88 protein-coding genes and 1 riboswitch (1 of these 89 running past the window's edge) are annotated in these 100,512 nt (G+C 72.0%); of the genes, 20 read left to right on the top strand and 68 right to left on the bottom strand.

The genetic code is table 11. The annotated features are described in order from the left end of the window. The first annotated feature begins 388 nt into the window (after nt 1-388). The 3 genes from ACIHAD_RS11175 to ACIHAD_RS11165 all read left to right on the top strand — a co-directional run bounded on the left by ACIHAD_RS11175 (nt 389) and on the right by ACIHAD_RS11165 (nt 3,232). On the top strand, nt 389-583 hold the full coding sequence (locus tag ACIHAD_RS11175) for a hypothetical protein (protein ID WP_357705417.1): 195 nt from the start codon (nt 389-391) through the stop codon (nt 581-583). A gap of 48 nt (nt 584-631) precedes the next feature. After that, complete coding sequence (ligD, locus tag ACIHAD_RS11170; RefSeq protein ID WP_397354213.1) at nt 632-1,633, top strand: non-homologous end-joining DNA ligase; 1,002 nt, start codon at nt 632-634, stop codon at nt 1,631-1,633. Between the two features lie 99 nt (nt 1,634-1,732). Then, the gene (locus ACIHAD_RS11165; protein WP_397354212.1) at nt 1,733-3,232 is read left to right on the top strand and encodes a trypsin-like serine protease; all 1,500 of its coding nucleotides are present in this window, start codon (nt 1,733-1,735) and stop codon (nt 3,230-3,232) included. Here ACIHAD_RS11165 and ACIHAD_RS11160 read toward each other — a convergent pair. Then, nucleotides 3,229-3,447, bottom strand: a complete 219-nt coding sequence (locus tag ACIHAD_RS11160) for a hypothetical protein (RefSeq protein ID WP_397354211.1) — start codon at nt 3,445-3,447, stop codon at nt 3,229-3,231. The two genes, ACIHAD_RS11165 and ACIHAD_RS11160, sit on opposite strands and share 4 nt — an antisense overlap. Nucleotides 3,448-3,521: 74 nt before the next feature. On the opposite strand from ACIHAD_RS11160, the gene ACIHAD_RS11155 reads away from it, so the two are divergent. Together ACIHAD_RS11155 and ybaK are read left to right on the top strand one after the other, a co-directional pair. Then, nucleotides 3,522-3,809: a helix-turn-helix transcriptional regulator gene (locus ACIHAD_RS11155; protein ID WP_397354652.1), complete on the top strand. Its 288-nt coding sequence runs from the start codon at nt 3,522-3,524 to the stop codon at nt 3,807-3,809. Between the two features lie 62 nt (nt 3,810-3,871). After that, a complete protein-coding gene (ybaK, locus tag ACIHAD_RS11150; protein ID WP_397354651.1) occupies nt 3,872-4,327 on the top strand; it encodes a Cys-tRNA(Pro) deacylase in 456 nt (151 codons plus the stop codon). Nucleotides 4,328-4,343: 16 nt separating this feature from the next. Here the strand turns inward: ybaK and ACIHAD_RS11145 are convergent, their stop codons facing one another. Then, complete coding sequence (locus ACIHAD_RS11145) at nt 4,344-6,596, bottom strand: transglycosylase domain-containing protein (protein WP_397354210.1); 2,253 nt, start codon at nt 6,594-6,596, stop codon at nt 4,344-4,346. Nucleotides 6,597-6,621: 25 nt separating this feature from the next. Beyond that, entirely contained in the window at nt 6,622-7,932 is a 1,311-nt protein-coding gene (murA, locus tag ACIHAD_RS11140) for a UDP-N-acetylglucosamine 1-carboxyvinyltransferase (RefSeq protein ID WP_397354209.1), read from the bottom strand. A gap of 171 nt (nt 7,933-8,103) precedes the next feature. On the opposite strand from murA, the gene ACIHAD_RS11135 reads away from it, so the two are divergent. Beyond that, the gene (locus ACIHAD_RS11135) at nt 8,104-8,508 is read left to right on the top strand and encodes a hypothetical protein (protein ID WP_397354208.1); all 405 of its coding nucleotides are present in this window, start codon (nt 8,104-8,106) and stop codon (nt 8,506-8,508) included. A 13-nt stretch (nt 8,509-8,521) separates the two neighbouring features. Here ACIHAD_RS11135 and ACIHAD_RS11130 read toward each other — a convergent pair whose 3' ends face one another. Together ACIHAD_RS11130 and dnaE are read right to left on the bottom strand one after the other, a co-directional pair. Continuing rightward, nucleotides 8,522-9,892, bottom strand: coding sequence for an amidase (locus tag ACIHAD_RS11130; RefSeq protein ID WP_397354207.1), 1,371 nt, complete (start codon nt 9,890-9,892; stop codon nt 8,522-8,524). 132 nt (nt 9,893-10,024) lie between these two features. After that, nucleotides 10,025-13,552, bottom strand: coding sequence for a DNA polymerase III subunit alpha (dnaE, locus tag ACIHAD_RS11125; RefSeq protein WP_397354206.1), 3,528 nt, complete (start codon nt 13,550-13,552; stop codon nt 10,025-10,027). A gap of 169 nt (nt 13,553-13,721) precedes the next feature. Here dnaE and ACIHAD_RS11120 point away from each other — a divergent pair, with 169 nt between their 5' ends. Both ACIHAD_RS11120 and ACIHAD_RS11115 read left to right on the top strand, forming a co-directional pair. Next, nucleotides 13,722-15,086: an amino acid permease gene (locus tag ACIHAD_RS11120; RefSeq protein ID WP_397354205.1), complete on the top strand. Its 1,365-nt coding sequence runs from the start codon at nt 13,722-13,724 to the stop codon at nt 15,084-15,086. Nucleotides 15,087-15,230: 144 nt separating this feature from the next. Beyond that, complete coding sequence (locus ACIHAD_RS11115) at nt 15,231-16,286, top strand: SGNH/GDSL hydrolase family protein (protein ID WP_397354204.1); 1,056 nt, start codon at nt 15,231-15,233, stop codon at nt 16,284-16,286. Between the two features lie 35 nt (nt 16,287-16,321). Here ACIHAD_RS11115 and ACIHAD_RS11110 read toward each other — a convergent pair whose 3' ends face one another. After that, a complete protein-coding gene (locus ACIHAD_RS11110; protein ID WP_397354203.1) occupies nt 16,322-17,215 on the bottom strand; it encodes a chorismate mutase in 894 nt (297 codons plus the stop codon). Between the two features lie 286 nt (nt 17,216-17,501). Between ACIHAD_RS11110 and ACIHAD_RS11105 the strand changes: the two genes are divergently transcribed. The 6 genes from ACIHAD_RS11105 to ACIHAD_RS11080 are packed head-to-tail and all read left to right on the top strand — an operon-like array spanning nt 17,502 to nt 24,188. Next, a complete protein-coding gene (locus ACIHAD_RS11105; RefSeq protein ID WP_397354202.1) occupies nt 17,502-19,289 on the top strand; it encodes a protein kinase in 1,788 nt (595 codons plus the stop codon). 10 nt (nt 19,290-19,299) lie between these two features. Then, on the top strand, nt 19,300-21,066 hold the full coding sequence (locus ACIHAD_RS11100) for a protein kinase (protein WP_397354201.1): 1,767 nt from the start codon (nt 19,300-19,302) through the stop codon (nt 21,064-21,066). Next, nucleotides 21,063-21,926, top strand: a complete 864-nt coding sequence (locus ACIHAD_RS11095) for an AraC family ligand binding domain-containing protein (protein ID WP_397354200.1) — start codon at nt 21,063-21,065, stop codon at nt 21,924-21,926. The genes ACIHAD_RS11100 and ACIHAD_RS11095 overlap by 4 nt, the downstream gene beginning before the upstream one ends. A 10-nt stretch (nt 21,927-21,936) precedes the next feature. Continuing rightward, complete coding sequence (locus ACIHAD_RS11090) at nt 21,937-22,599, top strand: AzlC family ABC transporter permease (protein WP_397354199.1); 663 nt, start codon at nt 21,937-21,939, stop codon at nt 22,597-22,599. Next, nucleotides 22,596-22,907, top strand: coding sequence for an AzlD domain-containing protein (locus ACIHAD_RS11085; RefSeq protein ID WP_397354198.1), 312 nt, complete (start codon nt 22,596-22,598; stop codon nt 22,905-22,907). The genes ACIHAD_RS11090 and ACIHAD_RS11085 overlap by 4 nt, the downstream gene beginning before the upstream one ends. Before the next feature lie 9 nt (nt 22,908-22,916). Continuing rightward, on the top strand, nt 22,917-24,188 hold the full coding sequence (locus ACIHAD_RS11080; protein WP_397354197.1) for a protein kinase: 1,272 nt from the start codon (nt 22,917-22,919) through the stop codon (nt 24,186-24,188). 11 nt (nt 24,189-24,199) lie between these two features. On the opposite strand, the gene ACIHAD_RS11075 is transcribed toward ACIHAD_RS11080, so the two are convergent. The 3 genes from ACIHAD_RS11075 to ACIHAD_RS11065 are packed head-to-tail and all read right to left on the bottom strand — an operon-like array spanning nt 24,200 to nt 26,077. Further along, nucleotides 24,200-25,129, bottom strand: coding sequence for an RluA family pseudouridine synthase (locus ACIHAD_RS11075; protein WP_397354196.1), 930 nt, complete (start codon nt 25,127-25,129; stop codon nt 24,200-24,202). Then, a complete protein-coding gene (gene lspA, locus ACIHAD_RS11070) occupies nt 25,122-25,724 on the bottom strand; it encodes a signal peptidase II (RefSeq protein ID WP_397354195.1) in 603 nt (200 codons plus the stop codon). The genes ACIHAD_RS11075 and lspA overlap by 8 nt, the downstream gene beginning before the upstream one ends. Further along, the gene (locus ACIHAD_RS11065) at nt 25,688-26,077 is read right to left on the bottom strand and encodes a TraR/DksA family transcriptional regulator (RefSeq protein WP_397354650.1); all 390 of its coding nucleotides are present in this window, start codon (nt 26,075-26,077) and stop codon (nt 25,688-25,690) included. The genes lspA and ACIHAD_RS11065 overlap by 37 nt, the downstream gene beginning before the upstream one ends. A 439-nt stretch (nt 26,078-26,516) precedes the next feature. Here ACIHAD_RS11065 and ileS point away from each other — a divergent pair, with 439 nt between their 5' ends. Together ileS and ACIHAD_RS11055 are read left to right on the top strand one after the other, a co-directional pair. Continuing rightward, a complete protein-coding gene (ileS, locus tag ACIHAD_RS11060) occupies nt 26,517-29,657 on the top strand; it encodes an isoleucine--tRNA ligase (protein ID WP_397354194.1) in 3,141 nt (1,046 codons plus the stop codon). Between the two features lie 74 nt (nt 29,658-29,731). Continuing rightward, complete coding sequence (locus tag ACIHAD_RS11055) at nt 29,732-30,346, top strand: nucleotidyltransferase domain-containing protein (protein ID WP_397354193.1); 615 nt, start codon at nt 29,732-29,734, stop codon at nt 30,344-30,346. A gap of 190 nt (nt 30,347-30,536) precedes the next feature. Here ACIHAD_RS11055 and ACIHAD_RS11050 read toward each other — a convergent pair whose 3' ends face one another. The 18 genes from ACIHAD_RS11050 to mraZ all read right to left on the bottom strand — a co-directional run bounded on the left by ACIHAD_RS11050 (nt 30,537) and on the right by mraZ (nt 51,777). Continuing rightward, the gene (locus ACIHAD_RS11050) at nt 30,537-32,351 is read right to left on the bottom strand and encodes a hypothetical protein (RefSeq protein WP_397354192.1); all 1,815 of its coding nucleotides are present in this window, start codon (nt 32,349-32,351) and stop codon (nt 30,537-30,539) included. 62 nt (nt 32,352-32,413) lie between these two features. Continuing rightward, complete coding sequence (locus ACIHAD_RS11045) at nt 32,414-33,289, bottom strand: DivIVA domain-containing protein (protein WP_357705392.1); 876 nt, start codon at nt 33,287-33,289, stop codon at nt 32,414-32,416. 107 nt (nt 33,290-33,396) lie between these two features. Further along, nucleotides 33,397-33,690, bottom strand: a complete 294-nt coding sequence (locus tag ACIHAD_RS11040) for a YggT family protein (protein ID WP_125630468.1) — start codon at nt 33,688-33,690, stop codon at nt 33,397-33,399. Between the two features lie 80 nt (nt 33,691-33,770). Continuing rightward, nucleotides 33,771-34,271: a cell division protein SepF gene (locus ACIHAD_RS11035; protein WP_125630470.1), complete on the bottom strand. Its 501-nt coding sequence runs from the start codon at nt 34,269-34,271 to the stop codon at nt 33,771-33,773. Between the two features lie 138 nt (nt 34,272-34,409). Then, complete coding sequence (locus ACIHAD_RS11030; protein WP_397354191.1) at nt 34,410-35,102, bottom strand: YggS family pyridoxal phosphate-dependent enzyme; 693 nt, start codon at nt 35,100-35,102, stop codon at nt 34,410-34,412. A gap of 151 nt (nt 35,103-35,253) precedes the next feature. Further along, nucleotides 35,254-36,738, bottom strand: coding sequence for a cell division protein FtsZ (gene ftsZ / locus ACIHAD_RS11025; protein WP_397354190.1), 1,485 nt, complete (start codon nt 36,736-36,738; stop codon nt 35,254-35,256). 335 nt (nt 36,739-37,073) lie between these two features. Then, complete coding sequence (locus ACIHAD_RS11020) at nt 37,074-37,736, bottom strand: cell division protein FtsQ/DivIB (protein ID WP_397354189.1); 663 nt, start codon at nt 37,734-37,736, stop codon at nt 37,074-37,076. 73 nt (nt 37,737-37,809) lie between these two features. Then, the gene (murC, locus tag ACIHAD_RS11015; RefSeq protein ID WP_397354188.1) at nt 37,810-39,207 is read right to left on the bottom strand and encodes a UDP-N-acetylmuramate--L-alanine ligase; all 1,398 of its coding nucleotides are present in this window, start codon (nt 39,205-39,207) and stop codon (nt 37,810-37,812) included. Continuing rightward, complete coding sequence (gene murG, locus ACIHAD_RS11010; RefSeq protein WP_397354187.1) at nt 39,204-40,280, bottom strand: undecaprenyldiphospho-muramoylpentapeptide beta-N-acetylglucosaminyltransferase; 1,077 nt, start codon at nt 40,278-40,280, stop codon at nt 39,204-39,206. The genes murC and murG overlap by 4 nt, the downstream gene beginning before the upstream one ends. A 12-nt stretch (nt 40,281-40,292) precedes the next feature. After that, a complete protein-coding gene (ftsW, locus tag ACIHAD_RS11005; protein ID WP_397354186.1) occupies nt 40,293-41,618 on the bottom strand; it encodes a putative lipid II flippase FtsW in 1,326 nt (441 codons plus the stop codon). Next, complete coding sequence (gene murD, locus ACIHAD_RS11000; protein WP_397354185.1) at nt 41,608-42,978, bottom strand: UDP-N-acetylmuramoyl-L-alanine--D-glutamate ligase; 1,371 nt, start codon at nt 42,976-42,978, stop codon at nt 41,608-41,610. Before murD ends, ftsW begins: the two co-directional genes overlap by 11 nt. Next, complete coding sequence (gene mraY, locus ACIHAD_RS10995; RefSeq protein ID WP_357705384.1) at nt 42,975-44,033, bottom strand: phospho-N-acetylmuramoyl-pentapeptide-transferase; 1,059 nt, start codon at nt 44,031-44,033, stop codon at nt 42,975-42,977. Before mraY ends, murD begins: the two co-directional genes overlap by 4 nt. After that, nucleotides 44,030-45,460 carry a UDP-N-acetylmuramoyl-tripeptide--D-alanyl-D-alanine ligase gene (gene murF, locus ACIHAD_RS10990; RefSeq protein WP_397354184.1) on the bottom strand — a complete coding sequence of 477 codons (1,431 nt, stop codon included), beginning with the start codon at nt 45,458-45,460 and terminating at the stop codon, nt 44,030-44,032. Before murF ends, mraY begins: the two co-directional genes overlap by 4 nt. Beyond that, the gene (locus ACIHAD_RS10985; protein ID WP_397354649.1) at nt 45,457-46,989 is read right to left on the bottom strand and encodes a UDP-N-acetylmuramoyl-L-alanyl-D-glutamate--2,6-diaminopimelate ligase; all 1,533 of its coding nucleotides are present in this window, start codon (nt 46,987-46,989) and stop codon (nt 45,457-45,459) included. The genes murF and ACIHAD_RS10985 overlap by 4 nt, the downstream gene beginning before the upstream one ends. Before the next feature lie 40 nt (nt 46,990-47,029). Further along, nucleotides 47,030-49,684, bottom strand: coding sequence for a penicillin-binding transpeptidase domain-containing protein (locus ACIHAD_RS10980; protein WP_397354183.1), 2,655 nt, complete (start codon nt 49,682-49,684; stop codon nt 47,030-47,032). Continuing rightward, complete coding sequence (locus tag ACIHAD_RS10975; protein ID WP_397354182.1) at nt 49,681-50,172, bottom strand: hypothetical protein; 492 nt, start codon at nt 50,170-50,172, stop codon at nt 49,681-49,683. The genes ACIHAD_RS10980 and ACIHAD_RS10975 overlap by 4 nt, the downstream gene beginning before the upstream one ends. Beyond that, the gene (gene rsmH / locus ACIHAD_RS10970; RefSeq protein WP_397354181.1) at nt 50,162-51,127 is read right to left on the bottom strand and encodes a 16S rRNA (cytosine(1402)-N(4))-methyltransferase RsmH; all 966 of its coding nucleotides are present in this window, start codon (nt 51,125-51,127) and stop codon (nt 50,162-50,164) included. Before rsmH ends, ACIHAD_RS10975 begins: the two co-directional genes overlap by 11 nt. A gap of 218 nt (nt 51,128-51,345) precedes the next feature. After that, nucleotides 51,346-51,777, bottom strand: coding sequence for a division/cell wall cluster transcriptional repressor MraZ (gene mraZ / locus ACIHAD_RS10965; RefSeq protein WP_125630494.1), 432 nt, complete (start codon nt 51,775-51,777; stop codon nt 51,346-51,348). A 465-nt stretch (nt 51,778-52,242) separates the two neighbouring features. Here mraZ and ACIHAD_RS10960 point away from each other — a divergent pair, with 465 nt between their 5' ends. The 3 genes from ACIHAD_RS10960 to ACIHAD_RS10950 are packed head-to-tail and all read left to right on the top strand — an operon-like array spanning nt 52,243 to nt 56,902. Beyond that, a complete protein-coding gene (locus tag ACIHAD_RS10960; RefSeq protein WP_397354180.1) occupies nt 52,243-53,220 on the top strand; it encodes an AAA family ATPase in 978 nt (325 codons plus the stop codon). Beyond that, nucleotides 53,217-54,479, top strand: coding sequence for a DUF58 domain-containing protein (locus ACIHAD_RS10955; RefSeq protein WP_397354179.1), 1,263 nt, complete (start codon nt 53,217-53,219; stop codon nt 54,477-54,479). The genes ACIHAD_RS10960 and ACIHAD_RS10955 overlap by 4 nt, the downstream gene beginning before the upstream one ends. Then, nucleotides 54,476-56,902 (top strand): transglutaminaseTgpA domain-containing protein, encoded by a 2,427-nt coding sequence (locus tag ACIHAD_RS10950; protein WP_397354178.1) that lies wholly within the window; start codon nt 54,476-54,478, stop codon nt 56,900-56,902. Before ACIHAD_RS10955 ends, ACIHAD_RS10950 begins: the two co-directional genes overlap by 4 nt. A gap of 96 nt (nt 56,903-56,998) precedes the next feature. Here the strand turns inward: ACIHAD_RS10950 and ACIHAD_RS10945 are convergent, their stop codons facing one another. The 10 genes from ACIHAD_RS10945 to ACIHAD_RS10900 all read right to left on the bottom strand — a co-directional run bounded on the left by ACIHAD_RS10945 (nt 56,999) and on the right by ACIHAD_RS10900 (nt 66,844). Continuing rightward, nucleotides 56,999-57,394 (bottom strand): DUF3040 domain-containing protein, encoded by a 396-nt coding sequence (locus ACIHAD_RS10945; protein ID WP_397354177.1) that lies wholly within the window; start codon nt 57,392-57,394, stop codon nt 56,999-57,001. Between the two features lie 240 nt (nt 57,395-57,634). Next, the gene (dinB, locus tag ACIHAD_RS10940) at nt 57,635-58,876 is read right to left on the bottom strand and encodes a DNA polymerase IV (protein WP_397354176.1); all 1,242 of its coding nucleotides are present in this window, start codon (nt 58,874-58,876) and stop codon (nt 57,635-57,637) included. 32 nt (nt 58,877-58,908) lie between these two features. Further along, a complete protein-coding gene (locus ACIHAD_RS10935) occupies nt 58,909-59,664 on the bottom strand; it encodes a methyltransferase domain-containing protein (protein ID WP_397354175.1) in 756 nt (251 codons plus the stop codon). A 95-nt stretch (nt 59,665-59,759) separates the two neighbouring features. Next, nucleotides 59,760-60,098, bottom strand: coding sequence for an MmcQ/YjbR family DNA-binding protein (locus ACIHAD_RS10930; RefSeq protein WP_397354174.1), 339 nt, complete (start codon nt 60,096-60,098; stop codon nt 59,760-59,762). A gap of 217 nt (nt 60,099-60,315) precedes the next feature. Continuing rightward, complete coding sequence (gene nusB, locus ACIHAD_RS10925) at nt 60,316-60,726, bottom strand: transcription antitermination factor NusB (protein WP_397354173.1); 411 nt, start codon at nt 60,724-60,726, stop codon at nt 60,316-60,318. A 1-nt stretch (nt 60,727) separates the two neighbouring features. Next, a complete protein-coding gene (efp, locus tag ACIHAD_RS10920) occupies nt 60,728-61,288 on the bottom strand; it encodes an elongation factor P (protein ID WP_352326968.1) in 561 nt (186 codons plus the stop codon). 25 nt (nt 61,289-61,313) lie between these two features. Then, entirely contained in the window at nt 61,314-62,369 is a 1,056-nt protein-coding gene (locus tag ACIHAD_RS10915; protein ID WP_397354172.1) for a M24 family metallopeptidase, read from the bottom strand. A gap of 65 nt (nt 62,370-62,434) precedes the next feature. Beyond that, nucleotides 62,435-64,057 carry a protein kinase gene (locus tag ACIHAD_RS10910; protein ID WP_397354171.1) on the bottom strand — a complete coding sequence of 541 codons (1,623 nt, stop codon included), beginning with the start codon at nt 64,055-64,057 and terminating at the stop codon, nt 62,435-62,437. A 198-nt stretch (nt 64,058-64,255) separates the two neighbouring features. Further along, nucleotides 64,256-65,554: a dicarboxylate/amino acid:cation symporter gene (locus ACIHAD_RS10905; RefSeq protein ID WP_397354170.1), complete on the bottom strand. Its 1,299-nt coding sequence runs from the start codon at nt 65,552-65,554 to the stop codon at nt 64,256-64,258. 249 nt (nt 65,555-65,803) lie between these two features. Further along, on the bottom strand, nt 65,804-66,844 hold the full coding sequence (locus tag ACIHAD_RS10900; protein ID WP_397354169.1) for an LLM class F420-dependent oxidoreductase: 1,041 nt from the start codon (nt 66,842-66,844) through the stop codon (nt 65,804-65,806). 93 nt (nt 66,845-66,937) lie between these two features. Here ACIHAD_RS10900 and ACIHAD_RS10895 point away from each other — a divergent pair, with 93 nt between their 5' ends. Next, on the top strand, nt 66,938-67,825 hold the full coding sequence (locus ACIHAD_RS10895) for an endonuclease/exonuclease/phosphatase family protein (protein ID WP_397354168.1): 888 nt from the start codon (nt 66,938-66,940) through the stop codon (nt 67,823-67,825). On the opposite strand, the gene ACIHAD_RS10890 is transcribed toward ACIHAD_RS10895, so the two are convergent. The 31 genes from ACIHAD_RS10890 to ACIHAD_RS10740 form a co-directional block, all read right to left on the bottom strand. Then, nucleotides 67,822-68,373: an NTP transferase domain-containing protein gene (locus ACIHAD_RS10890; RefSeq protein WP_397354648.1), complete on the bottom strand. Its 552-nt coding sequence runs from the start codon at nt 68,371-68,373 to the stop codon at nt 67,822-67,824. The two genes, ACIHAD_RS10895 and ACIHAD_RS10890, sit on opposite strands and share 4 nt — an antisense overlap. Next, nucleotides 68,373-69,464 carry an XdhC family protein gene (locus ACIHAD_RS10885; RefSeq protein WP_397354167.1) on the bottom strand — a complete coding sequence of 364 codons (1,092 nt, stop codon included), beginning with the start codon at nt 69,462-69,464 and terminating at the stop codon, nt 68,373-68,375. The genes ACIHAD_RS10890 and ACIHAD_RS10885 overlap by 1 nt, the downstream gene beginning before the upstream one ends. After that, nucleotides 69,457-70,530 (bottom strand): VWA domain-containing protein, encoded by a 1,074-nt coding sequence (locus ACIHAD_RS10880; protein ID WP_397354166.1) that lies wholly within the window; start codon nt 70,528-70,530, stop codon nt 69,457-69,459. Before ACIHAD_RS10880 ends, ACIHAD_RS10885 begins: the two co-directional genes overlap by 8 nt. Next, complete coding sequence (locus ACIHAD_RS10875; protein WP_397354165.1) at nt 70,523-71,389, bottom strand: AAA family ATPase; 867 nt, start codon at nt 71,387-71,389, stop codon at nt 70,523-70,525. Before ACIHAD_RS10875 ends, ACIHAD_RS10880 begins: the two co-directional genes overlap by 8 nt. A gap of 84 nt (nt 71,390-71,473) precedes the next feature. Then, the gene (locus ACIHAD_RS10870) at nt 71,474-71,932 is read right to left on the bottom strand and encodes a PH domain-containing protein (protein ID WP_397354164.1); all 459 of its coding nucleotides are present in this window, start codon (nt 71,930-71,932) and stop codon (nt 71,474-71,476) included. Nucleotides 71,933-71,951: 19 nt separating this feature from the next. Continuing rightward, nucleotides 71,952-72,419 carry a 6,7-dimethyl-8-ribityllumazine synthase gene (gene ribH, locus ACIHAD_RS10865; protein WP_397354163.1) on the bottom strand — a complete coding sequence of 156 codons (468 nt, stop codon included), beginning with the start codon at nt 72,417-72,419 and terminating at the stop codon, nt 71,952-71,954. Then, entirely contained in the window at nt 72,416-73,705 is a 1,290-nt protein-coding gene (locus ACIHAD_RS10860; protein WP_397354647.1) for a bifunctional 3,4-dihydroxy-2-butanone-4-phosphate synthase/GTP cyclohydrolase II, read from the bottom strand. The genes ribH and ACIHAD_RS10860 overlap by 4 nt, the downstream gene beginning before the upstream one ends. A gap of 8 nt (nt 73,706-73,713) precedes the next feature. Then, nucleotides 73,714-74,358: a nicotinamide riboside transporter PnuC gene (locus tag ACIHAD_RS10855; protein WP_397354162.1), complete on the bottom strand. Its 645-nt coding sequence runs from the start codon at nt 74,356-74,358 to the stop codon at nt 73,714-73,716. Then, entirely contained in the window at nt 74,355-74,945 is a 591-nt protein-coding gene (locus ACIHAD_RS10850; protein WP_397354161.1) for a riboflavin synthase, read from the bottom strand. Before ACIHAD_RS10850 ends, ACIHAD_RS10855 begins: the two co-directional genes overlap by 4 nt. Then, complete coding sequence (gene ribD / locus ACIHAD_RS10845) at nt 74,945-76,117, bottom strand: bifunctional diaminohydroxyphosphoribosylaminopyrimidine deaminase/5-amino-6-(5-phosphoribosylamino)uracil reductase RibD (protein ID WP_397354160.1); 1,173 nt, start codon at nt 76,115-76,117, stop codon at nt 74,945-74,947. Before ribD ends, ACIHAD_RS10850 begins: the two co-directional genes overlap by 1 nt. 104 nt (nt 76,118-76,221) lie before the next feature. Beyond that, nucleotides 76,222-76,352, bottom strand: a riboswitch (FMN riboswitch). 77 nt (nt 76,353-76,429) lie between these two features. Further along, entirely contained in the window at nt 76,430-77,242 is an 813-nt protein-coding gene (locus tag ACIHAD_RS10840; protein ID WP_397354159.1) for an oxygenase MpaB family protein, read from the bottom strand. Nucleotides 77,243-77,330: 88 nt separating this feature from the next. Then, nucleotides 77,331-79,040: an ABC transporter family substrate-binding protein gene (locus tag ACIHAD_RS10835; RefSeq protein ID WP_397354158.1), complete on the bottom strand. Its 1,710-nt coding sequence runs from the start codon at nt 79,038-79,040 to the stop codon at nt 77,331-77,333. Beyond that, the gene (locus ACIHAD_RS10830) at nt 79,037-81,106 is read right to left on the bottom strand and encodes a dipeptide ABC transporter ATP-binding protein (RefSeq protein WP_397354157.1); all 2,070 of its coding nucleotides are present in this window, start codon (nt 81,104-81,106) and stop codon (nt 79,037-79,039) included. The genes ACIHAD_RS10835 and ACIHAD_RS10830 overlap by 4 nt, the downstream gene beginning before the upstream one ends. Then, entirely contained in the window at nt 81,103-81,942 is an 840-nt protein-coding gene (locus ACIHAD_RS10825; RefSeq protein ID WP_397354156.1) for an ABC transporter permease, read from the bottom strand. The genes ACIHAD_RS10830 and ACIHAD_RS10825 overlap by 4 nt, the downstream gene beginning before the upstream one ends. Continuing rightward, nucleotides 81,943-82,920 (bottom strand): ABC transporter permease, encoded by a 978-nt coding sequence (locus ACIHAD_RS10820; protein WP_397354155.1) that lies wholly within the window; start codon nt 82,918-82,920, stop codon nt 81,943-81,945. Between the two features lie 687 nt (nt 82,921-83,607). Further along, a complete protein-coding gene (gene rpe / locus ACIHAD_RS10815; protein WP_397354154.1) occupies nt 83,608-84,261 on the bottom strand; it encodes a ribulose-phosphate 3-epimerase in 654 nt (217 codons plus the stop codon). Between the two features lie 111 nt (nt 84,262-84,372). Then, nucleotides 84,373-85,839 (bottom strand): RsmB/NOP family class I SAM-dependent RNA methyltransferase, encoded by a 1,467-nt coding sequence (locus tag ACIHAD_RS10810; RefSeq protein ID WP_397354153.1) that lies wholly within the window; start codon nt 85,837-85,839, stop codon nt 84,373-84,375. After that, a complete protein-coding gene (fmt, locus tag ACIHAD_RS10805) occupies nt 85,826-86,755 on the bottom strand; it encodes a methionyl-tRNA formyltransferase (RefSeq protein ID WP_397354152.1) in 930 nt (309 codons plus the stop codon). Before fmt ends, ACIHAD_RS10810 begins: the two co-directional genes overlap by 14 nt. Nucleotides 86,756-86,757: 2 nt before the next feature. Next, nucleotides 86,758-87,306, bottom strand: coding sequence for a peptide deformylase (def, locus tag ACIHAD_RS10800; protein WP_189647963.1), 549 nt, complete (start codon nt 87,304-87,306; stop codon nt 86,758-86,760). Between the two features lie 38 nt (nt 87,307-87,344). After that, nucleotides 87,345-88,691, bottom strand: coding sequence for a hypothetical protein (locus ACIHAD_RS10795; RefSeq protein ID WP_397354151.1), 1,347 nt, complete (start codon nt 88,689-88,691; stop codon nt 87,345-87,347). Nucleotides 88,692-88,728: 37 nt separating this feature from the next. After that, nucleotides 88,729-90,198: a hypothetical protein gene (locus tag ACIHAD_RS10790; RefSeq protein ID WP_397354150.1), complete on the bottom strand. Its 1,470-nt coding sequence runs from the start codon at nt 90,196-90,198 to the stop codon at nt 88,729-88,731. Between the two features lie 49 nt (nt 90,199-90,247). Then, on the bottom strand, nt 90,248-93,061 hold the full coding sequence (locus ACIHAD_RS10785; RefSeq protein WP_397354149.1) for a primosomal protein N': 2,814 nt from the start codon (nt 93,059-93,061) through the stop codon (nt 90,248-90,250). 506 nt (nt 93,062-93,567) lie between these two features. Next, nucleotides 93,568-94,755 (bottom strand): methionine adenosyltransferase, encoded by a 1,188-nt coding sequence (gene metK / locus ACIHAD_RS10780; protein ID WP_397354148.1) that lies wholly within the window; start codon nt 94,753-94,755, stop codon nt 93,568-93,570. Nucleotides 94,756-94,883: 128 nt separating this feature from the next. Next, nucleotides 94,884-95,207 (bottom strand): hypothetical protein, encoded by a 324-nt coding sequence (locus ACIHAD_RS10775; protein WP_397354147.1) that lies wholly within the window; start codon nt 95,205-95,207, stop codon nt 94,884-94,886. Nucleotides 95,208-95,333: 126 nt separating this feature from the next. After that, entirely contained in the window at nt 95,334-96,527 is a 1,194-nt protein-coding gene (gene coaBC, locus ACIHAD_RS10770; RefSeq protein ID WP_397354146.1) for a bifunctional phosphopantothenoylcysteine decarboxylase/phosphopantothenate--cysteine ligase CoaBC, read from the bottom strand. An 8-nt stretch (nt 96,528-96,535) separates the two neighbouring features. Further along, the gene (gene rpoZ / locus ACIHAD_RS10765; RefSeq protein ID WP_043638590.1) at nt 96,536-96,805 is read right to left on the bottom strand and encodes a DNA-directed RNA polymerase subunit omega; all 270 of its coding nucleotides are present in this window, start codon (nt 96,803-96,805) and stop codon (nt 96,536-96,538) included. 5 nt (nt 96,806-96,810) lie between these two features. Next, nucleotides 96,811-97,419 carry a guanylate kinase gene (gene gmk / locus ACIHAD_RS10760; RefSeq protein ID WP_397354145.1) on the bottom strand — a complete coding sequence of 203 codons (609 nt, stop codon included), beginning with the start codon at nt 97,417-97,419 and terminating at the stop codon, nt 96,811-96,813. A 100-nt stretch (nt 97,420-97,519) separates the two neighbouring features. Next, entirely contained in the window at nt 97,520-97,843 is a 324-nt protein-coding gene (gene mihF, locus ACIHAD_RS10755; RefSeq protein ID WP_020541698.1) for an integration host factor, actinobacterial type, read from the bottom strand. Between the two features lie 517 nt (nt 97,844-98,360). Further along, the gene (gene pyrF, locus ACIHAD_RS10750) at nt 98,361-99,059 is read right to left on the bottom strand and encodes an orotidine-5'-phosphate decarboxylase (protein WP_397354144.1); all 699 of its coding nucleotides are present in this window, start codon (nt 99,057-99,059) and stop codon (nt 98,361-98,363) included. Then, the gene (locus ACIHAD_RS10745; RefSeq protein WP_397354143.1) at nt 99,056-100,033 is read right to left on the bottom strand and encodes a dihydroorotate dehydrogenase; all 978 of its coding nucleotides are present in this window, start codon (nt 100,031-100,033) and stop codon (nt 99,056-99,058) included. Before ACIHAD_RS10745 ends, pyrF begins: the two co-directional genes overlap by 4 nt. Continuing rightward, nucleotides 100,023-100,512 carry the 3' portion of a dihydroorotate dehydrogenase electron transfer subunit gene (locus tag ACIHAD_RS10740; protein ID WP_397354646.1) on the bottom strand. The gene runs 377 nt beyond the window's last position, so 490 of the gene's 867 nt are visible here — the last part of the coding sequence; its start codon lies off the right edge, out of view; its stop codon occupies nt 100,023-100,025. Before ACIHAD_RS10740 ends, ACIHAD_RS10745 begins: the two co-directional genes overlap by 11 nt.

Raw genomic sequence — 100,512 nt, 5'->3', positions numbered from 1 at the left:
TATTAAAATCTCTGAAAAACCCCTGCACTTTTACGGGGGCGGGGCCCGGTGTGTGTTTTGGGGGGGGTGGGGGGGGGGTGGGGGGGGGGGGTGGGGGGGGCGGGGGGGGGGGGGCCCCCCCCCCCCCCCCCCGCGGCCGCCAGAGCCCCGGACCGGGCCAAGCCGGGGCCGAGATGCCGTGGCCGCCACGGGGGCGCGGCCACGGCCGGGGAATGGCTTGGCCCCCTTCTGCCCGGCCCGCCCGGCGTCTAACACCCTGCGGCGAAGAAAACTCTAGGTGAGTTAAAAATAACCTTGCGGGTGTTTGCCCCGCTCGGCGCGGCGACGGCGCATCATCACGCCTTTCGTATTACATGTCCATTATGTCCGCTCGCCTACCCTGGGCTGCATGGGACAGTGGCGAGCCCCCGGCGGCATCCTGGTGGAGGCGATCATCCTCGATGATCGTCCACTGCTGCGCGTCTCGCACCGCGTCAACGGCCGGACGTACCTGCGCGGCTACTGCAAGACCGTCTCCGAACTGGGCGAACATGGCGTAGACCTCGGCGAACTGGTAGAAGACACCGCACTTGACCATTTGTAGACCCCGGTCCGCCGCTGTCGATCAACCCCCCGGGGTACGGCAGAGTCCATGGTGCGGCTGCCGGCCTACGCGCCGATGATGGCCCAGCTGGGCACCCTGACCTCCGTCCAGGGCCCCGGCTGGGCGGTGGAGATGAAGTGGGACGGCGTACGCGCCCTGGCCTACGTCGAGGGCGGCTCGGTGCGCCTGATGTCCCGCAACAACAAGGACATCACCGCCGCCTACCCCGAACTGCAGCTCATGGCCGGCTCCACCGGCCGGCACGCGGCCGTGATCGACGGCGAGATCGTCGCCTTCGACGAGACCGGACGCCCCAGCTTCGCCGCGCTTCAGCCCCGCATGCACCAGCGCAACCCCGCCACCGTGGCCGAGCTGACCCGCGCGGTGCCGGTGACGTTCATGGCCTTCGACATCCTGCACCTCGACGACGACAGCGTGATCGGCCGGCCCTACAGCGAACGCCGCGAGCTGCTGGAGAGCACCCTGCGGCCCGGCTTCCGCTGGGAGGTGCCCGTCTGGTTCGCCGACCACGCCGACCGCGCCTTCGACTCCTCCCGCCAGCTCGGGCTCGAAGGCGTGGTGTGCAAGCGGCTCGGCTCCCCGTACCGGCCCGGCCGGCGCAGCGGCGAATGGACCAAGGTCAAGAACGTCAGCGCCGCCGAGGTCGTGATCGGCGGCTGGCACCCCGGCGGCGGACGCCGGTCGGGCATGATCGGCTCACTGCTGCTCGGCGCCTACGACCCGCGCGGACGCCTGCTCTACGTCGGGCACGTCGGCACCGGCTTCACCCAGCAGATGCTGCGCGACCTCCAGGACCTCCTCGCGCCCCTGCGACGCCCCGACCCGCCCTTCGACGAGCCCGTCCCGCGCGAGCACGCCCGCCACGCGCACTGGGTCGAGCCTCGCGTCGTCGGCGAGGTCCAGTACGCCGAGGTCACCGGCGACGGCCGCCTGCGCCACCCCTCCTGGCGCGGCCTGCGCCCCGACCGCGAACCCGGCGAGGCGAGCGCCGCCGAGTTCCTCGCCCCGGGGGACGCGGCGGCGGGCTGAGCGCGCACGGCCCCGCGACACGTCCCGTTTCACCACGGTAAGCGATGAAGGCGTGACTTACAGTGATCAGAATCGCTTCAGACTGATCAAGGGGACATCGTGTCGAAGACTCTGGTCGCCATGCTGGCCGCGCTCGCCGGCGTCTCACTCGCCGCCGCACCCGCCACCGCCGAACCCCCGCCGCTCAAGGCCCACACCCAGAGCGCGGCCCGACGTCCCGCCCGGAGCCCGGGGGCCGCGTCCTCGCCGCTCATGCGCCCCGGACGCGCCGCCCGCTACTGGACGCCCGGCAAACAGGCCAAGGCCAAAGCCGCCCCCCTCCCCCTCAGCGCCGCCGGTCCCGTCACGCCCGCCCCCGGCACGCCCGATCGCAGTGCGGCGGCCGAGCGGCGCAGCGTGCCCGGCGCCAAACGCCTCACCCCCGGCGGCGACGCCAACGGCTACGCCCGCGTGCGCCGGCCGTACACCGCCGACGGCAACAGCCGCGTCACCGGACGGCTGTTCTTCGTCAACGCCACCGGCCGCGACGACTCCTGCAGCGCCTCCGTCGTCCGCTCGGCCAGCAGGCTGCTCGTCGTCACCGCCGCCCACTGCGTCTACAGCAGCCCCGACGGCTCGGCGTCCGGCCGCTGGCACACCCACTTCGCCTTCGTCCCCGCCTACGACGGCCGCGCCGCCACCGCCGAGCAGCGCGAGCCGTACGGCAGGTGGGGCGGCCGGCGCGTCTGGAAGCCCGACGCCTACACCGGGCGGACCGGCGGCGACTGGAACTCCGTCTACGACGTCGCGCTGGTCGAGGTCGGCGGCAGGAACCGCACCCTCCAGGACACCGTCGGCGCCCTCACCCCCCTGCGCAACCAGGGCGGCCGCTTCACCATCGCCACCTCCGGCTACCCCGGCGTGCTCGGCCGCCGGCCCTACGACGGCCGCGACCAGCTCTGGTGCCTGGGCCGCACCCAGCAGGCCCAGGGCGAGGAGACCGCCGGCGACATGCTCGCCGCCCGGCTGGCCGGGCCCGCCGACCTTACCGGGCGGATGGAGACCGACAACTGCCACCTGGCCAAGGGCCACAGCGGCGGGCCATGGGTCGTGCGCGGCAGCAGCGACCTGGTCGGCGTCCTGTCGGCCGGCAAGGAGGACGGCGAGCCCGACGGCAACTCCGTCGCCACCGCGCTCAACGTGGAGGGCTACGGCGCCATCGTGGGCGAGGCCGACCCCCAGGGCGTCTACGACTCCCTCTCCCTCGACGCCTCAGGCCCCGACGCGCCCGTCCGGCGCGGCGGCACCGCCACCGTCACCGCGACCGTCACCATGCGCGGGCTCATGGCCGCCGCCCAGGTGCCCGTCACCCTCACGCTCCCGGCCGGCGCCACCCTGACCGCCGTCAGCGGCGCCTCCTGCCGCCACGGCGACCACCGGGCCGACTGCACGATCGACGTCATCCACCCCGGCCGCCCGGTACGCATCTCCGCCAGGGTCGCCGTCGGCCGCGACGCCGACGCCGCCCTCCCGGTCACCATGCACGTCACCTCCACCCGCCTCGACCCCGCCCAGCGCGACAACTCCGCCGTCCTGCGCCTGCGCACCGCCAACGGTTAGACCGGCTCCGGCGCAGGCTCCCGCAGCGTCCGCGCCAGCAGCCAGGCCAGCACCGGGAAGGCGATCAGGCAGGCCAGCGCCGTCCTGAGCGTGGTGGCCTCGGCGACCGCGCCCACCAGCGGGCTCGTCAGGCCGCCCACGCTCACCGCCAGCCCCAGCGTGACGTCGCTCGCGGTGCCCACCCGGTTCGGCAGGAAGTCCTGGCCCAGGGTCACGCGCAGGGAGAGCCAGCTCAGACGCGCCCCCGAGCAGCCCTTCCACGTGCCCGCGACCCGCGCCTGGCCGCCGTCTGCGGGCCCTGCACGACGACCCCGCCGACGGGCGCACCCTGGCCACCCTCGCCGCCCGGGCCGGCACCAGCGAGCGCACGTTCGCCCGGCTGTGCCGCCGCGAGCTCGGCATGAGCTTCCCCCAGTGGCGCACCCAGCTCCGCCTGCACCACGCCCTGCTGCTGCTCGCCGACGGCCTGCCGGTGACCGTGGTCGCCCATCGTTGCGGCTGGGCCTCGGCCGGCGCGTTCATCGACGTCTTCCGGCGGGCGCTCGGGTACACGCCGGGCCACGCCTTTACAATGTAGATTCGCTACAATCGTTGGACGTGAGCAAAACGAAAGGCAAGGGCGGCGGCACTCCGGCCACCATGGCGCTGACCAAGGCCAAGGCCGACTTCACGCTCCACCCCTACGACCACGACCCCAACGCCCAGGCCTACGGCGAGGAGGCGGCCGACGCGCTCGGCGTCCCCTACGAGCAGATCTTCAAGACGCTGGTCGCCGAGGTCGAGAGCGGCCTGGCGGTGGCGGTCGTGCCCGTGTCGGGCAAGCTCGACCTCAAGGCCCTGGCCTCGGCGCTGGGCGGCAAGCGGGCCGCCATGGCCGACGCGGCCAAGGTCGAGCGGGTGACCGGTTACGTGGTGGGCGGCATCAGCCCGCTCGGCCAGCGCAAGCAGCTTCCCACCGTGGTCGACTCCTCGGCCCTCGACTTCGGCACGATCTACTTCTCGGCCGGCCGGCGCGGGCTCCAGATCGAGACCGCCCCCGACAACCTGATCACCCTCACCCGCGCGGTCACCGCGCCCATCGGCAAGGCGGGCTGAACGCCCCGCCGGCGGGCTACCGGGTGCGGTGGCGGGGCCGGCGGAACGACGGGTCGGGCGGGCCCTGCCCGAGCAGCCATTCGAACAGGCGCCGGTGGTGCCGGAAGAAGGCGCGCTCGCCCTGCCGCCTGTTCTTCTTCTTGTCCTCCTCCTGCGCCTCGGCCTCCTTCAGGCCGGGTGTGAACCCGCCGCCGAAGCGGCCCATGTCCGGCCCGGGGAAGCCCCTCGGCTCGGTGTTGGACAGTGCGTGCTGCATCGACTCGACCCAGATCGGGCCGGGCAGCGACGCCCCCTGCACCGCGCCGTAGTACTGGTCGCCGATCTGCACCCCCTGGAGCGGGTAGCGGTAGGAGCCGCGGATGTCCCCCAGGCTCACCGCCGCCGCCAGGTCCGGCGTGTACCCGGCGAACCAGGCCGAGGTGTAGCCGTTGTTGGTGCCGGTCTTGCCCGCGGCCGGGCGGCCGATGCTCTGCCCCTGCATGGTGCCCTTGTCGAACACCCCGGACAGGACGTAGTTGACGGCGTCCGCGACCGGCCGCTCCATGACCTGCTCGCAGGACGGCGGCACGTGGGCCCGCCTGCCGCTCCGGTCGGTGATCTCCACGATCGCCAGCGGCCGGCAGTGCACGCCGCGCGCCGCGAACGTGGCGAAGGCCCCCGCGACCGTCACCGGGTCCATCTCGTTGACGCCCAGCGTGAACGTCGGCACCTCGCGCAGCGGCCCGCCGTCGGCCCGGACCGCGCCGAGCGCCTTGGCCGTCTTGACCACGTTGCAGAGCCCGACCTTGCGCTCCAGCATCATGTAGAAGATGTTGACCGACTTCCAGGTGCCGGTCTCGATGCTGTGCGGGCCGCCCGCGCCCTCGCCGCTGGCGTTGAGTATGCGCGTGTCGGGGTCGTTGACCGGCCGTCCGGCGCAGTTGCGGTAGCCCTGCGCGGGCACCAGTTCCCCCGGCGTCTGGAAGCCGTCGCCGAACCGCCAGCCCTGCTGCAACGCCGTGGCCAGCGTGAAGACCTTGAACGTCGATCCCGCCTGGAAGCCCTGGCCGCCGCCGTGCGCGACGTCGGCGGCCAGGTTGAAGGTGGTCCTGGGCCCGTTCTTCTTGTTGCCCCGGTTGCGGCCGAACTGTTTGCTGGCGGCCATCGCCCTGATCCGGCCGGTGCCGGGCTCGATCATGGCCTCCGCGGCGACCTCGGTGTCCTCCGGCGCGACGTGCCGCTGGATCGCGTGCTCGGCCGCGCGCTGCGCGACCGGGTCGAGGCCGGTCCTGATCACCAGTCCGCCCCTGGCCATCCTGGCCCGCCGCTCGGCCGGGGTGTTGCCGAACGCCGGGTTCGACAGCAGCTCGTGCTGGACGTACAGGCAGTAGTAGGGGTACGCGCTCTGCCCGCAGCCGCCCGGCTCGGGCCGCAGCCGCAGGGCCAGCGGCGTGCTCTTGGCGGCGCTCGCCTGGGCCTGCGTGATCAGCTTGAGCCCGGCCATGCGGTCCAGCACGAGGTCGCGCCGCTCCTTCAGCCGCGCCTCGTGCGAGCGGCCGAGCGAGGGATCGGTCGAGTACGGCATCCGCACCGCCCCGGCCAGCGTGGCCGCCTGGGTCAGCGTCAGCCTGGCGGCCGTGGTGGAGAAGAAGCGCCGGGCCGCCGCCTCCACCCCGTGCGCGCCCGCGCCGAAGTAGGCGATGTTCAGGTAGCGCTCAAGGATCTCGTCCTTGCGGTACTTGCGTTCCAGGGCCAGCGCGTACCGCAGTTCGGTGATCTTGCGGGCCAGGTTGGGGGCGCGTGCCTTGTCCCGTTCGGCGTCGGTGCGGGCGCTCTCGACCAGGATGTTCTTGACGAGCTGCTGCGTCAGCGACGAACCGCCCTGCCGGATGCCGCCCGCCTGCGTGTTGGTGAGCAGCGCCCGCAGCGTGCCCCGGACGTCCAGGCCGCCGTGCTCGTAGAAGCGGGCGTCCTCGATGGCCACGATGGCCTTGCGCATCACGGGCGCCACGGCCCCGAGCGGCACGGCCGTCCTGTTGGCCTCGTAGAACTGGGCGAACTGCCTGCCGTCCTTGTCCAGCAGCCTGGTCACCTGCGCCAGGGGCTCCTCGCGCGGCGCGGGCGGCAGGTCGACGAAGGTGTCGGCGACGTTCTTGGCGGCCAGGCCGCCGCCGCTCACCACGGGAGCGGCCAGTGCCGCCGCCAGCACCCCGCCGAGCGCCCCCGCCATGGCGAGGCCACCGATGGATCTGAGTACGGTCACGCAGATGATCTGCAACCAGCAGATCATCGGCAAACGCCGACTTCCTCGGTCTTTACCGTTCTCTTCGGATGTTCAGACCAAGCGAGACGAACTGCTCGTACGGCCGGTGGTACCCCCGCTCGATGTGGTGCACGCCGCGCAACGTGGACGTCCCGTCGGCCACCGCGGCGGCCAGGACGGCCGAGAACCCGGCCCTGATGTCGGGCAGCGTCACGTCGGCGCCCCTGAGCTTGGAGACCCCGCGCACCACGGCCGAGTGCCGGGCGTTGGTGTCGTGGTAGCGGCAGGCCGGCCCGCCCAGGCACTGGTCGAACACCTCGATCTCGCAGCCCATCCGCTGGAGGGCCGGCACGTAGACCAGGCGGTTCTCGAAGACCGTCTCGTGCAGCACCGACATGCCCTGGCTCTGCGTGAACAGCACCATGAGCGGCGTCTGCCAGTCGGTCATGAACCCGGGGTGGGTGTCGGTCTGCACGGCCGCCGAGCGCAGCCCCTCGGGCGGGGCGGTGGCGCACAGGTATTCGTCGTTGATGTCGAACTGGGCGCCCATCCTGGCCAGCGTGGTGATCGCGGTGACCAGGCGGTCCTGGGGGCAGCCGTGCACGCGGACCTCTCCCCCGGTGACCAGCCCGGCCGCCAGGTAGGAGAACGCCTCGATGCGGTCGCCGGTCAGCCAGGTCGAGGCGCCGCGCAGGTGGTCGACGCCCTCGATGACGATCCGGCGGTCGGGCGACAGCTCGATCCGGGCGCCCATGCGCTGCAGGAACAGCGCCAGCTCCACCACCTCGGGCTCCATGGCCGCGTTCTTCAGCACGGTCTTGCCCTCGGCCAGCACCGCGGACATGAGGATCGTCTCCGTCGCCCCCACGCTGGGGTACGGCAGTTCGAGCCGGGCCCCGTTGAGCCGTTTGGCCTTGGCGGAGATGCCGTTGTCCCCCACCTCCACCTCGGCCCCCATCGCGCGCAGCGCCTCCACGTGGAAGTTCACCGGCCGCCGGCCGATCGGGTCGCCGCCGACCAGTGGGACGAACGCCTCCCCCGCCAGGTGCAGCAACGGGCCGAGCATCAGGATGGGGATGCGGTTGAGCCCGGTGAACGCGTCGGGCACCCGCGGCCTGATCTCCGCCCCCCGCTCGATGCGGATCTCGGAGCCGGCGATCTCGACGTGGATGCCGAGCGCCTCCAGCATGTCGGCGGTGATGCCCACCTCGCCGACGTCCGGGGCGTTGTGGATGCTGCTCTCACCGTTGCCGAGCATGGCGGCGACCATGTGCTTGGACACACCGTTCTTGGAGCCCCGTACGACGACGTCCCCGCGGAGGGGGCCGGAGGGCTCGATCAGCCAGACCTCTTCTGCAATCACGAAGCGAGCCTAACCGGGAGATACCATCAAGCTGGTTCGGATGCAGTTGTGAGGGGGAGTGGCGTGACGAGGGAAGTACGCGCTTTTGCGGTAACTGTCCTCATACTCGCCACACTCGGAGTCGCTGCCGGGCTGAGCTGGTCCGCGATCTCGCCGCGGGCTCCGTACCAGGTGACCGATCATGGTCTGGTGCTGGCCGACCTCACCACGCAGGCGCTGATCGCGGCCGACGGCTGGTTCGCGGTGATCACGGGCGCGCTGGGGCTGCTCTGCGGCGGGCTGGCGTGGTTCGCCGGGCGGCGGTGGATGCTGGCGGTGCTGCTCGGGTTGTGCGCGGGCGGGGTGGCGGGCAGCTTCCTCACGTTGTGGGCCGGGTCCACGTTCACGATCGGCGCGGTGGCGGTGGAGGCGGCGGCCGAGCCCGGGGTGCGGATCGTCCCCGGCGCGCTGAAGCTGACCGCCCAGGGGGTGCTGGTGGCCTGGCCGCTGCTCTCGGTCGGCCTGTTCGGGCTGCTCGAAGGCATGCACGGCTACCGCGAGTCGCCGCTGCGGCAGCCGTACGGGATCGAGCCCTAGACCTGCCCTGGACCTACAGCGGCGGGCGGCGCAGGCCGTGGCCGGTGGCCTGCTCGAACGCGCGGGCCACGCGCAGCACCCTGGCGTCGGCGAACGGCCGCCCGACGATCTGCACGCCGACCGGCAGCCCCTCGGGCGTGAACCCGGCCGGCACCGACGCCGCCGGCGCGTGCAGCACGCTGATCCAGTACGCCGAGCGCATCCAGGCCAGGTAGTCGGGCAGCCGTTCGCCGTTGATCTCGGTCACGTGCGGCTGCTCCACCGGGAACGGCGGCACCTGGCTGACCGGCGCGATCAGGACGTCGTAGGTGTCGAAGAAGGCGGCCATGCGCTGGTAGAGGCCGCTGCGCAGCCGTTCGGCGCGGGCCAGGTCGGCGCCGGTGACCTGGCGGCCCTGCTCGACGTTCCAGCCGGTGTTGGGGCCGAGGCCGGTCAGGTCGCCGAAGGACAGGGCGTAGTACCAGGCGCGGTAGATCCGGAAGGCGTCCTCGGCGTCGGACAGGTCGAGCGCGACCTCCTCCACGTGCGCCCCCAGCTCCTCCAACACGGCCGGCGCCGTCGCGGTCACCGCGGCCGTGCGCGGGTCCACCGGCAGCCCGCCCAGGTCGGGGCTCCACGCCACCCGCATCCCGCGTACCCCCTGCTCGGGCTCGGGCGCGAACCTCTCCTTGATCGCGAACGGCGAACGCGCGTCGAACCCGGCCACGGCCCCCAGCATCAGCGTGAGGTCGTCGACCGTGCGCGCCATCGGCCCCGGCACGGCCAGCGTGTACCAGGCGGCCGTGTCGGAGGGGTCGGGGACGCGGCCCGGCGTGGGCCGCAGGCCGACGACGTTGCAGAAGGAGGCCGGGTTGCGCAGCGAGCCGCCCATGTCGGAGCCGTCGGCCAGCGGGACCATGCCGGTGGCCAGGGCCGCCGCGGCCCCTCCGCTGCTGCCGCCGGCGGACCTGCCGAGGTCGTAGGGGTTCCTGGTGGCGCCGAAGACCTCGTTGACCGTGTGCGAGCCGGTGCCGAACTCGGGGGTGTTGGTCTTGCCGACCGTGATCGCCCCGGCCGCGCGCAGGCGGCGCACGATCAGGTCGTCCCGCTCGGGGACGTTCCGCGCGAACAGCGGCGACCCGTACGTGGTGCGGATGCCCGCGGTGTCCACCAGATCCTTGTGCGCGACCGGGACGCCGTGCAGCGGCCCCTCGGGCTCGGCCGCGTCGGCCGCCTCCGCCGCCGCCAGCGCCCGCTCGGCCACCAGCGTCACGATGGCGTTGACCTCGGGGTTGACCTGCTCGATCCGGTCGAGGTGGGCCTGGAGCAGCTCCACGGCGCTCACCTGCCGGGCCCTGATCAGGCGGGCCATCTCGGTCGCGGTCAGGTAGTGCAGTTCGCTCACCCTGCGATCCTGCCCCACCTGCCGGCCGGGACACGACGGCGACCTTTGCCCACCTCCCCCGCCCGCCTTGGCACCCGCCCACAAGGCGGGCTCCCCGGGCCGGCCCGTCTCGGCGCCTGACGCTCCGGAGGGTCAGGCGCCCAGGCAGGCCGGGCCGAGGAGTTGCTTGAGGTCGCCCATCAGCGCCGGCGACGGCGAGACCCGGAGGCGGTCGTCGACCCGCATGACGGTCGTCTTCGGCCCGTTGTGCACCTGGAGATGCACCTCCGACGTGCCCGGATGCGTGGTGAGGATCTCCTTCAGCCGGCCGACCACCGGTGGCGTGCACCGGGTCAGCGGCAGGCTCACCAGCAGCGGCCCGCCCGCCTCCTGCGTCAGGTCGGGCGCGGTCACCTCCATGGCGATGATCTTCGCGACGTCCTCGCGCTTGTCGATGCGCCCCTTGACGAAGACGATCGCGTCCTCGGCCAGGATCGTCGAGCACAGCTGGTACGACGACGGGAAGATCATCACTTCGATCGCGCCTTCGAGGTCCTCAAGCTGGGTGAGCACCCACGTGTCGCCCTTCTTGGTGACCTTGCGCTGCACCCCGCTCAGGATGCCGCCCAGCGTCACGACCTGCCCGTCGGCCCGGCTCTCGTCCTGGACGGCGGCGATCGAGCAGTCGGCCCCCGCGGCCAGGATGTGCTCCACGCCGAACAGCGGGTGGTCGGAGACGTAGAGCCCGAGCATCTCCCGCTCGAACTGCAGCAGCGTGTTCTTGTCCCACTCCCCCACCGGGATCTGCACGTCGAAGGTCTGGTCCTCGCCGCCGTCGATCGCGCCGAACAGGGAGTCCTGGCCGATGGCCTCGTTCTTCTTGATGTCGATGATCGCGTCGACGGCCTGCTCGTGCACCATGACCAGGCCCTTGCGCACGTGGCCCAGCGAGTCGAAGGACCCGGCCTTGATCAGCGACTCGATCACGCGCTTGTTGCACACGATCGCGGGCACCTTGCGCAGGAACTCCTTGAAGTCGGCGAAGCGGCCCTTGGACTTGCGCGCCGAGATGATGCCGTCGACGACGTTGCCGCCGACGTTGCGCACCGCCGACAGGCCGAAGCGGATGTCGGTGCCGCGCGGGGTGAAGTCGAAGTCGGAGTCGTTGACGTCCGGCGGGAACACCTTGATGCCCATGCGGCGGCACTCGTTGAGGTAGAGGGCCGACTTGTCCTTGTCGTCCTTCACGCTCGACAGCAGCGCCGCCATGTACGCGGCCGGGTGGTTGGCCTTGAGGAAGGCCGTCCAGTAGGAGACCAGGCCGTAGGCCGCCGAGTGGGCCTTGTTGAAGGCGTAGTCGGAGAAGGGCAGCAGGATGTCCCAGAGCGTCTTGACGGCGGCGGCCGAGTAGCCGTTGTCCTTCATACCGCTCTCGAAGGACTCGAACTGTTTGTCCAGCTCGGCCTTCTTCTTCTTGCCCATCGCGCGGCGCAGCAGGTCGGCTTTGCCGAGCGAGAACCCGGCGACCTTCTGCGCGATGGCCATGACCTGCTCCTGATAGACGATCAGGCCGTAGGTCGTGTCGAGGATCTCGGCCAGCGACTCCTTGAACTCGGGATGGATCGGGGTGATCTCCTGCTGGCCGTTCTTGCGCAGGGCGTAGTTGGTGTGGGAGTTGGCGCCCATCGGGCCGGGACGGTAGAGGGCGCCGACGGCCGAGATGTCCTCGAAGTTGTCGGGCTTCATCAGCCGCAGCAGCGAGCGCATGCCGCCGCCGTCGAGCTGGAACACGCCCAGTGTGTCGCCCCTGCCCAGCAGCTCGTACGTCTTGCGGTCGTCGAGCGGCAGCTTCAGCAGGTCGATCTGCTCACCGGTGGTGGACTCGATCATCTTCAGGCAGTCGTCGATGATCGTGAGGTTGCGCAGGCCCAGGAAGTCCATCTTCAGCAGGCCGAGCGTCTCGCAGGTCGGGTAGTCGAACTGCGTGATGATCGCGCCGTCGGAGTCGCGGCGCATGATCGGGATGTGGTCGGTGATCACCTCGCGGGACATGATCACGCCGGCGGCGTGCACGCCCGTCTGCCTGATCAGGCCCTCCAGGCCCTTGCCGAGGTCCATCGTCGCCTTGACGTCGACGTCTTCCTCGTAGAGCCTGCGCAGCTCGCCGGCCTCGTTGTAGCGCGGGTGGTCCTTGTCGAAGATGCCCGCCAGCGGGATGTCCTTGCCCATCACGGCCGGCGGGAACGCCTCGGACACCTTGTCGCCCAGCGCGTAGGGGTAGCCCAGGACGCGACCGGCGTCCTTGATGGCGGCCTTCGCCTTGATGGTGCCGAACGTGGCGATCATGGCGACCTTGTCGGCGCCCCACTTCTCGGTCACGTAGCGGATCACGTCGCCGCGCCTGCGCTCGTCGAAGTCGATGTCGACGTCGGGCATGGAGACGCGGTCGGGGTTGAGGAAGCGCTCGAAGATCAGGCCGTGCGGGAGCGGGTCGAGGTCGGTGATGCCCATCGCGTACGCCACCAGCGAGCCGGCCGCCGAGCCACGGCCCGGGCCGACCGGGATGCCGTTCTGCTTGGCCCACATGATGAAGTCGGCGACCACGAGGAAGTAGCTCGGGAAGCCCATCTGCTCGATGATGCCGATCTCGTAATCGGCCTGCCGCTTGTGCTCGGCGTCGTAGCCCTCGGGCCAGCGGCGGTCCATGCCCTCCCAGACGGTCTGGCGGAAGAACTCGCTCTCCGTCAGGCCGTCGGGGATGGGGTAGGTGGGCATGAGGTTCTTGAACTCGAAGAACCCGGCCGGGTCGACCTTCTCGGCCACCAGGAGCGTGTTGCGGCAGCCCTCGGCCCACAGGTCGGAGGAGTCGACCGCGCGCATCTCGTCGGCGGTCTTGATGTAGTAGCCGGAGCCGTCGAAGCGGAAGCGGTCGGGGTCGGACAGCTGCTTGCCGGTCTGGATGCACAGCAGGGCGTCGTGGGAGGCGGCGTCGGACTCGTAGGTGTAGTGGGAGTCGTTGGTGACCAGCGGCGGGATGGCGAGCTCTTTGCTGATGCGGGTCAGGCCGTCGCGGACCCGGCGCTCGATGTCGAGGCCGTGGTCCATGATCTCCAGGAAGAAATTGTCCTTGCCGAAGATTTCCTGATATTTCGCGGCGGCCTTGAGCGCCTCGTCGTACTGGCCCAGCCGCAGCCTCGTCTGCACCTCGCCCGACGGGCAGCCCGTGGTGGCCATCAGGCCGTCGGCGTGCTCGGCCAGGATGTCGGCGTCCATGCGGGCCCACTTGCGCACGAAGCCCTCGGTGTAGGCGCGCGAGCTGAGCTTCATCAGGTTGTGCAGGCCGGTCTTGTTGCGCGCCCAGATCGTCATGTGGGTGTAGTAGCCACCCGCCGAGACGTCGTCCTTCTTCTGGTGCGGCTCGCCCCACAACACGGGCTTCTTGTTGTGCCGCAACTCCGGCGCGACGTAGGCCTCGATGCCGATGACCGGCTTGATGCCGGCGGCGGTGGCCTGCCGGTAGAAGTCGTACGCGCCGTGCATGTTGCCGTGGTCGGTGATCGCGATGGCGGGCATGCCCAGGTCGCCGACCTGTTTGAACATCTGCTTGAGCCGGGCGGCCCCGTCGAGCATGGAGTATTCGGTGTGCACATGCAGATGGACGAACGAGTCGCTGGACGACATGGAGCGGCGCCTCCCCGGGTCTGGATGCGATGGTGCGCTCCGACTCTAGTGGCCCGGACCGACATCCCGGAGCCGCCTCGCGCGCCCCGCGGAACCGGCGCGCCGGAAGCGTCGCGGCCACCGGCCTCGATATCGTCTCCCTCACGCAAAGTAATGAAGGAGACACCGGGTGCGCACGCAGTCCGACGAGGGGTACAGCCACGCGCTGGGCAACCGCCAGATCCAGATGATCGCGATCGGCGGCGCGATCGGGGTCGGCCTCTTCCTCGGCGCGGGCGGCCGCCTGGCCGCCACCGGGCCCGCGCTCGTGCTGTCCTACGCCACCGCCGGGCTGGCCGCCTTCTTCGTCATGCGGGCGCTCGGCGAGCTGGTGCTCTACCGCCCGGCCTCGGGCTCCTTCGTCGAGTACGCGGGCGAGTTCATCGGCCCGTGGGCGGCCTTCGCCAGCGGCTGGATGTACTGGGTCAACTGGGCCTTCACCGGCATCGCCGAGCTGACCGCGATCGCCGCGTACGTCCATTACTGGGCCGGCGGCTTCCCCCAGTGGCTGACGGCGCTGCTCGCGCTGGGGTTCGTGCTGGTGGTCAACCTGCTGTCGGTCCGGCTGTTCGGCGAGCTGGAGTTCTGGTTCGCGATGCTGAAGGTGCTGGCCATCGTGATCTTCCTGGTGGTCGCGCTGGTGCTGGTGGTGTTCGCCGTCGGCGACGCCGGGCCGCGCAACCTGGTCGCGCACGGCGGCTTCTTCCCCACCGGCTTCCCGCTGGTCCTGATGAGCCTGCAGTCGGTGGTGTTCGCCTACGCCTCGATCGAGCTGGTCGGCATCACCGCCGGCGAGACCGCCCGGCCGCACGAGGTCATGCCGCGGGCGATCAACGGCGTGATCTGGCGCATCGCGATCTTCTACGTGGGCTCGGTGCTGCTGCTGGCCATGGTCCTGCCCTGGACGGCCTACCGCGCCAGCACCTCGCCGTTCGTCACGTTCTTCGCCGGGCTGGGGGTGCCGTGGGCGGGCGACGCGATGAACCTCGTGGTGATCACGGCCGCGCTCTCGTCCTGCAACTCCGGCCTGTACGCCACCGGCCGCATCCTGCGCTCGATGGCCGCCAGGCGGGAGGCCCCCGCCTTCGCCGCCCAGCTCAGCTCCCGGCACGTGCCGATCGGCGGGATCGTGTTCACCGCGGCCATGTTCCTCGGCGGCGTGGCGCTCTTCTACTACCTGCCCGAACGCGCCTTCAACATCGCCACGGCGGTCGCCTCCCTGGGCGTGATCAGCACCTGGGGGGTGCTGGTCTACTGCCAGACCCGGCTGCGCGCCACGGGGCACCGGTCGGCGTTCCCGATGCCGGGCTCGCCCTACACCAACTGGCTGACGCTCGGGTTCCTGGCGTTGGTGATCCTGTTGATGCCGTTCGCCGACCGCGATCAGCAGGTGGCCTTCTTCCTGATCCCGGCCCTGGTCGCGGGCATCGCGCTCGGCTGGCTGGCCGTACGCCGCCGCCGGCGGTTGCGGGAGGCCCCGCAGCAGGCGGGTTAGTCTCGTCCGGGCAGGAGTCGCCGCTCGGGGGAGGCCACACTGGACAAGCTGGACGACACACTCGATCCCGCGCTCGACGGGGCGGCGACCGCCGTCCCCGCTCTCCGGCCGCCGGAGCCCGCCGAGGCCGAGCCCGCGGCTTCCGTGGCGCGGGCCCGGCGGCGGTGGCACGTCCGGCGGGTCGCGGCGGCGGCAGCGGCGGTGGGGGCCGCGCTCGCGCTGGCCGGCGTGCCGCTGGGCGTCTACCCGAAGCTCGCCTGCGCGGTGCTCTCCCCCGGTTGCCCGGCGAGCCCGCTCCAGGAGCCGCGCGGCCACCTGCCACGGCTGACCCGGCTGACGCCCGTCCAGGCGGCGCTGAGCGGCACGTACGTCGCGCTCGGCGACTCCTACTCCTCCGGCGAGGGCGTCTACGACCAGGACGCGAGCCCGGTCAACGACGGCGCCGACCGCTGCCACCGCGCCCGGGGCTCCTACGTCCCGCTGGTGGCCGAGACCCATCCCTTCACCGGCGGCAGCGCCTTCTACGCCTGCAGCGGCGCCACCACCCGCCAGCTCCTGTCCGGCCAGTACGGCCAGGCCCCGCAGATCACCCGCGTCGGCCCGTCGGCCAGCCTGGTGACGCTCAGCATCGGCGGCAACGACGCCGGGTTCACCGACGTCCTGACGGACTGCATCGTCAAGCTGCCCTGGTCGTCGGCCTGCGTCGACCAGGACGCCGCGGTCGCCCGGCGCATCGCCGAGCTGCGGCCCAGCCTGTCCAGGGTGCTCGGCGAGCTGCGCGCACGCGCGCCGGGGGCCCGGGTGATCGTCCTCGGCTACCCCAGGCCGTTCCCCGCCTCGCCGGTCCGCACGGTCGACAACCTGAGCGTGACCGACCAGCGGTGGCTCAACACCGTCACGCGCAAGCTCAACGACACCGTGGGCGCCGTCACGGCCGAGTACGACCGGGGCCTGGCCGGCCTCGGCGCCCCCGGCAGCGTCGAGTACGTCGACGCCTACGAGGCGTTCACGGGCCACGAGGCCGGCACGCCGCAGCCGTACCTCAACAGCCTGGCCGTCGACATCGACCCGCTGACCGTCAACGCCCGCAGCTTCCACCCCACCGGCGACGGCTACCGCCGCTTCGCCGAGCTGATCAACCGGCAGATCGCCGCCGGCCCCGGCCGCCCGCTGCACAACTTCCGGCTCACCACCTCCTGAGCCCCGGGCCGGCCGCCCGGGGCTCAGGAGGTGGCTCAGTGGCGGGCGCGCTCCTCGGCCAGGTGGAGACCGGCCTCGATGACGGCGTTCATGACGGCCGCCAGCCGCTCCTCACCCAGCTGGGGCGCCCGCGAGGCCATCCGCGCCACCAGCGCCCGCTCCCGCGCCAGGTCCCGCCCGGCGAACCCGCCGACGGGCTTGAGCCGCTGCACGACGCCCGCCAAGGCGGCCCGGCGCTCCAGGAGGGTGGCCAGCGCCGCGTCGACCCGATCGATCGCCTCCCTGCACTCGGCCAGCGTGGCGGGCGACTCGGGCCGCAGCAGCGCGCCGACCAGCGTCACCGCCTCCTCCGCCGCCCTCACGTCCGCCTCCGCGTTCCCCGGGCCGTCCTCCTGGGCGGACGCGCCGGAACGGCCGGGCCCGGCCACCACGAGCCCGTCGGCGCCCGCCGCCACGGCCGCCGCCGCCAGCCCCGGGTCGCGCGAGACGTCGGCCAGCACCGGACGCCCCGACGCGGCCCGCGCCGCCCGCAGCACCCCGAGGTCCAGCCGGCCACCCTCGCACAGGACCACCTGGTCGTTCCCCTCGGCGGCGCAGTAGCCGGCCAGCCCCACCCACTCCTCCACCGACGCCGAAGGCCGGCGTTCGACCACCACCGGCAGCCCGAGCCCGGCCGCGGCCCGCACCAGCGGGATGTCCCGCGTCCAGGTGCCCCCCACCACCACGGCGTCGGCCAGCGCCGCGATCGCCGGCAGGTCCGCCGCCGAGTACGGCTCCACCAGCGTGGCCCGCTCCCGCAGCGCCTGGCGCGCGTCGAGCCGCCCCCGATGCGGGCGCAGGCTCACCCGCCCGCCGATCACCACGGCCGGGCCGTCACCCACGCGCAGCCCGCCGATCGTCACCATGTGCCGCTCCAAGGTCGATGTCATCTCGACTCCCCACTCGGGCCGGCCCAGCGAAGCCGGCAGGAAAACCAAAAAGGCAGAGACGGGGCGTCTCTGCCTTGTGCCGACTCCAGGTGGTCGCTAGCTGACGACCGGCCCTCCCGGAGCCGGCTCGGTAAAGGTGTAGCGACAAGTCATGTCTGAAACCTTACACCCGCCTCCACCTGCTGGACGTTCCTTCTCATATGCCGGACTGACCTTCCGGCGAGTCGCCGATGATCCCTCGCTATGGGAGTATTTCTTGGCCGAGAGGGAGGGTTTGAGGCCGTTGATGTCGGATCGCAAGCAGGACGGACGCCGCATCGCCGGCCGGTACGAGCTGCTGGAGCCCATCGGCAAGGGCGGCATGGGCATCGTCTGGCGTGCCCACGACGAGCTTCTCGACCGCACTGTCGCGGTCAAGGAGGTCCGGTACGCCGCCGCCCTGGGCGACGAGGTGCAGTTGCTCAACCGGCGCACGATGCGCGAGGCGCGGGCCGCGGCCAGGTTCGAGCACCCCAACGTGATCGTCGTCCACGACGTGATCGAGGAGGACGGCCGGCCCTGGATCGTCATGCAGCTGGTCCAGTCGCGCTCCCTGGGGGCGGTGATCAAGCAGGAGGGGCCGCTGCCGCCCGAGCGGGTGGCCGGGATCGGCATCGCCGTGCTCGACGCGCTGCACCGGGCTCATGAGTCCGGCGTGCTCCACCGCGACGTCAAGCCCGAGAACGTGCTGCTGGCCGACGACGGCAGGGTCGTGCTCACCGACTTCGGCATCGCCACGCTGGAGACCGAGACGCAGCTCACCGTGACGGGCCTGGCGGGCACGCCCGCGTTCATCGCGCCCGAGCGGCTCAAGGGGCTGCCCGCGCGCCGCGAGTCCGACCTGTGGTCGCTGGGCGCGACGCTCTACACGGCCGTGGAGGGCCGCTCGCCGCACGAGCGCGGCATGGCGCTGGCCACGATGCACGCCGTTCTGACCGACGAGCCCGACCCCGCGCAGCACGCGGGGCCGCTGGCCGGGGTGATCAGCGGGCTGCTGGTCAAGGAGCCGGTGCAGCGCCTGTCGTACGAGGAGGCCGCGCGGATGCTGCGCGAGGCCGCCACCGCGTCGAGCGCGCCGGAGACCAGGCGGTTCCCCAGCCGCAAGCTGCACGTCCCCCCGCCCGCCCCCGTCGAGGACGAGGACGACACCCCGACCGACCCCGACCTGCCCACCCCCAGGCCCAACCCCAGGTCCACCCCCCGGACGGCGCCCAGACCCACGCCCAGGACCACCGGCACGCCGCCGCCCGCCGAGACCGGCCGGCGGCCCACGGCCCCGGCCAGGGACGCCGCGCTCACGGGCGAGCCCACGGTGGGCGCCCGCCAGCAGGGGCGCAAGTACGGGCCGATCGCGCTGGCGGCCGGGGCCGTCGTGCTGGTCGCCGGGATCGGCGGCTACCTCGGGCTGAGCTCGGCCCCCGAGGACCAGGCGTCCACGCCGCAGGCCAGGCAGTCCGCCAAGACCCACACCTCACCCTCCGCGCCCGCCTCGGGCACCGAGTCGAAGCCGCCGGCCACGGGCACGCCCACGGCCGCGCCGTCCTCCTCGCCCTCGTCCACTCCGGACAAGACCGAGGAGTCCGACCCGTTGCCCAGCGGCTGGAAGATGTACAAGGACAAGGAGCTCGGCTTCTCCATCGGGCTGCCCAAGGGCTGGGACGTCTGGGACCGCGGCGGCCGGCAGGTCAAGTTCAAGGGCCCCGGCGCGGCCTCGAACGCCTACCTGATGATCGAGGAGGCGGCCAAGCCCGGCAAGGACCCGTACAAGGACTGGAAGAAGCAGGAGCCGTCGCTCAAGCACAACTTCGGCGGCTACAAGAAGCTCGGCATCAAGAAGGTCGACTACATGAAGGCCGCCGCCGACTGGGACTTCACCTGGAACACCAACACGGGCAAGACGCGGGTGCGCGACCGGGGCTTCATCACCGACAACGGGAGGGCGTACGCCATCTACTGGCACACCCTCAACAGCCACTGGAAGAAGGACTACCACTTCTTCGAGGGCTTCAGCGCGACCTTCAAACCCGCCAAGTAGGCTTCCCTGCGTGGAAAGGCAGGTCAGCAACCGGTATCGCCTCATCGAGCCCCTCGGGGAGGGCGGCATGGGGGTGGTCTGGCGTGCCTACGACGAGCTGCTCGACCGTACGGTGGCGATCAAGGAGGTCCGCTACACGGGCGTGGGCGACGCCAAGCGGGCCGACCTCAACCGCCGGACCATCAGGGAGGCCAGGGCGGCCGGCCGCCTCGACCACCCGTCGGTGATCGTCATCCACGACGTCGTCGAGGAGGACGGCCGGCCGTGGATCGTCATGCAGCTCGTACGGTCCCGCTCCCTGGCCGAGGTGATCGGCGAGCGCGGGCCGCTGCCGGCGGCGCTGGTGGCGATGGTCGGCGGCCGGGTGCTCGACGCGCTGCGGGCCGCCCACGCCACCGGGGTGCTCCATCGTGACGTGAAGCCCGAGAACGTGCTGCTGGCCGACGACGGCAGGGTCGTGCTGACCGACTTCGGCATCGCCGCCCTGGAGGCCGAGTCGGGACTGACGGCGACCGGCGGGCTGGTGGGCACCCCGGCGTACATGCCGCCCGAGCGGCTCAACGGCGAGCCCGCCCGTCCGGAGTCCGACCTGTGGTCGCTGGGCGCCACCCTCTACGCGGCGGTGGAGGGGCGGCCGCCGTTCAAGCGCGACTCGTGGGCGGCCACCGTGGCGGCGGTGCTGCGCGACGAGCCCGAGCCGCCCGTGCGGGCGGGGGCGTTGCGGCCGGTCATCATGGGGTTGCTGCGGCGGGACCCGGCGGCCCGGATGCCGGCCGGAGAGGCCGCGCGCCTGCTCCACCAGGTGGCGACCGGGCAGCCGCTGGTGGCCGACCAGACCCCCATGTGGTCGGCCCACTTCACGCCCCCGGTGCCCGCCCCCTACCCCCAAGGCCCCGCCCCGAACAGCCAGTACCCGAACCCGAACACCCCGCACGCCACTCCGAGCGGCCCCCAGCCCATGCAGGGCGGCCCCTACACCGCGCCGCCCGACCCGCCGCCCGTCACCGGTGGCGGGCGGTCGCCGCACCGGACGGTCCCCGGCGCCCCGCGGCGGCGCGGCAGGACGGCGTGGGTCGCGGTGCCCGCCGCGGTGGCCGTCCTGGCGCTCCTGGGCGGGGGCGGCGCGCTGCTCTACGAGCAGTTGTCGGGCCCTGCCACGCCCACCCCGACGACCGGCGCCCAGCCGCCCGCCACCGGCCCCGACCCCTCGACGCCGCCGTCGAAGGAACCGACTGGCGACCCGACCGGGGAGCCCACGCCGAAGCCCACCGGAGACCCGACCGGGGACCCGACGGACGAGCCGACCCCCACGGCCCCGCCGGTGCCCGCCGGCTGGCGCCCCCTCACCAGCACCACCGGCCACTTCTCCATGGCCATCCCGAAGACCTGGAAGGCCGCCAAGAACCTGACCAGGGACAGCATCCGCATCTCCGGCCCCGGCACCCCCGGCGTGATGATCGTCGAGTGGACCGTCCCCGACATCCCCTGGAAGGACCCGGAGCAGCACTGGATCGGCCTGGAGAAGGAGATCGAGGCCAAGGGCGAGTTCGACCGCTACACCCGCATCGGCATCACCCCCACCGACTACCTCGGCCTGCGCGCCGCCGACTGGGAGTTCACCCGGATGCGCGAGGGCGAGCTCATCCACGTGATCAACCGCGGCTTCCACACCGCGGGCGGCCGCCCGTACGCCCTGTACTGGGAGACCCTCGACTCCCGCTGGAACACCGACCGGCGCTGGTTCGACACCTTCGCCAAGACCTTCCGCCCGGAATGACGCCGGAGCACGACGGCGCGCGCGAACGGGCCCGGTTCTGGCGGCATCCGGCGGTCCCCGGGACCGATCTGCTCAAGGCCCGCTACGTCACCCACCGCTTCTCCCGGCACGTCCACGACGGGTACGCCATCGGGCTGATCGTGGCGGGCGTGGAGGAGTTCGACTACCGCGGCACCCTGCACCGGGCGGGCGCGGGCGAGCTGGTGCTGGTCAACCCGGACTCGGTGCACACCGGCCAGGCGGGCACGCCGGGCGGGTGGGCGTACCGGATGCTCTATCCGTCGGTCGAGGCGCTGGCCGGGATCGCGGCTGAGCTCGACGCGCCGCCGGCCACCCCGTACTTCCCCGAACAGGTGGTGCGCGACCCGGAGGTGGCGGTGCTGCTCGGGCGGGCGCACGAGGCGGCCGAGCGCGGCGACGCGCTGGCCGCCTCCACGCTGTCGCGCACGCTGTTCGCCCGGCTGCTGACCAGGCACGCCGCCCCCAGACCGGACGCGGGGCCGCCGGGCGCGGGCCGGCAGGCGGTGCGCGAGGCCATGGCGCTGCTGCACGAGAGCCTGCTCGACCCGCCGACGCTGGAGGCGCTGGCCGAGGCGGTGGGGGTGCGGCCGTTCCCGCTGCTGCGCGCGTTCAAGGCGGCGACGGGCCTGCCGCCGCACGCCTACCTCACCTCGCTGCGCGTCCGGCAGGCCCGCCGGCTGCTCCTGGCGGGGGTACGCCCGGCACAGGTGGCCGCGGACGTGGGCTTCACCGACCAGGCCCACCTGAACCGGCACTTCAAACGCGTCGTGGGCGTGCCGCCCGCCGCCTACCAGCGGGCCGCAGGAACGTACAAGACCGGACATTTGCCCACTTCATAGGCTTCTGTCCATGGAACAGACAACTCGCCGGTCCACCGCGGTGCGGGACGGCCTGGGTGTGGGGCTGGCCGTGGGGCTGTCCGGCCTCGCGTTCGGCGCGGCGGCGGTCACCGCCGGGCTCAGCGTGGCCCAGGCGTGCGTGCTGAGCCTGCTGGCCTTCACCGGCGCCTCGCAGTTCGCGCTGGCCGGGGCGATCGGCGCGGGCGGCGACCTGACGGCCGCGGCCGCGGGCGCGCTGCTGCTCGGCGGCCGCAACACCCTTTACGGCCTGCGCCTGGCCGACCTGCTGAACGTCCGCGGCCCGCGCCGGCTGCTGGCCGCCCACGGCGTGATCGACGAGACCACCGCCGTCACGCTGGCCCAGCCGGACGAGCCGTCGGCACGCACCGGCTTCCTCACCACCTTCGCCAGCCTGTACGTCGCCTGGAACCTCACCACCCTCGCCGGCGCGGTCGGCACGTCCTTCCTGGGCGACCCGCGCGTGCTCGGGCTCGACGCCGTGGGCCCGGCCACGTTCCTGGCCATCCTGTGGCCGCGGCTGGCCGCGAGCGGGCGGCTGCGGGTGCTGGCCCTGGCCGGGGCGGCGGTCGCGCTGGCGGCCACGCCGTTCTTCCCGCCGGGCGTGCCGGTGCTGCTGTCGGCGGTGGCGGTGCTGGTGGTGATGGTGCGATGACGGTGTGGTGGGCGATCGTCGCGGTCTGCCTCGGCTGCTACGCCCTCAAGCTGGCCGGGCTGGCCGCGCCGCGCCGGGTGCTGGACCATCCGGCGGTGCGCAGGTTCGCCGAACTGGTGCCGGTGGCGCTGCTCGCGGCCCTGATCGCGGTGCAGATGTTCACCGAGGACGGCAGGCCCGCCTTCGACCCGGCGCGGACGGCCGGCCTGGCCGCGGCGGTGGTCGCCCTGGTGTTGCGGGCGCCGTTCCTCGTCATCCTGGCGGCGGCGGCCGTCGTCACCGCGCTTGCCCGGATGTTTCTTGGGTAGTCGCCGTGCATGTCCGATTCTGCGGGGATGGTCGGTGGCCGCTACCGGCTGCTCAGGACGATCGGCCAGGGCGGTATGGGAACCGTGTGGCAGGCGCACGACGAGGTGCTCGGCCGTGACGTGGCCGTCAAGGAGGTGCTCCCGCCTCCCGACCTGAGCGGCCCTGAACGCGAGGTGTTCGCCGTACGCACCTTCCGCGAGGCGCGGGCGGCCGGCCGGGTGGCGCACCCGGGGGTGGCGGCCGTCTACGACGTGCTGGAGGAGGGCGGGCATCCGTGGATCGTCATGCAGCTCGTGCACTCCCGTACCCTGGGCGAGATCGTCCGCACCGACGGCCCGCTGCCGCCCTCGAAGGTCGCCGCCATCGGGCTGCAACTGCTGGAGGCGCTGCGCGCCGCGCACGCGGCGGGCGTGCTCCACCGTGACGTCAAGCCCGACAACGTGCTGCTGACCGAGGACGGACGGGCGGTGCTCACCGACTTCGGCATCGCCACCACCGAGGACGAGGCCCCCGTCACCAGGACCGGCATCCTCATCGGCACCCCCGCCTTCATGGCCCCCGAACGGGCGGCCGGCGGCCAGGCCAGGCCCGCCTCCGACCTGTGGTCGCTGGGCGTGACGCTGTACATGGCGGTCGAGGGCCACTCCCCCTTCCACCGGGAGCACGCGCTGGCCACGCTCGGCGCGGTCATGCACTCCGAACCCGAACCGCTGGCCAGGGCGGGCGTGCTGGCCCCCGTGCTGCTCGGGCTGCTGCGCAAGAACCCCTCGCAACGCATGTCGCTGGAGGAGGCCGAGCAACGGCTGAGCCTGGTCCTGACCGGCGGTCCGATGGAGCAGACCGGCCCGGTCCCGGTGCCCCCGATGGCCGTGCGCCGCCCCCGCGGGATGCCGATCCTGGCCATCACGGCGGGCGCGCTGCTCGTGGGCCTGGTCACCGGCGGCGCGGCCTGGTGGACCAAGCAGTCGGACCAACCGGTGCAGGGCCGCGCCCCGACGATCCCGGCGGTCGTGACCCCGCCCGGCAGCGACGCCCCGAAGGACCGGCCGAAGACCAGGGTCACCGACTCCCAGCCACCCCCCGCCACCTCGCATCCTCCGCGATCCAGCGCCCCCTCGCCCACCAGCGGCGAACGGACCGGCACCCCCGCCCGATCCCCCGAGAAGAAGCCGACGCCCACCCGGTCCGCGCCCCAGAGGGACGAGCAGCAGAACAACAAGGACGACGCCCCCTCAAGGACCCCGGGCCAGATCGACCCCTCCCAGGACGGCCAGGAGTAGCGCGGGACCGCTCAGGAGTCGGCGGCGACGGCGTCGAGCGCCTTCCGCAGGTCCTCGGGGTAGTCGGTGCTGAAGGACATCCACTCGCCGGTGGCCGGGTGCTCGAAGCCGAGCGAGACCGCGTGCAGCCACTGCCGGGTGACGCCCAGCCGGGCCGCGAGCGTGGGGTCGGCGCCGTAGAGCATGTCGCCGACGCAGGGGTGGCGCAGGGCCGACATGTGCACGCGGATCTGGTGCGTACGGCCGGTCTCCAGCTTGATGTCGAGCAGCGAGGCCGCCCGGAACGCCTCGATCGTGTCGTAGTGGGTGACCGACGGCTTGCCGCCCGCGACGACGGCGAACTTGCCCTCGCCCGAGGGGTGGCGGTCGATGGGCGCGTCGACGGTGCCCCTGAACGGGTCGGGGTGGCCCTGGACCAGCGCGTGGTAGCGCTTGTCGACCGTACGCTCCTTGAAGGCGCGCTTGAGCACCGAGTACGCGTGCTCGCTCTTGGCCACGACCATCGCGCCCGTGGTGTTGGCGTCGAGCCGGTGGACGATGCCCTGCCGCTCGGCCGCGCCGCTGGTGGCGATCGTGTGCCCGGCGCCGAGCAGGCCGCCGATCACGGTCGGGCCGGTCCAGCCGACGGTCGGGTGGGCGGCCACCCCGATCGGCTTGTTGACCACGATGATGTCGTCGTCCTCGTAGACGATCGTCATGCCCGGCACCGGCTCGGCCACCGGCATCGGCGTGGTGACCGGCGGCGGCAGCGTCACCTCCAGCCAGGCGCCGGCGTGCACGCGGTCGGACTTGGCCGGCTGCCCGCCGTCGAGCTGCACCTCGCCGGCGGCGATCAGCTCGGCCGCGCGGGTGCGGGAGAAGCCGAACAACCGCGAGATCGCCGCGTCGACCCGCTCGCCCTCCAGCCCGTCGGGTACGGGGAGGCTTCGCCGCTCAGCCATCCTGGGGCTCCTTCCCGGTGTCCGCCGTGATCTCCCTGGTGCCGTCGATCTGCACGTTGCGCCAGGCCAGCAGCACCGCCAGGATGCCGCCGCAGACGATCGCCGAGTCGGCGACGTTGAACACCGGGAAGTAGTCGATCACCGGGAAATGACCGGGCAGCACCTCGATGAAGTCGACGACGTGCCCCTGGAACTGCGTGGAGCGGCCGAACCCCGACGGGTAGCGCAGCAGCCTGTCGGTCAGGTTGCCGAGCGCCCCGCCGAGGAGCAGCCCGAGGGTGATCGCCCACGGCAGGCTGCGGAGCTTGCGCGCGGTGCGCACGATCGCCACCACCACGCCCGCCGCGATGAACGTGAACACGAACGTCATCCCCGTGCCGATGCTGAACGCGGCCCCCGAGTTGAAGATCACCCGGAACTGCAGGACGTCCTGGAGGACGACGAGCGGTGCCTTGCCTTCGAGCGTGCGCAGCACGATCGTCTTGCTGATCAGGTCAGCCGCATAGACGACGACCGCCAGCGCGGTGAGGATCGCGAGGAGATGTCCGCGTGCTCTGCCTACCGGCGTTCCTCCTTCTGCTTGCAGGCCACGCACAGCGTCGCCCTCGGGAACGCCTGAAGACGTTCCTTGCCGATCGGCTTGTGGCACGATTCGCACACTCCATAGGTCCCTGCGTCGATCCTGGCGATCGCACGTTCGTTCTGCGCGACCAGGTCGCGCGCATTCAGGGTAAGGGCGATCTCGCGTTCGCGCTCGTACGTCTTGGCGCCGGCGTCCGCCTGGTCGTCGCCCGCGCCCTGGGTGACGTCACCCGAGGCTATCTCCGTCTCGTGGCGGAGGATGTCGGCCTCCAGCTCGTCGATCTCGGTCCGCAGCCTGCCGCGTACCTCGGCCAGCTCCTCTTCCGACCACATCGACGGTGTAGCGGTCTGCGTGACTGCCGCCATGGCTGCCTCCATGCTGATCAAGGCCGTGAATGGTGCGGGCAGCTTAGGATCCTCATAACGGAACGGCAAACGACCCGCCGGTTGGTTTACCTCACCCGTACTATCCCGCCTCGCCCGTTCAACTCCTCCGCAGGGAGGTCCATTCCCACAAATTTCCTCCCCGCGTACCAACGCGGCGGGCGCCCATCGGAAACCTGGAAGCCTTCGGCTCCACTCTGCGTTATGGTTTGAGACTGCAAGGCGTTGATGGGGCCCCACTGTGAGGGATATCACCCCGGAGCCGCCGGAAGAACGGCTCGGCTGAGCTCACTAGACCCGGCAGCAAGCGAATGAAGAGGGCCTCCCCGGAGGCCAAGAAGGGTGGTACCGCGGAGCCGCGAGGCTTCGTCCCTTCGCGCAAGCCACAACCGGCCGCTGACGCGTGGAGGTCCCGCCCGACATGTCTTCCCCATCTTTCCGCTCTCTTCCCGCGCAGGTCGACCTGCCCGCGCTCGAGCGCGAGGTCCTCGACCGCTGGCGGGACGGGAAGATCTTCGAGCGGTCCGTCGAGCAGAACGCCGGCAACCCCGCCTGGGTCTTCTACGAGGGCCCGCCCACCGCCAACGGCCTGCCCGGCGTGCACCACGTCGAGGCCAGGGTGTTCAAGGACCTGTTCCCGCGCTACAAGTCGATGCGCGGCTTCAGCGTCCCGCGCAAGGCCGGCTGGGACTGCCACGGCCTGCCCGTCGAGGTCGGCATCGAGCGTGAGCTGGGCCTGACCGGCAAGAAGGACATCGAGGAATACGGCATCGCCGAGTTCAACGCCAAGTGCCGCGAGTCGGTGCTGCGGCACGTGGACGCGTTCGAGCAGATGACCGAGCGCATGGGCTACTGGATCGACCTGTCCCAGGCGTACCGGACGATGGACCCGTCCTACATCGAGTCGGTCTGGTGGTCGCTGAAGGTCGTCTTCGACAAGGGGCTGCTGTTCCGCGACTTCCGCATCACGCCGTACTGCCCGCGCTGCGGCACCGGCCTGTCCGACCACGAGCTGGGCCAGCCCGGCGGCTACGAGAACGTCTCCAGCCCGTCGGTCTACGTGCGCATGCCCGTGACGTCCGGGCCGCTGGCCGAGCTGGGCGCCGCGCTGCTCATCTGGACGACCACGCCCTGGACGCTGGTGTCCAACACGGCCGTCGCCGTCCACCCCGACGTCACCTACGTCGCCGCCAGAACCGCCGACGGCGAGGTGCTGGTGGTGGCCGAGCCGCTGCTGTCCGTCCTCGGCGAGGACGTGACCGAGGTGGCCCGCTACACCGGCCGCGAGCTGGAGCGCACCCGCTACAGCCGCCCCTTCGACCTGGTCGACATCCCCGGCGCCCACTACGTCGTGCTCGGCGACTACGTCACCGTCGAGGACGGCACCGGCCTGGTCCACCAGGCCCCCGCCTTCGGCGCCGACGACATGGCCGTCATCAAGCGGTACGACATGCCGATCGTCAACCCGATCGGCCCCGACGGCCGCTTCCTCGACGACGTGGCCATGGTCGGCGGCCGCTTCTTCAAGGACGCCGACGAGGAGCTCACCGAGGACCTGCGCCGGCGCGGCCTGCTGTACCGGGGCACCCACTTCGAGCACGCCTACCCCCACTGCTGGCGCTGCCACACCGCGCTGCTGTACTACGCGCTCCCGTCCTGGTACATCCGCACCACCGCGGTCAAGGACCAGATGTTGTCGGAGAACGCCAACACCAACTGGTACCCCGAGACCATCAAGTGGGGCCGGTTCGGCGAGTGGCTGCGCAACAACGTCGACTGGTCGCTGTCGCGCTCGCGCTACTGGGGCACGCCGCTGCCGCTGTGGGTGTGCTCGGCGGACGAGAGCCACGTCACCTGCGTCGGCTCGCTGGAGGAACTGGGCACGCTGGCCGGCCAGGACGTCTCCGCGCTCGACCCCCACCGTCCGTACGTCGACGACGTGACCTTCGACTGCCTCTCCTGCGGCGCGCTCGCCACCCGCGTGCCCGACGTCATCGACGCCTGGTACGACTCGGGCTCGATGCCGTTCGCGCAGTGGGGCGAGCACGGCAAGCCCGAGGGCGTCTACCCCGCGCAGTTCATCTGCGAGGCCACCGACCAGACCCGCGGCTGGTTCTACTCGCTGATGGCGGTCGGCACGCTGGTCTTCGGCCAGTCCTCCTACGAGAACGTGCTCTGCCTCGGCCTCATCCTGGCCGAGGACGGCCGCAAGATGAGCAAGCACCTGGGCAACATCCTGGAGCCGATCCCGCTGATGGACCAGCACGGCGCCGACGCGCTGCGCTGGTTCATGGCCTGCTCCGGATCGCCCTGGTCGGCCCGCCGGGTGGGGCACAACGGCCTGGAGGAGATCGTCCGCAAGGTCCTGCTGACCCTGTGGAACACCTCCTCCTTCTTCACCCTGTACGCCAACGCCGAGTCCTGGACCCCGTCCGAGCCGGCTCCGCCGGCCGCCGAGCGCCCGCTGCTGGACCGCTGGGTGCTGGCCGAGCTGCACCGGACGGTCGCCGAGGTCACCGCGTCCCTGGACGAGTACGACACCCAGCGCGCCGGCCGCCGCCTGGCCGACTTCCTCGACGACCTGTCCAACTGGTACGTCCGCCGCTCCCGCCGCCGCTTCTGGCAGGGCTCGCGCGACGCGTTCGCCACCCTGTACGAGTGCCTGGAGACGGTCACCCGGCTGATGGCGCCGATCACGCCGTTCGTCACCGACTACCTCTGGGACGTGCTGCGCGCGCCCGGCGCGCCCTCCTCCGTCCACCTGACCTCCTGGCCGCAGGTGCGCGAGGACCTGCTCAACCCGGCGCTGTCGGACCAGATGGCCCTGGTCCGCCGCCTGGTCGAGCTGGGCCGCTCGGCCCGTGCCTCCTCCGGCGTGAAGACGCGGCAGCCGCTGCGCCGGGCGCTGGTGGGCGCGCACGGGTGGCCGTCGCTGCCCGCCGAGCTGCGGGGGCTGGTGGCGGACGAGCTCAACGTCCAGGCTCTTGAGGACATGTCCGGATTCGACGCTGATCTCGTGTCGTACACGGTGAAGCCGAACTTCCGGGCGCTCGGGAAGCGGTTCGGGGCGCGTACCAAGCTGGTGGCCGCCGCGGTGACCGCCGCCGACGCCACCCGCGTGGCCCGTACGCTGCGTGGCGGCACCCCCGTCATGATCGAGGCGGACGAGCTCGGCGAGATCATGCTCGGCCCCGACGAGGTGATCGTCACCGAGCAGCCGCGCGCGGGCTGGGCCGTGGAGACCGGCGCCATCGGCACCGGCACCGGCGAGACCGTCGCGCTCGACCTGGAGCTGTCCGACGAGCTGCGCCGCGCGGGCCTGCTGCGCGAGGTGATCCGCCTGGTCCAGGAGGCCCGCAAGTCCTCCGGCCTGTCGATCACCGACCGCATCGACCTGTGGTGGACGGCCTCCTCCCCCGACCTGGCCGCCGCCCTGCGCTCCGACGGCGGGACGGTCGCCGACGAGGTGCTGGCCACGTCCCTCACCGAGGGCCCCCGGGAGGACCTCCCGGCCCATCAGGACGAGGACCTGGGCCTGACCTTCCACCTCCGCCGCGCCTGACACCGCGCTCTCCGGGGCCCCCGCACCGACGCGGGGGCCCTTCGGGCTTCCCCGGAACGGCGGACAATGGCCGCATGACGAGGATCGACACGCCGTGGGGCCCCTGGGAGGCCGCGCCCCTGGAGGAGGTCGTCGCGCTGATGCGCGGACTGGCCGCGCCCTGGTGGGTGGCGGGCGGCCACGCGCTGGAGCTGACCGCCGGACGCGCGTACCGCGAGCACGCCGACGTCGACATCGCGCTCCTGCGCCGCGACCACCTGGCCGCCCGACGCCTCCTGACCGGCTGGGACGTCCACGCCGCGATCGTCCCCGGCACCCTCCGCCCCTGGCCCGTGGACGAAGTGCTCCCCGGCTCCGCCCACGACATCTGGGTACGCGAACACCCCGACGGCCCCTGGCGCTTCCAGCTCATGCTCGACGAGTCCGCGGAAGAGGAGTGGATCTACCGCCGCGACCCGCGCGTCCGCCGTCCCCTGACAGACCTGACAATCAAGCGGAACGGTTTCCGGCACGTCGTTCCGGAAGTTCAGCTCCTCTACAAATCCAAGATTCGCCGTCCGAAAGACGAGATCGACTTCGAAACCGTCCTGCCCCTGCTGGACGACGGCCAACGCCACTGGCTGGCGGCGTCCCTGCGAACCGAGCACACCACCCACCCCTGGCTCGCCCACCTGCCCCACACGCCTTGACCTCTGGGACCGTCCGGCCTCGGCCTCGCGGACGAGCCTTTCAGCGAAGCTCCCGCCACGCTGCCGCCCAACCGGAAGGTCGCCTCACAGAGCCGACCTTCCGGACCTTCACGAAGGCGCGGATTCAGGGGCCCTGCCATGGCGGCGCAGCTCTACCCGGGCGTACTCAGGCGTCTCTACCTGGGCGTCTCTACTCCGGCGTCTCGCGGTCGTGCTGGCACACCGAGCAGCTGGTCAGACCGGCGGCCTCGGCCTCGGCGACCGTCATGGTCTCCACACCCGTCTCCCCCGCGCCTCTGATCAGCGGGCAGGCGGTGCTGTGGTAGCGGCGCGTACCGACGATGACCTTGACCGTCCCGGAGCGCTCACCGGCCTTCGCGGGCTTGTCTCCGGAGCCGCCCTCCGGCGCGTCACCCTTCTTGCCCGCGTCGGCTGGGCTGCTCGCCGCCGATGCCGTGGGCGGCTTGGGACCGGTCTCCGGCTTGGCGGACGACGAGGGCCGCCCGGTCGCGGAACCCTTGGAACCGGCCGGCGCAGCCCCAGAAGGCCGCTCGGACGCCCCGGCAGCCCCACCCGAGGGTTCCGGCTGGACCGGCAGCCCGGAGGACGTCACACGAGGCTGCGGAGCCGTGTCGGGATCGGAGGAGTCATCCTCCTCGTCAACGGGCCGCACGGAAGGAGCAGCGGGCCGCACGGGCGAGTCAGCGGGCGACGGCCGGGCCGCGGAAGACGGCTTGCCCGGCGCGCTCTCGACCGGCTTGCCGGAAGTAGCCGCATCGGCCGACTTGCCCGAAGAAGCCGCACCGGCACCCGACCGGTCCGCCGACGCGGGCCGCTCAGCGGACGCAGGAGCCGCCCCCTTAGATGCCGCCCCCTTGGACGCAGAGACCGGCCCTTCGCTCCGTGCCGAACCCGCGGCTTCACCATCCACCGGAGCCGAACCCGGCGAACCCTTGGACGGCCCCGAAGCCCCCTCGGCCGGAGCCGAAGCAGGCGCCCCCTTGGCGGCAGCCGAACCCGACGCCCCCTTGGCCGGGACGGAACCCGACGAGCCCTTGGCCGAACCCGACGAACCCTTGGCCGGAGCCGACGGGCTCTTCGGTGAGGCGGAAGTGCTCTGCGGGCCGGCCGACGGGCCCTTGGCGTCGTCCCCGGAAGAGGGACGCGCGGGCCGCTCACGCTCCGACGACGGCCGGAAGTAGGAAGTCCGGATATCCGCCTGCTCGTCACCGGAATCAGGCGCGGAGGAGGAGGGCTTGGCCGGGTCGCTCGCCTGCGCGGCGGCGGCCGGACGGCCGAACCACCCGGTGGCGCCTTCCTCGCGGGAGGCGGCGGGCTCCGGGGTGGGGGTGGCAGCCTTCGTGCCGGGCTTCGGCGGTACGACCGGCGGACGCAGGTCCTGGGTCTCCGCGGAGGTCTCGGCCCGGTTCTCCGCCACGGTGGAGGGGGCGGGAGCGGGGTCGGGCGCGACGACGGGCTCGGGGTCGGCGGCAGGCGGCAACTGCCGTCCGCCGAGCGCGGCCTCTGGAAGGCACGTCGTGCAGGGCGTGAAGCCCTCCTCGCGTGCCTCCTCGTGGGTGAGCTCCTCGTGATCCCGTCCGGCCAGCTGGCGGCAGCCTGGCACGTGGTATCTCCTGCGGCCCGGGATCACCAGCACGATCGCGTCCGGCGAGATGCCGCTCGCCGCGGGGCGGCGAGGCGCGGAGGCCGGAACGGCGGTCCGCTGAAGCGTCTGCGGGTGCGGGTGCGGGTGGGGCTGTGGTTGCGGCTGGGGCCCGGCAGGACCGGTCTGGTTGTACGGCAGGCCAGGCGGCGGGAGCGGGGCCGGAGGGGTGGCCGGCGCAGCGGCCCGCCCACCACCGGGAAACAGCTCGTGACGCCGCAGCAGCGCCCCGATCACCAGGAACAGCGCGGACAGCACGCTGATCACGATGGACCACATGATCAGGAACGGCTTAGCCAGTACGAAGCCCGCGATCAGCAGCACGACCGCCGCGAGCACCAAACCAGCACTGATAAGGATCACAGGGGGCTCTTTCGAGTGACAGGTCCAAGTGACCCGTTACTTTACCGGCGGTCGTTGTGCGGACCGTCGCTGCCAGGGAAAGCGCCTTGCGGAGCCTCGCCGCCGAACGGGTTGGGACCACCGGGAAGAGGCTGCTGGCCACCCTGGGGAACCGCGTGCGACATGGCGGGAGCCTGCCCCTGCGGACCGGACATGACCGGGAACCCACCGCTGCCCTCGGCGGAGACGTTGAGCTCGGCGAGCTGGTTCTCCAGGTAGAGCTTGAGCCGGCTGCGGTATTCGCGCTCGAAGCTGCGCAGCTCCTCGACCTTGCGCTCGAGCTCGTCGCGGGTCTGCACCAGCGAGCCCATCGCCTGGCGGTGGCGCTCCTGCGCGTCGCGCTCAAGCGTCTCGGCGCGGGCGCGGGCGTCGCCGATGACCTGCTCGGCCTGGCGGCGGGCCTTGGTGAGGATCTCGTCGGCCTCGCGGCGGGCGCGGGTCACCGTCTCGTCCGCCTCCCGGCGGGCGTCGGAGATCGCCTGGTCGGCGGTCTGCTGGGCGAGGGCCAGCACGCGGGCCGCGGTGTCCATGTTGTCCTCGGCGGGAGGCATGCTCATGGCCACGGGCTGCGGCTCGGGGGCTCGCATCGGCTGCGGCTCGGGGGCCCGCATGGGCTCCGGCTGCGGCGGCGCCATCATCTCCGGCTTGGGCTGCTCCTGGACGGGAGCGGAGGCCATGGGCATGCCCATGCCGCCCGGCACCTTCCCACGCAGGCACTCGGCCAGTTTGGCGCGTAGCTCCTCGTTCTCTTGGATCAGGCGGTCGAGCTCAGCCTCCACCTCGTCGAGGAAGGCATCGACCTCCTCCTCGTCGTAGCCCGGCCGCAGCCGGGTGGTACTGAACTGCTTGTTCCGCACATCAGCGGGCGTCAGCGGCATTTTTTGGTCTCCTTGGCGCGCTTGGAGTCTGTCCGGAGGGACGGTGAACCCGAATCACTTCAGCGCGGACACGAGTTGGATCACGACCGGCACCCCACCAGCCCGCCTCACCGGCCGCCCAGTGACCCAGCGATCTGGATCAAGATCAGGACGACGATGAACAGGACAGTGAAGCTCAGGTCAAAGGCCACCGTACCCAACCGGAGCGGGGGAATGAAACGGCGGAGGAACTTGAGAGGTGGGTCGGTCGCGGTGTATGTGGCCTCGGCCAGCACCAGCACGACCCCGGAAGGCCGCCACTGCCGGGCGAACGCCTGCACCGTCTCAAAGATCATCCTGCCGATGAGCAGTACCAAATACAGAGACAGGACTACGACCAAGATCCCACTCACGATCTCCACGGCCCGGCCGCGCCTCCACTTCTGGTGTGCCCTCCCGGCCGCGCGTGGACCCGGTTGGGTGCGATGGACATACAGAGACTCTAACTCTGGTTGAAGAACCCGCGTTCCGCGATTCGGGCCTTGTCCTCGGCGGTCACCTCGACATTGGCAGGGGACAACAGGAACACCTTGTTGGTAACACGTTCAATGCTTCCATGTAGGCCGAAGACCAGACCTGCCGCGAAATCCACGAGCCGCTTCGCGTCGCTGTCAACCATTTCGGTCAGATTCATGATGACCGGGGTGCCGTCGCGGAAGTGCTCTCCGATGGTTCGGGCCTCGTTGTAGGTCCTGGGATGGAGGGTCGTGATGCGCGCCAGGTCGGTCGTACGGCGCTCCAGGATCGTCGTGGCGGGCCTGGGCGCGGGCACCCCCGAGTCGGCCTCCTCGTCGCGGTCCTGGACCGCCACGGGCCGTTCCTCGCCGGTCCGCTGGACATCGTCGTCGTAGGCGTACTCGTCGGTGTAGGTCTCGTACCTCTCGTAGCGGTCGTCCTCCACGAGACCGAGGTAGACCGCCATCTTGCGCATCGCGCCGGCCATCGCTACGTCGTCCTCCTGCTCATGGTCGCACTCGCTCGGACCCGTCGCCGGGGCCGAGGCGGCAGCCGTACCCCCTTGGAGCTCACCGCGGATCGACCTCTACTTGATCATGGGCCTGAAGGCCCACTTGAGGGGACATTACCTGACGAAGGGCCAGCGACGACCGAGCAACGCCGTACCGATCCGCACGTGTGTCGCACCGTACGCGACCGCCTCGTCGAGGTCCTGGCTCATGCCCGCGGAGACCATCGTGGCCCGCGGATGCTGCTCCTGGACGCGGGTGGCGACATCGCGCAGGACGGCGAAGGCCCGGGCGGGCTCCACCCCCAGCGGGGCGACCGCCATGACGCCGCCCAGCCACACGCCCTCGGCCAGCGCCACCTCGTCGGCCAGCGCGAGCACGTCGGCGGGCCGGGCGCCGCCCCTGGAGGGGTCGTCGTCGAGCGCCACCTGGATCAGGCAGCCGACCTTGCGGCCCTGCCGCACGGCCTCCTTGCTGATCGCCTCCAGCAGCCGGAGGCGGTCGAGCGAGTGGATCACGTCGGCGTAGCCGACGACGGACCGCACCTTGTTGGTCTGCAGCTGGCCCACGAAGTGCCAGGTGAGCGGCAGGCCGGCCAGCTCGTGCGCCTTGGGCGCGGCCTCCTGGTCGCGGTTCTCGCCGACGTCGCGCACGCCCAGCTCGCACAGGATGCGCACGTCGTCGGCCGGTCTGGTCTTGGTGACCGCGATCATGGTGACCTCGCCGCGGTCGCGGCCCACCGCGTGGCAGGCCTCGCCGATGCGGGCCTCGATCTCGGTGAGACCGGCAGCGATCTCGTCCCTTCGCACGCCTCTCTCCCTCTCCCTGCCTCCATCGTCCCGCAGTTCGGCCTGTACGCCGTACGCCACGATGGCCCCCTTTCCGTGCCGCGGGTCGGTTCCCGGCACACACGACGGCGCCGCTCCCGTATGCCTGCGGGGAGCGGCGGTGGGTGGTGAGCTACTTGAGGAAGTCGGGGACGTCGAGCTCTTCCTCCTGCTCCTCGAAGATCACCCGAGGACGTTTGGGAGGCTCCGACATGCGGGAGGTGATGGGCGTGGGCGGGTTGGCCGGTTCGGGCGTGGGCCTCGGGATCGAGACGGGGGCCTGGGGCTCGTCGTCACCGAGTGCGGCGGCGACGGGCTCCGCGGGCTGGACCGACTCCACCGGGCGCACCGGCTCAGGACGCGGCTCCGGCCTGAACTCGCGCGGCTCGGGACGCGGCTCCGGGCGGAACTCCTGCCGGGGCTCGGGCCTGAACTCCTGGCGCGGCTCGGGACGCGGCTCCGGCCTGGGCTCGGCGCGGAACTCCTGGCGGGGCTCCGACCGAAGCTCGGCACGCGGCTCCGGACGCGGCTCGGGACGCGGCGCGGGCGGCTCGGACTTCACGCTGGGCGAGGCCGGGACGCCGGGCCGCAGGGCCGAGGAGGACACCGGCGCCGCGGGCTGCGCGGCCGGCCGGGCCGCGGGCCTCGGCAGCGGCTTCTCGACCGGCGGCGGCACGTCGTCGAACCCCGCCGCGATCACCGTGACCCGCACCTCGTCCCCGAGGGCGTCGTCGATGACCGTGCCGAAGATGATGTTGGCGTCGGGCGCGGCGGCCATCGAGACGAGCTGGGCCGCCTCGTTGATCTCGAACAGGCCGAGGTCGGAGCCGCCCGCGATCGACAGCAGCACGCCGTGGGCGCCGTCGATGCTCGCCTCCAGCAGCGGGCTGGAGACCGCCATCTCGGCGGCGGCGACCGACCGGTCGTCGCCACGCGCGTGGCCGATGCCCATGAGCGCCGAGCCCGCGCCCGACATGACCGACTTGACGTCGGCGAAGTCGAGGTTGATCAGGCCGGGCGTGGTGATCAGGTCGGTGATGCCCTGGACACCGGACAGCAGCACCTGGTCGGCCGCCTTGAACGCGTCGAGCACGCTCACCTGCCGGTCGGAGATCGACAGCAGGCGGTCGTTGGGGATCACGATGAGGGTGTCGACCTCGTCGCGCAGCGTCTCTATCCCGGCCTCGGCCTGCGAGGCGCGACGCCGCCCCTCGAAGCTGAAGGGCCGGGTCACCACGCCGATCGTCAGCGCGCCGAGCGTGCGGGCGATGTTGGCCACGACCGGCGCGCCGCCGGTGCCCGTGCCACCGCCCTCGCCGGCCGTGACGAAGACCATGTCGGCCCCCTTGAGGACCTCCTCGATCTCCTCACGGTGGTCTTCGGCCGCCTTGCGCCCCACGTCGGGGTTGGCTCCGGCGCCCAGTCCGCGCGTGAGCTCGCGGCCCACGTCGAGTTTCACATCGGCGTCACTCATCAGCAGCGCCTGGGCGTCGGTGTTTATGGCGATGAACTCGACGCCCTTGAGTCCCTCTTCGATCATCCGGTTGACGGCGTTCACTCCGCCGCCGCCGATGCCGACGACCTTGATGACCGCGAGGTAGTTCTGCGGTGCTGCCACGACGAGGGGCCTTTCCGCTCGTTGACTTGCCATTTCGGTGCGGATCGTCTCCGCTTTTTCTCAGTTTTCGTAACTCTCAACCTCAGGTTGAGATTTAGATTTATGTCAACCTGAGGATTGATACGGACAGTAGGAGTCCCCTACCAGGCGGGTCAACTAACCGCGCCGCAAGCACGTCCGGCGTGTCGCGGGCTGTCCGGTTCGCTCCGAAGTCGTGCCTGGTCGGGGCCTTCCTCTGCCGAAGGTCCGATCTACAGGCTCTCACGCCGCGACCCCCACCTCGCACAGGCACGCGATGCCCTTGCCACGGAGTTGCCAGACCCTGACACTCGTGATCACTTCAAGGTGACGACGTCGGGAGAGCTGACGTCGTACAGGGTGGCCTTGCGGCCCAGGAGCGAGACCAGGATGCGGCCTTTCTCCTCCGGCCTGTCGGCGCCGCCCCACAGGACGGTGCGGCCGTCGGACAGCTCCAGCGTCACGCCCTCGGCCGAGGGCGCGCGCACCTGCCGGACCTTGCCCGCCACCACCGGCGGCAGCGCCTGGACGACCTGGAGCGCCGCCATGGTGGCCGGGTCGCCCGCGGCCGGCCGGTCGACCTTGAGCAACGGCAGCATGAACGGCAACGTGTCCTTGACCTCGATCACCACGCCCTGCTTGTCGACGACCGCGAACCGGCCGCCGGCGGGGATCGCGGCGACGGGCTCGCGCTCGACCACCTCGATCTTGAGCGTGCCCGGCCACACCCGGTCGACCTTCGCCGTGGCGAGCTGCCGGATGCCGAGCACCCGCGTCTGGACGTCGGCCAGGTCGACCGTGGCCAGCGGGTGCAGGTCGGGCACGGCGGCCTGCTGCTTGATGTGCTCGCTGGTCACTGTGAGATTTCCCACGATCTCGATCGACCGCACGCCCAGCACCGGCGAGAAGAACACCAGCCAGGCGGCCGAGCCGACCACCCCCGCCGTCAACAGCACCAGGAACGCGTTACGCGCCTTCATCGCCCTCCTCGTACGCCGGCTTCGAACGTACGACGCCGGGCCGCCCGGCACCCGCCCGCCACGCCCGTACGGCTCAGGACAGGCGCGCCACGAGTTGCGGCCCGAGCTCGGTCACGTCGCCCGCCCCCATCGTGAGCACGATGTCACCGGGACGCGCCCGCCCGGCCACCAGATCGGGCACCGCCGCCCGGTCGGGGGCGTAGGCCACCCGCTCGGCGGGCAGCGGCACGCGCCCGGCCACCATCGCGCCGGACACGCCGGGCTCGGGATCCTCCCGCGCGCCGTAGACGTCGAGCACGATGACCTCGTCGGCCAGCGCGAGCGCGGCGCCGAATTCGTCGGCGAAGAAGCGGGTGCGCGAGTAGAGGTGGGGCTGGAAGATCGCGATGACCCGGCCCGTGCCCGAGTAGGAGGCCACGACGTCGCGCGCGGCCCGCAGGTCGGCGGCCAGCTCGGTCGGGTGGTGGGCGTAGCTGTCGAACACCGCGACGCCGCCCGCCTCGCCCTTGGCCTCGAAGCGCCGCTTGGCCCCCGTGAAGGCCGCCAGGCCGTCTCTGATGTCCTCGAACGCCAGCCCCAGCTCGTCGGCCACGGCGATGGCGGCGGTGGCGTTGAGGGCGTTGTGCGCCCCGGGGACGGCCAGCCGCACGTCTCCCCTGCCCTCGATGGAGAAGACCGTGCCGAAGCCGTCGGGCCGCACGCCGGTCACCCGGTAGTCGTCGCCGCGCTCGCCGTAGGTCTTGACCCGCAGCCCGCGCTCGCGCGCCCGCCCGGCCAGCTCTGCGGACCCCGGGTCGTCGGCGCAGAGGATGAGCAGCGAGCCCACCCGGTCGGCGAAGCGGGCGAAGCTGTCGTGCACCGCCCGCGGGTCGCCGTAGTTGTCGAGGTGGTCGGCCTCGACGTTGGTCACCACGGCGATGTCGGGGGCCAGCATGAGGAAGGAGCCGTCGCTCTCGTCGGCCTCGGCCACGAACACCCGGCCCGTGCCCTCGTCGGCGCCGAGCCCGGTGGTGACGAGCTGGCCGCCCACGCAGTAGGACGGCTCGGCGCCGCACTTCTGCAGCGCCACGGTCAGCATGGAGGTGGTGGTGGTCTTGCCGTGGGTGCCGGCGATGGCCACGCCGGTGCGGCCGGCCATCACCGAGGCCAGCGCGGCGGCCCGCGGGATGATCCGCAGCCCCTGCTTGAGCGCCTCGCCCAGCTCGGGGTTGGAGTCGCGGATGGCGGTGGAGACGACCACGGTGTCGACGTCTCTGATGTGGGAGGCGGCGTGCCCGATGTGCACGGTGGCGCCCAGCTCGCGCAGCTCGGTCACCAGCTCGGAGCTGCGCGCGTCGCTGCCGGTGACGCGGACGCCGCGCTTGAGCAGGATGCGGGCGATGCCCGACATGCCCGCGCCGCCGATGCCGATGAAGTGCACGCGGCCGAGCTCTTCGACGGCTACGGGATCGACCAGCTTGACGAGACTCATCGGGCTATCTCCAACACTTTCCTGGCAAGCATGATATCGGCGTCCTTGCGCCCCAGCCGGGAGGCGGCCTCCGACATGACGGCGACCCGTTCGGGGTCGTGGAGGATGGGCAGCACGTTCTGGATGATCCAATCGGGTGACAGGTCGGAGTCGTCGACCATCAGGCCGCCGCCGCCCCGCACGACGCGCTCGGCGTTGACGGCCTGCTCGCCGTTGCCGTGGGGCAGCGGCACGTACGCGGCCGGCAGCCCCACGGCCGTCAGCTCGGCGCAGGTGAGCGCACCGCTGCGGCACAACGCGAAGTCGGCGGCGGCGTAGGCGAGGTCCATCCGGTCGACGTAGGGCAGCAGCACGTACTGGGGGTCGCCGGGCGGCGGCTCGTGCTCGACGGTGTTCTTCAGGCCGATCACGTGCAGCACCTGGATGCCGGCCCGGCGCAGCACCGGCGCGGCGGTCAGCGCGGCGTCGTTGAGCGACCTGGCGCCCTGGGAGCCGCCGAACACCAGCAGCGTGGGCCGGTCGTTCTCCAGCCCGAACCAGGAGCGCGCCTTGTCGCCGGTGGACAGCCGGTCGAGCGTGACGATCTCGCGGCGCAGCGGGGTGCCGATGAACTCGGCCTTGGGCAGGGAGGCGTCGGGGAAGCCGGTGAAGACGTGGTCGGTCAGCCGGGCGCCCAGCCGGTTGGCCAGGCCGGGACGGGGGTTGGCCTCGTGGACGACGATCGGCAGGCCCTTGCGCTTGGCCGCCAGGTAGGCGGGCGTGGCGACGTAGCCGCCGAAGCCGACCAGGATGTCGGCGCCGACCCGGTCGAGCACCCCGGACACGGCGTTGATCGCCCCGGCCAGCCGGCCCGGCACGGTCAGCAGGCTCGGGGTGATCGCCCTGGGCAGCGGCACGGCCGGCACCAGTTCGAGTTCGTAGCCCCTGGCGGGCACGAGCCGCGTCTCCAGGCCGCGCTCGGTGCCCACGCAGGTGATGCCGACGCTCCGGTCAAGATGGCGCAGCGCGTCCGCAAGGGCGAGCGCGGGCTCGATGTGCCCGGCCGTCCCCCCACCGGCGAGGACCACCCTCATCTCGGTCACTCCCTAACGTCTCACTCGGCCTCTGGACGTACCCCCCAGGCCAAGCCAGCTTAGGCCCCGTGCGGCGGGTCCGGGGCCACGCGCGGCCAAGGCTTCACGCGCGCCGGGCTCGCGTTTGGCGAACGACAGCAGGATGCCCAGCGCCGCCAGCGTGGGGAGCAGCGACGATCCTCCGTAGGAGACCAACGGCAGCGGGATGCCGGTGATGGGCAGCACGCCGAGCACCGCGCCCATGTTGACGGTCGCCTGCCCGACGATCCAGGCCACCATGGCGGCCGCGGCCAGGCGGACGAAGCCGTCGTTGACCCGGACCGCCACCCGCAGGCCCGCGTAGCCGAGCAGGCCGAACAGCGCCACCACCATCAGCGTGCCCATCAGCCCCAGCTCCTCGCCGAGGATGGCGAAGATGAAGTCGCTCTCGCCGTGGGGCAGCCAGCTCCACTTCTGGCGGCTGCTGCCGAGCCCGAGCCCGAACCAGCCGCCCGAGCCCATCGCGATCTGCCCCTGGACGGCCTGGTAGCCGGCGCCCTGGGCGTCGGCCCACGGGTCGAGGAAGGCCCCGATGCGCGCCATCCGGTACGGCTCCACCTTGATCATGATGACCGCGGCCAGCACCGCCAGCGCCAGGATGCCGCCGAACAGCTTGACCGGCGCCCCCACCACCCACAGCAGCGACAGGAAGATCATGAAGAGCACGAGGGTGGTGCCGAGGTCGCGGCCGAGCAGGACCATGACGACCAGGATCGCGGTGCCGGGCATGAGCGGGATCAGCATCTGCCGCCACTCGATCCGGCCCTGTCTGGCCCGTCTGGCCAGCAGGTCGGCCCCCCACAGCACGAGCGCCAGCTTGGCCGGCTCGGACGGCTGGAGGGTGAACGGGCCGAGGTAGATCCACCGCTGCGCGCCCAGCTCGGACTCGCCGATGAACAGCACCATGACCAGCGCCAGCACCGCCAGCGCCATGAGCGGGTAGCCCGCCCAGCGGAAGAACTTCGGCGGCAGGCGCGAGCAGGCGTACATCACCGGCACGCCGACGCCGGCCGACAGCGACTGCTTGATGAACCACGAGAACGGGTTGCCGGTCTTCTGCTGCGCCTCGATCGCGGAGGCCGACAACACCATCATCAGCCCGAGCGCGAGCAGCAGCGCGCTGCACATGATGATCAGGTAGTAGGTCGTCAGCGGCTTGTCGAGCAGCTCCTTCAGCACGGCGCGCTGCTCACGGACCCAGCTGGCCGGGCCTTCCTGAGCCTTGGCCTGAGCTTTGGCCTGAGCTTTGGCCTGACCCGTGGCCGGACGGCTGCCGGCGGTCCCGGTGCTACTGCTCACGCCGCCGCCTGAGCTCGTGGACGGCACGTGCGAAGGCCTCCCCTCGCGCCGGGTAGCCGGGGAACATGTCGAGTGAGGCGCCCGCGGGGGAGAGCAGCACGGTGTCCCCGGGCGAGGCCAGGCGCGCGGCTTCGGTGACGACGGTGTCCATCACACCAGTGTCTTGGCCCGGGATGTCCACGACGGGGACATTCGGCGCGTGTCGCGCGAGTGCTTCGGCGATCGCCGCGCGGTCGGCGCCCAGCAGCACCGCGCCGCGCAGCCGGGGCGCGGCCCGCCGGACCAGGTCGTCGACGTCGGCGCCCTTGAGCTGACCGCCCGCCACCCACACGATCGACGGGTAGGCGCTCAGCGCGGCGGCGGCGGCGTGCGGGTTGGTGGCCTTGGAGTCGTCGACGTAGTCCACGTCGCCGACCCGGTCGACGTGGGACAGGCGGTGGGGGTCGGGCTTGAAGGCGCGCAGCCCCAGGCGCACGGCCTCGGACGGCACGCCGAGCGAGCGGGCCAGGGCGGCGGCGGCCAGGGCGTCGGCCACGTTGTGGGGGGCCGGCGGGTGGATGTCGGCCAGCGTGGCCAGCTCTTCTGCCGCCTCCACCGGGTCGTCCACGAACGCCCGGTCGACCAGCAGGTCCTCGACCAGGCCGAGCTGACCGCTGCGCGGCACCCGCAGCGTGAAGCCGACGGCGCCCTCGTAGGGCTCGGCCAGGCGGGCGCACTCGGGGTCGTCGGCGTTGTAGATCACGGTGCCGGCGCGTTCGTAGATGCGGCCCTTGGCGGCGGCGTACTCGGCCATCGAGCCGTGCCAGTCGAGGTGGTCGGGGGCGATGTTCAGGATCGCCGCCGCGTGCGGGGCCAGGGTGCTGGACCAGTGGAGCTGGAAGCTGGACAGCTCGACGGCCAGGGCGTCGTACGGCTCGGCGACGGCGCGTACGACCGGGACGCCCACGTTCCCCACGGCCAGGGCGTCGCGCCCGGCGGCCACCAGGATCGAGGTGAGCATGCGTACGGCGGTGGTCTTGCCGTTGGTGCCGGTCAGCGCGAGCCAGGGGGCCGCGTGCGGCGGGCGCAGCCGCCAGGCCAGCTCCACCTCGCCGACGACCTCGACGCCGGCGGCCAGCGCGGCGGCGATCAGCGGGTGGTGCGGCGCCCAGCCGGTGGTGACGAGCCTGGTCACGCCCTCGGGCAGCACCATCTCGCCGAACCTGGTCTCGACCCCGGCCCGGGCCAGTCCGGCCGCGGCGGCGAGCTGCCGCTCGCCCTCCACGGCCTCCACGACCACGACCCGCTCGCCGCGCCCGGCCAGCACCTCGGCCACCGCGGTGCCGGAGACGCCGAGCCCGGCCACGCACGTGAGCGTCATGACTTGGGCATCCACTCGACGTAGAACAGGCCGAGCCCGAGCGCCGCGCAGAGCCCGGCGATCAGCCAGAACCGCACCACGATCGTGGTCTCGGCCCAGCCCTTCAGCTCGAAGTGGTGTTGCAGCGGCGCCATCCTGAACACCCGTTTACCGGTCATCTTGAAGAACCCGACCTGGATGATGACGGACGCCGTGATGATCACGCACAGGCCGGCCAGGATGATCAGCAGGAGCTGCGTACGGGTGGCGATGGCCAGCCCGGCCAGCACGCCGCCCAGGGCCAGCGAGCCCGTGTCGCCCATGAAGATCTTCGCCGGCGGCGCGTTCCACCACAGGAACCCGACCAGCGCCCCCAGCACGGCCGCGGCCACGACCGACAGGTCGAGGGGGTCGCGTACCCAGTAACAGTTGGGGCCGAGCTGGTCGATGCAGTTGTTGCGCAGCTGCCAGTTGCCGATCAGCACGTACGCGCCCAGCACGACGCCGGTCGCGCCGCTGGCCAGGCCGTCGAGGCCGTCGGTGAGGTTCACGGCGTTGGAGAACCCGACGATCATGAACAGCACCCAGATGGTGAAGCCGACGATGCCGATCGAGGGGCCGATGTCGCGCAGGAACGACAGCCGGGTCTCGGCGGGGGTGATGCCGTAGACGTTGGGCTGGCGGGTGATCAGCACGGCGAACACGGCGCCGACGACGAGCTGGCCGAGGGCCTTGGCGCCGCTGCGCAGGCCCAGGCTGCGCTGCTTGTAGATCTTGATGAAGTCGTCGAGGAACCCGACCGCGCCGAGGCCGGTCATCAGGAACAGCACGAGCATGCCCGACACCGTCGGCGGCGTGAGCGTGGCCAGGTGGGAGCCGCCGTAGGCCAGCAGCGCGGCCAGCACGAACACGATGCCGCCCATGGTGGGGGTGCCCCGCTTGCCGAGGTGGGCCTGCACGCCCTCCTCGCGGATCTCCTGGCCGTAGCCGCGGCGTGAGAACAGCCTGATCGCCAAGGGGGTCCCCAGCATCGACAGGACCAGGCCCACCGCGCCGGCGATGACGATGTTGATCACTGAGCGGCACCCCCGAGAAGGAGTTCCGCCGTGCGTTCCAGGCCCATCGCGCGGGGGCCCTTGACGAGCACCGCGTCGCCGGGGCGCAGCAGGCCGGCCAGTGCGGCCGCCGCAGCCTCGGCATCAGGGACGTGTACGATCCGGGTCATCTGGGGAGCATATGGCCCTCCGCCACCCGGCGGTCCCGCGGCGGCCGACAGCGCCCCGTTCGCGCCCTCCAGCACCGGGCCCGCGTCCGGCCCGACGACGACCAGGCCCGTCAGGCCCGAACCGCCCGCCAGCCGCCCCAGCTCGGCGTTGAGCGCCGCGCTCTCCTCGCCCAGCTCGCGCAGCGCCGCGATGACCGCGAACCGCCGCCGCTCCCGTCCCATCACCCCGAACATGTCGAACGCGGCCCGCATCGAGTCGGGGTTGGCGTTGTAGGCGTCGTTGACGACCGTGACACCGTCGGGGCGGTCGGTGACCTCCATGCGCCAGCGGCTGCGCGGCGTGGCCTCCGACAGCTCCTCGGCGATCGTGGCGACCGGCAGGCCGAGCTCGTAGGCCGCGGCGGCGGCGGCCAGGGCGTTCTCCACGGCGTGCGCGCCGTAGAGCTGAAGCGTGACCTGCGCGGCCCCGGACGGCGTGCGCAACAGGAACGAGGCCCGCCCGCGCGCGTCGACCGTCTCCTCCTCGGCCCGGATGGCCGCGCCCTCGCCGCGCCCGAAGTACGTCACCCGCGCGTCGGTGCGCGAGGCCATCTGCGACACCAGCGGGTCGTCGGCGTTGAGCACCGCCACCCCGGTGCGCGGCAGCGCCTCCACCAGCTCGCCCTTGGCCTTGGCGATGGCCTCCTTGCCGCCGAACACGCCGAGGTGCGCGGTGCCGACGTTGAGCACCACGCCGATCGTGGGCGGCGCGATGCGGGTGAGGTCCTTGATGTGGCCGATGTTGCGGGCGGCCAGTTCGAGCACCATGAACCGGGTGTCGACGTCGGCGCGCAGCACGGTCAGCGGGTGGCCGAGCTCGTTGTTGAAGCTGCCCACGGGCGCGATGGTCGGCCCCATCCGGCCGGCCAGCCTGGCCAGCAGGTCTTTGGTGCTGGTCTTGCCGGCCGAGCCGGTCACGCCGATCACGGTGGCCTGCGGCAGCGAGGCGGTCTGCGCGGCGGCCAGCTCGGCCAGGGCGACCGCGGCGTCGGGGACGATCACCGCGGGCGCGTCGACCGGCCTGGAGGCCAGGACGGCGACCGCTCCGGCCCGGATCGCCTGCGCGGCGTAGTCGTGGCCGTCGACCCGCTCTCCGGCGAGGGCGACGAACAGGGATCCCGGTTCCACCGCCCGTGAGTCGATCACTACGGGCCCGCGCACCACGGCGCGGGGGTCTGCCATGCCCGACAGGGCGCCCGAGGTTATCTCGGCGATCCTGGCCAGAGGCAACGGGATCATCGGTGCTTCCTGCTTTCCTTGCGTGCGTCGATCGCCTCGGCGACCACTTCGCGGTCGTCGAAGGGGATCACTTCGCCTGAGACGTACTGGCCCTGCTCGTGACCCTTGCCCGCCACGACGATCACGTCGCCGCGGCCGGCCCGGCCGACGGCCAGGTCGATGGCGGCCGCGCGGTCGGGCTCAATGATCACATGAGCGCGGTCGCGGGACGGAACGCCGAGCGCTCCCTCCATCATCGCGGCCAGGATGGCGAGCGGATCCTCCGAGCGCGGGTTGTCGTTGGTGAAAATCGCCACATCGGCCAGCCGGGCGGCGATCTCGCCCATGAGCGGGCGTTTGCCGGTGTCGCGGTCGCCGCCGCAGCCCAGGACGATCGTCAGCGTGCCCGCGGTCACCTCCCGCAGCGAGCGCAGCACCGACTCCACGGCGCCCGGCTTGTGGGAGTAGTCCACGAGCGCCTGGAACTCCTCCTCGGCGGAGGTGATGCGCTGCATGCGCCCGGGGACCCCGGTGAGGGTGCCCACGCCGTGCACGGCGGTCTGGAGCGGCACCCCCGACTCCACCAGGCAGACGATCGCGCCGAGCGCGTTGGCGACGTTGAACGGCCCCGGCAGCGAGATCTGCGCGTCGGCCTCGACCCCGCCGGGGCCGGCCACCCGGAACGCGCTGCCGTCGGCGCCGAGCCTGACCTCCATCGCCCGCCACTCCGCCTCGGGGGCGCCGAGCGCCGAGAACGTGGTCATCGGCACCTTGGCCCGGTGCAGCAGCTCCCGGCCGTGCGGGTCGTCGATGTTGGTCACGCCGACGCGGCTCAGCTCGGGCTGGAACAGCCTGACCTTGGTGGCGAAGTAGTCCTCGAAGTCCTTGTGGAAGTCGAGGTGGTCCTGGGAGAGGTTGGTGAACAGCGCGACGTCGTAGAAGACGCCGTCGACCCGGCCGAGCGCCAGCGCGTGGCTGGAGACCTCCATGGTGGCCGCGGTGACCCCCTGCTCGCGCATCAGCGCGAACAGGGCGTGCAGCTGCGGGGCCTCGGGCGTGGTCAGGGTGGGCTCGAAGGCGAGGTCTCCGGCGTGGATCTCGACGCCGCCGACCAGGCCCGTCGTGTGACCCGCCGCCTTCAGCCCGGCCTCCAGCATGAACGTGGTGGTGGACTTGCCGCTCGTGCCGGTCACCCCGATCACCTGGACGTCGTGGGCCGGCTGGCCGTAGACCCAGGAGGAGACCTGCCCGAGCAGCGCGCGCGGGTCGGGCACGATCAGCACCGGCAGGCCGGTGGCCACGGACGCCTCCCGCCCGGCCCGGTCGGTGAGGACTGCCACGGCTCCGCGCGCCATCGCCTCGGCGGCGAAGGTCGCGCCGTGCACGCGGTTGCCCGGCAGCGCCACGTAGAGATCGCCGCGTTGCACGGCACGGGAATCGATGGTGACGCCGGTCAGGGCGGCGTGAGGCGACCTCGACGTGCCGGAATCGGCGTCGAGCATGGTCGCGAGCCCGGTCAGCGGACGGGGCGGGCTGGTCTTGGGACGCATAGACGACGGGGGACGCACGGCGAGAGCGTACCTTCCCTGCTCACTGTCCCGCGCGCGTACGCACCGGTGACGCGTCCGAGCCTGTGGGAGGAATCTTCCTGCTCTTGATGGCGAACGTCATCACATCCTTGAACACGGGGGCCGCGAGCTGGCCGCCGAAATGGCCGTTCTTGGGGTTCTGGAGCACCGAGAGCACCACCAGCCGGGGCGCGTCCGCGGGCGCGAACCCGACGAAGGAGGCCGTGTAGCCGTCGTAGCGGCCCAGCTCGGCGTCGTAGCGGTCGGCCGTGCCGGTCTTGCCCGCCACCCGGTAGCCGGGGATGGCGGCCAGCGCGCCGGTGCCCTCGGCGCTCACCGCCGTCTCCAGCATGGTCGTGATCTCCTTGGCCGTCGTCTCGCTCACCACTCTGGTCTGCTTGCCCGCGGGAGCCGGGACGAACCTGCCGGTCGCGTCGCTGGTGCCCGCCACGATCTGCGGATCGACGCGTACGCCGCCGTTGGCGATGGTCTGGTAGACGCTGGCCGTCTGCAGGGCGGTCACCGACACGCCCTGGCCGTAGGCGACCGTGCAGCTCTGGCTGCCCGACCAGTTCTTGTAGTTGGGCAGCAGGCCCGCCTCGGCGTTCGGCACGCCGCCCGCCGGGGTCGTGCCGAACCCGAACGCCCTGAGCATCGTGTACAGGCGCTCGCTGCCGACCTTGCGGGCGGCCATGATCGTGGCCACGTTGCTGGACTGGGCCATGGCCTGCCGGAAGGTCATCGCCTCGGGCTTGTGGGGGTGGGCGTCGCGCAGCACCCGGTCGGCGCACTTGATGTTGTCGGGCACCTGGAACACCGTGTCGGGGGTAACCTCCTTGGCCTCCAGCGCGGCGGCGGCGGTGATCACCTTGTTGGTGCTGCCGGGCTCGAACACGTCCGCGGCGGCCTTGTTGATGTAGGAGGACTCGGGAGCCCTGCGCCAGTTGCCCAGGTCGAGCTCGGGCGCGTTGGCCATGGCGACGATCTGGGCGGTCCGCACGTCCATGACGATCACCGCGCCGCTGCTCGCGCCCGACTCGCGTACCTGGTCGGCGACCGACTTCTGGGCGGCCCACTGGATGTCGCGGTCGATGGTGAGCCGCACGTCCTGGCCGTTGACGGGCGCGGTGCGCTCGCTGCTGGTCATGGGGATGCGCAGGCCGTCGCGGCCCGTCTCGACCCGCTGCTTGCCGTCGCGGCCGGCCAGGATCCTGTTCTTGGCCTGTTCCATGCCGCCCAGGCCGTTGCCCTCGTCGCCGACGAAGCCGATGAGGCTGCCGGCCAGGTCGCCGGCCGGGTAGTCGCGGCGGTAGGTCTTCTTCGCGCTGAGGGCGGGCACGCGGGCCTGGAGCAGGCGCGTGGCCACGACCGGGTCGACGTCTCTGGCCAGGAGCTGGTAGCGGCTCTCGGTCCTGGACAGCTTGGCGGTCATCTCCTCGACGGTCTTGCCGAGCTGCCTGGCCAGGATCGCGGCCACGTTGGCGCGGACGCCCGCGGGCACCTTGGAAGGGTCGATCGACACCTCGCGGGCCTCCGACGTACGGGCCAGCGCGTTGCCGTTGACGTCGGTGATCGTGCCGCGCTTGGCGGGGATCTCCTCGACGTGCTGGCGCTGGCCGACCGCGGCGGCCTCGTAGACCTTGGAGTCGAGGCCCTGCATCTGGATCAGCCGCCCGGCGAAGATCGACAGAACGAACGTCATGCCGATGAGTCCGATGTTGATGCGCCTGCGCGGGCTGCCCAGTCGCAGCACCAGCGGGGGCCTCGGCGGGCGCGGCGGGGTGGGCGGACGGCGCGGGCCCCTGGGGGGCGGCACGTCCGCGTCCCGGCGCAGCACGCCGCGCTCGCGCCCGCGCGCCTGGTCGAGCCCCGAGGTGCGGGCCTGGCCGGACGCGGAACCGCGCGCCTGGCTCGTCCTGGAGCTCCGCGTCTGCTCCGGCCTGGTGCCGCGCGACTGGCCGGGTCCGGAACCACGCGACTGGTCGGACCGGGAACCCCGCGCCTGGTCGGCTCTGGAGCCGCGTGCCTGGTCGGGGCCGGGGCCGTCGCCACGCCGGCGTAGCCGCTCCTGCGGCCCCCCGCCCCGGGCGCCCTCGTCCCGCCCCTGGGACGCGCGTCCGCGGGCCCGGTCGCTGTCGTCCCGCCCTTGGGGGGTGCGTCCGCGGGCCCGGTCGCTGTCGTCCCGGCTCTGGGGGGACCGCCCGCGCGGGCGGTCGTCGTCGTCGCGCCCCTGGGAGGCGGCGCGGCCGCGGGAGCCGCCGGAGTCGTCGCGGGAGCGGCGGCGGGGGCGGGGGCCGTCGCCCGGGTCGCGGCGCGAGCGGGTGCCCTCGTCGTCGTCGCGGGGCCGCGCGCGGTCGCCGTCGTCGCGGCGCTGCCGGCCGCGGGGGCCGCCCGCCGAGTCGCGGCGGGCGCTGTCGCGCGCGTCGTCGCCGGGGTCCTGCGGCCGGCGCCCTCTCAGGTCGTCGTCGAACGGCAGGTCGAACGGGTCCGGGGGCCGCTTGCGCGGCGGGTCGTCCGGCGACGCCGGGCGGCCTGCCCCCTCAGAGCGGGAAGAGCCCCCTCGCCCCGCCCGCCCCGGGCCGCCCGGCGTACGACGAGCGGCGCCGGGCCCTCCAGGAGAGCCGGCGCCGCCGGCGCCGCGGCCGGGACCCTGTCCCCTGCCGCCTGAATCCCTCACCGCTCCGGGACCGCCTGGGCACTCGGGTCGCCCGCGTTCCAGGACCGCAGGTTCTTGTCCAGGTGGTAGCCCTGCGCCTCGGCGCGGTCGGCGATGTTCTGGGGCTGCATCTTGCGCTCGTACTCCAGCCGGAGCGCTTCCTTCTCCTGCTGGGCCACCGCGATCTCCTCGCGCAGCTTGGCATCGGTGATGGCGTCGCGGTTGAGCATGATGTTGAGCAGCAGCAGGCTCACCAGCCCACCGCACATCAACCCGACGACGAGCAGCACGAACGGCGCCCGCTGCCGCTTGGTCGAGGATCGCCGCGCGGCGGGACGGCGCGCGGGCGCGGCGGTCTCGCCGGGGCGCGCGGCGGCCGGCCGCCGGACGTCGGTGTCAGGACGCGGCCGCGGCTTGGTCTGGTGCGAGGCGCCCGGCCTGCGCGTGCCCGGCTTGGGCACGGCACGGCGGACGGGCGTGACCCGGCCGGTCTCCTGCTCAATCGTCAACGCGGATCCTCTCTGCCGCCCGTAGCCGGGCCGAGGCCGCCCGCGGGTTGCGGGCGAGCTCTTCATCGCCGGGGAGCTCGGCTCCCCTCGTCAGCAGGCGGAACCTCGGCTGGTGCGCCGGTAGCGGGACGGGCAGCCCTGGCGGGCTGGTGTCCTTGGTTCGCGCCGTGAGGGCCTGCTTGGTGAGCCGGTCCTCAAGGGAGTGGTAGGAGAGCACGACGACCCGCCCACCGAGCACCAGCGCGTCGAGTGCCGCGGGCAGCGCCGCCTCCAGGGCGGACAGCTCCGCGTTGACCTCGATGCGCAGCGCCTGGAAAGTCCTCTTGGCGGGATTGCCGCCGGTGCGCCTGGTCGCCGCGGGGATCGCGTCGCGCACGATGTCGGCGAGTCGTTTGGTGGAGGTGATGGGCTCCTTGGCGCGTTCCTTGACGATAAGCCCCGCCACCCTCGGCGCGAAACGTTCCTCGCCGTAGTCGCGCAGGATTCGTGCCAGGTCAGCGGCCGGATAGGTGTTGACCACGCGCTCGGCCGTCAGCTCCTGGTCGGTGTCCATGCGCATGTCGAGCGGGGCGTCGTAGGAGTAGGCGAAGCCGCGCTCGGCCTCGTCGAGCTGCGGCGAGGAGACCCCGAGGTCGAACAGCACGCCGTCGAGGGCGGGACGCCCGGCATCGGCGACGACCTGGGCCAGGTCGCCGGAGGAGGCGTGGACCAGCGTGGTGCGCCCGGCGTAGGGGGCGAGCCTGCGGGTGGAGAAGTCGATCGCGAACGGGTCGCGGTCGATCCCGATGAGGTGCAGGGAGGGGAAGGCGGCGAGCAGGGCCTCGGAGTGGCCGCCGAGGCCGAGGTTGGCGTCGACGACGACCGGCTCCGGCCCCGACAGCGCCGGGCCCAGCAGCTCCAGTACGCGGTCGAGCATCACCGGAACGTGACCGCTCGTGCCTACGTTGTCGTCCATCTCCAACCCCCCTCTCGCGTCCTGCTCGCGGATGACGCGTATCGATCAATCGTCAGTCATTCCTGGGTCCCCACCCGGCGCCGCCCGGCCAGGTCCCCATCCGCACCCTCTTCGTGGACGCCCGACCTCTGACACCGGGGAAGGTGCATCAGTTGACGGGCAGTGGTTGCGGGTGGAGACCTCGCCGAACGACATCACCGACGGATCGACCGTGGTCACTACAAGATCCCTGGCAGCACCTCCTCCGACAGATCGGCGAACGCCTGCTCCTGCGCGTTGAGATAGGTGTCCCAAGCCTGCGAGTCCCAGATCTCCAGGCGGGTGTTGGCCCCGATGACAACGCAGTCACGTTCCAGGCCGGCGTACTGGCGCAGGCTCTGCGGGATCGTGATGCGTCCCTGCTTGTCTGGTTTCTCGTCGGACGCGCTGGCGAAGAAGACGCGGCTGTAGTCACGCACCGCCTTGGCGGTGACCGGGGCGGTGCTGAGAGCCTCGGTTATGCGCTGGAACTCCTCTACTGGAAAGACGTAGAGGCATCGCTCCTGGCCTTTGGTGATCACAAGACCCTCCGCCAGCTCCTCACGGTACTTAGCCGGCAGGAACAGCCGTCCCTTGTCGTCAAGACGCGGTTGATGGGTGCCGAGGAACATCGGCGCCACCTCCCGTGCCTCAGCGAAGCGCTCAGCGCTGGCGCACCGGGCCCTCCACTGCGCACCACCATACTCCACTTCTCCCCACCGTCAACTGATTCGAACCGTCTTCATCATCAGTTTCCGTTGCGTTACCGCAGGTCAGGGCGGTGGAGTGCGGTGGGGGGCGCCGGGGGGCGGGTCAACCCTCATGGGCGTGTCGAGGGTTCGAAAGACCGGTGAAACAGGGGCTCCCGGACGGGCGCGATGGCCGGGGTGGAGGAAAGTGGGGCGGCCGAGGGGGCAGTGTCACGGGATTCGCACTGCTATGCGACAAGAACAGGAACATCAGCGAGGTTCCCTGGAATATCCACAAATGTCGCTCAAGAACCCCCAGCGTCGTAGGGTCGTACAGACAATGGAAAAGGAATGGCATGGCTCCCGTAATGGCACCGTGCGGGACAGCCGTCGCACTATGGAGGCCTGGTGGCACTAACCCATGACGTCCCTCCCCAGCTCGACGAGCTGGTCTCCACCGCCCACCGCATCCGGCAGGCCATCGAGTCGGTGATCGAGGGAAAGAGCGACGCAGTCCGCCTCACGCTGACCGTCCTGCTCGCCGAAGGCCACCTTTTGATCGAGGACGTGCCGGGCGTCGGCAAGACGATGCTCGCCAAGGCTCTGGCGCGGTCCATCGACTGCCCGGTGCGCCGCGTGCAGTTCACGCCCGACCTGTTGCCCAGTGACATCACCGGGGTCAGCGCCTACAACCAGCAGACGCGTGAGTTCGAGTTCAAGCCCGGCCCGGTGTTCGCCAACATCGTCGTGGGCGACGAGATCAACCGCGCCTCCCCCAAGACCCAGTCGGCGTTGCTGGAGTGCATGGAGGAGCACCAGGTCACGGTGGACGGCGTGACGTACCCCCTTGACGCCCCCTTCATGGTGATCGCCACCCAGAACCCCATCGAGATGGAGGGCACCTATCCCCTCCCCGAGGCCCAGCGCGACCGCTTCACCGCCAGGGTGGCCATGGGATACCCGGAGCCGACGGCCGAGCTGGAGATGCTCGACGTGCACGGCAGCACCTCGCCGCTGGACAAGCTGGAGTCGGTCGCCACGACCGCCGAGGTGCGCGCCCTGATCGAGGCCGTGCGCGGCGTGTACGTCTCGCAGCCGGTCAAGAAGTACGCCATCGACCTCGTCGTGGCCACCCGCCACTCCCCCGACCTGCGGCTGGGCGCCTCCCCCAGGTCCACGCTGCAGCTCGTCCGCGCGGCCAGGGCGCACGCGGCGCTGGCCGGGCGCGACTATGTCATCCCCGACGACCTTCAGGACCTGGCGGTGCCCGTGCTGGCGCACCGGCTGCTGCCCAGCGTCGAGGCCCAGGGCCAGCGCCGCCTGCCCGAGCAGGTGGTGACCGACCTCGTCAGGCGTGTGCCGGTGCCGGAGACGCGAGCGTCGTGAGGGCCGGACTGCGGGCGCTGACCTCCCGCGGCAGGTCGTTCCTGGCCTCGGGGGTCGCGGCGCTGCTGATGGCCCTGATCCTGGGCGAGAACGACCTGTTCAGGATCGGCGTGCTGGTCACGGCGCTGCCGCTGCTGGCCGCGCTGGTGGTGGCACGTACCAGGTACCGGCTGAGCTGCGCGCGGAGGCTGGACCCGCCCCGGGCGGAGGTGGGCGGGGAGGCCACGGTGACGTTGCGCCTGGAGAACGTGACCAGGCTGCCGACCGGGCTGCTGCTGATCGAGGACACCGTGCCGTACGCGCTGGGCGTGCGGCCGCGGTTCGTGCTCGACCGGGTCGAGTCCAAGGGCGTGCGCGAGATCGACTACCGGGTCCGGTCGGATCTGCGCGGCAGGTACACGATCGGGCCGCTGTCGGTGCGCATCGCCGACCCGTTCGGGCTGGTGGAGCTGACCCGGGCGTTCACGATCAGTGACACGCTCGTGGTGACGCCGCAGGTGGTGGCGCTGCCGCACGTCCGGCTGTCGGGCGAGTGGACGGGCGGCGGCGACAGCCGTACCCGGAGCGTGGCCGCCGCGGGCGACGACGACGTGGCGCCGCGCGAGTACCGGCAGGGCGACGACCTGCGCCGGGTGCACTGGCGCTCGACCGCCCGGTACGGCGAGCTGATGGTGCGCCGCGAGGAGCAGCAGTGGCAGAGCCGCGGCGCGCTCCTGCTCGACACCCGCAGGCACGCCCACCGCGGCGAGGGCCCGCGCTCCTCCTTCGAGGTGGCGGTCTCGGCCGCGGCCTCGATCGGCGTGCACCTCGCCCACGAGGGCCTGGGCCTGCGGCTGGTCACCGACCAGGGCGCCGAGCACCTGACCGACCAGGGGCTCAGCTACTCGCTGCTCGACACGCTCGCCGTGGTGCGGCACAGTTCGGCCCGTTCCCTGGAGATGGGCGTCTCGGCGCTGCGCCAGGGCGGCGGCGACGGCCTGATCGTGGCCGTGCTCGGCGCGCTCGACCCCGAGGAGGCCAGGGAGCTGGCCCGGTTACGGCACAGCGGCGTCACCGGCGTCGCGGTCCTGCTCGACGCCGGCACATGGGAGGGCGCCGGCCGCGGCTCGCACGAGAACTTCGACGCCGTGCAGGGCGTGCTGGCCGGCTACGGCTGGCGGATCGTCCGCCTGTCCGCCGGCACGTCCATCGCCTCGGTCTGGCCGGACGCCGCCAACCGCGGCAGGTACGCGCTCAACCCCACGGGAGGTGCGGCATGAGGCTGACGGGCGCCTCGGGCGTGGCCGCGTTCACCGCGGCGATCCTGCTCTATCCGCTCTTCCAGGGCGGCGCCTGGTTCTGGACATCGTTCGGCGCGGTGCTGGCCGTGACGGCCGCCGGGCTGCTCAGCTCCCGCCTGTCGTTGCCCGCCTGGGCCGCGCCGCTGGTGGGGCTGGCCGCGCTGTGGATCTTCCTGACCGTGGTCTTCGCCTCCGGCAAGGCGTGGGCGCTGGTGATCCCGACCAAGGAGTCGGTGGGGGAGCTGGGCAGGCTGCTGGGCGTCGGCTGGGCCGACATCCAGCGCTACGCCGCGCCCGTACCGTCCACGGACGGCATCACGCTGCTGACCGCGGGCGGGGTGGGCGTCATCGCCGTCGCCGTGGACCTGCTCGCCGCGCGGCTGCGGCGGGCGGCGCTGGCCGGGCTGCCCCTGCTGGCGCTGGCCACGGTCCCGGCGACGATCCTGGCCGAGCCGATCAGCTGGCCCGCCTTCATCATCGCCGCGCTCGGCTTCGTCAGCCTGCTGATCGCCGACGGGCGCGAGCGGGTGGGCCACTGGGGCCGGGCGGTGCTCGTCCGCCGGACCCGGGTGGCGACCGGGCCGCGTCCTGAGACGGCCGGGGCCAGGGCCGACACCAGCGGGCTGCGGCTGTCGGGCAAGCGCATCGGGTTCGCCGCCATCGCGCTGGCCGTGCTGCTGCCCGCCGCGTTGCCGGTGATGGAGCCGGTCTCCTTCTTCCAGTTCGGCGTGGGCGGCCGAGGGGGCGGCAAGGGCAACTCGATCAGCATCGCGAGCCCGATCGCCAGCCTGCGGGGCCAGCTCGAACTGCCCGAGCGGCGCACGGTGCTCACCTACAACAACAACGACGACAAGCCCAGGTACCTGCGGATCTACGCGCTGGACACCTTCGACGGCCAGCAGTTCGGCATGACCGAGCCGAAGGGCTCGCCGGACAACAGGACGGAGAACGGCCCGCTGCCGCCGCCCCCTGGGCTGAGCGCGAGCACGAAGGTCAGCAACGTCGTCACCAGGATCCGGATGAGCGACGAGATCGAGCGGCTGCAGTTCCTGCCGCTGCCGTACCCGCCGCGGCAGATCCGGGTGGACGGCGACTGGCGCGCCGACGTCGGCACGCTGATGGTCTTCTCCATCCCCGACGAGGCGGCCGGCCTGGAGTACGAGGTCGCCACCAGCGAGCCGGACGCCACGCCGGAGCTGCTGGAGTCGCTGGAGGGCGTCCAGCCGAGCGTGGACCGGCGGTACCTGAAGCTGCCGGACAACCTGCCACCCGAGATCGTCCGGCTGGCCCGTTCGCTGACCGCGCAGACCAACTCCAACTACGAGGCGGCGGTGAAGCTCCAGCAGTTCTTCACCAAGGACGGCGACTTCCGCTACGACCTCAGGACGCAGGGGCACGGCAACTCCGCGCTGCGCGACTTCCTGCTGCGCGACCGTACGGGCTACTGCGAGCAGTTCGCGGCCTCGATGGCGGTGCTGGCCAGGATCGTCGGCATCCCGTCGCGGGTGGCGATCGGCTACACCGGCGGCACGAAGTCCGGCGACAACTGGACGGTCACGACCGGCGACTCGCACTCCTGGCCCGAGCTGTACTTCGAGGGCGTGGGCTGGCTGCCGTTCGAGCCGACGCCGTCCGGGTCGCTGGGGCAGGGCAGCGCGCGGGTGCCGGACTACACGGTCCCGCCGGCGCCCTCGACGACGCCGTCCACCTCGCCGACCAGCGGGGCGAGCGACTCCGGCGCCGACGACCCGATCAACCCCTCCACCCGGCGCAACCCGCGCGAGCTCGACCGTGAGGGCCTGATCGCCACGGGCGGCCTGCCGCCGGACGACTCGATGCCGCTGATCGGCAAGATCGGCATCGGCGCGGGCGCGCTGCTGCTGCTCCTGCTCGTCCCGGCGGCGCTGCGCCTGCTCACCAGGAACCGGCGGGTGCGCGCGCTGGGCTGGAAGGTCTCGCAACCGGCCGACGACCTGACGGCCAGGATCGCGAGCGGTCACCACCCGGCGATCGCGGCCGTGTGGGCCGAGCTGGACGACGTGCTGTTCGACTACGGCATGGGACGCGGCGCCAGCGAGACCCCGAGGGCGCTGGCCAGGCGGCTCAGCCAGCAGTACGAGTTCGACGCCGAGGCGGCGGCGGCCATGACGGCCATCGCGACGACGGTCGAGCGGGTGCTGTTCGCCAGGGACCCGGGCACGATCGGGCCCATGAGAAGGGACCTGCGCAAGGTGCGGCAGGCCCTGGCGGCGACGGTGTCGCGGGGACGGCGGACGCGGGCGGTGCTGCTGCCGCCCTCGACGTTGCGGCGGCTGCGGGCGCTGGGCGAGCGCCTGCTCGACGGGTTCGACCTGCTGGAGAACATCAGGCTGCGGCGGACGGCGGCCCACAAGGGCGCCTGACCCACCCGTCCAGGACCGGACGTGCGGTCGTTCCCCGGAAGGGGAACGGCCGCACGTTCGCGTATGCCGGGAGGTTCGCGCGGGCGGGGAGGGAGGTCAGCGCTCGTCGTGACGACGGCGCCAGCGCTCTTCCATGCGCTCCATGAAGGTGCCCCGGTTGGTGCGCCTGGCCTGCCTGCCGGTGCCGGCCGCGCCCGGGGCCGGCGGGGAGTCGCCGAATCCGTTCATGCGCTTCCAACTGGACAGACCCCACAGACACGCGGCGAGCATGACCACGAAACCGCCGACGCCGAGCGGGATCTGACTCATGACCACGCCGACCATCATGATGACGACGCCGAGGGCAAAGCCGATGGAGGCTTTGATCAGGCGACGCTTGTAATGGCTGCGCGGGTCACTGATCCTCACGGTGTTGGCCCACTTCGGGTCCTCGGCGTAGAGGGCCTGCTCGATCTGGTCGAGCAAGCGCTGCTCGTGCTCAGAGAGCGGCACGGCGCCTCCCAAGGACAGCCCCAGGACGGGGAAGACGGCAACGGACGACACGGGGTGTCCGAACCTCGCGGTCGGTTATCCCCAGAATACGAGGCTGTAGACGTAGGCGAAAGCAAACGTCCAACGCAGACCAAACCGGAGGTGACGTCATGGCTCCATTGTGGACCATCCCGCACCCCTTCCCCCAAAATCGCGACATCCTTCTCCTACCCGACTGACCGATCAAGTAGGACATGGGCGTCATGTCTCTATTTCATCAAGCTTGCCACGTACCAGCGACGCCGGGAGCACCGCATCGGGCCCAAATCTCCGGATCGCCTTGTCCATCGCCTGTTCGGCCTCGCGCCAGCCGGTCTCGCGCTCGCCCAGACCGAGCTGGTGGGTGGCCTCGCCGGCCGGGCGGAGGTTCTCCATCCGCACCCCGACCAGGCGCAGGCGCACGCGCTGGAGACCGGCGGCCTGGAACAGCTCGCAGGCGGTGGCGTAGATCACCTGGGCCACGTCGGTCGGCTCCCGCAGGGTGCGTGACCTGGTGATCGTGGTGAAATCGGCCCGGCGCAGCTTCACACTCACAGTTCTGCCCACGTGTCCGCCCTTACGCATCCTGGCCGCCACGCGCTCGGCCAGGCGCAGCAGCTCGCGCCGGATCACCTCGGGGTCGTCGACGTCGACCGCGAAGGTCTCCTCGTTGCCGATGCTCTTGTCGGGCACGTGGGCGGTCACCGGACGCTCGTCGCGGCCCCAGGCCAGCGTCGCCAGGTGGCCGCCGACGGCCTGCCCGAGCTCGCGCTGGAGCGTGTTCGGGGGCACCCTGGCCAGGTCGCCGACCGTGCGGATGCCGAGCCGTACGAGCGACTGCTCGGTACGCTCCCCCACGCCCCACAGCGCCGAGACCGGCAGCGGGTGGAGGAAGTCGACCACCTCGCCCTCGGGCACCACCAGCAACCCGTCGGGCTTGCACTGCTTGGAGGCCAGCTTTGCCACGAATTTGCTGCCGGCCACCCCCACCGAGCAGGTGATGCCGTAGCGGTCGAGGACCTGCTCCCTGATCATGGCGGCGATCGCCGCGGGCCGGCCGAGCCGCCGCCGGGCGCCGCCGACGTCGAGGAACGCCTCGTCGGAGGCGATCGGCTCGACCAGCGGGGTGATCGAGTGGAAGATCTCCATGACGCCCCGGGAGACCTCGGAGTACTTGCCGTGGCTCGGCGGGATGATCGTGGCCTGCGGGCACAGCCGGCGCGCCCTGCTCATCGGCATCGCCGAGTGGACGCCGAAGGCCCTGGCCTCGTAGGTGGCGCTGAGCACGACGCCGCGCCCGGCCGGCGAGCCGACGATCACCGGGCGGCCCCGCAGCTCCGGCCGCTCCAGCAGCTCGACGCTGGCGAAGAAGGCGTCCATGTCGACGTGGAGGATCGGGCAGCCGCTGTCATCGACCCCGGTACGCGGCGCGGGGCCGATGCCTGTGATCTGCTTGCGGGACACGCCTCCGAGTCTATCCGAACAGACGTTCCAGACTAGGGGCGGTGGCCGAGGACGTGCACCTGGGTGGCGACGTCCCGCAGCACGGGGTGGACGGCGGCCGCCTGCTCCAGCGCCACGAGCGCGTCGGCCGCGCCGGGCTCGCCGTCGACGAGCCGGCTGGGCACCAGGTCGGCGAAGACCCGCACCCCGTGGACCGCGCCGACGGTGAAACCCGTGGCGGTCAGCAGCCCCGACAGGGTCTCGGCGGTGAAGCGCCTGGGCGTGGGGTCGCGGTCGCCCCACGTGCCGCGCGGGTCGGCCAGCACGGCCCTGGCCTCGTCGAACTGCCCGGCCAGCGCCCGGTGGATCGCGCTGGCGACGGGGTTGGCGGCCAGGACGCTGACGGCGCCGCCCGGACGCAGCAGCCCGGCGACGGCGGCCAGCGCGCCGGCCGGGTCGTCGACGTACTCCAGGACGCTGTGGCACAGGACCAGGTCGGCGCTGTCGCGGTCGAGCAGGTCGCCGAGGTCGGCGGCGTCACCCTGGAGGCCGCGCACGCCCACGCCCTTCTCCTTGGCCCGGCGCTCCAGCGCGGCCAGCGAGTCGGGGCTGGGGTCGACGACGGTGACGGTGTGGCCGAGCTCCGCCAGCGGCACGGCGAACCCTCCGGTGCCGCCGCCGGCGTCGACGATGTCGAGCGCGTCACGGCCGACGGCCCGGGCGCGCTCGGCCAGCACCGAGCGCAACGCGCCCCAGACGACGGCGGTGCGCACCGCCGGGGTCTTCGTGGTGACGCCTTCTGCTCGCAACGTCGGCTCGCCTCTCTCTCCTCCGCGGGCGGCCCTCGCCCTGTGCGGACGGGCCCCAGCCTACGCCGTACGCGCCGTCGCCCGCAGGCCTGACCCTAACCGTCGAACGCCGCCACCACCCTCTTGGGCGCCCTCGATCGCCAGGCGTCGGTCAGCAGCTCGGCCACCTCGCCGGCCGCCACGGCCGCCAGGCGCACCAGCACCACGGCGTGCCCGTCGTAGTGGGACGTGGTGAAGTACGTGCCGGGAGCGGCGGCGATCAGCTCGTGCTTGAGCTCCTCGCCGCCCACGGGCACGACGAGCACGCCGCCCTCCTGCGTGATCCGCGCGAACCACCTGCCGCGCACGTAGAAGGCGGGCGTGCCGTACATGAGTTTCCCGGCGGTCTCGGGGAGCGCCAGGGCGAGGGCGCGCACCTCGTCTTCGGTCACCATGGACCCGATGCTCGCACGGGCGGACGGGGGCCGGAAAAGGGCGCGTCGCGGCTGGTGACGCGCCACTTCCCCGGACCGGCTCGGGGCCTCGCGGACAGGCCGGGGCCTCGCCCGGAAGGCGGCCCGGCCACGCGGCGGCACGCCTTCCCTCGTCTCTCGCGAGCCGTACGGGCCGCGTGAGTGGAACGTACCCCAAAACGGCCTTCGCGGCCTTTGTCTAAAGGGTGAGGCTTGGCTTGAGTTGCTTGAAGCGGGCCAGCAGGCCGTTGATGAACTGCGGCGACTCGTCGGTCGACAGCTCACCCGCCAGATGCACCCACTCGCTGATGACCACGCCCTCCGGCACGTCGGGCATCCACAGCAGCTCGTAGGTGCCCCCGCGCAGCAGGTTGCGGTCGACCGCGGGCATGCGGTCGAGCGTCCAGCTCTCGGAGTAGGTGGTGATCAGCTCGTCGATGCGGGCGTGGTGGCGGGCGACGCCTTCGACGATGGCCGAGGTGTACTCGTTGACCGGCGGCTCCTGCCGCTCGACGCGCTCGGCGAGGATCCGCAGCGGATCCTCCGAGCGCAGCTCGGCCTCGAAGAGGATGTCAAGGGCGCGCCTGCGTGCTTTGCCGCGTGCGGACACCTCAGGCCCGGCCGAGGTATTCGCCGCTGCGGGTGTCGACCTTGACCTTCTCGCCGGTGGTGATGAACAGCGGCACCTTGATCTCGGCGCCGGTCTCCAGCGTGGCGGGCTTGGTGCCGCCGGTGGAGCGGTCGCCCTGCAGGCCCGGCTCGGTGTTGGAGATCAGCAGCTCGACGGCGGCGGGCAGGTCGACGTAGAGCGCCGAGCCCTCGTTGAAGGCGATCGTGGCGAGGGTGTTCTCCAGCATGTAGTTGGCGGCGGTGCCGACGGTGCGGGCGGGCACGTTGACCATGTCGTAGGTCTCGGTGTCCATGAAGACGAAGTCGTCGCCGTCCTTGTAGGAGTACTGCATCTCGCGCTTGTCGACGTTGGCCACATCGACCTTCACGCCGGCGTTGAAGGTCTTGTCGACGACCTTGCCGGAGAGCACGTTCTTGAGCTTGGTACGCACGAACGCGCCGCCCTTGCCCGGCTTGACGTGCTGGAACTCGACAACGCTCCAGAGCTCACCGCCCTCGAGCTTCAGCACCATGCCGTTCTTGAGGTCGTTGGTCGTCGCCACTCGTTCTCTCCCGCGTGTGGCCGCTCTAAAGGACGAGCAGCTCCTTGGTCGTCTTGGTGAAAAGTTCCGGCCCGCCCTCACGGGTCACGAGGGTGTCCTCGATGCGAACCCCGCCCCGCTCCGGGAGGTAGATCCCGGGCTCGACGGTGATCGGAACTCGATCCTCTAGTCTACCGGTCCTGGAGGGGCCCAGGAACGGGTCCTCGTGGATCTCCAGGCCGACGCCGTGGCCGAGGCCGTGCCGGAAATGGTCGCCGTGGCCGGCGGCCTCGATCAGGCCGCGGGCGGCGGCGTCGACGTCTTTGGCCTCGGCTCCCGGGGTCAGGGCGTGGCGGCCGGCTCCCTGGGCGCGTCTCACCAGGTCGTAGAGGTCGCGTTGCCAGCCGGCGGGCTCGCCGAGGCAGACCGTCCTGGTCATGTCGGCGTGGTAGCCGCGGTAGCGGGCGCCGAAGTCCATGGTGACCAGGTCGCCGGCGCGCAGCTCGCGGTCGGTGGGGGCGTGGTGGGGGATCGCGCCGTTCTCACCGGCGGCGACGATCGTGTCGAACGCGGGCTTGTCGGCGCCCAGCTCGGTCATGCGGTTGTCGAGGAGGCGGGCCACGGCGCGCTCGGTGAGGCCCGGCGCGATCAGCGGGAGCACGTCGGCGAAGGCCTGGTCGGTCAGGGCGCAGGCGGTGCGGATGAGCTCCAGCTCCGCCTCGTCCTTGACCGCGCGCAGCTCCTCGACCACCGGGCCGAGCGGCACCAGGCCCGCGCCCTCGCCCAGCCCCTCGTTCAGGCGGCGGAAGGCGGCCACGCTCATGGCGGCGGCCTCGATGCCCACGCCCGGTCCGGCCAGCCTGCCGGTCACGTCTGGCGCCTCGACCGCGGTCACGTCGAGGGCGCGGGTCATGTCGATGTAGCGGTTGTCGGTCGCCAGCAGCGCCGAGCCGTCGGCCCTGACCAGGACGGCCGCGTTCGAGCTGACCAGCCCGGTGAGGTAGCGGACGTTGACGGGGGAGGTGACGAGGAGCGCGGGCACCTCGTGCGCCGCCAGCGCCGCGGCCAGGCGTGCGCGGCGCGCCGGGTAGTCGATGGTCATCCCGCCAATGTACGCGCGCCCCGGCCCCTCCCCCACCCCCGCTCGGAGGGCGCTGCCGAGGGCCGTCAGGAGAGGGCGAAGTCGTCCAGGAACGAGGCGAGCGGGCCCGACAAGGGGGCCTCGCCCTTCTCCTGGGCGCGGCGCAGGTCCTTGTAGACGCCGGCGATCTCGTGGCGGGCGGGCTCGAAGTGGCCCTCCTGGAGCTTCCTGGCGGCCTTCCTGAGCTTGTCGTGGGCCTTCTCGGCGACGTGCGGATCGATGTCGCCGATGTCCTCCTGGGAGGTCAGCGTCTGGTCGAACATCACCAGCCAGTGGTCCCAGCCGCCCGCCGGGGTCTGTCCGGCGCCCAGGGTCGTCTTGGGGCCGACGGTCTCGACCAGGCGGGTGGGGGTGTCGCCCGGGGTGAGGTCGGTGGGGCTGGGGTCGGGCCGCACGGGGCTCGGGTCGGCGGTGAAGGTGATGGCCGGGGACAGAACGGGCGTGGGGGACGCGCTCGTGCTCTGCTCGGCGGCCGGGGTCTCCTCGCGGGAGCCCGCCCACAGCACCATGGCGACGGTCACCACGGCGATGACCGCGACGGCGATCCCCATCTGGACCAGCAGCTTGTTGCCGGTACGCGAAGGGGCGGGGCCCTCGGGGCCCAGGTCGGCGGACTCGTAGACGGCGGTGTCGCCGGCGCGCGGGACGCCGTTGAAGTCGTAGACCTGGGTGTCGCCCGGGCGGCCCGGCTGGGCGCCGGCGGGGCTTCCGGCTCTCGGGGCCGCGCCGGGGCGGGCGATGGCGGCCAGGGCCCGGCGGATGGTCTCGCCGCCGGAGGGGCGCCTGGCGGGGTCGGGCGAAAGCATGGCCAGGACGAGCCGGTCCAGCTCGGCGGGGATCTCGGGCCGGAGCGCACTGGGCGGGACGACGCCCTGCCCGCCCCCTCCGGGGCCCGCGCTTCCTGGGCCCTGGGTTCCCTGGGTCCGGTCGGTGGTCTCGGGGTCCTGGTCCGTCGCCTCGGGGGTGCGGGACGGTGTCGCGGGGGCCTCCGACGGTGTCGCGGGGGTGGCGCGCATGCCGGTGACCGGCAGGTCAGGGGTGGCGCCGGGCGGGCGGCCGCAGAGGAGTTCGTAGCAGACGGCGCCGAGGGCGTACAGGTCGGCGGCGGCCGTGGCGGGACGGCCGGAGGCCCGCTCGGGGGCGAGGTAGCGGCGTTCGGCCTGGGACGGCTCCTCGTCCGGGAGCCCGAAGCCGACGACCTTCAGCACGCCGCTGGCCGCCCGCCGGAAGCTGCCGGAGTCGATCTGCCCGTGGAACACCCCGGCGCGGTGCGCGGCGTCCAGCCCCGCCGCCGCCTGGCCGACCAGGTCGCACACCTCGACGATCCGCAAGGGCCCCTCGGCCGCCAGGTCCTCCCCCAGGCTGGTCCCGGTGAGGAACTCGGTCACCAGGAAGGGGGCGCCGTCCTGGTCGCCCACGTCGAGGACCATGGCCACGTTGGGGTGGATCACCCTGGCCACCGCCTGGGCATGCTGCTTCAGCGCCTCCCTGGCGGCCTCGCCGGCCGCCCCCGCGCCCAGGATCTTCACGGCCACGACCCAGTCGGCGCGGGTGTCGTAGGCCCGCCACACCTCACCCATCGGACCACTGCCGATGAGCTCGTCAAGCCGGTACCGGTCGGCGACCATCGAAGGCGTAGCGTCGGACATATCCCCGCCAAAAACTCGAAAAGTGGGCTATTTCCGACCCACCATAGGGCCCCCGACCCCCCGCCGCCCCATGATCCACACTTCGAACCCCGCGTCACACGGCGCCGGACACCCCTGTATCGGCACGGCGGCGGCACGGCGGCGGCGTACGACTGAGGGCGGGCGGCCGTACGGCCGCCCGCCCTCGGTGACATCCGGTCAGGCCGTCGCGGGCTCCGGCGCGCGCGGCGGGCGGGCCGCGGCGGGGGCGTCGTCGAGCGGCTGCGGCGGCGCGTTGAAGACCGCCTCGTCCAGGCGGCCCTCCGAGCGGGCCACCAGGACCGGGACGACCATCTGGCCCGCGACGTTGGTCGCGGTCCGGATCATGTCGAGGATCGGGTCGATCGCCAGCAGCAGGCCGACGCCTTCGAGCGGCAGGCCCAGCGTGCTCAGCGTGAGCGTCAGCATGACGATCGCGCCGGTCAGGCCCGCGGTGGCGGCCGAGCCGACGACCGAGACGAACGCGATCAACAGGTAGTCGCCCACCCCGAGGTGCACGCCGAACACCTGGGCCACGAAGATCGCGGCGAGCGCCGGGTAGACCGAGGCGCAGCCGTCCATCTTGGTGGTGGCGCCGAAGGGCACGGCGAAGGAGGCGTAGTCGCGGTCCACGCCGTTGCGCTCGACGGTGACGCGCTGGGTCAGGGGCAGCGTGCCGACCGAGGAACGGGAGACGAAGGCCAGCTCGATGGCGGGCCAGGCGTTGCGGAAGAACGTGATCGGGTTGACCTTGCCCCAGACCGCGAGCAGCGTCGGGTAGACGACCAGCAGGACGATGAAGCAGCCGACGTACACGCCGACGCTGAACTTGGCGAGCGGGGCCAGCAGGTCCCAGCCGTACGTGGAGACGGCCTTGCCGATGAGGCCGGCGGTGCCGATCGGGGCCAGGCGGATGACCCACCACAGGGCCTTCTGCACCAGTTCGAGCACCGAACGGCTGAGGTTGAGGAACGGCTCCGCCTTCTCACCCACGGCCAGGGCCGCCGCGCCGAGGACGACACCCAGGAAGACGATCTGGAGGACGTTCACCTCGGTGAAGGCCGTGACGACGTTGGTGGGCAGGATGCCGGTGACGAAGTCGAGCCAGGTGCCGGCGCCCTCGGTGTCGACGGCCTTGGCGGCGCCGGTGTCGAGGGTGACGCCCTGGCCCGGGTTGATGATCAGGCCGAGCGCGATCGCGAAGGCCACGGAGACGAAGGCGGTGATCAGGAACCAGAGCAGGGTCTTGGAGGCCAGGCGGGCCGCGCCGTTGACGTTGCGCAGGTTGGCCACGCTGACCAGGACGGCGGTGAACACCAGCGGCGGCACGGCCAGCTTGAGCAGCTGGACGAAGAGCTTGCCGACCTGGGTCAGCGTCTCGGCCAGCCAGGCCACGTCCCAGATCTTGGCGACGAACCCCAGGGCGATGCCGGCCACGAGGCCGAGCAGAAGCTGGAGGGAGAAGGTGAATCTCTTCACGGGAGGAAGGCTCCGGAAGTCAGGCATGCCACAGCGAAGGGGGGCATGCGGGTGAGGAAAGGGGGTCCGGGGACGCGCTGGTCAGCGACAGAGGGATCCGTGCAGACGGCACAGATCCACGTGCAGACGCTCGACGAGCCGCACGATGACCACAGAGAACCTCACGAGGACGTACAACAGCACGCGAAACGGGGCATATTCCCGCACCCCACTGTGATGTACGTCACGCCCCTTCCGGAGCCCGGCGGATCAGGCGACCAGCTCCTTGATCCTCTCCAGCAGACGGACGCGCTCCTCGTGCGTACGGCCGAGCGGCGCGACGTTGAGCGTCGTCACCCCCGACTCCTTCAGCGCCGCGATCCGGTCGCGGACGAAGCCCTCGCTGCCGATCAGCGACATGTTCTCCAGCAGCTCGGCCGGGACCAGCGCGGCGGCCTCGTCCTTCTTGCCCTCCAGGTAGAGGTCCTGGATCTGCTCGGCCTCCTTCTCGTAGCCGTAGCGCCTGGCCAGGTCGTTGTAGAAGTTCCTGCCCTTGGCGCCCATGCCGCCGATGTACAGGGCCGCCATCGGCCGGCCGAACTCGCGCAGCCCGGCCACGTCGTCGCCGATGGCCAGCGTCGCCTGGGCGATCACGTCGAGCTCGCCCAGCTCGGGGTCGCGCCTGGCCTTGCCCGCGGCCAGCGACGGACCCCACACCTGCGCGGCCTTCTCCGGGTAGTAGAAGATCGGCTCCCAGCCCTCGGCCAGCTCGGCGGTCATCTCCACGTTCTTGGGGCCGATGGCGGCGACCACGATCGGGATGCGCGGGCGTACCGGGTGGTTGATGATCTTCAGCGGCTTGCCCAGGCCGGTGCCCTGCCCGGCGGGCAGCGGCACGTTGTAGTTGCGGCCGGCGTGCTCCAGCCGCTCGCGCCGCCACACCTTGCGGCAGATCTCGATGACCTCCCGGGTACGCCCGATCGGCGCGGTGTACGGCACCCCGTGGAACCCCTCGATGACCTGCGGCCCCGACGTCCCGATGCCCAGCGTGAAGCGCCCGTCGGAGACGAAGTCCATGCCGGCGGCGGTCATGGCGAGCAGCGTCGGCGTGCGGGAGTAGATCGGCAGGATGCCCGAGGCGATCTGCACGCGCTCGGTCTTCGCCGCGATGTACCCCATCTGGCTGACGGCGTCGAAGCTGTACGCCTCGGCCACGAAGACGATGTCGAGGCCCGCCTTCTCGTAGTCGGCCAGCTCGGCGACCGTCTCCTTGAAACCGCCCGAGTAGTTGAGTGCCATACCGATGCGCATGCCGGGCTCCCGATGAACCGAATGTTGTTCCGTTGCGTCGTCCTCAGGTTAGCGTGTCGGCGTGTCGCGCGGCGAAGCACTAGCCTGGTGCGGGTGCTGAGCCGGGTGGTCGTCGTCGTCTCCGCAGTGGTCGCCCTGGCCCTGGCGGGGCATTCGCTGATCCCGGCATTCGGCGGGTTCACGCCCGTCCTGGAGAGCCTGCTCCCGTGGATGGGGCTGGCGGTGCCGCTGCTGCTGCTCCTCGCCGTCCTGGCGCGTTCCAGGGCGGCCGCGCTCGCGGCGCTGGCGCCCGGCCTGGTGTGGGCGGCGATGTTCGGCTCGACGCTGCTGGCCACGCCGCCCGGCGGCCCCAGCGACCTGGCCGTCGGCACGGTCAACGTCGGCGTGCGCAACAGTGCCTCCGGCGAGGCGGTCAAGGCCATCGCCGAAGACCTCGACCTGCTGGCCGCGCAGGAGCTGACACCCGGCGGCCCCGCGGCCAAGCAGCTCAACAAGATGTTCCGCTACCACTACCCGGTCAGCACGGTCGGCCTGTGGAGCCGCTACCCGATCAGCGAGACCAGCCCCCTCGACGTCGGCATGGGCTGGCCGCGGGCGCTGCGCGCGGTGGTGAGCACCCCCAAGGGCAAGGTCACCGTCTACGTCATGCACCTGGCCTCGGCCAGGCCCGGCCACACCGCCTCCCGCGACGCCTCCCTGGCGCACGCCCGCAGGCTCGTCGACGCCGACCCCAGCAAGCGCGTCCTGCTGCTCGGCGACCTCAACACCGCCACCACCGACCGCGGCATGCACGGGCTGACCCCGCCGCTGACCGACGCCCAGAGCGTGGCGGGTGACGGGTTCGGGTTCACCTGGCCGGCCGAGTTCCCGATCACCCGGCCCGATCACATCCTGTTCAGGGGCATGACGGCGACCAAGGCGGGCGTGGCGCCGGCGACCGGCAGCGACCACCGCGCGGCGATCGCCTCCCTGCGCTTCTAGCGGCCCTTCAGCAGGTCCAGGTCCTGTGGCGTGTCGATGTCGGCCGGGTCGCCGTGCTCGTCGCAGGCGACCTCGGTGACCAGCTCGGGACGCGCCTTCATGAACGCCCGCGCCCCCACGTCGCCCACCGCCAGCTCCGCCACCGCGGCGAAGTGCTCGCGGGCGATCAGCACCGGGTTCGCCCGCCGCCCGCCGTAGACGGCCACCGCCAGCCCGGCCCCCGACTCCGCCAGGGCCCGCACCGCGCCGGCCCGTACGAGGGGCTGGTCCACCAGCGCGACCACCACGGCCTCCGCCTCCGGCGGCAGCGCGGCCAGCCCGGCCCGCAGCGAGGAGCCCATGCCGGTGCGCCAGTCCGGGTTGCGCACGCTGACCGCCCCGCGCACCTGCACGGTCGCCGCGCCGAGCACGACCACCACGGGATGGCAGCCGCCCTCCTCCAGCAGGCGCACCCCACGGTCGACCAGCCGTTCGCCGCCGAACTCCACGAGCGCCTTGGGCGTGCCCAGCCGGGCCCCCTCCCCCGCGGCGAGCAGCAGTCCGGCGATCACGAGTGCTCCCCGTGGATGCGTCCGCCGGTCTGCGACAGCGGCAGGCCCGAGCCGCCCCACCGGAGCTGGATCAGCTCGGCGGCGATCGACACGGCCGTCTCCTCCGGCGTACGGGCGCCCAGGTCGAGGCCGATGGGCGATCTCAGCCGGGCCAGCTCGGCCGCGGTGAGCCCCGACTCGCGCAGGCGGGCCAGCCGGTCCTCGTGCGTCCGGCGGGAGCCCATGGCGCCGATGTAGCCCGCCTCGGTCCGCAGGGCCACCTCCAGCAGCGGCACGTCGAACTTGGGGTCGTGGGTCAGCACGCAGATCACCGTGCGCCCGTCCACCTGCACCGAGGCCAGGTAGTCGTGCGGCCACTTGACCACCACCTCGTCGGCCTCCGGGAAGCGCTTGGCGGTGGCGAAGACCGGCCGGGCGTCGCAGACGGTGACGTGGTAGCCGAGGAACTTGCCCACCCGGGCGACGGCAGCGGCGAAGTCGATTGCGCCGAAGACCAGCATGCGCGGCGGCGGCGCGAACGACTGCACGAACACCGACAGGTCGTCCAGCCGCCGCTCGCCGTGGCCGCCGTAGTGCCTGATGCCGGTCAGGCCCTGGGCGAGCATGCCGCGGGCGTCGTCGTCCACGGCCCCGTCGAGGCGGTCGAGGCCCAGGGTGCCCGAGGAGCGGTCGGGCCAGACGATCCGGCGGGCGCCGATCGTGCCGGGCCCGGCGACGATGGTGGCGACGGCGACCGGGTGGTGCGCCTCGACCGACGCCGAGATCTCGCCCAGCTCGGGGAAGGTCTCGATGGAGACCGGCTCGACCAGGATGTCGATGATGCCGCCGCAGGTCAGGCCGACGGCGAAGGCGTCGTCGTCGCTGACCCCGTAGCGCTGCAGGACGGGCGCGTCGGCCTCGGAGGCCAGCTCGAAGACCGCGCCCTCGACGCACCCGCCGGAGACGCTGCCCACCACCTCGTCCCCGCGCACCGCCATCGCCGCCCCCGGCGGGCGCGGCGCGCTGCTGAACGTGCTCACCACGGTCGCCAGCCCGAACCTGAGCCCCGACCTCCACCACCGCATGATCTCCGGGAGCACGTCACGCATGGGCGAGCCTTTCGCTGAGTTCCTCGTAGGCGGCCAGGCTGTGCCCGGCCACCAGGTCGTCCAGATACGGCAGGGCGGCCCGCATCCCCCCGGTCAGCGGCTGGTAGTCCTCATACCCCTTGTGTGGATTGACCCAGATGAGCCGGTACGCCTGCCGGGCCAGCCTGGCGAGCTGGGCGCCCAGCAGCGCCGGGTCACCCCGTTCCCAGCCGTCGGAGGCGATGACCACGATCGCCCCCCGGGCGCTGTGACGGGTCAGGTACTCCTTGAATTCCTCTCCGAGCCTGGTCCCCCCGCTCCAGTCGGGGATGGCCGCGGACACCTCGTTCAGCGCGGTGCCGGGGTCGCGGTGGCGCAGCCCGGCGGTGACCTCGGTGAGCCGGGTGCCGACGGAGTAGACCCTCGTGGCCCGCGGCTCGCTCCTGACCAGCGCGTGGGCGAAGCGCAGCAGGGTCTCGGCATAGGGGGCCATCGACCCGCTGACGTCCACGAACAGCACCGCCTGCCGGGGCCTGGTCGTGTGCCGCCGGTGCCGGAGCCGGGCCACCTCGCCGGTCCGCAGCGCCTCGCGCACGGTGCGCCGCCGATCCAGCCCGCCCCGGTGGGCCCGCTCGAAACGGCGTGAGCGGCGCGCGGCCCGGCCGCCGCTGAGCAGCGCCAGCATGCGGTGCACCTCGGCCCGTTCCGCCTCGGTGAGCCGGGCCACGTCCCGGTGGCGCAGCACCTCGGCGCGGCCGGCCGTGGCCGGGGCCGCGTCGTTCTCGCCCTCGCCCGTCTCGCCGCCGTCGCCCGCCGCCAGGTGCCTGGTGACGCCGGTCGTCCCGGTACGGGCCGCCGCCGCCCGCCGCCCGCCGAAGTACGCGGCGAAGCAGCGGTCGTAGCGGGGCAGGTCGTCGGGCGTGGCGCACAGGGTGAGCCGGCCGGCCCAGTAGACCTCCTCCCGGTCCTGGACGTCGAGGTGGCCGAGGGCCTGGAGCAGGCTCCGCGTCCGCTCGTGGTCGGCGTCCACCCCGGCCGCGCGCAACGTCCTGACGAAGCCCGTCACGGTCCGGACCAGCTCATCCATGGGACAGCAGCCCGTTGCCCAGGACGGTGGCGACGTCCTCGCGGTACTTCAGCGCGGCGCCCAGCGTGACGGCGGCCAGGTCGGGGTCGAGTTCCCTGGCCCCGAGCGTCAACAGCGCCTCGGTCCAGTCGAGCGTCTCGGCCACGCCCGGCGGCTTGACCAGGTCGGCCCGCCGCAGCCGCTCGGCCGCCCGCGCCACCTGCAGGGCCAGCTCCTCGGTGCAGCCGGGCAGGCGGCGCAGCAGGATCGCGACCTCGCGGTCGAAGCTCGGGTGCTCCAGCCAGTGGTAGAGGCAGCGCCGCTTGAGGGCGTCGTGCACCTCGCGGGTGCGGTTGGAGGTCACCACGACCACCGGGGGCGTGGCGGCCCTGATCGTGCCCAGCTCGGGGACGGAGACGGTGAAGTCGGAGAGCACTTCGAGCAGGAACGCCTCGAACTCGTCGTCGGCCCGGTCGATCTCGTCCACCAGCAGCACGCTCGGCTGGGTCTCCACGGCCTTCAGCAGGGGGCGGGCGATCAGGAAACGCCGGTCGTAGATCTCCCCCTCCAGCCTGGCGGCGTCGGCGATCCCGGCGGCCTCGGCGGCCTTGAGGTGGAGGAGCTGGCGGGCGAAGTCCCAGTCGTACAGGGCCTGGGACGCGTCGAGGCCCTCGTAGCACTGCAGCCGGATGAGCGGGGCCTTCAGCAGCTTTCCCAGGGTCTTGGCCAGCTCGGTCTTGCCGACGCCCGCCTCCCCTTCGAGGAACAGCGGCCGTCCCATCCTCAGCGCCAGGAAGGCGGCCGTGGCCAGCCCCCGGTCGGCCAGGTAGTCGTGCCGGTCGAGCAGCTCGATGAGCTTGTCCGGCGACTCGATGTCCATTGCCCTGATTGTCCGCCGCAGCACGCCTTCAGGCTACGTCGCCACCCCGGTCCGGCGATATCGGCTCGCCCCCGTCATCGGGTTTCAGTCGCCGGACTCGGACGCCTCGCCGCGTTCGCGGATCAGCGCGGCCAGCTCGGCCGTGGCCCGGCGGGCGCGGGCCTTCTCCGAGCCCTGGATGCCCATGGCGCCGATCGTCCGGCCGTCGGAGAAGTCGATCTTCGGCCACGGGTCGCCCACCAGCAGGGTCACGTCGATGACCTCGGGCCAGGTGTAGCGGTGGACGCGCAGGGCGTTGACGACGGTCAGGCCCTTCTCGTCGGCCTCCACCCGGACCCGGCCCAGCAGGTGGAGGACGTACGCCACCGCCAGGCCGAAGCCCACGATCGCCACCCGGTCGGGCAGCTTGAACGGGTCGGCGATGAAGATCGCCATGAGGACCGCCCCGGCCACGACCACCACGGCGAAGGCGTAGGGCACGATCCGGCCCCGGCTGGGACGCCAGGTCACGGGCAGGGGCGGCGGAGTCACGGGCTCGGGCACGAGGGAAACCTACCGCAGCTCAGTGGAGGTCCCTCAGGAGGAGGGCGGTCTCCAGGGCGGCCATGGCCGACTCGTACCCCTTGTCCTCCTTGCTGCCGGGCAGTCCGGAACGGTCGAGCGCCTGGTCCATCGTCTCGCAGGTGAGCACGCCGTTGCCGACGGGCGTCTCCTCGTCGAGCGAGACGCGGGTCAGCCCGCTGGTGACCGAGTCGCAGACGTAGTCGAAATGGGCGGTCTCGCCCTTGATGACCGCGCCGAGGGCGACCACCGCGTCACAGCGCCGGGCCAGGGCCTGCGCCACGACGGGGATCTCCAGCGAGCCGGGCACGCGCACCACGGTCGCGGTGGCGCCGCTGTCGTCGCACGCCTGCACGGCCCGCGCCACGAGCTGGTCGGTGATCCTGGCGTGCCAGCTCGCCGCCACCACGCCCACGACCAGGCCGGCCGCGTCCACCACGGCCACGCCGGGACGGCCCTCGCCGCTCATGATGCCTCCGAGATGTCGTGCGGGATGTCGTGCGGGATGTCCTGCGGGATGTCCTGCGGGATGTCCTGCCGGGCGCCCGCGGAGATGTCGTGGCCGAGCCGGTCGCGCTTGGCCGCCAGGTAGCGCTCGTTGTGCGGGTTCAGGGCCACGGGCATGGGCTCGCGGCCGAGCACCTTGATGCCGTAGCCGTCCATGCCCTTGAGCTTGGCCGGGTTGTTGGTGAGCAGCCGCACCGAGCGCACGCCGAGGTCGGCGAGGATCTGGCCGGCGTTGGAGAACTCGCGGGCGTCCACCGGCAGCCCCAGCTCGACGTTGGCGTCGACGGTGTCGCTGCCGTTGTCCTGGAGGCTGTAGGCCTTGAGCTTGGCCAGCAGGCCGATGCCCCGGCCCTCGTGGCCGCGCAGGTAGACGACGACGCCGCGGCCCTCCTGCGCGATGGCGCCCATGGCGTGGTCGAGCTGCACGCCGCAGTCGCAGCGCAGCGAGCCGAACACGTCGCCGGTCAGGCATTCGGAGTGGGCCCTGACCAGGATGTTCTCGCCGCCGCCGAGCTCGCCGTAGACGAGCGCGACGTGCTCGCCGCCGTCGAGGGCGCTGGCGTAGCCGTAGGCCCGCCACATGCCGTACGCGTTGGGCAGGCGGGTCTCGGCGACCCTGGTGACCATGCTCTCGGCGCGGCGGCGGTGGTCGACGAGTTGCTCGATGGAGACCAGCGCCAGGTCGTGCTCGTCGGCGAAGCGGCGCAACTGCGGCAGCCTGGCCATGGTGCCGTCGTCGTTGACCACCTCGGCCAGCGCCCCGGCCGGCGACAGCCCGGCGAGCCTGGCCAGGTCGACGGCCGCCTCGGTGTGGCCGCGCCGGGCCAGCACGCCGCCCTCGCGGTAGCGCAGCGGGAAGACGTGGCCGGGCCGGACCAGCTCGTTGGGCTCGGTGGCCGAGTCGGCCAGGGTGCGGATGGTCCTGGCCCGGTCGGCGGCGGAGATGCCGGTGGTGACGCCGTCGCGGGCGTCCACGGTGACCGTGTACGCGGTGCGCAGGCGTTCGCGGTTCTGGGACACCATGAGCGGCAGCCCGAGCCGGTCGAGCTCCTTGCCGTCCATGGCCACGCAGATCATGCCGCTGGTGTGCCGGATCAGGAACGTGCACAGCTCCGGCGTGGCCTTCTGGGCGGCGAAGATCAGGTCGCCCTCGTTCTCGCGGTTCTCGTCGTCCACGACCACGACGGGACGGCCGACGCGGATGTCCTCGATGGCGCGCTCGATCGGGTCGAGCTTGATCTCGTTCATGTCGTCGTTCATGCCGCTGCCACCAGTTCAGGACGGGCGGCGCGGTACTCGCGCAGCCACTTGGCGAAGCCCGTGAGGACCATGACGAAGAACACGCCGTAGACGGCGCCGGACACGTAGAGGCCGGACTTGAAGGTCACCGGCACGCCCACCAGGTCCACCAGCACCCACACGATCCAGAAGTCGACCAGCGCCCGGCCCTGCGCCCAGGTGGCGACCGCGCCGGCGACGAAGATGTAGGCGTCGGAGGCCACGACGGCCAGCGACGCCCCCGGGTACCACGACAGGTCGAACGTCTTGAACAGGGCCGTCACGGCCACGGTGCCCACCACGAGCGCCGCCAGCATCCGCCACCGCTCGCCGCCCGTGGCGGGCCGCACGGCCAGGGCGTGCTCCTGGGTGCCCTGCCGCCACTTCCACCACCCGTAGACGGCCAGCACGGCGAACAGGGCCTGCTTGAGCGCGTTGCCGGTGACGTGCGCGCTGATCGAGGCGAGGAACAACAGCACCGAGCCGGTGAACTGCACGGGCCAGGTCCACATGGACTTGCGCATCGCGAACGCCACCGTGGCCAGGGCGAACACGTTACCGGTCAGGTCCGTCCACTTCACCGGCCGACCGAAGATGTCAATCGATGCGTCCACCCAGCTCATCGGGTGCCCACCAGCCTCTCCACATACTTGGCGATCACATCGACCTCGATGTTCACCACGTCGCCCACCTGGCGGTCGCCCATGGTGGTCAGCTTCAGCGTGGTCGGGATGAGACTCACGCCGAAGCTTTCGTCGTCAACCGTCGTGACGGTCAGGCTGATTCCGTCGATGGCGATCGAGCCCTTCTCGGCCACGTACCGGCTGAGCGGGCCGGGGAGGGAGAAGCGCAGGTCGTCCCAGTTCTCGCCGGGGGCGCGGGACAGCAGGCGGGCGGTGCCGTCCACGTGGCCCTGGACGATGTGACCGCCGAGGCGCTGGTCGGCGCGTACGGACCGTTCGAGGTTGACCGCCGAGCCCGCGGTGAGGCCGCCGAGCGAGCTGCGGTCGAGCGACTCCCTGATGACGTCGACGGTGAACACGTCGTCCTTGACCTCGACGACCGTCAGGCAGACGCCGTTGACGGCGATCGAGTCCCCATGGGCGGCGTCGGAGGTGACGAGAGGGCCGCGTACGGACAGCAGGGCGCCGCCGCCCGCCGGCTCGATGGCGACGACTTCGCCCTTCTCCTCGATGATTCCGGTGAACATCACTTCTCCCTGCCTTGATGCGGAGCGGGCCGCGCGGTCAGCCGCAGATCCGGCCCGATGGGGGAAAACTCGTCGAAGGTGAGGCGGTGGGCGCCGCTGATCGTGGCGACGCCGGCCGGGCCGAGCGCGGCCCTGCCCTCGCCGAGGAGGGCGGGGGCGAGGTAGGCGATCACGCGGTCGATGAGGCCCTGCCGCAGGAACGCGCCGGCGAGGGTGGGGCCGCCCTCCAGGAACACGCTGACCACCTCGCGGGCGGCCAGCTCGCGCAGGAGGGCGTGCAGGTCGAGGCCGCCTCCGGGCTCGTGGCGGGGCAGGCGCAGCAGGCCGGCCTCGAGCCCGGTGCCGGCGTCGTCGGCGACGGCCACCAGCGTGGGGGCCTCGTCGTCGAGGACGCGGGCCGCGGGCGGAGTGCGGCCCTCGGTGTCCACGACGACCCGCAGGGGCGGCCGGGCACCCAGGGGCCGGTCGGCCAGCGGGGGGCTCCCGGCCAGCAGCGTGCCCGCGTCGCCCGTCCCGGCGCTCCCGGCCGGTTCGGGGAGGCGGACGGTGAGATGGGGGTCGTCTGCGAGCACGGTGCCGATGCCGGCCACGATGGCGTCGGAGGCGGCGCGCAGCCGGTGGACGTCGGCCCGCGCCTGCGGCGAGGTGATCCACTGGCTGGTGCCGTCGGCGGCGGCCGACCTGCCGTCGAGGGTGGCGGCGAACTTCCAGGTCACGTGGGGCCTGCCGAGCCGGGCGTAGGTGAGCCATTCCTCGTTGACCCGCTCGGCCGCCTCGGTCAGCACGCCCTGCGTCACGCTCACCCCGGCGTCCCGCAGCCTGGCCGCGCCGCCGGCGGCCTTCGGGTTGGGGTCGGCCACGGCGACGACCACGCGGGCCACGCCCGCGGCCAGCAACGCCCGGCTGCACGGCCCGGTGCGGCCGGTGTGGTCGCAGGGCTCCAGCGTCACGTACGCCGTGCCGCCGCGTGCCCGCTCCCCCGCCTGGGCCAGCGCCACGACCTCGGCGTGCGGCCCGCCCGCGTACGCGTGGAAGCCCTCGCCCGCGACCTGCCCGGCGGCCGAGAGAACGACGCAGCCGACGACGGGGTTGGGGCTGGTGCCGCCGTGTCCGCGCGCGGCCAGCTCGACGGCGCGCGCCATGTGCGCGGCGTCGGCGGCTGAGATGTCCACCCGGGTCTCCTACTCGCCAGTAGCTTCAAGCCACGGCGGGCCCCGGGGGTTTTCGGGTGCCGGCACGGCACCACATCAGGAGCCCGGCTGGGACGCCGGACACCTCGCGCGCTTCCTCCCATCCGGACTTTAACCGTCGGTCCCGGAATTTCACCGGGTCAACCGGCCGATGGCATCGGCCGGGTCGCGGACTGTAACCGCCGGTTCGGACTTTCACCGACCCCGGAGCACGCTAGCTCTCTTCTTGCACCAGTTTGCCATGCCGATTACGGAAAGCGCGACCGCCCCCGTGCTATTTGAACAAGCGCTCGCTCAAGCGGCCATCAGCTTGCGTGCCCGGCGGGCCGAGGGCGCGTAGCGGACCTGCGCGGGGACCAGGCCGATGCCGGTGTGCAGGGCGCGCAGCGTGGCCGAGGCCCACAGGTCGCCGACGGGCGTGGCGGGCAGGCCGTACAGGCGGCGGGCCCAGCGCGGCAGCGTGGCCAGGGCCAGCACGGTGAGGGCGGGCACCGCGGGCCGCAGCGCGGACAGCGCGCCGGGCAGCGGGGTGTGCAGCGACAGCCGCAGCGGGTGGGCGGCCTCCGGCACGAGCCGCAGCTCGGGACGCCGGGCGGCGATGTAGTCGCGCAGCTCGGCCACCGAGCCCGGCACGTCGTCCCCGCTCAGGCCCACGACCTCGGCGGCGCACCGCCACTCGGCGACGAACCTGTCGGCGTCGGCGTCGGACAGCCGCACGCCGGCGCGGCGGGCGACCGTCAGGTAGGAGTCGACCTCGCCGACGTGCACCCAGCGCAGCGCCTCGGGGTCGTCGAGGTGGTAGGTCTCGCCGGTGTCGGGATCGCGGGCGGTCAGCGTGGCGTGGATCCTGCGCACCCGGCGGCCGGCCCGCTCCACCTCCGCGCGCGTGCCGTACGTGCGCACCCGGACGAACTCGCTGGTCCGCAGGAAGCGCGCCCACGCCTCCGCCGGGTCGAGCAGCGCCGAGTTCTGCAGCACGCCGCGCATCGCCCTGGGGTGCAGCCCCTGCACCAGCAGCGCGCGGAAGCCGCCGACGAGCTGGATCGGCTCCCCCATCACCCGCCAGGTCACCGACTCGGGGCCGAAGATCCCATAGTCGTCGTCCATAAGTGAACAGTTACCCAGTCGGGCGACAAACCATGCCAAAAACCCCCGGCCGGGAACCGGCCGGGGGTTTTTGTCGAGGCTACGGAGATCAGCCGGTGAAGCCGATCGCCGTGTAGTCACGGGCCTGGTAGCCGAAGGCGCCGTAGTTGGCCAGCGTCTTCTTGGTCGCCTGGATGTCAGGACGCTGGTACAGCGGGATGGTGTGCACCTGGTCCCAGATCAGCTTGTCGGCGGCGTTGGCCAGCGCGTAGGCCTTGGTCGGGTCCATCTCGCTGACCGCGGCGTCGATCGCGGCGTCCAGCGCCGGGTCGCTGCCCTTGGGGAAGTTGGACTCGGAGCCCGACTTGTAGATCTGCGGCAGGCCACCGAGGGGCAGCGGCGTGCCGATCCAGGAGAACGGCACCAGGTCGAAGTCGCCCTTGATGATGAAGTCGGTGAAGAACTTGTCATCGGGGACCGGGCGGATCGTCAGCTTGATCCCGGCCTCCTTGAGCATGGCCTGGGTCAGCTCACCCTCGGTCTTGGCGTACGGCAGGCCCGCCGGGACGACGAAGTTCAGCGAGAACTCCTTGCCGTCCTTCTTGCGGACGTCGCCCTCCTGCTTCCAGCCGGCCGCGTCGAGCAGTTCCTTGGCCTTGGCCAGGTTGTACTTGCCCAGGTCGCCGGAGTTGTCGACGTACGCCTTGTGGTTGTTCATGAAGACGTGGTTGCCCAGCGTCTGCAGCGGCCAGTCCATGTCCTTGAGGTCGGACTGCGTGATCACGTCACGGTTGATCGCGTACTGCACGGCCTGGCGGACCGACTTGTCCTTCAGGAACGCGCTCTGGTTGTTGACGGTGATGTGCCGCCAGTTCGGGCTGAGCGCCTTGCGGACGTCGACGTTCGGGACCTCCTTGGCCCGCTTGAGGTCGGCCGGGCTGCCCGGCGGGATCTCCACCGCGTCGAGCTCACCGTTGGCGAAGGCGTTGACCTGCGCGGCGGGGGTCTCGATGGTCCGGTAGATGACCTTGTCGAGCTTGGCCTTCCTGCCCCACCACTTGTCGTCGCGCACCACGGTGAGGGTCTTGGTGCCCTCGTTGATGCTCTCGACCTTGAAGGGCCCGGCGGTGACCGGGATCTTCTGCAGGTAGTCCTTCTCGTACTTCTCCGGGGTCTCCATGTGGGAGGCCGGGTAGAGGTGCGGCGAACGGGAGAACTGGCCCTGCCACTCGGGGTAGTTCTTGCCGTACGTCACGATGGCGACCTTGTCGGTGTCACCCTTCGTGACCGAGTCGATGCGGTCCCAGCCGTCGGTGGAGGCCGGCTTGAACTTCTTGTCCTTGCCGCTGTTGGCCTTCCACGCCGCCTCGAGGTCCTTCCAGGTGATCGGCGTGCCGTCCGACCACTGGGCCTTGTCGTTCAGCGTGTAGGTGACGACCTGCTTGCCCGACGACAGGTCCATCTTGACGTCGGTGAGGTAGTCGGGGTTGGCCTTGAAGTTGGCCTCGGAGTCGGCGATCATCAGCTGCGGCATCAGCGAGTCGAGCATGTCCGCCGTGTCGCGCTGGTTGCCGTCGACGTGGTTGCCGTTCCACTGGCTCGGCCACTGGCCGACCGAGAGGGTGAGCGTGCCGCCGTCCTTGACCTGCTCGTACGCGACGGGGTTGATCGCGATGCCAGGGGTCTGCGACATCTGCTGCTGAGCCTGCTGCGACTGCTCGGCGCTCGGCTTCTTGGCCTCGCCGCCACCACCGCCACAAGCCGCCACGGCCATGGCGAGGACGGCGATTCCCGCCGCCGCCCGGTAACGAACCTTCACTTTTCCTCCTGATCGTCCGAGGCCGTGATGACCTCGACTTCCTCCGCGTAGTGGCAGGCGGCGCCGTGATCGACGGCGTTCGCGAGCCGGGCAACCGAGGGCTCTTCATCCACACAGCGCCGGCGTTCGGCCTCGGTGAGCAGGGCGAACTTGGGGCAGCGGGTGCGGAACCGGCAACCCGATGGCGGGTTGGCCGGGCTGGGCAGGTCGCCTTCGAGCAGGATCCGCTTGCGCGTGCGCTCCATCTCGGGGTCGGGCAGCGGGATCGCTGACAGCAGCGCCTGCGTGTAGGGGTGGGCGGGGCGGTCGTAGACCTCCTTGACCGTGCCGATCTCGGCGATCCTGCCGAGGTACATGACCGCGACGCGGTCGGCCAGATGCCGGACCACGGCCAGGTCGTGCGCCACGAACAGGTACGACAACCCCAGGGTGTTCTTCAGCTCGTCCAGCAGGTTGATGACACCGGCCTGGATGGACACGTCGAGGGCCGAGACCGGCTCGTCCAGGACGAGAAGCTTGGGCTCCAGGGCCAGCGCGCGGGCGATGCCGATGCGCTGGCGCTGGCCGCCGGAGAAGCTCTGCGGGTAGCGCTCGGCGTACTCCGGCGCCAGGCCCACCAGTTCGAGCAGCTCGGCGACCCGCTGCTTGACGTTCTTGCGCCCGTGGGCGCGCAGCGGCTCGGCGATGATGTCGCCGACCGGCATGCGCGGGTCGAGCGCCGCCATCGGGTCCTGGAAGACGATCTGCAGGTCGCCCCTGAGCGCCTTGCGCCCGGACGGGCCGAGCTTGGCGCTGTCCTGGCCGAGCACGACGATCCGGCCGCGCTGCGGCGGGGCGAGCTGCATGATCTGCTGCAGGGTCGTGGTCTTGCCGCAGCCCGACTCGCCGACCAGGGCCAGCGTCTCGCCCTCGGCGATGTCGAAGCTGATGCCGTCCACGGCGTGCACGGTGCCGACGCGGCGCTTGAAGACCGCGCCCTTCATCAGCGGGTAGTGCCGGATGAGGTCGTCGAGCTCCAGCACGGTCGCGCGCTGCTCGCGCGGCACGCGGACCACCTCGCTGACCGGGATGACCGGGACCGGGAACACGTCCGTGCCGGTCAGGCCCTTGTACTCGATCTCGCGGGAGCGGATGCAGGCCACGTGCCTGCCGCCGCCGACGTCGGTGAGCGGCGGCTCCTCGTCATCGCAGGAGTCGATCTTCATCGGGCAGCGCGGCGCGAACGGGCAGCCCGGCGGCAGCGCCGCCGGGGAGGGCGGGTTGCCCTCGATCGGCACCAGCGGCCCCTCCTCGCCGTCGATCCTGGGGATCGAGGCGAGCAGCCCCATCGTGTACGGCATCCGCGGCCGGTAGTAGATGTCGTCGACGTGGCCCTGCTCGACCGGCTTGCCGGCGTACATGACCAGCACCCGGTCGGCCATGCCCGCGACCACGCCCAGGTCGTGCGTGATCATGACGATGCCGGCGCCCGTCTCGCGCTGGGCGGTCTTGAGCACCTCCAGCACCTGGGCCTGGATGGTCACGTCGAGCGCGGTGGTCGGCTCGTCGCAGATCAGCAGGTCGGGGTCGTTGGCGATGGCCATGGCGATCATCGCGCGCTGCCGCATGCCGCCGGAGAACTCGTGCGGGAACGCCTTGGCGCGTACGTCCGGGTGCGGGATGCCGACCAGGTCGAGCAGTTCGACGGCGCGCTTGGCGGCCTTGTCCTTGCCCAGCTTCTGGTGGACGCGCAGCGCCTCGGAGATCTGGTCGCCGATCGTGTAGACGGGCGTGAAGGCCGACAGCGGATCCTGGAAGATCATGCTCATCGACTTGCCGCGGACCTTGACCAGGTCGTCTTCCTTCATCCCGATCAGCTCCTGGCCGTGGAGCTTGACCGAGCCGCTGATCTGGGCGTTGCGCGGGAGCAGGCCCATGATCGCCAGGGACGTCACGGACTTGCCCGAACCGGACTCGCCCACGATGCCCAGGACCTCGCCGCGGCCGACCTCATAGCTGACCCCGCGGACGGCCTCGATGCCGCCGGGGAAGGTCACGGTGAGGTCTTGTACCTCCAGGATGCTCATGAGTTGCTCCCCGGGTCGAGTGCGTCGCGCAGGCCGTCTCCGATGAGGTTGATGCTCAGCACCAGCAGCACCAGGAGCCCGGCAGGGAAGGCGAACAGCCAGGGATAGCCGGTGGCGTTGCGGGAGCCTTCGGCGATCAGCGTGCCGAGCGAGACGTCGGGAGGCTGGATGCCGAAGCCGAAGAAGGACAGCGCGGCCTCGCCGATGACCGCGCCACTGACGTTGAGCGTGGCGTCGATGATCAGCAAGGAGGACAGGTTCGGCACGATGTGCCGGAAAATGATCTTCCAGCGGGGGATGCCCATGTAGACGGCCGCCTGCACGTACTCGCGCTCACGGAGCGAGAGCGTCATGCTGCGCACCACCCTGGAGGTGATCATCCAGGCGAACGCCGCCAGCAGGACCACGAACCAGAGCCAGGAGGCGCCGCGCAGGCGCGGCGAGGCGATCGCGATGATCAGGAAGCTGGGCAGGACGAGGAGCAGGTCCACGCCCCACATGAGGACGCGGTCCACCCAGCCGCCGAAGTACCCGGCGAAGGCGCCGACCATGGCGGCCAGGCCGGTCGAGATGAGCGCCACGAGCAGGCCGATGATGATCGACTTCTGCATGCCGCGCAGGGTGACGGCGTACATGTCCTGGCCGATCGTGGTGGTGCCCCACCAGTGGTCGGACGACGGCGCCGACAGGAAGGACAGGAAGTCCTTGTCCGTCCAGTCGTAGGCGCCGAAGTAGGGGCCGATGTAGGCCAGCGCCACCAGCAGCAGGAGGGCGATGAAGCCGTAGCGGGCCTGCCGGTTGCGCAGCATCCGCCCGAGAACAACCTTGGAACGCACTTAGCTCACCCGCACTCGTGGGTCGAGGGCCGCCACCAGCAGGTCCGACAGGAAGCCGGCGAACAGGACGCAGACGGAGGCGAACATGCTGACCGCGGCGACCGAGTTCACGTCGTTCTGGTTGATCGAGTCGACCAGCCAGGCGCCCATGCCGTTCCAGGCGAAGATCTTCTCGGTGAAGGTGGCGCCGGTGAGCATCGTGCCGAAGGCGAAGGCGAAGTACGTGGCCGCGGGGATCAGCGCGGTGCGCAGCGCGTGCTTGATCAGGGCCGTCCTGCGCCGCAGGCCCTTGGCCATCGCCGTGCGGACGAAGTCCTGGCCGAGCACGTCGAGCATCATGTTGCGCTGGATGCGGCTGTAGAAGGCGATCGAGCCGAGGCTGAGCGAGATGGTCGGCAGGATCAGGTGGTTCAGCCGGTTGGTGAACTGGTCCCAGCCGGACAGCTTGGGGTTGTACTCGCCGGTGAACTCGATCAGCGTGAAGCCGAGCCCGCGGTTGAGGTTGTAGGCGCTGATCGCCAGCAGCGTGGCCAGCACGAACACCGGAATCGCCATGATCACGAACGAGCCGACGCCGATCACTCGGTCGGTTATCCGGTATTGCTTGATCGCCGACAGTGCGCCGAGCGCGACTCCGAAGACGAACCCGAGGATCGTGCCGACCAGCAGCAGCCGGAGGCTGACGGAGATCCTTCGGCCCATCTCGTCGTTGACCGAACCGCCGTTCCAGGTCTTGCCGAAGTCACCCGTGACCACGCCCTTGGCCCAGGTCGCGTAGCGCTCCAGGACGGGCGTCTTGTCGTTGAGGTTGTAGCTGTCGAGGGTGGCGTCGATGACTTCCTCGGCGACGGGAGGCTGGCGGCCTTCATACGCGCCGCGGGGGTTCATGGTCGTCGCGGCGAGCATGTAAGCCAAGCTTGCCGCGATCGCGACCAGGATCAGATTGATCGCCAACCTGCGGAGCAGGTACTTGCCCATTACCCTCCGTTCGCACTGAACGAGGGCCCGGAAACCCCGGTAGGAGAAGACCCCCGCAATGGAAAAAGACCGTCTTACGCCGCGAAAACTCATGACGTGGAACGGCGATCAAAACGCAGGATATCTAGCCAAACATCACAGTCAGCAATAGTTCGACATAACGGTAAGGTCACTACGCCTGATGGTGGCTCGGTGATGATCAGGGGCTATCAGGGGGTTTGACCTGGGGAAATGCGGCTTACCAAGATCGGTAACCCGCGCTATCGGATCAGGCTATGTCACAGAATCCTGACAAAAAATAACCCAATCCCGAAGTGACGGACGTCATACTGATCAATAGGTTGGGGATTGAAATTTCGCGACGTTGCGGCTTTTGATCTCAGGCGGGTAACCGAAGTGGATCGGTTCGAGGGCAGGCTGCCGCCCGCCCCGGAGGCGTCCCCAGGACGATCACCCCACGCTCACGCTCCGCTCACCACCCGCGCCCCGCCGGACCGCCGGCCGCCCGGGAGCGTCATACACCGGGCCTTGCACCGCCGTCTCCACAGACGGGTACCGCGCCTCGGCCGGACGCCGCCTGCATGCCGCCGCACCGGGCCGCGCACTTCCCTGGTGCCGGCGCGCGCTCCACGAGGCGCGGAGGGGCCACGGGAGTGCGCGAGCACGCCCGTGGATGAGAGGGTGAGGTCAGCGGGCGGCGGCGGCGCGCAGGGAGTCGATGGCCGCCACCGGGTCGTCGGCCCCGTAGACGGCGCTGCCGGCCACGAACACGTCGGCGCCCGCCTCCGCACAGCGCTCGATCGTCTCGGCCGTCACGCCTCCGTCGACCTGGAGCCAGACCGACCCGCCGTGCCGCTCGATCATCGCCCGCGCCGCGCGCACCTTCGGCAGCACCATGTCGAGGAACCTCTGCCCCCCGAACCCCGGCTCCACCGTCATCAGCAGCATCATGTCGATCTCGCCGAACAGCCCCTCGAACGGCTCCACGGCCGTGGCCGGGTTGAGCGCGAGGCCCGCCCTGGCGCCGAGCGACCGGATCTCACGCAACGTCCGCACCGGCGCCTTGGACGCCTCCGCGTGGATGGTCACGCTGCCCGCCCCGGCCTCGGCGTACTGGGGGGCCCAGCGGTCGGGGTCGGCGATCATGAGATGGCAGTCGAGGGGCGTCTGCGTGGCTTTGCGGAGGGATTCCACCACGGGCAGCCCCAGGGTGAGATTGGGCACGAAGTGGTAGTCCATGACATCCACGTGCAGCCAGTCGGCGTTCGGCACTGCGGCGGCCTCGTCGGCCAGCCGCGCGAAGTCGGCGGCGAGGATGCTGGGCGAGATCTGTACGGCCATGATGCGCCAGTCTATTGAACCGCCCGATCCCCCCGGACGCCCCCTCCCACCACGCAATCAGCCGGGGGGAGGAGCCCGGACGCCCTCTCCCCCCACGCAGGCGGCCAGTGGTCAGGGGCGTTTGCGGAGGAGGGCGAGGAACATGGCGTCCGTGCCGTGGCGGTGCGGCCAGAACTGCGCGTGCGGGCCGTCGCCGAGCCCGTCGGCCTCCGGCAGGTAGTCACGCGCGTCGAGCTGCTCCACGTCGTCCCTGCGCCTCATGACGTCGCCGACCACGACGCGCGTCTCGGCCAGGTGCGGCGAGCACGTCACGTACGCCACCACGCCACCCGGGCGCACGGCGTCGAGGGCCGTGCCGAGCAGCCGCCGCTGCAACGCGCCCAGCTCGGCGATGCTTGCGGGGTCGCGCCGCCACCGGGCCTCCGGACGCCGCCGCAGCGCGCCCAGCCCCGTGCAGGGTGCGTCGAGCATCACCCGGTCGAACACCCCGGGCCGCCAGGCGGGTTCGGTGCCGTCGGCGGTGACCACCGAGGCGTTCCTGGTGGTCTGCCAGACCAGCCGCGCCCGGTGGTACTGCACGTCGGCGGCCAGCACCCGGGCCCCGCCCGGGAACGCCACCCCGCCGCCCGCCGCCGGGCCGTCGCCCGCGCGGCGCTCGCCGTCGAGGCCCGCCAGGTCGCCGTACGTGGCGACGGCGTCGAGCAGGCCCGCCTTGCCGCCCGGCCCGGCGCACATGTCGAGCCAGAGCTCGTCCTCGCCCTCCAGCGGCACCCGGGTCAGGGCGAGCGCCACGAGCTGGCTGGCTTCGTCCTGGACGGCCGCGCGCGTCTCGGCCACGGCCTCGATCTGCCCGGGATCGCCCTCGCGCAGGTAGGCCGCGTACGGCGAGTAGCGGCCGGGATCGGCGCCGGCCTCGGCCAGCTCCTCCACCGAGCTGCGCCCCGGCCGCGCGACCAGGGTCACCAGCGGGCGGACGTTGTCGGCGTCGAGCAGGTCGGCCAGCTCGCCGCCGCCGCCCAGCGCGTCGCGGAAGGCGGAGACGATCCAGCGGGGATGGCCGTAGGCGACGGCCAGGTGGCCCACGGGATCCTGGTCGGCGTCGGGCGCGACGATGGGGATCCAGTCCTCCAGCTCGCGCGAGCTGATCTTGCGCAGCACCGCGTTGACGAACTTGGCCGCGCCCTGGCCGACGCGCAGGCGTACGAGATCGACGGTGGTGCCGACGGCGGCGTGCGGCGGGACGCGCATGCGCAGGAGCTGGTGGGCTCCCAGCCGCAGGGCGTCGCGCACGGCCGGGTCGGGCGCCCGGTCGCTGCACATCTCGATGATCGCGTCGTAGGTGCCGAGGCCGCGCAGCGTGCCGTAGGCCAGCTCGGTGGCCAGCGCCGCGTCGCGCCCGCGGATGTCGCGCTCGCGCAGCAGGCGCGGCAGGAGCAGGTTGGCGTAGGCGTCGCGCTCGTCGACGGCCCGCAGGAGGTCGAAGGCGGCGTTGCGGGCGTGGTCACGGGCGGGGCGGCGGGGACGGCTCGCTCCGCGGGGCTTGGTGCCCGTGGGGCCGCCCCGGTCACGCGAGGACATCGTCACCCGCAAGCCGGACGCCGCGCGCCCACTCGACCGCGTCCATCGCCCGCTTGCCCTGCGGCTGCACCTCGCCCAGCTCGACGGGGTCGGTGGCGGTGCCGACGAGCACGAGGCTCTTCGTGGCCAGGATCCGGCCGGGCGCGAGCCGGTCGGCCTGGACGGCGACCTTGGCCGGGCCGAGCTTCACCCGCTGGCCCCTGAACTCGCTCCACGCCCCCGGGCCGGGGGTGCAGGCGCGGATCAGCCGGTCGACCCGCATGGCGGGCTTGGACCAGTCGACCCGCGCGTCGGCGACGTTGATCTTGGGCGCGACGGTCACGCCGTCGAGCGGCTGGGGACGGGCCTCCAGCGCGCCGTCCTCGACGCCGTCGAGCGTGGCGGCCAGCAGGCCGGCGCCGGAGACCGACAGGCGTTCGAGGAGGGAGCCGCTGGTGTCGTGGGTCAGGATCTCCTCGGTGACGACCCCGTAGACCGGGCCGGCGTCGAGCTCCTTGACGATCTGGAACGTCGTCGCGCCGGTGATCTCGTCGCCGTGCAGCACCGCGTGCTGGACGGGCGCCGCGCCGCGCCAGGCGGGCAGGACCGAGAAGTGCAGGTTGATCCAGCCGTGCCGGGGCACGTCGAGCGCCGACTGCGGCAGCAGCGCGCCGTAGGCCACCACCGGGCAGCAGTCGGGCTCCAGCGCGCGCAGCGTGTCGAGGAAGGCCGGGTCGCCGACCTTGGCCGGGCGCAGCACCTCGATGCCGGCCTCCTCCGCGAGCTCGGCCACCGGCGAGGGGTGGACCTTGCGCCCCCGCCCGGACTGGGCGTCGGGACGGGTGATGACGGCCACGACCTCGTGCCGCGGTGAGTCGATCAGCATGCGCAGCGACGGCAGCGCCGTCTCGGGTGTGCCCGCGAAGACCAGCCGCATCGTCAGAGCGCCCTTCCGCCGGTGGCGTGCGGCGACATCCTGATCACGGGGGCGGACAGGCCGCTCCACTCGGCCTCGCGGATCGCCTTCATGGCCAGCTTGCGCTGCTTGGGGTCCATGCGGTCGATGAACAGGATGCCGTCGAGGTGGTCGGTCTCGTGCTGGAAGCAGCGGGCCATCAGGTCGGTGCCCTCCAGCGTGACCGGCTCGCCGTGCATGTCGACGCCCTTGGCCACGGCCCGGACGGCGCGCGGCGTCGGGTAGGACAGGCCGGGGAAGGACAGGCAGCCCTCCTCGCCCTCCTCGTCGAGGTCGGCGGACAGGTCGAGGTCGGGGTTGATGAGGTGGCCGAGCCGGTCGTCGACGTAGTAGGTGAACACCCGCAGGCCGACGCCGATCTGCGGGGCCGCGAGGCCCGCGCCCGGGGCGTCCATCATCGTGTCGGTGAGGTCCTTGACCAGCTTGCGCAGCTCCTTGTCGAAGTCGACGACAGGGGCCGCCGGGGTGCGCAGCACCGGATCTCCGAACAGCCGGATCGACTGGATCGCCAAGGGGCTCACTCCTGTTCTCGAACGTGGATCAGCCCAGTTTACCGGCGGTGGGCCGACGGCCGGTCGTGCCGCAGGGAGCGGGCCTTCATCGCGGCCTTGCGCGCCGCCTTGGCCACCGCCCGGTCGTCGTGGGCGCCGGCGAGCATGTCGAGCACGGCCAGCGTGTCGGGATGGCCGACCGCGGGCATCTCGCCGACGAGTTTGATCAGGTCTTCGCCCGGCTCGGGCATGTCGAGGCGGCCCGCGGCCGGACCGGACAGGTGCATGAGCGCGGCGAGGTTGTCGACCGCGATCCAGGTGTGGTCCTCGGGGCTGAGCGGCGGGGCCTCCAGGTCGCGGATGTGCAGCCAGGAGGCGGCGTAGCGGCGCGTCAACGGGTGGTCGAGCGCCCGCCGCACGGGCTCCTCGGCCTCCGGGCCCAGCTCCTCCAGGATGGCGCCGACCGCGCCGCGCTGCCCGGCGGTGCCGGAGGCGGCGATCTCGATCAGCTCGCGCGCGGCCGCCTCGGGCGGCCGGCGCTCCAGCCAGCCCGCCACGGCGCTCTGCGTGGCCGTGCCCTTCACCAGCGCCTCGACCAGCTCGGCGGCCGACAGGTCGGCGAAGACCTGCACCTCGGCGGCGGTGGGCGCGTCGTGGCCCTCGCGCAGCAGGTCGCGCCGGACGGCCCAGACCCCGAGCGGGGTGAGCGCCGTGCGCCCGGCCTCGGTCTGCTCGACCAGCCCGCAGTACGCCAGCAGCGACACCGCCTCCAGCAGCTCGGCCGGCAGCGCGGCGGCCAGCCTGCGCATCTCGACCGGGCCCGGCGCGCAGGCGACCTCGTGCGACTGGAGGATGCCCCTGGCCAGATTGCCCACGGCCACGCCCGAGCGCACCGAGTAGATCGTGGCCAGCATCTCGGCCAGGTGGTCGTCGACCACGGCCGAGCCGGTCAGGCCGTCGTCGGCGCGGTCGAGGACGTCCATCACCACGCCGTCCCAGAACTCCAGCGTGGCCTCGACCGTGAGCTGCATCGACAGCGGGCCGCGCGAGGCCCGGCCGCCGAGGATGCGCAGCAGGCCGGTGTTGACCGCGACGATCCAGATCAGCCGCAGCCGGGATTCCTGGAGCCCCAGCTCTTCGACGGCGGCCCTGGCGTCGGACTCGCCGAGCATACCGTCGGCGCCCACCTCGCGGCTGCCCGTCCAGGCGGTCAGGCGGATGGCGTCGGCGACGAGCGGCACCGCGGGCACCGCGCGGGCCAGCTCGGCGTCGCTCGCCAGCAGGACGGGCGGGAAGGTCAGCGCCTCGTGCTCCACGGAGGTCTCCTCAGGTGGCCGTGAGGGCACGGCGGCCTGCTCATCGATCAGCTTGCGCAGCTCGGCGAGGTCGAAGACGTTGTTTGCCACCCAGGAAACTTACTGCACAGCAGTCACAAGGACGTACTCAACGGATGGCCCGGGAGCGCGCCTTGAACGCCGCCTTGCGCGCCGCCTTGGCCACCGTGTCGTCGGGGATGGAGCGTCCGAGCAGCTCCAGAACCTCGACCACGTCGGGGTGGTCGACCCGCCACATCTCCTCGATGAGGTGGGCCGGCGGACCGGACGCCGCCATGTTCTCGGCGAAGATCTCCGGATCCTCCCGCGCGGCCGGCATCGCCAGGGCGAGCATGTCGACGCTGACCCAGAGCAACTCGTCCTGGGTGAGCGGCGGCGCGCCCAGACCACGTGCGGCCAGCCAGTGTATGACGTGCGGGCGCAGCTCCTGGTCGTCGAGGTGGTCGCGGACCTGCGGCTCGGCCTCCGCGCCGAGCCGGTCGACGATGGTGACGGCGATTCCGCGGGCCACGGCGGGCGCGCCGGAGGCGGCGGTCAGCAGCTCGGCCGCGGCCTCGCCCGCCGCCCGGCCGGACAGCCAGCGCGAGATGTCCTGCTCGGCCAGCTCGGCGGGCAGCCCTTCGAGCAGCCCCTCGATCAGGCCGCGCGCGTCGGCCTCGCCCAGGTCGGGGGCGATGGGGGCGTCCATGCCGAGTGAGAGGTAGTGCTCGCGCAGCCCCCAGACCGCCAGGGGTGTCAGCTCGGCGGCCTCGCCGGTGAGGCGGACCATGCCCCACCCGGCCAGCCGGTCGAGCGCCCCGCCCACGTCGACGCCGCCCTCGCCCGAGACCTCCTCCAGGTAGTCGGCGACGACCTGGAGCGGCACCGGCGCCTGGAGGCGGTAGAGCATGTCGAACAGGTCGTAGAGCCCCTCGTCGAGCTCGGCGTGGCCGGTGATCTCGCCGCCGGTGTCGTCCTCCAGCAGGCGGGCCACGGTCCCGGCCCAGGCGCGCAGCGGCTCGCCGTCGGCCGGTGGCGGGCCGCCGGGCAGCTTCGGAACGGTCCGCAGCGCCTCGGCCAGCTCCTCCTCCGAGGCCAGCCGCACGGCGGGCAGCGGGGTGCAGCCCGGACAGTCGCAGGGCGCCTCGCCCAGGTCGGGCAGCTCCCCGGACGGGATCGGCACCGCCTGTTCGAGCGATTCGGGGCCGATCGAGCTGAACAGGCTCTTGGCCATGCCGAAGTTGGCCGTGTCGGCCAGGGCCTCGGACATGCGGGGGCCGATCTCGTCGAGCCGCGCCCGCATGCCGGCCACGGTGTCCGGACCGGCGTGCCCGGCGTCGCCGAGATAGTCGACCAGCGTACGGGCGGCCGCCACGGTCTCGGCCGCGCTCTCGGGCGGCGCGATCACCTTGCGCGGGTAGATGGACAGCAGCAGCTCGTCGAAGGTCTCCGGCGTGAAGTCGCGCAGTTCGTTGACGTTGAGATAGTCGCTGGCGTAGTCGCAGAGCAGGCGGACCTCGTCCGCGTCCACCTCGACTTCCCGCGCGCGCCCCCATGCGCGCAGGTCGTCGATGGCCTGGTTCACCCATTCGATCGACACAGGGGCACGCTAACGGCTGACCAACAGATGAGCGAATCGGGGAAACGGTCTAAATCAGGTCGAGTGGGTCGACACTCACCCTCACGACATCTGGCGTCTTACGCGCCGCACGCACCCCACTGGCCCCCTTGAGCGCGGCCGACAACGCCGCCCCGCCGCCGCGCCGTACCCGGATCATCGCCCGTTCCAGACCCGACTCGTCCACGGGGACGGGGCCGAGCACCTGGGCGTCCGGCGGGAGGCGTACCTCGTCGAGCATCTGCCGCACGGCGCTCGCCGAACCCGTCAGCGTCGCCATCCGCACCGCGGGCGGGAACCCCAGCTCGGCCCGGTCGCCCAGTTCGCGTTCGGCGTGCGTGATCGGGTCCCACCGCAGCAGCGCCTGAACGGAGGGCAGCCCGGCGTCCCCGAGCACCACCAACTCGGCGGACGGCCGCAGCAGCGCGGCTGCGTTCATCCACCGGCGCAGGGTCTCCTCCCCCGCCCGCAGGTCGGCCCGTCCCAGCAGCGCCCATCCGTCGAGCAGGACGGCCGCCGCGTAACCGCCCTCGGCCACGGGCTCGGCGCCGGGCGTGGCGACCACGAGGGCGCGGGCGGCGGGCACGCGGGCCAGCACGCCGTCCCGGCCCGAGGTGCGCACCGGCACCGACGGGAAGGCCCGGCCCAGCTCCTCCGCGGTGCGCCTGGCCCCGGTGACGACCGCCCGCAGGCGGGGGCTGCCGCAGGACGGGCACCGCCAGTCGGCGTCCACCCGGCCGCACCAGCGGCAGTAGGGAGCGGCGTGCCCGGCCCTGAGCGCGAGCGGCCCATGACACAGCGACTCCCCGCCGCCGTACGCGCCGGGCCCTTCCGGCATCCCGCCCATCCCGTCCGCGGCAGGCGGCAGCGCTCCGCCTCCTGTCCCGGGCGCCGTCGAGCCGCCCGGTACCTGAAAGGGCAGGCCCAACGGGACCGGCCCGGACGCCGTCACCAGCCCGGACGCCGTCACCGGCATGGCGAGCGGCTCCCCGGCGACCGGCGTTGGCCCGCCCTGCCCCTCGCCCCCGCCGCGCGCTCCCGCGTCACCGCGGACACCCGCCCCACTGCGTGCTCCCGCCTCGCTGCGGGTGTCCGCCTCGCCCCGGGCGGCCGTGGGCGCGCCGGCGGCGGTCAGTGGTGCGGCGAGGTGCGGGGCGATCCTGGTGGGCGGCAGGACGCAGCGCGCCGGGGCACGGCAATGGCGGCAGGCCAACGCCGGCAGGTAGCCGCGCCTGGGCACCTGCACCAGCACCGGCCCGCTCTCCAGCCCCTGGCGCAGCGCCCGCCAGGCCAGGCTGGGCAGCCTCGCCTGCCGGGCCGCCTGGTCCTTGGCCAGCTCGGCGTCCTCACCGGCGGGACGCACCCGCGGGGCCAGGCTCCTGATCACTGCGCGGGCGGCCACGATCGGCCTTGCCCAGCGCGTGGCGATGAGCTGGGTGGCCTCGGCCGTACGCGCGTAGCCGCCGATCAGCATGGCCGCGCCCGTCCGGTGGGCGCGCAGGCCGAGGACCTCCCGGGCGTGGGGGTAGGGGGCCAGGCGTTCGGCGTGCAGGTCGTCGCCGTCGTCCCAGATGGCCACCAGGCCGAGATCCGCCACGGGGGCGAACATGGCGGCCCGCGTGCCCACGACGGCGCGTACCTGGCCTCTGAGGACCTTCAGCCACCGCCTGTACCGCTCGGCGGGGCCGAGGTCGGCCGTGAGCGCCACGTGCCTGCCGGGGCCGAGCAGTCGCTCGAACTCGGCGTCCGCCAGCGCGACGTCCTTGCCGTCGGGTACGACGAGGACCGCTCCGCGTCCGCCGTCCAGCGTCGCGAGCACCGCCTCCGCCATGGCCCCCGTCCATCCCGTGGCCCCGGGCAGCGCCGACCACACGGCCCGGGGGGCACGACCGTGGCGCAGCGCGTCCAGGAACGAGGGCCCGGTCGGATAGGCGTCCCAGGCACTCCTCCGTCCCTCCTTCGCAAGCTCCGAGACGCCCCCCTGGCCCCCGACCGCGCCCGCCGAGGCCCCCGGCTGCCCGCTTCGAGTCGGCGTGACGGCGCCGGCGTTGGCGGCGCCGGCGGCGCCGACATGGGCGGCTTCGGCGTTGGCGGCGTCGACGTCAGCGTGGGCGTCGGCGGCTGTGGTGGCGTTGACGTCAGCGGCAGTGTCGGCGGCCTGCCGTTCCTCGACCTCGTTCACCTCGCCGAACGTCTCCCCCACCAGGCCATCACCCGTCGCCGCCTCTTCGACCACGGCCGACGGTGAGCCCGCCACCTCGGGACCTTCCGGTGCACCAGCCGCTTGGACGACGCCGGAAGACGCGCTCGGAGCCACTCGATCGACGGCGGGGGACGCGTTCTGAGCCGCCTCGCGGGAGGGCGCGCGAGACGAGACGGGCGGCGGAGCCGGGTCGGCGGGAGGCGGGACCTCGGCTTCGGCCTTGGCGTGACGCGGCGGGACGGCCAGGCGGAGCACGTCGGTGAGAGTGCCCGCGTAACGGTCGGCCACCGCCCGCGCCAGACCCGCGATCTCCGGCGTGAGCACCTGCTCGGGAGAGACCACCCGTTCCAACGGGGTCAGCTTGCCCTCGTGCTCACTCTCGTCCACCCGCTCCAGCAGGAACGCGTCGATCAGCTTGCCCGCGAACCGCACCCGCACCCGCACCCCCGGCCGGGCCGCCTCGTGCATGGCGGCGGGCACCAGGTAGTCGAAGAGACGGTCGAGATGCGGCAGCGGGCTGTCCACGACCACCCGTGCCACCGGCCGCTCGGGGGCCGCGACCACCGCCCCCTTGGTGTCCTTGGACGACGCCGGGGGCCGCACGGCGTCGAGCGGCAGAAGGGCGTCGTCGGAGTGGGTCACGCACTAACGTCTACCAGACCCCGCGCCCCGCCATCCCCACACCGCCGACGCACAGCCCCACACCATCACGACGACCGGCCCCTTCGACCACCCGCCCCACGACCAGGCGACCCACCAGCCCGAACGCCCCCGGCCGGGCTCCAGGCACCGATCACACCGCCCACGACGGCAGACCTACCAGGAACGAGCCCACACAACCCGAAAAGCACGCGAAGGCACAGACACGGCGCATGCGCGCGTCACACACAGCCCGCCCTACCGCACGGCGAACAGGACGCAGCACGCCCGCGCGAGCGCGAAGAAGAGCGCACCGGAAGGGGCATGCACGTCGTACGCCCAGAGCCGGGCCGACGGACCTTCGGCAGACGCCTTGCACATCCGACGAAGCCGACCGAACGAACGTACGTCAGAGGCCCGTCCCCCACCACCACAGCCCATGACAAGTGCCGCATCCATGCCCTCAAAAGGCCAGATGCGGCACCTGCGTCAAACCGAACTGAGAAAGGTCAGAGACCGGCAGCCGTCCGAAGGGCCTCGGCGCGGTCGGTGGACTCCCAGGAGAAGCCCTCACGGCCGAAGTGCCCGTAGGCGGCGGTCTCGGAGTAGATCGGGCGCAGCAGGTCGAGGTCGCGGATGATGGCCGCCGGACGCAGGTCGAACACGCGCAGCACGGCCGCCTGGATCTGCTCCACCGGCAGCTTCTCGGTGCCGAAGCACTCCACGAACAGGCCCACCGGCTGAGCCTTGCCGATCGCGTACGCGACCTGCACCTCGCACCGGTCGGCCAGCCCGGCCGCGACGACGTTCTTGGCCACCCAGCGCATCGCGTACGCCGCCGAGCGGTCGACCTTGGACGGGTCCTTGCCCGAGAACGCGCCACCGCCGTGACGGGCCATGCCGCCGTAGGTGTCGATGATGATCTTTCGGCCGGTGAGGCCGGCGTCGCCCATCGGGCCGCCGATCTCGAAACGGCCGGTCGGGTTGACCAGCAGCCGGTAGCCCTCGGTGTCGATCTCCAGCCCGTCGAGCACGGGGTCGACCACGTGCTCCTTGATGTCGGGGGCGAGCATCTCCTTGAGGTCGATCTCGGCCGCGTGCTGGGTGGAGACGACCACGGTGTCGAGGCGGACGGGCTTGTCGCCGTCGTACTCGATGGTGACCTGGGTCTTGCCGTCGGGGCGCAGGTAGGGCACCTTGCCGGTCTTGCGGACCTCGGACAGGCGCTGGGCGAGCCGGTGCGCGAGCGTGATCGGCAGCGGCATGAGCTCCGGCGTCTCGCGGCAGGCGTAGCCGAACATCAGGCCCTGGTCGCCGGCGCCCTGGCGGTCGAGCTCGTCGGCGTCGCCGCCCACGCGGTGCTCGTAGGCGTCGTCGACGCCCTGGGCGATGTCGGGCGACTGCGCGCCGATGGACACCGACACGCCGCAGGAGGCGCCGTCGAAGCCCTTGTGGGAGGCGTCGTAGCCGATCTCCAGGATCTTCTCCCGGATGACGCCGGGGATGTCGACGTAGGTCTCGGTCGTGACCTCGCCTGCGACATGGACCTGGCCGGTAGTGATCAGCGTCTCGACGGCGACCCGGCTCTTGGGGTCGTCCTTGAGCATGGCGTCGAGAATCGCGTCACTGATCTGGTCGGCGATCTTGTCCGGGTGGCCTTCGGTGACCGACTCGGAGGTGAACAGGCGACGTGACAACTCAGTGGCTCCTCATGCAGCGGCTGCTGACGGATGTTGGGCCCGGGACGGAAGTACACGCCAGGGCCTCGCCGAAGTCTAGCCCTACCCGGCGCCCGGTCGCGAAACCGTCCGGTGTCCGTGTCCGGTCACAGGTCGGGGAGGGGATCGGGCGGCAGCGTCTCCGGCGCGAAGACCTCGGCGTCGGCGGCGCAGACCACCGCCGCGTACTCCTCGTCGAACTCGAACACGGTGGTGCCGAGCTCGATGAACGGTCCCGGCAGGATCGGCCCGAGCCTGGTGTGCCGCGGGTACGTGGCGAACACCGCGACCGGCCGGTCGCTCCGGAGGGTTCTGGTGGTGAGCACCGAGACGGACGAATCGGTGACGACGATGAGGAAGTGGCCCGTTCCCGTCGGCCCCACGGACAGCGCGGGGAAGACGTAACGGATACCTCCCTGGTCTTCCAGCAATCTCCTGCAACGATCCCTGACAGCGGACCCCACCGGCATTCCGTCCCCCTTTGCCCCCAAGTATCGGTAGGCGTCCGGGGTGTCGCAACTGGCGATCGGGTAATCGTTCTTGCGGGAAGGAGCGCGCTAGGACAGGCGGGGCGCGACCAGGTCCCAGACGGCGTCGGCGACGTCCTCCTTGGGGCCGCGCGGCACCTCGACGGGCTCGCCCCCGGCGACGAGGACGGTGGCGGCGTTGTCGGGCGTGCCGAACGCCAGCCCCTCCCCCACCTGGTTGACGACCAGCAGGTCGCAGCCCTTCCTGGCGAGCTTGGCCTGCCCGTTGGCGAGCACGTCGTCGGTCTCGGCCGCGAACCCGACGATCACCCGGGGACCGTCGCCGGCCTCGCGGCGCAGCCGGCCCAGCTCGGCCAGGATGTCGGGGTTCTTCGTCAGGTGGATGGGGTCGGGCTCGCCGTCGGTCTTCTTGATCTTGGAGTCGTGCCGGGACGCCGGGCGGAAGTCGGCCACCGCGGCCGCCATGACGACGGCGTCGGCCTTCTCGCAGGCGGCCAGCACCGCCTCGCGCAGCTCGGCCGTGGACCCCACCCGCACCACGGCGGCCCCCGCGGGATCGGGGAGGGCGACGTTGGCGGCCACGACGGTCACCTCGGCGCCGCGCGCAACCGCCGTACGGGCCAGGGCGTACCCCTGCAACCCCGACGAGCGGTTGCCGATGAAGCGGACCGGGTCGATCGCCTCGCGGGTGCCTCCGGCGGAGATCACCACCTTGCGCCCGGCCAGGTCGCGCGGCCCGCCGCGCAGCACGCGCAGGCAGACCTGGAAGATCTCGGCCGGGTCGGGCAGCCGGCCGGGGCCGGTGTCGGCGCCGGTGAGGCGCCCCACGGCCGGGTCGATCACGACGGCCCCGCGCTCGCGCAGGGTCGCGACGTTGGCACGGGTGGCCGGATGTTGCCACATCTCGGTGTGCATGGCCGGGGCGAACACGACCGGGCAGCGCGCCGTCAGCAGCGTGTTGGTCAGCAGGTCGTCGGCGAGCCCGTGGGCCGCCTTGGCCAGGGTGTTGGCGGTCGCCGGCGCCACCACGACGAGATCGGCTCGCTGGCCGATGCGCACGTGGGGCACCTCGTGAACGTCGTCCCAGACGTCGGCGGTCACGGGGTTGCCCGACAGGGCGGCCCACGTGGGCTCGCCCACGAACCGCAGGACCTCGCGGGTCGGCACGACCCGCACCTCGTGACCTGATTCGGTGAACAGCCGCAGCAGCTCACACGCCTTGTACGCGGCGATGCCGCCGCTGACGCCGAGGACGACCTTCATCGAAGGGGTCAGACCGCGCCTTCGATGGGCTCGGCGTTGAGCAGGCCCTCGGAGACCTCGCGCAACGCGATGGACAGCGGCTTCTCCTGAGCGTGCGTCTCGACCAGCGGCCCGACGTATTCCAGCAGGCCCTCGCCGAGCTGGGAGTAGTAGGCGTTGATCTGGCGGGCGCGCTTGGCGCCCATGATCACCAGGGAGTACTTGCTGTCGACGATGTCGAGCAGCGCGTCGATCGGCGGGTTGGTGATGCCCTCCGCGGCCGGGGTTGTGCCTGCCACGATTGTCAGACCTCTCGGTTGATGGTGGTGGTGACCCCCTGAGGGTCAGTCATCAAGGCTATCAGCCGGTGGCACACTTCTTGGACACTCGTGTTCACCAGCGTGAGGTCGAACTCCGACTCGGCCGCCATCTCGACCCGTCCGGCCTGAAGCCGGCGCTCGATGACGTCCTCCGGCTCGGTGCCGCGGCCGCGCAGCCGCTTCTCCAGCTCCTCCCACGTCGGGGGGGCCAGGAAGACCAGCAGCGCGTCCGGCATGGTGCTGCGCACCTGCCTGGCGCCTTCCAGGTCGATCTCCAGGACGGTCGGGACGCCCTGGGCGAGCTTGTCCAGCACCGCGTCGCGCGGGGTGCCGTAGCGGTTGCCCGCGAACTCCGCCCACTCCAGCAGCTCGCCGGCCTCGACGAGCCGGTCGAACTCCTCGCCGTCGACGAAGAAGTAGTGGACCCCGTTGACCTCGCCGGGACGGGGCCTCCTGGTGGTCACCGAGACCGACAGCCACACCTCGGGGTGTGCCCGCCGGAGCTCGGCGACGACCGTGGACTTGCCGACGCCCGACGGCCCGGACAGGACCGTCAGCCGCCTCTTGCTCAGGGGGAGGAAGCCGACCTTCACTCCCGATCCGACTGCCTCATGGGCCCTTGCTTCGCCGGACCAGGACCTGTCGGTCACTTCCTACCCCCCGTTGAACCTGCGCTTTCTTGTGGAACAGAGATTAGCTCTCGTTGCCACCGAACTCGCGCTCGAGGGAAGCCCTCTGGTTCGCACCGAGACCCCGCACGCGGCGGGACTCGGCGATGGCAAGCCGCTCCATGAGCTGCTTGGCGCGGACCTTGCCCACGCCGGGGAGCGATTCCAACAGTGCCGACACCTTCATCTTGCCGATGACGTCGTCGGTCTGCCCATCCTTGAGCACCTCAGCCAGAGAAACCGCGCCATGCTTGAGCCGGTTCTTGACCTCGGCACGCTCTTTACGGGCCTTGGCAGCCTTCTCAAGGGCTGCGGCGCGCTGCTCAGGGGTCAGGGGAGGAAGAGCCACGCCGGGTCACCTCGAATTTCTGTCGATGTACTCGGACGGGAAGGGAAACTAGCTGGTCATCGCCCCCTAAGCAACGTCAAGAGCGGTTTCTCCCCTCACAAAATCCACTTCATCACTGTCCGTGAGCGTAAAATTACCCACTGCTGATCAAATCGCCCTCACTTCCCGCTTCGCGCGTCCGGCCCGGACGGCGTCCCGGAACACGGCGAAGATCATCGACGCGTCCGCCGATCATGTCCGAAACCAGGGCCGGACCAGGACCGAAACCCGATTCGGGAAGGGTGCGCGAACGCCGCGCGGATGCATTACGATCTTGTGAGCGAGGGCTGTGCGGACGGTCCGGCGACGCCTGCCGCCATGCCCCGCCCGCGCGTCGAAAACCGGCCCGGGAAACCGGCCCGGCAACTCGCCCGGGAAGCGGCTCAGAAATGCCGGCTCCGGAAACCGGCTCGGAAGAACCGGCCCGGGAAACCGGCTCGCGAGAAGCCGGCCCCGGAAACCGGTCCGGTGGCGCGGGTCAGGAGGCGGTCGTGCGGCGCAGCGAGGCGGCGATGGCGGCGGCGGTCGCTCCGGGGTCCGCCGAGCCCGTGATCGGGCGTCCGATGACGAGCAGGTCGGCGCCGTCGGCCAGCGCCTGCTCGGGGGTCGCCACGCGTACCTGGTCCTGGACGTCGGCCCCCTGAGGGCGCACGCCGGGCGTGATGAGGGTGATGCCGGGCCCCACCTCGGCCCGCACCGCCGCGACCTCGTTGGGCGAGCACACCAGCGCGGTGGCCCCGGCCTCGACCGACAGGGCCGCCAGGCGGCGCACGGCCTCGTCGGCGGGCCCGGCCAGGCCGATGCGGTCGAGGTCGGACTCGTTCAGCGAGGTGAGGATCGTCACAGCGGCGATCTTGGTCTGCGGGGCGGACTCGACGGCGGCCCGGATCATGGCCGTGCCGCCCGCCGCGTGCACGGTCAGGATGGCCGGGCGCAGGCGGGAGACGGCCTTGGCGGCGCCCGCGACGGTGTTGGGGATGTCGTGCAGCTTGAGGTCGAGGAAGATCTGGACGCCGCTGGCGCCGCGTACGGAGGCGATCACGTCGGGGCCGTAGCGCAGGTAGAGCTCCAGGCCCACCTTGATGGTGCTGACGTGCGGCGTCACCAGGCTCGCCCACCGGGCGGCGGTCTCCAGGTCGGGGGCGTCGAGGGCGACGGCGATGGGTGCGGGCGTCAAGGGGAGCTCTCCTCGGAGTCGGCCAGAAGGTGCCGGGGAGCGCTCCCCGGCGGTCGGTGGGCCAGGCCGACGGCGTCGGCCAGGCGCTGGAAGCCGCGTGCCCGCAGCAGGTCCTCAAGCTCGCGCTCGATGCGCAGGCACGCGTAGGGGTCGTGGAACAGGGCGGTGCCCACCCCGACGAGGCAGGCGCCCGCCAGGATGAGCTGGAAGGCGTCCCTGCCGGTCATCACGCCGCCCATGCCGATCAGCGGCACCCCGGGCAGGGCCGCGTGCACCTGCCAGACGCAGCGGACGGCCAGGGGCAGGATGGCGGGCCCCGACAGCCCTCCGGTCACGGCGGCCAGCGACGGGCGCAGCGCCTCGGTGTCGATGGCCATGCCGAGCGGGTTGTTGATCATGGACAGGGCGTCCGCGCCGGCGTCCACGCAGGCGCGGGCGACGGAGACGATGTCGGCCACGTCGGGAGCGAGCTTGGCCACCACGGGGACGTCGTAGCGCATGATCGAGCGCACCGAGGCGATCACCTCGGCGGCGGCGCTGCCCTCGCGCGCGAAGACACGCCCTCTGTCCTCCATGTTCGGGCAAGAAAGGTTGACCTCCAGGGCGGTCACCCCGGGCGCGTCGGCGAGCCTGCGGGCCAGCTCGGAGTATTCGGCGACGGTGCCGCCGCCGATCGAGACGATGGTCTTGATGCCGCGCTGGGCCAGCCAGGGCAGCTCGCGCTCCAGGAACGCCTCGATGCCCGGCCCCTGGAGCCCGACGGCGTTGAGCATGCCGGAGGGCGTCTCGGCCATGCGCGGGGTCGGACGGCCCGCGCGGGGGGCCATGGTGATGGACCGGGTGGTCAGCGCGCCGAACCGGTGGAGGTCGAAGAACTGGGCGAGTTCCTGGCCCGAGCCCGCGCAGCCGGCGGCCGTGGTGATCGGGTTCGCCAGCTCCACGTGCGCCAGAAATGTACGCATATCAACTGACATGGCGAGCACCGCCTCCGGGGGCGCCGAGCGCGTCGAACGGGATCGTTCCCACGTCCTCGAACCGCACCCGCTCCCCCCGGAACACCGGGCCCTCCGTGCACGCGCGGACCATCCTGGTCGCGCCGTCGTCGCCGATGACCGGGATGACGCACGTCATGCACACCCCGATGCCGCAGGCCATCGACTCCTCGACGGCCACCTGCACCGGGATGTCGAACTCCATCGCCACCGCCGTCACCGCCCGCAGCGCCGGCATGGGCGCGCAGGCGTAGACGGCGTCGGCCCGGGTGTCGGCGATCACCGACGGCAGCGCGTCGGTGACCTTGCCGCGCAGGCCGAGCGAGCCGTCCTCGGTGGTCAGGGTCGTCGTCTCGGCGATGCGGCGGGCCCGCATGGCGCCGAAGACGCGGTCGGCCCCGGCGCCGCCGAGCACGAAGTCGACCCGGCAGCCGCGCGCCAGCAGCGCGTCGGCCAGCGGG

Source organism: Nonomuraea sp. NPDC052265 (assembly GCF_044547985.1).
Lineage (GTDB): Bacteria > Actinomycetota > Actinomycetes > Streptosporangiales > Streptosporangiaceae > Nonomuraea.
Note: the sequence above shows the minus strand (reverse complement) of the source record. Positions and strands in the feature narration are given on the sequence as shown.

Coding starts and splice junctions, on each gene's coding strand:
- mraZ (WP_125630494.1), bottom strand. CDS start 51,777: ATGTTCCTCGGCACCCATCAACCGCGTCTTGACGACAAGGGACGGCTG.
- murD (WP_397354185.1), bottom strand. CDS start 42,978: ATGACGCTCACGTGCGTGGCCGGGCTCGGCGTCTCCGGCACCGCGGTG.
- ileS (WP_397354194.1), top strand. CDS start 26,517: ATGTCTTCCCCATCTTTCCGCTCTCTTCCCGCGCAGGTCGACCTGCCC.
- ACIHAD_RS10850 (WP_397354161.1), bottom strand. CDS start 74,945: ATGTTCACCGGAATCATCGAGGAGAAGGGCGAAGTCGTCGCCATCGAG.
- fmt (WP_397354152.1), bottom strand. CDS start 86,755: ATGCGGCTGGTCTTCGCGGGCACACCCGAGACGGCGCTGCCGTCGCTG.
- dnaE (WP_397354206.1), bottom strand. CDS start 13,552: ATGTCGTCCAGCGACTCGTTCGTCCATCTGCATGTGCACACCGAATAC.
- ACIHAD_RS10880 (WP_397354166.1), bottom strand. CDS start 70,530: ATGGATGAGCTGGTCCGGACCGTGACGGGCTTCGTCAGGACGTTGCGC.
- murG (WP_397354187.1), bottom strand. CDS start 40,280: ATGAGGGTGGTCCTCGCCGGTGGGGGGACGGCCGGGCACATCGAGCCC.
- ACIHAD_RS10885 (WP_397354167.1), bottom strand. CDS start 69,464: ATGCGTGACGTGCTCCCGGAGATCATGCGGTGGTGGAGGTCGGGGCTC.
- ribH (WP_397354163.1), bottom strand. CDS start 72,419: ATGAGCGGCGAGGGCCGTCCCGGCGTGGCCGTGGTGGACGCGGCCGGC.
- ACIHAD_RS11110 (WP_397354203.1), bottom strand. CDS start 17,215: ATGACATCGACCTTGGAGCGGCACATGGTGACGATCGGCGGGCTGCGC.
- ACIHAD_RS11055 (WP_397354193.1), top strand. CDS start 29,732: ATGACGAGGATCGACACGCCGTGGGGCCCCTGGGAGGCCGCGCCCCTG.
- ACIHAD_RS11065 (WP_397354650.1), bottom strand. CDS start 26,077: ATGGCGGCAGTCACGCAGACCGCTACACCGTCGATGTGGTCGGAAGAG.
- ACIHAD_RS11090 (WP_397354199.1), top strand. CDS start 21,937: ATGGAACAGACAACTCGCCGGTCCACCGCGGTGCGGGACGGCCTGGGT.
- ACIHAD_RS11080 (WP_397354197.1), top strand. CDS start 22,917: ATGTCCGATTCTGCGGGGATGGTCGGTGGCCGCTACCGGCTGCTCAGG.
- ACIHAD_RS10830 (WP_397354157.1), bottom strand. CDS start 81,106: ATGAGCATCCTGGAGGTACAAGACCTCACCGTGACCTTCCCCGGCGGC.
- ACIHAD_RS10950 (WP_397354178.1), top strand. CDS start 54,476: ATGAGGCTGACGGGCGCCTCGGGCGTGGCCGCGTTCACCGCGGCGATC.
- ACIHAD_RS10910 (WP_397354171.1), bottom strand. CDS start 64,057: ATGTCCGACGCTACGCCTTCGATGGTCGCCGACCGGTACCGGCTTGAC.
- ACIHAD_RS10915 (WP_397354172.1), bottom strand. CDS start 62,369: ATGACCATCGACTACCCGGCGCGCCGCGCACGCCTGGCCGCGGCGCTG.
- ACIHAD_RS10930 (WP_397354174.1), bottom strand. CDS start 60,098: ATGGTGACCGAAGACGAGGTGCGCGCCCTCGCCCTGGCGCTCCCCGAG.
- ACIHAD_RS10900 (WP_397354169.1), bottom strand. CDS start 66,844: ATGCGCATCGGTATGGCACTCAACTACTCGGGCGGTTTCAAGGAGACG.
- ACIHAD_RS10855 (WP_397354162.1), bottom strand. CDS start 74,358: ATGAGCTGGGTGGACGCATCGATTGACATCTTCGGTCGGCCGGTGAAG.
- ACIHAD_RS10810 (WP_397354153.1), bottom strand. CDS start 85,839: ATGTCCTCGCGTGACCGGGGCGGCCCCACGGGCACCAAGCCCCGCGGA.
- ACIHAD_RS10860 (WP_397354647.1), bottom strand. CDS start 73,705: ATGAACGAGATCAAGCTCGACCCGATCGAGCGCGCCATCGAGGACATC.
- ACIHAD_RS11175 (WP_357705417.1), top strand. CDS start 389: ATGGGACAGTGGCGAGCCCCCGGCGGCATCCTGGTGGAGGCGATCATC.
- ACIHAD_RS11045 (WP_357705392.1), bottom strand. CDS start 33,289: ATGCCGCTGACGCCCGCTGATGTGCGGAACAAGCAGTTCAGTACCACC.
- ybaK (WP_397354651.1), top strand. CDS start 3,872: ATGGCGCTGACCAAGGCCAAGGCCGACTTCACGCTCCACCCCTACGAC.
- ACIHAD_RS11020 (WP_397354189.1), bottom strand. CDS start 37,736: ATGAAGGCGCGTAACGCGTTCCTGGTGCTGTTGACGGCGGGGGTGGTC.
- ACIHAD_RS11075 (WP_397354196.1), bottom strand. CDS start 25,129: ATGGCTGAGCGGCGAAGCCTCCCCGTACCCGACGGGCTGGAGGGCGAG.
- ACIHAD_RS10875 (WP_397354165.1), bottom strand. CDS start 71,389: ATGGACATCGAGTCGCCGGACAAGCTCATCGAGCTGCTCGACCGGCAC.
- ACIHAD_RS10985 (WP_397354649.1), bottom strand. CDS start 46,989: ATGCGTCCCAAGACCAGCCCGCCCCGTCCGCTGACCGGGCTCGCGACC.
- rsmH (WP_397354181.1), bottom strand. CDS start 51,127: ATGGACGACAACGTAGGCACGAGCGGTCACGTTCCGGTGATGCTCGAC.
- ACIHAD_RS11035 (WP_125630470.1), bottom strand. CDS start 34,271: ATGGCCGGCGCGATGCGCAAGATGGCGGTCTACCTCGGTCTCGTGGAG.
- ACIHAD_RS11105 (WP_397354202.1), top strand. CDS start 17,502: ATGTCGGATCGCAAGCAGGACGGACGCCGCATCGCCGGCCGGTACGAG.
- ACIHAD_RS10820 (WP_397354155.1), bottom strand. CDS start 82,920: ATGGGCAAGTACCTGCTCCGCAGGTTGGCGATCAATCTGATCCTGGTC.
- ligD (WP_397354213.1), top strand. CDS start 632: ATGGTGCGGCTGCCGGCCTACGCGCCGATGATGGCCCAGCTGGGCACC.
- rpe (WP_397354154.1), bottom strand. CDS start 84,261: ATGGCCGTACAGATCTCGCCCAGCATCCTCGCCGCCGACTTCGCGCGG.
- murC (WP_397354188.1), bottom strand. CDS start 39,207: ATGAGTCTCGTCAAGCTGGTCGATCCCGTAGCCGTCGAAGAGCTCGGC.
- ACIHAD_RS11085 (WP_397354198.1), top strand. CDS start 22,596: ATGACGGTGTGGTGGGCGATCGTCGCGGTCTGCCTCGGCTGCTACGCC.
- ACIHAD_RS10840 (WP_397354159.1), bottom strand. CDS start 77,242: ATGGACGACGACTATGGGATCTTCGGCCCCGAGTCGGTGACCTGGCGG.
- murF (WP_397354184.1), bottom strand. CDS start 45,460: ATGATCCCGTTGCCTCTGGCCAGGATCGCCGAGATAACCTCGGGCGCC.
- ACIHAD_RS11145 (WP_397354210.1), bottom strand. CDS start 6,596: ATGATCTGCTGGTTGCAGATCATCTGCGTGACCGTACTCAGATCCATC.
- ACIHAD_RS11095 (WP_397354200.1), top strand. CDS start 21,063: ATGACGCCGGAGCACGACGGCGCGCGCGAACGGGCCCGGTTCTGGCGG.
- coaBC (WP_397354146.1), bottom strand. CDS start 96,527: ATGAAGGTCGTCCTCGGCGTCAGCGGCGGCATCGCCGCGTACAAGGCG.
- ACIHAD_RS10745 (WP_397354143.1), bottom strand. CDS start 100,033: ATGTCAGTTGATATGCGTACATTTCTGGCGCACGTGGAGCTGGCGAAC.